This is a genomic window from Haloarcula salinisoli (genome assembly GCF_019599405.1).
In the GTDB taxonomy this organism is placed as follows: domain Archaea; phylum Halobacteriota; class Halobacteria; order Halobacteriales; family Haloarculaceae; genus Haloarcula; species Haloarcula salinisoli.
In genome coordinates this window covers 653,411-746,471 of sequence record NZ_RKLQ01000002.1, presented here as the reverse complement: position 1 = coordinate 746,471, position 93,061 = coordinate 653,411, and the positions used below count along the sequence as shown (strand labels likewise).

Annotated in this window: 85 protein-coding genes and 3 tRNA genes (1 of these 88 only partly in view); 36 read left to right on the top strand and 52 right to left on the bottom strand. The window is 66.1% G+C overall.

Annotated elements, in window-relative coordinates; genetic code table 11:
- Nucleotides 1-271 precede the first annotated feature (271 nt).
- Nucleotides 272-3,052 (bottom strand): G8 domain-containing protein, encoded by a 2,781-nt coding sequence (locus EGD98_RS13050; RefSeq protein ID WP_220588808.1) that lies wholly within the window; start codon nt 3,050-3,052, stop codon nt 272-274.
- A gap of 293 nt (nt 3,053-3,345) precedes the next feature.
- Between EGD98_RS13050 and sufU the strand changes: the two genes are divergently transcribed.
- Together sufU and EGD98_RS13040 are read left to right on the top strand one after the other, a co-directional pair.
- The gene (gene sufU, locus EGD98_RS13045; protein ID WP_220588807.1) at nt 3,346-3,774 is read left to right on the top strand and encodes a Fe-S cluster assembly sulfur transfer protein SufU; all 429 of its coding nucleotides are present in this window, start codon (nt 3,346-3,348) and stop codon (nt 3,772-3,774) included.
- A gap of 54 nt (nt 3,775-3,828) precedes the next feature.
- A complete protein-coding gene (locus tag EGD98_RS13040) occupies nt 3,829-4,599 on the top strand; it encodes a class I SAM-dependent methyltransferase (RefSeq protein WP_220588806.1) in 771 nt (256 codons plus the stop codon).
- A gap of 9 nt (nt 4,600-4,608) precedes the next feature.
- Here the strand turns inward: EGD98_RS13040 and EGD98_RS13035 are convergent, their stop codons facing one another.
- Nucleotides 4,609-6,312, bottom strand: coding sequence for a sensor histidine kinase (locus EGD98_RS13035; protein ID WP_220588805.1), 1,704 nt, complete (start codon nt 6,310-6,312; stop codon nt 4,609-4,611).
- Between the two features lie 68 nt (nt 6,313-6,380).
- On the bottom strand, nt 6,381-8,369 hold the full coding sequence (locus EGD98_RS13030; protein WP_220588804.1) for a heme-binding protein: 1,989 nt from the start codon (nt 8,367-8,369) through the stop codon (nt 6,381-6,383).
- Between the two features lie 139 nt (nt 8,370-8,508).
- Between EGD98_RS13030 and EGD98_RS13025 the strand changes: the two genes are divergently transcribed.
- Together EGD98_RS13025 and EGD98_RS13020 are read left to right on the top strand one after the other, a co-directional pair.
- Nucleotides 8,509-9,441: a S49 family peptidase gene (locus EGD98_RS13025; protein ID WP_220588803.1), complete on the top strand. Its 933-nt coding sequence runs from the start codon at nt 8,509-8,511 to the stop codon at nt 9,439-9,441.
- Nucleotides 9,434-10,471, top strand: coding sequence for a GldG family protein (locus EGD98_RS13020; RefSeq protein WP_220588802.1), 1,038 nt, complete (start codon nt 9,434-9,436; stop codon nt 10,469-10,471). Before EGD98_RS13025 ends, EGD98_RS13020 begins: the two co-directional genes overlap by 8 nt.
- A 13-nt stretch (nt 10,472-10,484) precedes the next feature.
- On the opposite strand, the gene EGD98_RS13015 is transcribed toward EGD98_RS13020, so the two are convergent.
- From EGD98_RS13015 to EGD98_RS13000, 4 genes are all read right to left on the bottom strand, one after another.
- Nucleotides 10,485-10,805 carry a DUF5783 family protein gene (locus tag EGD98_RS13015; protein WP_220588801.1) on the bottom strand — a complete coding sequence of 107 codons (321 nt, stop codon included), beginning with the start codon at nt 10,803-10,805 and terminating at the stop codon, nt 10,485-10,487.
- Between the two features lie 64 nt (nt 10,806-10,869).
- Nucleotides 10,870-11,106 (bottom strand): hypothetical protein, encoded by a 237-nt coding sequence (locus EGD98_RS13010; RefSeq protein ID WP_220588800.1) that lies wholly within the window; start codon nt 11,104-11,106, stop codon nt 10,870-10,872.
- Between the two features lie 54 nt (nt 11,107-11,160).
- Complete coding sequence (gene recJ / locus EGD98_RS13005; RefSeq protein ID WP_220588799.1) at nt 11,161-12,615, bottom strand: RecJ family nuclease; 1,455 nt, start codon at nt 12,613-12,615, stop codon at nt 11,161-11,163.
- A gap of 209 nt (nt 12,616-12,824) precedes the next feature.
- Nucleotides 12,825-13,355: a hypothetical protein gene (locus EGD98_RS13000; RefSeq protein WP_220588798.1), complete on the bottom strand. Its 531-nt coding sequence runs from the start codon at nt 13,353-13,355 to the stop codon at nt 12,825-12,827.
- A 328-nt stretch (nt 13,356-13,683) separates the two neighbouring features.
- Between EGD98_RS13000 and EGD98_RS12995 the strand changes: the two genes are divergently transcribed.
- Nucleotides 13,684-14,409, top strand: a complete 726-nt coding sequence (locus EGD98_RS12995; protein ID WP_220588797.1) for a PspA/IM30 family protein — start codon at nt 13,684-13,686, stop codon at nt 14,407-14,409.
- Nucleotides 14,410-14,420: 11 nt separating this feature from the next.
- Here EGD98_RS12995 and EGD98_RS12990 read toward each other — a convergent pair whose 3' ends face one another.
- From EGD98_RS12990 to EGD98_RS12975, 4 genes are all read right to left on the bottom strand, one after another.
- Nucleotides 14,421-15,173: a uroporphyrinogen-III synthase gene (locus EGD98_RS12990; protein ID WP_220588796.1), complete on the bottom strand. Its 753-nt coding sequence runs from the start codon at nt 15,171-15,173 to the stop codon at nt 14,421-14,423.
- Complete coding sequence (cobA, locus tag EGD98_RS12985) at nt 15,173-15,958, bottom strand: uroporphyrinogen-III C-methyltransferase (RefSeq protein WP_220588795.1); 786 nt, start codon at nt 15,956-15,958, stop codon at nt 15,173-15,175. Before cobA ends, EGD98_RS12990 begins: the two co-directional genes overlap by 1 nt.
- Nucleotides 15,955-17,094 (bottom strand): hydroxymethylbilane synthase, encoded by a 1,140-nt coding sequence (gene hemC / locus EGD98_RS12980; RefSeq protein ID WP_220588794.1) that lies wholly within the window; start codon nt 17,092-17,094, stop codon nt 15,955-15,957. Before hemC ends, cobA begins: the two co-directional genes overlap by 4 nt.
- 118 nt (nt 17,095-17,212) lie before the next feature.
- On the bottom strand, nt 17,213-17,758 hold the full coding sequence (locus EGD98_RS12975; RefSeq protein ID WP_220588793.1) for a CDP-2,3-bis-(O-geranylgeranyl)-sn-glycerol synthase: 546 nt from the start codon (nt 17,756-17,758) through the stop codon (nt 17,213-17,215).
- A gap of 147 nt (nt 17,759-17,905) precedes the next feature.
- Between EGD98_RS12975 and EGD98_RS12970 the strand changes: the two genes are divergently transcribed.
- Nucleotides 17,906-18,562 carry a DUF502 domain-containing protein gene (locus EGD98_RS12970; protein WP_220588792.1) on the top strand — a complete coding sequence of 219 codons (657 nt, stop codon included), beginning with the start codon at nt 17,906-17,908 and terminating at the stop codon, nt 18,560-18,562.
- Here the strand turns inward: EGD98_RS12970 and EGD98_RS12965 are convergent.
- Both EGD98_RS12965 and EGD98_RS12960 read right to left on the bottom strand, forming a co-directional pair.
- The gene (locus EGD98_RS12965) at nt 18,559-19,491 is read right to left on the bottom strand and encodes a branched-chain amino acid transaminase (protein WP_220588791.1); all 933 of its coding nucleotides are present in this window, start codon (nt 19,489-19,491) and stop codon (nt 18,559-18,561) included. The two genes, EGD98_RS12970 and EGD98_RS12965, sit on opposite strands and share 4 nt — an antisense overlap.
- Before the next feature lie 177 nt (nt 19,492-19,668).
- On the bottom strand, nt 19,669-20,952 hold the full coding sequence (locus tag EGD98_RS12960; protein WP_220588790.1) for a DUF7282 domain-containing protein: 1,284 nt from the start codon (nt 20,950-20,952) through the stop codon (nt 19,669-19,671).
- 397 nt (nt 20,953-21,349) lie between these two features.
- On the opposite strand from EGD98_RS12960, the gene EGD98_RS12955 reads away from it, so the two are divergent.
- Together EGD98_RS12955 and EGD98_RS12950 are read left to right on the top strand one after the other, a co-directional pair.
- Nucleotides 21,350-22,357 carry a hypothetical protein gene (locus tag EGD98_RS12955; RefSeq protein ID WP_220588789.1) on the top strand — a complete coding sequence of 336 codons (1,008 nt, stop codon included), beginning with the start codon at nt 21,350-21,352 and terminating at the stop codon, nt 22,355-22,357.
- A 130-nt stretch (nt 22,358-22,487) separates the two neighbouring features.
- Nucleotides 22,488-23,519 (top strand): hypothetical protein, encoded by a 1,032-nt coding sequence (locus tag EGD98_RS12950; protein ID WP_220588788.1) that lies wholly within the window; start codon nt 22,488-22,490, stop codon nt 23,517-23,519.
- 4 nt (nt 23,520-23,523) lie between these two features.
- Here the strand turns inward: EGD98_RS12950 and ribB are convergent, their stop codons facing one another.
- From ribB to twy1, 4 genes are all read right to left on the bottom strand, one after another.
- On the bottom strand, nt 23,524-24,201 hold the full coding sequence (gene ribB / locus EGD98_RS12945; protein ID WP_220588787.1) for a 3,4-dihydroxy-2-butanone-4-phosphate synthase: 678 nt from the start codon (nt 24,199-24,201) through the stop codon (nt 23,524-23,526).
- Complete coding sequence (locus EGD98_RS12940; RefSeq protein WP_220588786.1) at nt 24,188-24,886, bottom strand: DUF120 domain-containing protein; 699 nt, start codon at nt 24,884-24,886, stop codon at nt 24,188-24,190. The genes ribB and EGD98_RS12940 overlap by 14 nt, the downstream gene beginning before the upstream one ends.
- Before the next feature lie 75 nt (nt 24,887-24,961).
- Nucleotides 24,962-25,867 (bottom strand): DMT family transporter, encoded by a 906-nt coding sequence (locus EGD98_RS12935; protein WP_328762910.1) that lies wholly within the window; start codon nt 25,865-25,867, stop codon nt 24,962-24,964.
- A gap of 208 nt (nt 25,868-26,075) precedes the next feature.
- On the bottom strand, nt 26,076-27,059 hold the full coding sequence (gene twy1, locus EGD98_RS12930; RefSeq protein WP_220588785.1) for a 4-demethylwyosine synthase TYW1: 984 nt from the start codon (nt 27,057-27,059) through the stop codon (nt 26,076-26,078).
- 90 nt (nt 27,060-27,149) lie between these two features.
- Between twy1 and EGD98_RS12925 the strand changes: the two genes are divergently transcribed.
- Nucleotides 27,150-28,190, top strand: a complete 1,041-nt coding sequence (locus EGD98_RS12925; protein ID WP_220588784.1) for a PstS family phosphate ABC transporter substrate-binding protein — start codon at nt 27,150-27,152, stop codon at nt 28,188-28,190.
- 25 nt (nt 28,191-28,215) lie between these two features.
- Here EGD98_RS12925 and EGD98_RS12920 read toward each other — a convergent pair whose 3' ends face one another.
- Nucleotides 28,216-28,362 (bottom strand): hypothetical protein, encoded by a 147-nt coding sequence (locus EGD98_RS12920; protein WP_220588783.1) that lies wholly within the window; start codon nt 28,360-28,362, stop codon nt 28,216-28,218.
- Between the two features lie 208 nt (nt 28,363-28,570).
- Here EGD98_RS12920 and EGD98_RS12915 point away from each other — a divergent pair, with 208 nt between their 5' ends.
- The 3 genes from EGD98_RS12915 (at nt 28,571) to EGD98_RS12905 (ending at nt 31,591) form a co-directional block, all read left to right on the top strand.
- Entirely contained in the window at nt 28,571-28,954 is a 384-nt protein-coding gene (locus EGD98_RS12915) for a NifU family protein (protein ID WP_220588782.1), read from the top strand.
- 107 nt (nt 28,955-29,061) lie between these two features.
- Nucleotides 29,062-30,564, top strand: a complete 1,503-nt coding sequence (locus EGD98_RS12910) for a sulfatase (RefSeq protein WP_220588781.1) — start codon at nt 29,062-29,064, stop codon at nt 30,562-30,564.
- Nucleotide 30,565: 1 nt separating this feature from the next.
- A complete protein-coding gene (locus EGD98_RS12905) occupies nt 30,566-31,591 on the top strand; it encodes a lysylphosphatidylglycerol synthase transmembrane domain-containing protein (protein WP_220588780.1) in 1,026 nt (341 codons plus the stop codon).
- Nucleotides 31,592-31,961: 370 nt separating this feature from the next.
- Here EGD98_RS12905 and EGD98_RS12900 read toward each other — a convergent pair whose 3' ends face one another.
- Nucleotides 31,962-33,074 (bottom strand): GNAT family N-acetyltransferase, encoded by a 1,113-nt coding sequence (locus EGD98_RS12900; protein WP_220588779.1) that lies wholly within the window; start codon nt 33,072-33,074, stop codon nt 31,962-31,964.
- Complete coding sequence (locus EGD98_RS12895; protein ID WP_220588778.1) at nt 33,064-33,288, bottom strand: hypothetical protein; 225 nt, start codon at nt 33,286-33,288, stop codon at nt 33,064-33,066. Before EGD98_RS12895 ends, EGD98_RS12900 begins: the two co-directional genes overlap by 11 nt.
- Nucleotides 33,289-33,414: 126 nt before the next feature.
- Between EGD98_RS12895 and EGD98_RS12890 the strand changes: the two genes are divergently transcribed.
- Complete coding sequence (locus EGD98_RS12890; RefSeq protein ID WP_220588777.1) at nt 33,415-34,293, top strand: beta-keto acid cleavage family enzyme; 879 nt, start codon at nt 33,415-33,417, stop codon at nt 34,291-34,293.
- Nucleotides 34,294-34,302: 9 nt separating this feature from the next.
- Here EGD98_RS12890 and EGD98_RS12885 read toward each other — a convergent pair whose 3' ends face one another.
- The gene (locus EGD98_RS12885) at nt 34,303-35,187 is read right to left on the bottom strand and encodes a ketopantoate reductase family protein (RefSeq protein ID WP_220588776.1); all 885 of its coding nucleotides are present in this window, start codon (nt 35,185-35,187) and stop codon (nt 34,303-34,305) included.
- A gap of 32 nt (nt 35,188-35,219) precedes the next feature.
- Nucleotides 35,220-35,591 carry a hypothetical protein gene (locus EGD98_RS12880; protein ID WP_220588775.1) on the bottom strand — a complete coding sequence of 124 codons (372 nt, stop codon included), beginning with the start codon at nt 35,589-35,591 and terminating at the stop codon, nt 35,220-35,222.
- 94 nt (nt 35,592-35,685) lie between these two features.
- On the opposite strand from EGD98_RS12880, the gene EGD98_RS12875 reads away from it, so the two are divergent.
- Together EGD98_RS12875 and EGD98_RS12870 are read left to right on the top strand one after the other, a co-directional pair.
- Complete coding sequence (locus EGD98_RS12875; protein WP_220588774.1) at nt 35,686-35,994, top strand: hypothetical protein; 309 nt, start codon at nt 35,686-35,688, stop codon at nt 35,992-35,994.
- A gap of 41 nt (nt 35,995-36,035) precedes the next feature.
- Nucleotides 36,036-36,491: a hypothetical protein gene (locus EGD98_RS12870; protein WP_220588773.1), complete on the top strand. Its 456-nt coding sequence runs from the start codon at nt 36,036-36,038 to the stop codon at nt 36,489-36,491.
- Nucleotides 36,492-36,530: 39 nt separating this feature from the next.
- Here EGD98_RS12870 and EGD98_RS12865 read toward each other — a convergent pair whose 3' ends face one another.
- The 4 genes from EGD98_RS12865 to EGD98_RS12850 form a co-directional block, all read right to left on the bottom strand.
- Nucleotides 36,531-37,052 carry a hypothetical protein gene (locus EGD98_RS12865; RefSeq protein ID WP_220588772.1) on the bottom strand — a complete coding sequence of 174 codons (522 nt, stop codon included), beginning with the start codon at nt 37,050-37,052 and terminating at the stop codon, nt 36,531-36,533.
- A 100-nt stretch (nt 37,053-37,152) separates the two neighbouring features.
- Nucleotides 37,153-37,458 carry a DUF7130 family rubredoxin-like protein gene (locus tag EGD98_RS12860; protein ID WP_220588771.1) on the bottom strand — a complete coding sequence of 102 codons (306 nt, stop codon included), beginning with the start codon at nt 37,456-37,458 and terminating at the stop codon, nt 37,153-37,155.
- Between the two features lie 34 nt (nt 37,459-37,492).
- A complete protein-coding gene (gene metX / locus EGD98_RS12855) occupies nt 37,493-38,689 on the bottom strand; it encodes a homoserine O-acetyltransferase MetX (protein ID WP_220588770.1) in 1,197 nt (398 codons plus the stop codon).
- Nucleotide 38,690: 1 nt separating this feature from the next.
- Entirely contained in the window at nt 38,691-39,977 is a 1,287-nt protein-coding gene (locus EGD98_RS12850) for an O-acetylhomoserine aminocarboxypropyltransferase/cysteine synthase family protein (protein ID WP_220588769.1), read from the bottom strand.
- Between the two features lie 177 nt (nt 39,978-40,154).
- Between EGD98_RS12850 and EGD98_RS12845 the strand changes: the two genes are divergently transcribed.
- On the top strand, nt 40,155-41,108 hold the full coding sequence (locus EGD98_RS12845) for an AAA family ATPase (RefSeq protein ID WP_220588768.1): 954 nt from the start codon (nt 40,155-40,157) through the stop codon (nt 41,106-41,108).
- Nucleotide 41,109: 1 nt separating this feature from the next.
- On the opposite strand, the gene EGD98_RS12840 is transcribed toward EGD98_RS12845, so the two are convergent.
- From EGD98_RS12840 to EGD98_RS12825, 4 genes are read right to left on the bottom strand one after another with little or no spacing between them, the layout of a single operon-like run.
- A complete protein-coding gene (locus EGD98_RS12840) occupies nt 41,110-42,699 on the bottom strand; it encodes a DUF7519 family protein (protein WP_220588767.1) in 1,590 nt (529 codons plus the stop codon).
- Nucleotides 42,696-44,048 carry a DUF58 domain-containing protein gene (locus tag EGD98_RS12835; protein ID WP_220588766.1) on the bottom strand — a complete coding sequence of 451 codons (1,353 nt, stop codon included), beginning with the start codon at nt 44,046-44,048 and terminating at the stop codon, nt 42,696-42,698. Before EGD98_RS12835 ends, EGD98_RS12840 begins: the two co-directional genes overlap by 4 nt.
- The gene (locus EGD98_RS12830) at nt 44,048-44,650 is read right to left on the bottom strand and encodes a DUF7269 family protein (protein WP_328762895.1); all 603 of its coding nucleotides are present in this window, start codon (nt 44,648-44,650) and stop codon (nt 44,048-44,050) included. Before EGD98_RS12830 ends, EGD98_RS12835 begins: the two co-directional genes overlap by 1 nt.
- Nucleotides 44,647-47,010, bottom strand: a complete 2,364-nt coding sequence (locus EGD98_RS12825; RefSeq protein WP_220588765.1) for a DUF4129 domain-containing protein — start codon at nt 47,008-47,010, stop codon at nt 44,647-44,649. The genes EGD98_RS12830 and EGD98_RS12825 overlap by 4 nt, the downstream gene beginning before the upstream one ends.
- Before the next feature lie 156 nt (nt 47,011-47,166).
- On the opposite strand from EGD98_RS12825, the gene EGD98_RS12820 reads away from it, so the two are divergent.
- The 3 genes from EGD98_RS12820 (at nt 47,167) to EGD98_RS12810 (ending at nt 49,639) form a co-directional block, all read left to right on the top strand.
- The gene (locus EGD98_RS12820; protein ID WP_220588764.1) at nt 47,167-47,442 is read left to right on the top strand and encodes a DUF7967 family protein; all 276 of its coding nucleotides are present in this window, start codon (nt 47,167-47,169) and stop codon (nt 47,440-47,442) included.
- Between the two features lie 218 nt (nt 47,443-47,660).
- On the top strand, nt 47,661-48,581 hold the full coding sequence (locus EGD98_RS12815) for an ABC transporter ATP-binding protein (protein WP_220588763.1): 921 nt from the start codon (nt 47,661-47,663) through the stop codon (nt 48,579-48,581).
- Nucleotides 48,578-49,639, top strand: coding sequence for an ABC transporter permease subunit (locus tag EGD98_RS12810; RefSeq protein ID WP_220588762.1), 1,062 nt, complete (start codon nt 48,578-48,580; stop codon nt 49,637-49,639). The genes EGD98_RS12815 and EGD98_RS12810 overlap by 4 nt, the downstream gene beginning before the upstream one ends.
- 428 nt (nt 49,640-50,067) lie before the next feature.
- Here the strand turns inward: EGD98_RS12810 and ligA are convergent, their stop codons facing one another.
- A complete protein-coding gene (gene ligA / locus EGD98_RS12805; RefSeq protein ID WP_220588761.1) occupies nt 50,068-52,224 on the bottom strand; it encodes an NAD-dependent DNA ligase LigA in 2,157 nt (718 codons plus the stop codon).
- 95 nt (nt 52,225-52,319) lie between these two features.
- On the opposite strand from ligA, the gene EGD98_RS12800 reads away from it, so the two are divergent.
- The 3 genes from EGD98_RS12800 (at nt 52,320) to EGD98_RS12780 (ending at nt 58,662) form a co-directional block, all read left to right on the top strand.
- A complete protein-coding gene (locus EGD98_RS12800; protein ID WP_220588760.1) occupies nt 52,320-52,922 on the top strand; it encodes a protein sorting system archaetidylserine decarboxylase in 603 nt (200 codons plus the stop codon).
- Between the two features lie 314 nt (nt 52,923-53,236).
- Nucleotides 53,237-57,214 (top strand): PKD domain-containing protein, encoded by a 3,978-nt coding sequence (locus EGD98_RS20805; protein WP_236039473.1) that lies wholly within the window; start codon nt 53,237-53,239, stop codon nt 57,212-57,214.
- Entirely contained in the window at nt 57,211-58,662 is a 1,452-nt protein-coding gene (locus EGD98_RS12780; RefSeq protein WP_220588759.1) for a DUF8159 domain-containing protein, read from the top strand. Before EGD98_RS20805 ends, EGD98_RS12780 begins: the two co-directional genes overlap by 4 nt.
- Before the next feature lie 228 nt (nt 58,663-58,890).
- Here EGD98_RS12780 and EGD98_RS12775 read toward each other — a convergent pair whose 3' ends face one another.
- The 3 genes from EGD98_RS12775 to EGD98_RS12765 form a co-directional block, all read right to left on the bottom strand.
- Complete coding sequence (locus EGD98_RS12775; RefSeq protein WP_220588758.1) at nt 58,891-59,463, bottom strand: hypothetical protein; 573 nt, start codon at nt 59,461-59,463, stop codon at nt 58,891-58,893.
- A gap of 83 nt (nt 59,464-59,546) precedes the next feature.
- Nucleotides 59,547-60,659 carry a pyridoxal-phosphate-dependent aminotransferase family protein gene (locus EGD98_RS12770; RefSeq protein WP_220588757.1) on the bottom strand — a complete coding sequence of 371 codons (1,113 nt, stop codon included), beginning with the start codon at nt 60,657-60,659 and terminating at the stop codon, nt 59,547-59,549.
- 145 nt (nt 60,660-60,804) lie between these two features.
- On the bottom strand, nt 60,805-61,284 hold the full coding sequence (locus EGD98_RS12765; RefSeq protein WP_220588756.1) for a hypothetical protein: 480 nt from the start codon (nt 61,282-61,284) through the stop codon (nt 60,805-60,807).
- Nucleotides 61,285-61,363: 79 nt separating this feature from the next.
- Here EGD98_RS12765 and EGD98_RS12760 point away from each other — a divergent pair, with 79 nt between their 5' ends.
- The 3 genes from EGD98_RS12760 to EGD98_RS12750 all read left to right on the top strand — a co-directional run bounded on the left by EGD98_RS12760 (nt 61,364) and on the right by EGD98_RS12750 (nt 64,723).
- A complete protein-coding gene (locus EGD98_RS12760; RefSeq protein WP_220588755.1) occupies nt 61,364-62,242 on the top strand; it encodes a hypothetical protein in 879 nt (292 codons plus the stop codon).
- Nucleotides 62,243-62,364: 122 nt separating this feature from the next.
- A complete protein-coding gene (locus tag EGD98_RS12755) occupies nt 62,365-64,098 on the top strand; it encodes an excinuclease ABC subunit C (protein WP_220588754.1) in 1,734 nt (577 codons plus the stop codon).
- A gap of 292 nt (nt 64,099-64,390) precedes the next feature.
- Nucleotides 64,391-64,723 carry a DUF7344 domain-containing protein gene (locus tag EGD98_RS12750; protein WP_220588753.1) on the top strand — a complete coding sequence of 111 codons (333 nt, stop codon included), beginning with the start codon at nt 64,391-64,393 and terminating at the stop codon, nt 64,721-64,723.
- Nucleotides 64,724-64,739: 16 nt separating this feature from the next.
- Here EGD98_RS12750 and EGD98_RS12745 read toward each other — a convergent pair whose 3' ends face one another.
- A complete protein-coding gene (locus EGD98_RS12745; protein WP_220588752.1) occupies nt 64,740-65,423 on the bottom strand; it encodes a helix-turn-helix domain-containing protein in 684 nt (227 codons plus the stop codon).
- A gap of 200 nt (nt 65,424-65,623) precedes the next feature.
- Here EGD98_RS12745 and EGD98_RS12740 point away from each other — a divergent pair, with 200 nt between their 5' ends.
- Together EGD98_RS12740 and EGD98_RS12735 are read left to right on the top strand one after the other, a co-directional pair.
- Nucleotides 65,624-65,836 (top strand): hypothetical protein, encoded by a 213-nt coding sequence (locus EGD98_RS12740; protein WP_220588751.1) that lies wholly within the window; start codon nt 65,624-65,626, stop codon nt 65,834-65,836.
- Nucleotides 65,837-66,062: 226 nt separating this feature from the next.
- Complete coding sequence (locus EGD98_RS12735; protein ID WP_220588750.1) at nt 66,063-66,983, top strand: M48 family metallopeptidase; 921 nt, start codon at nt 66,063-66,065, stop codon at nt 66,981-66,983.
- Here the strand turns inward: EGD98_RS12735 and EGD98_RS12730 are convergent.
- From EGD98_RS12730 to EGD98_RS12720, 3 genes are all read right to left on the bottom strand, one after another.
- Entirely contained in the window at nt 66,980-67,906 is a 927-nt protein-coding gene (locus tag EGD98_RS12730) for a hypothetical protein (RefSeq protein ID WP_220588749.1), read from the bottom strand. The genes EGD98_RS12735 and EGD98_RS12730 overlap by 4 nt on opposite strands.
- A 102-nt stretch (nt 67,907-68,008) precedes the next feature.
- Entirely contained in the window at nt 68,009-68,407 is a 399-nt protein-coding gene (locus EGD98_RS12725; RefSeq protein WP_220588748.1) for a DUF5518 domain-containing protein, read from the bottom strand.
- 247 nt (nt 68,408-68,654) lie between these two features.
- A complete protein-coding gene (locus EGD98_RS12720; protein WP_220588747.1) occupies nt 68,655-69,497 on the bottom strand; it encodes an alpha/beta fold hydrolase in 843 nt (280 codons plus the stop codon).
- A 278-nt stretch (nt 69,498-69,775) separates the two neighbouring features.
- Here EGD98_RS12720 and EGD98_RS12715 point away from each other — a divergent pair, with 278 nt between their 5' ends.
- The 4 genes from EGD98_RS12715 (at nt 69,776) to EGD98_RS12700 (ending at nt 73,406) form a co-directional block, all read left to right on the top strand.
- Nucleotides 69,776-70,126: a hypothetical protein gene (locus EGD98_RS12715; RefSeq protein WP_220588746.1), complete on the top strand. Its 351-nt coding sequence runs from the start codon at nt 69,776-69,778 to the stop codon at nt 70,124-70,126.
- 81 nt (nt 70,127-70,207) lie between these two features.
- A complete protein-coding gene (locus tag EGD98_RS12710; protein WP_220588745.1) occupies nt 70,208-71,071 on the top strand; it encodes an SDR family oxidoreductase in 864 nt (287 codons plus the stop codon).
- Between the two features lie 37 nt (nt 71,072-71,108).
- Nucleotides 71,109-72,107 (top strand): potassium channel family protein, encoded by a 999-nt coding sequence (locus EGD98_RS12705; protein WP_220588744.1) that lies wholly within the window; start codon nt 71,109-71,111, stop codon nt 72,105-72,107.
- Nucleotides 72,108-72,230: 123 nt separating this feature from the next.
- Nucleotides 72,231-73,406, top strand: a complete 1,176-nt coding sequence (locus EGD98_RS12700) for a PQQ-dependent sugar dehydrogenase (RefSeq protein WP_220588743.1) — start codon at nt 72,231-72,233, stop codon at nt 73,404-73,406.
- A 38-nt stretch (nt 73,407-73,444) separates the two neighbouring features.
- Here EGD98_RS12700 and EGD98_RS12695 read toward each other — a convergent pair whose 3' ends face one another.
- The 6 genes from EGD98_RS12695 to EGD98_RS12670 all read right to left on the bottom strand — a co-directional run bounded on the left by EGD98_RS12695 (nt 73,445) and on the right by EGD98_RS12670 (nt 81,577).
- Nucleotides 73,445-74,683 carry a hypothetical protein gene (locus tag EGD98_RS12695; RefSeq protein WP_220588742.1) on the bottom strand — a complete coding sequence of 413 codons (1,239 nt, stop codon included), beginning with the start codon at nt 74,681-74,683 and terminating at the stop codon, nt 73,445-73,447.
- Between the two features lie 318 nt (nt 74,684-75,001).
- Nucleotides 75,002-76,546 carry a TIGR00341 family protein gene (locus tag EGD98_RS12690; protein WP_220588741.1) on the bottom strand — a complete coding sequence of 515 codons (1,545 nt, stop codon included), beginning with the start codon at nt 76,544-76,546 and terminating at the stop codon, nt 75,002-75,004.
- Between the two features lie 1,260 nt (nt 76,547-77,806).
- Nucleotides 77,807-78,307, bottom strand: coding sequence for a hypothetical protein (locus tag EGD98_RS12685; RefSeq protein ID WP_220588740.1), 501 nt, complete (start codon nt 78,305-78,307; stop codon nt 77,807-77,809).
- Nucleotides 78,307-78,810, bottom strand: a complete 504-nt coding sequence (locus EGD98_RS12680) for a DUF7342 family protein (RefSeq protein ID WP_220588739.1) — start codon at nt 78,808-78,810, stop codon at nt 78,307-78,309. Before EGD98_RS12680 ends, EGD98_RS12685 begins: the two co-directional genes overlap by 1 nt.
- Before the next feature lie 262 nt (nt 78,811-79,072).
- Nucleotides 79,073-79,324: a hypothetical protein gene (locus EGD98_RS12675; RefSeq protein ID WP_220588738.1), complete on the bottom strand. Its 252-nt coding sequence runs from the start codon at nt 79,322-79,324 to the stop codon at nt 79,073-79,075.
- 33 nt (nt 79,325-79,357) lie between these two features.
- Nucleotides 79,358-81,577 (bottom strand): AAA domain-containing protein, encoded by a 2,220-nt coding sequence (locus EGD98_RS12670; RefSeq protein ID WP_220588737.1) that lies wholly within the window; start codon nt 81,575-81,577, stop codon nt 79,358-79,360.
- 229 nt (nt 81,578-81,806) lie between these two features.
- On the opposite strand from EGD98_RS12670, the gene EGD98_RS12665 reads away from it, so the two are divergent.
- Both EGD98_RS12665 and EGD98_RS12660 read left to right on the top strand, forming a co-directional pair.
- Nucleotides 81,807-82,640 carry a type IV toxin-antitoxin system AbiEi family antitoxin domain-containing protein gene (locus EGD98_RS12665; protein ID WP_220588736.1) on the top strand — a complete coding sequence of 278 codons (834 nt, stop codon included), beginning with the start codon at nt 81,807-81,809 and terminating at the stop codon, nt 82,638-82,640.
- On the top strand, nt 82,637-83,437 hold the full coding sequence (locus EGD98_RS12660; protein ID WP_220588735.1) for a nucleotidyl transferase AbiEii/AbiGii toxin family protein: 801 nt from the start codon (nt 82,637-82,639) through the stop codon (nt 83,435-83,437). Before EGD98_RS12665 ends, EGD98_RS12660 begins: the two co-directional genes overlap by 4 nt.
- A 444-nt stretch (nt 83,438-83,881) precedes the next feature.
- Here EGD98_RS12660 and EGD98_RS12655 read toward each other — a convergent pair.
- Nucleotides 83,882-83,987: transfer RNA gene (locus tag EGD98_RS12655), tRNA-Ile, on the bottom strand.
- A 227-nt stretch (nt 83,988-84,214) separates the two neighbouring features.
- Nucleotides 84,215-84,287 (bottom strand) — tRNA-Asn (locus EGD98_RS12650).
- Nucleotides 84,288-84,380: 93 nt separating this feature from the next.
- On the opposite strand from EGD98_RS12650, the gene cca reads away from it, so the two are divergent.
- Complete coding sequence (cca, locus tag EGD98_RS12645; RefSeq protein ID WP_220588734.1) at nt 84,381-85,778, top strand: CCA tRNA nucleotidyltransferase; 1,398 nt, start codon at nt 84,381-84,383, stop codon at nt 85,776-85,778.
- Here cca and EGD98_RS12640 read toward each other — a convergent pair.
- From EGD98_RS12640 to EGD98_RS12625, 4 genes are all read right to left on the bottom strand, one after another.
- Entirely contained in the window at nt 85,757-86,764 is a 1,008-nt protein-coding gene (locus EGD98_RS12640) for a histone deacetylase family protein (protein WP_220588733.1), read from the bottom strand. The two genes, cca and EGD98_RS12640, sit on opposite strands and share 22 nt — an antisense overlap.
- The gene (locus tag EGD98_RS12635) at nt 86,765-87,202 is read right to left on the bottom strand and encodes a histone (protein ID WP_220588732.1); all 438 of its coding nucleotides are present in this window, start codon (nt 87,200-87,202) and stop codon (nt 86,765-86,767) included.
- Between the two features lie 54 nt (nt 87,203-87,256).
- Nucleotides 87,257-88,705 carry a single-stranded DNA binding protein gene (locus EGD98_RS12630; RefSeq protein WP_220588731.1) on the bottom strand — a complete coding sequence of 483 codons (1,449 nt, stop codon included), beginning with the start codon at nt 88,703-88,705 and terminating at the stop codon, nt 87,257-87,259.
- A gap of 134 nt (nt 88,706-88,839) precedes the next feature.
- Entirely contained in the window at nt 88,840-89,337 is a 498-nt protein-coding gene (locus EGD98_RS12625) for a hypothetical protein (RefSeq protein WP_236039471.1), read from the bottom strand.
- Nucleotides 89,338-89,472: 135 nt separating this feature from the next.
- Here EGD98_RS12625 and EGD98_RS12620 point away from each other — a divergent pair.
- Nucleotides 89,473-89,545: transfer RNA gene (locus EGD98_RS12620), tRNA-Arg, on the top strand.
- A 416-nt stretch (nt 89,546-89,961) separates the two neighbouring features.
- Here the strand turns inward: EGD98_RS12620 and EGD98_RS12615 are convergent.
- The gene (locus tag EGD98_RS12615; RefSeq protein ID WP_220588730.1) at nt 89,962-90,906 is read right to left on the bottom strand and encodes a DUF7537 family lipoprotein; all 945 of its coding nucleotides are present in this window, start codon (nt 90,904-90,906) and stop codon (nt 89,962-89,964) included.
- 213 nt (nt 90,907-91,119) lie between these two features.
- On the opposite strand from EGD98_RS12615, the gene EGD98_RS12610 reads away from it, so the two are divergent.
- Entirely contained in the window at nt 91,120-92,901 is a 1,782-nt protein-coding gene (locus tag EGD98_RS12610) for an ArnT family glycosyltransferase (protein WP_220588729.1), read from the top strand.
- Between the two features lie 74 nt (nt 92,902-92,975).
- Here EGD98_RS12610 and EGD98_RS12605 read toward each other — a convergent pair whose 3' ends face one another.
- Nucleotides 92,976-93,061: the final stretch of an SHOCT domain-containing protein gene (locus tag EGD98_RS12605; protein ID WP_220588728.1), read on the bottom strand. Its footprint extends 289 nt past the window's final position; 86 of the gene's 375 nt are visible here — the last part of the coding sequence; its start codon lies off the right edge, out of view; the stop codon is at nt 92,976-92,978.

Genomic DNA, 93,061 nt, shown 5'->3' with positions numbered 1-93,061 from the left:
GTCTCGCCAGGCTCGTCAGCTGTTTGCCTGACGAGTGTCGTCGCGATAGACGACGTACTGCGCGAACGAAGTGAGCGCAGTGCCAGCGAGACGAGTGCAACGAGTCTCGCCAGGCTCGTCAGCTGTTTGCCTGACGAGTGTCGTCGCGATAGACGACGTACTGCGCGAACGAAGTGAGCGCAGTGCCAGCGAGACGAGTGCAACGAGTCTCGCCAGGCTCGTCAGCTGTTCGCGAAGCGGTTCTTCGTTCTCACTTTGTCCGCGCGCATCGCTATCGCACGAACACCGAGTACATCTTGTACGTGTCCGGACAGCCACCGAGCCACGTCGTCCCCGCACTGACGGATTTCTTGAACACCCGTCGGGTGCCGTCGTCGGTGCCGATGGAGTCGCCGGTGTCGGTCCACCCCGTTAGCCACTCCGGCGTCGACTCGGCGTCGTAGGCCACGAACACGTCCGCGGGCTCGGCGAGGTCCAGCCGGTAGCCCGACGGCCGCTCGATGTCCTGGTCCTCTTTCTCGGGGCGGATGTACGACAGCCCGGCGTATTTCCCCGGCACGGTCAGGAACTCGGCGTCGTCGTAGACGTAGAGCCGTTCACCCTGGGCGAGCGTACCGAACTCGTGGGCCGACCCGACCGTCGAGGCGACCGCGTCGAGGGGCGCGGGAGCGTCCCGGCTCCCGTTCGAGCCCGCGGCAAACCCGCCGAGAACGTCCGACCTGGCGCCGGCATCGTCGGGCAGGGGCTCGCCCTCGACGGCGAGCCCGTAGGCGTTCATCAGTTCGCGGTTCGACTTCCCGACGAACTCGGCCGGGTCGGCCTCAGAGAGGTCACCCAGCTCGTCCCCACCGACGTCGCCGAGGTCCGCCTCGGTCGGGAACGGCACCACGTCCGGCCGCTGGCTGTCGAAGTACAGCGGCGTGCCCTCGAGGGTGACGCTGTCGTTCGGCGAGAGCATACTGTAGAGGTCGTCCTGGAGGTCCGCGCCCATGAACACCGATGCCCGGCCGCCGTCGCCGAAGTCGACGTTCTCGATAGCGACCTCGTGGGGGCTGCTCCAGCGGTTCGAGGTGCCCCCGCCGATGACGTGGACGTCGATATCGTTGTCCAGCCGCCCGCCCGTTATCGGGCTCTCCCCGCGGGGCGGCGCGCGGATGCCGGTGAACCACCCCTCTATGTCGGGGTTCTCGACCCGGAGATTCTGGGGGGCGTGGTTGCGGTTGATGCCGACGCCGCGGTAGCCGCCCACCCCGTCGACGAGTGTGGGGTTCCGGACGACGACGTTGGCGCTGTAGCGTATCGAGATGCCGTTCTGGCCGCCCTGTGCGCCGCCCTCGTTGGGGACCCGTCGGCTGTCCCACTGGCTGTAGTGGGCCCCGAGGTTGAACGCCGTGAACTCGTCCACCACGCTGTAGCTCTCGACCTGGTCGTGGGCGTCGCCGAATCGGTGGCGGGAGATGTCGGCGCCACCGCCCGAGGCGAAGACGGTGTTCCCCGCGAAAGAGCGAAAGCGGACCTGTGTCGAGGGCACCTTCCCGTCTGTCACCGCGTCGGACGCCAGAAGCCTGTCCTGGCCCGTCACGTTCTCGACCGGGAAGTTCGCGAAGTCGATGGTGATGCCCTCGAATTTCTCGGGGTCCTTCTCCCGGTCGGGTTTCGGTCTGGTCCACCAGACGAAGCCGTGGTGGCGGTGGCCGGCAGCGACGTTGTCGTCGACGGCGACGCCGGGGCTCTGGAGCCAGAAGCCGTAGCCGCCGTGGCCGAAGTCGTCGATGGCCCCCTCGCGGTCCGTCTTGAACTGCCGACGGTCGGGGCCGCCGCCGGTCCCGGTCGAGCGCAGCGCGAAGTTCCCCTCGAAGGCACCGATTTCGTTGCCGATTTCGGCGACAAAGCCCGCCCCGAACACGCCGTAGGAGACGTTGTCCCGGAAGGCGACGTTGCTGTGGTGGTTGACGTAGCCCCAGCCCGGGCTGCCGTCGACGACACAGCCCTCGACGACGCGGGGGTCCTCGGTCGCGTCGATGCCGGTGCGGTGGAAGTGACAGGCGTAGCGGGCCTTCGGGTTCGGCGTGTCGGGGTCGGGCGGCGTCCCGTTGTCCGGATTGGTCACCGGCCTGGACTTGTCGGTCCGACCAAGCGAATCGAAAGCGGCGTGCTGGACGCGCACGTCAGTCGTCATGAACATCACGTGCCCGCGGCGCTTGGTGGCCGCGGATTCCGAGCGCAGCGTGACGGTGCGGTCCATCACGGCGACGTACGCGTCGAAGTCCTCCCGTGGCGGGACGTGGTCGTGGGACAGCGACCGGTCGAGTTCGACCGTCGACCCCGAGACGCCGGCGACGGTGACGGCCTCGTCCTGGTTCTCGTCGGGGTCGAGGCCGGCGACCACGAGGCGGTCGCCCTCGGCCCAGCCGGTCGGCGCCTCGGCCAGCGAGAGCGACCGGTCGCCAGCCCGTGGTGCCGTCCCCGTTCGCGCCCACGAGGTCCGCTCGCTACCGGCAACGTGGACCGTCGACCCCGGGAGCGCCAGCAGCCCGCGGCTCACCCGTTCGGGGTCCCAGTCCTCGTCGATAGCGCCGTCGTCCGTGAACTCGACCACGGCGCCGGCACCCCGCTGGACCGGCTCGTCGGGCGTGCCAAGTTCGAGCGTCCCCGTGCCCGCGACGACCAGTGTATCGACCAGCAGCCGGCTGGCGGCCGTCGGGTCGACCCGAAGCCGCCCGTCGACGCGCACAGTTCTGTAGGTCGCGTCGAGTTCGCTCGCCAGGGTCACCGCCCGTCCCTCGGGTATCAGGACGTGTGCGCCGTCGCCCGGAACCGCGTCCCGCCAGCTCCCGCTGTCGGCCCAGACCCCGCCGGTAGCCCGGTCCGTGACCTGCCCGTCCGGGACGAGCCGCGTGATGTGGTCCGGGCCCGAAAGCGAGTTCGTACCGTCGCCCCCGCCGAACAGCCGCGCACGCTGCGTGTACGCGCCGCCGGCGAGCGTGACCCCGACGCCGCCGGTCGCCGCGCCCTTCAGAAACGTCCGTCGGGACGACCCATCCTCCGACATTCTATTCGCCTAATTCACCGATGGAAAGATAAGTGTGTGGGCCACCTACAGCGTTGTTAGAACTGCGAAGCGGTGGCCGTGCGCGGCCTCCGTGCCGCGCAGACGGGGAAGGGCAGGCTGTCGAAGCAAGCATCCGGCGGCTGTGCCGCCGGTTCACGGGAATCGCCGCGAGCGCGGCGATTCCCGCCTTTTTCATGAACGTTTTTGCAAGCGGGGTTCGCTGTGCGAACCCCCGCAGCAAAAAGGTTCATAGGCAATGCTTTTCCGCGTCAGCACCGTATGATGGTTCAACAATGGGTATCGGAGGCTCCGACATGTACCGGCAGCAGATTCTCGACCACTACAAGAACCCCCGAAACACGGGGGAAATCGAGGATCCGACGTTCACCCACGTCGGCGAGAACCCGATGTGCGGTGACGAAATCCGGATGGACGTGGTGCTGAGCGAGGACGAAGAGACCATCGAGCAGGTCGCATTCCGCGGAGACGGCTGTGCCATCTCCCAGGCCTCGGCGTCGATGCTCTCCGAGCGCCTCCACGGGATGTCCGTCGAGGAACTGAACGATCTGGACCGTGACGACATCGTCGACATGCTCGGGGTCGACATCTCCCCGATGCGTATCAAATGTGCCGTGCTGGCCGAGAAAGTCGCCCAGGACGGGGCCGACATCTACTTCGACGAGCTGGACATCGAGCGGACGACGACCGAAGACGACGACTGAGTCGTTACCACACCCGCAGTTACTTTTTCCACACACGCGACCGTCGCCAGCGACATGCCCGACAACGAGTGGGACCCCGACGACTACGACGAGGGCCACGGCTTCGTCGCGGAGTATGGCAGAGACGTGGTGCGGTTGCTGAACCCCCAGCCCGGCGAGCGCGTCCTCGACCTCGGCTGTGGGACGGGGACGCTTTCGGCAGTAATCGCCGACAGCGGTGCCGAGGTCGTGGGTATCGACGCCGCCGCATCGATGGTCGAGCAAGCCCGCGAGCGGTATCCGGCGCTCACCTTCGCGGTTGCCGACGCCCGCGAATACGAGCCCGACGGCGCCTTCGACGCCGTCTTCTCGAACGCCGCCCTGCACTGGATTCCGGGCGACGACCACGACGCCGTCCTGTCGATGGTCGGGTCGGCACTGACCGACGAGGGCCGCTTCGTCGCGGAGTTCGGCGGCCACGGCAACGTCTCGCAGGTCGAGCGGGCCGTCCGCGACGAACTCGACGCGCGGGGGTACGACACCGACCACTCGTGGTACTTCCCGAGCATCGGCGAGTACGCGCCCCGCCTGGAAAATCACGGACTCGAAGTCACCGACGCCGTGCTGTTCGACCGGCCGACGGAGCTCGACGGCGGCCAGGCAGGGCTACGGGAGTGGATCGAGATGTTCGGGGACGAACTGTTCGCGCCGGTCACCGAGTCGGACCACGAAGCCGTCCTCGATGCCGTCGAAGAACGCCTGCGGCCGGTGCTGTACGACCCCGAGTCGGAGACGTGGACGGCGGACTACCGACGGTTGCGGTTCGTCGCCGAGCCGACCCGGTAGCCCGCGAGGTCACTCATCGAGTGCGGGCAGGGTCCGCTCCGAGAGTGAGACGTCGAAGCGGGCGCCGCCGCTCCCGCTTTCGCTCGCCGTGACCGACCAGCCGTGGGCCGCGACGACACGCTCGACGATTGCGAGGCCGAACCCTGTTCCGTCGGTCGAGGAGGTCACGCCCAGGTCGAAGACGCTGTCGCGCTCTTCGGGAGGGATGCCCGGCCCGTCGTCGGCGACCACGAACCCGTCGTCGGTGTCGGCGACCGTGACGGTCACGTCGTCGCCGCCGTGTTCGATGGCATTACGAAAGAGGTTCTCGAACACCTGCCGCAGCCGCGATTCGTCGGCGACGACGACGCGCTCGGTCTCGACGGCCAGGCTGGCCTCCGGTGCATCGACGCTCTCCCAGCCGCGTCTCGCACAGTCGGCCAGGTCGACCTCGTCAGTCTCGTCCAGCACCTGGCCCTCCCGCGCCAGGTCGAGGAGGTCTTCGAGCAGCTCCTCCATACGCCGGGTCGCCTCACCGGCGTCCTCGAGATGGGAGAGGTCGCCTGTCTGTCTGGCAAGTTCGATGCGGCTGTCGATGACCTGCAGCGGGTTCCGGAGGTCGTGGCTGACGACGCCGGTGAACTCCTCCAGGCGCTCGTTCTGGGTTTCGAGGGCGCGCTTTCGCTGCTCCTGTTCGGTGACGTCCCTGAGGACGACGGCGCGGCCCCGAACGATGTCGTACCGGTCCTCGATGGGCGTCGTCCGCACGTCGAAGGTGACCCGTTCCCGGCTCCCGCCGGACCGTGTCGTCGTCACTGTGGTCGTATCGCCGCCCGGCCCACCGTCGGTGGCGGTCAGCGTCCCTGGGAGGTCCGGAATCGCGATGTCGTCGAGGGTTGTCCGGCCGTCGTCACGCACCACGTAGGCGTCGGCGGCGTCGTTCCAGTCGACCAGCCGCTCGCTGGAGTCGACGACGAACACCGGGTCGGCCATCTCTTCGAGCAGCGTGTGGGCCGCCATCGGTTCGACGTCGAGGAAATCGTAGCGATACAGTGCGACCCCGACGCCGACGGCCTGCACGACGAACAGGATGGGCGTCAGGTCGAGTCGCGGGTGCGGGGAGAGCCGGGCGACGAAGACGATAGTCGACAGCAACACCGCAAATGTCGACGCGAAGATGACCGCAGCCTGCTTCCGGAAGAGGTTGCGCGTCTGCAGGAGAAAGCGGCCCAACAGCCCGAACGTCAACAGCAAGACGGCGTAGGTGACGAGCAGGTACGCCAGCGCGCCGGGCCCGAACTCCCCGTAGGGTATCCGTATGTGGCCAAAGTGAGCGACGCCGACCTCCGTGTAGATGAAGCCGACTGGGCTGACAGCGAGCACCGCGATGTAGCCGACCGCGAGGAGGACGAACCCCCGGACGACGACCGACGGAATCCACTCGCTGTCGGTCGTGTACTCGATGACGAACAGGAACCAGAAGACGACTGCGAGCACGGCCGAGCCGGTCGTGAACGGGAAGCGAAAGAGCAGCGCCAGCTCGTCGGTCGGACTCACGTGGCCAAGCAGCGAGAACAGGGCCCAGGAACCGTCGGCCACCAGTAACAGCGCGAACCGGTCGGAGATGGGATGGTCGACCCGTCGCCAGGAGTACCAGGCGAACCCGTAGCTGGCGAGGACCGCGACGAGCATCAGGACGGCGATGAGGACGCTCAGTCCCGCCTCGCCTACCATTACCGTTAGTAGCGAGTGGTGCCGTCAAAACCCTTGTTGCTCGGGTATCAGATGCGAAAGTCGACCTATTAGGCCAGGAAGACGTGGCGCGGTCGGTCGGCCAGTACGTCCCGCCCCCAGCTGACGGTCTCGGAGAACTCATCCGAGCGGAAGAAGGCCATGGCGTCGTCTTTGCTGTCCCACTGGCTGGCGATGAACATATCGTTCGCGTCGTCGCGGTTGGCAAGCAGTGCCGTCTCGCGGTGGCCGTCCATCTCCGCCAGCAGGTCGCCGACGGTGTCGAACTTTGCGACGAAGTCCTCGCGATGGTCGGGCTTGACGGTGTAGAACATCCCCATCGTCCCGAAGCCGTCGCTCTCGCCCTGCCGGCGGACGACGTCGGGGAGGTCTGTCAGGTACTCACTCGCCGTGCCGGCGGCGTCCTCGGTGTCCCACAGGGAGGCGACGGCGGTGGTGTCCGAGTCCAGGTCTTCGTAGATAGTCGTCCGCACGTGCGTGTCGTATCGGTCGAAGGCGTCACGGAGGCCCGAGACCTCCTCGGCCAGCGTCTCCGGGTCGGCCTCGGAGTACACGACGAGGGCGTAGACGTCCTCGCCGTGGGGCTGGCCGGCGTAGACGCCTTCGGCGTCCAGTTCCTCACGGATGGACTGGGAGGACGCAGCGGTCTGGTCGTCCTCGTCGCTGCCGTCCGCCTCGTCGGGCTCCCCGAGCTGGCCGCCCACGCGCTCCTCGATGCCGTCGAGGTCGCTCAGGAAGCCGGCGGCGGTCTCGGCGGCCTCCTTCGCGGTCCAGATGCTGACGACGTAACTCTGGCCGCTCTGGGCCCGCACCGTCGTCGTGACGTGGCGGTCGTAGTGGTCGAAGCTCTCGGCGAGTTCCCCCACGTCGTCGACGAGGTCCTCGGCGTCCGCCGCGGAGTGGAAGACGAGCGCGTAGTCGCCGGCGTCGTAAGCCTCGTCCTCGTGGAGACCCAGCCTGCCGAGCCGGCCCACGGCGTCCTCGACCTCCTCGAAGTCGCCCGAGACGTCCGGACGGCCACCGGTGCTACCCGACGAGCCGTCCTCGTCGCTCTCGCCGCTCGTCGGGTGGTCGGCGTCGGCGGCGTCGTCACCGTGTGGGTGGTCCCCCTCGCCCGCGCTGCCGGGGTGGACGTTCCCGTGGCCGTCGGCGTCGGCCGCGTGGCCGCTATCGGTCGCGTGAGCGTCGGTCGCAGTGGCGTGGGCCGGCTGGTCGTCTGTGGCGGTCGACGGGACCCCGTCCGCCTCGTCGGTCGGGACCCGCTGGCCGGCCAGGACGGCGGGCAGGTCCGCTGGCGCGAACCGGCGGCCGACGTAGAACGGACCGAACTCCGCAAAGCGGGAGGTCGATGGGTCGAAGCGCATCTCGGTTAGCAGCTCCTTGATGTGGGTCATGTCGTCGCTCCACAGCGTGATACCCCACTCCCAGTCGTCGAAGCCGATGGAGCCACATATCATCTGGTTCACCTTCCCGCCGTAGCCACGGCCGATGTCGCCGTGCCGTTTGATGTGGGCGGCCCGCTCCTCGAAGGACATATCGTACCAGTTCTGCTCGGGGTCGCGTCGCTTGCTCATCGGGTAGAAACAGACGAACTCCTCGTCGGGTACGTCGGGGTGGAGCCGTGCCTGGATGTACTGCGCCAGGCCTGAGTCGTCGTCGACCTCGCCCTCGAAGTACTCGCGGGCCTTCTCTGTGTAGCCCGACGCTTCCGTGACCGAGACGTAGGAGAACGTCTGCTCTGTGTAGGCCGCAAACTCGGTCTGCTCGAAGTGGCGCTCGGCGGCGTCGAGGTCGGCCATCGTCGGCCGCAGATGGAGTATCATCAGGTCGGCCTTGTGACCCATGACGGTGTAGACGGCCGTCTGACCCTCCGCTGCGTCGGCCACCGACTCGTATCCTTCGAGGAAGTCGATACCCTCGGCGAGCGCCCGGTCGCGGGCCCGCTGGGGGGCATCGCGCCAGGCGTCCCAGTCGACACGGCGACAGTCGTGGAGCACGTACCAGCCCTCCTCGGTCTGGGGCGGCGTCCGTTGGTCCATACCCGCGCTTGCGGGGCGAGCGTAAGGAACTTTGCCATCTCGCCGGCCGCACGGACCGACACGGTCTGTGCCAGGTACGTCCTAGTTATATCCAGATAGTTTTATTATCCATACGTGTCAGGCTCGAAACGTAGGCGATATGAATAACCCAATCGACAATTATGTGACGACTGCCCTCCAGTCGTACACAGTCCTCGCGATCGTCGCCCTCCTCATCGGCGCCGCGGTGGCGCCGTACGCGGTGGCAGTCGCGGAAAGCAACGAGAACCACGTCGTTGTAGTGAGTATCGATGAACCGATAACGGCCTCTTCAGGCCAGCAGACCGTCCAGGAGATCCGGTCCCTCCGGAACAACGACTCCGTCAAGGCGGTCGTGCTGGACATCAACACCCCCGGCGGTAGTGCCGCGGCCAGTGAATCGATGTACATGGCGATAAAACGGCTCTCAGACGAGAAGCCGGTGTACACGAGTGTCGGCAGCAGCGCCGCCTCCGGCGGCTACTACGCTGCCATTGCCAGTGACAAGATATACGTCACGCCGGGCAGCCTCGTCGGTAGCGTCGGTGTCAGAGCGAGCGTCCCGTCGAGTGGGGGTCTCCCGCCGGGCGTGACGACCGGGCCGGACAAGGCCGGAGCGATGACACAGGACGAGTGGTACGCCGCAATCGAGTCGATGCAGCGGTCCTTCGTCGGCTCGGTGATGCAAGAACGCGGCGATAATCTCACTGTCGACCGTGAGACCGTCGCGGAGGCGACCATCTACGTCGGCGGTCGTGCGGTCAACACCGGCTACGCCGACGAGATTGGAAACACCGAGGACGCCATCGCAGCCGCCGCGGAAGACGCCGGCGTCTCGGACTACCAGGTGAGCTACCGCGACCCGGCACAGCCACAGCTCTCGCTGCTGGGTCTGAACACCGGAGACGACACGAACAGCACCGTGACCGTCGACCAGGCGCCGATGGACGACAACGGTATCGACAGAGTCAGATTCCTCATGCTGTTTGGCACCCTCGAGAACGAACGAATCCTGTACAACAGCACCGACCAGGGAGGTGTTCGCGATGAGTAACGTCGCGAAACGAGTCGGCGTCTTCCTCGTCGCGCTCGTACTGGCGGTCGGCATCGGGTCTGTCGCGCTCGGCGCGGGCGGCGGGTCCGCACCGGCGGTCAACGACGCGAACGCCTCGGCGTTCAACACAGGCGATGCGGTCGCAGACGTCCCCAACGAGAGTGGCGAGATATCGATGTCCGAAGACGCCGAAGGACAGGTCGTCGTCATCGACACGACTCGAAGCTCGAGTGTCACGCCCGAGACCGTGACGCCGATGACCAACGCACTGATCGAGAGCGGGGCCTCGGTCCGGTACAGCTCCGGCGGTTCGGGGTACGGCGCGAGCCTGAACAGCACGCTGAGCGAGGCCGACGCGTACATCGTCTTCGGCGCCAGCCGGCCCTTCACCGAGTCGGACGCTGCCGGCCTGCGCGAGTTCACCGACGCGGGCGGTCGCGTCGTCCTGATGAACGAACCGCGCCAGCAGGTTCCGCTCGGACTGTTCGGCTCCAGCAGTCGCTTCGGCGCTCCGTCGCCGAACCCGCTGCTTTCGGTGTCCAGCGAGTACGGCGTGACCTACGAGAACGGCTACCTGTACAACATGGACGACAACGCCAACAACTACCGGAACGTCTACGCGACGCCGTCGGGTAACTCCGAGCTCACCGAGGGCGTCGACCGGGTCGTGCTCCACGAGTCGGTCGCCGTCAGCGGCGGCGAGACGCGACTGACCGCCACCGAGGGAACGACGCTGTCGACGACGCGCGAGTCGGATACCTACGGCGTCCTGGCCCAAGAGGGGAACTTCGTCACAGTCGGTGACGCGAGCATCTTCGACCAGGAGTATCTCTACCACGCCGACAACGAGGTGCTGGTGAGTAACCTGCTCGACTTCCTGGTCTCCGGTGACAAATCGCCCGAAGACGCCCCAGGTGGCGGCGGCTTCGGTGGCGGTGGCGGTGACGGCAGCTTCGGCGGTGGCGGTGACGGCGGCTTCGGCGGTGGTGACGGCGGTGAGGGACCCACGCGGACACCGGTAGCACCGTAGCGACCGCCTTTTTTTAGCGTTCGACGCCGAAGATTTCGTGCAGTTCCGTCTCTAGCTGGTCGACGTACTCCTCCAGGACGGCCGAGAACTTCTCGTCGTCGACGATGACCGCGGTGAGCCGGTCGCCCGGGTCCTCGGGGAGTTCGATATAGAACCCACGGTCGTCGTCGTAGAACGGCTCGGACTCGTTCAACACCTGCTGGTCGATGGCGTGGACGAGTTCGGAGTCGTAGCGGTCGTTCATCACCTCGAAGGCCTGCTGGTAGGCCTTCTGGAGCTGTGGAAAGTAGTTGGCGTACTTGTCCTCGAACTGCTCGGGGTCGAAGTCGGTCATTGGCCGGGAGGAGGGACCCACACAATAAAGATGGTACGGAGTCGCGCCACGCGGTGGCTGTCGACTACCGCGGCCGGATAGTTCGGGCGTCCTTCTGTGGGAGGTAGACGACGAGGTAGCCGACAAAGGCGATGCCAAAGAGGCCGCTGAGAACGAGATAGACGCGGACGTCGAGATTTGCGAGAATGGCGAGTATCTGGCGGAGCGTCGCTCGCGGGTCCGCAAAGCCGAACGTTTCGGTGTAGGCGAGGAGCCCGCCGACGACGACCAGCAGGGCGTCGAACAGCACGCGTCGGTCCATTCGCCCCAGTATCGTATGTGAGAACGTATAGCTCTTGTTGCCGTCCCGGCGGGCTTACCCGAGCTGGTCGGCGACGATGTCGTCGGCGGCCGCGATGAACGCGTCCTCCTCGCCCGCGGGCACGGTCGCACCGGCGGCGATGTCGTGGCCGCCGCCGTCGCCCCCGACCGAGCGGGCGGCCTCACCCATCACCACCGAGAGGTCGACACCACGGCCCACCAGCGGGCCGGTCGCCCGCGCGGAGACCTTCGTCTCGCCGTCGGCGTCGGCGAAGGCGATGATGGGTTTGTCGGCGTCGACGCCGTCGGTCCCAAGCGCCATCCCGGCGACGATGCCGACGATGGTCTCGCGGATGGCGTCGCCGGCGTCGAAGTACTGGACGTGTTCGGCGTGGGTGATACCGCGCTCTTTGACGAGGTCCAGCCCTTGCGAGAGGTTCCGACGATGGTTCGCGAGCAGTTTCCGGGCCTGTTCGAGGGGGGCCTTGCGGTCGCCCAGACAGACTGCGAGCCCCACGTCGGCTCGCTCGTAGCGAGCAGTGGCGTTCAGCAGCGTCGAGAACTCACTGGCGTCTCTGAGTTCCGTCCCAGTTGGCTCGGCGGTCAGCGTGTAGGTCGTGCCGACGAGCGACTCTATCTTCTCGGCCGGAACGCCGCGCTTGACGGCTCGCTGGACCAGAGCGCTGGCGACCGTCTGGCGCTCGTCGTCGGTGAGGTCCGCCCAGGTACGCCACTCGCCCTGTCGCTTCAGGTCCAGCCCCAGCTTCTCCAGGAAGCGGGTGGCGCCGGCCTGGTCGTTCGAGATGCCTGGAATCGGGACCTCCGTCGCGTACTCGAGCAGTTTCGGGAGCGGGCGGGTCTGCTTGCCGTACAGCGAGAGGTCGGTCCCCTCGGTCAACACGTCAGCTGCGACGCCCTCCTCGACGATTCCGCTGTTGGCACCGACGAGTTCGCCGCCGACAGCCTGCATATCGCCGACCGCGCCGACGACTGCCAGCGCCGCGAGGTCGCGGTTGTCCCCGTCGTCGGGTTCCAGCGCCCGCGCCAGCACGTAGGCCGCCCCCGCACCGGACAGCTCCGAGGCGCCGTTGATGCCGACCAGCAGGGGGTTGCAGTGGTAGTCGAAGTCGGCGTAACCGTCGGTGTCGTGGACGGCGTCGGGGTGGCACTCGGCCGGGTCGGCGGGCTGGTGGTGGTCGGCGACGACAGCCTCGAAGTCGCCCGCGGCGACGTGCTCCGAGATGACGTCTAGCTGGCCTGAGCCGAAGTCGGTGAACAGCACCGTCTCCTCGTCTCTCGCGGCGATACTCGCTATCTCGTCGGCGTCCAGTTGCTTCTTGAACACCGTCTCGACGGGAATCCCCGCCCGCGCCAGCGCCGCCGACGCGATGGCGGCGCTCGTCAGCCCATCGGCGTCGATGTGGGAGGCCAACAGGACGCGGTCGGCCGCGCGAAGGCGGTCGGCAGACGCTGTTGCGCGGTCGGCCAGCGCGGGAACGGGAACACTCATGGTGGCGAGATAGGTTCGCCTCCGGATAAAAAGCTTCAGGAGCACGATTTCACTTCGCGGCGGTCGATGCCGACGCGTCACGTGGCTTCGCGGCGGTCGAAGCCGGCGCGTCACGTAGCTTCGCGGCGGTCGAAGCCGGCGCGTCAACCGACTTCGCGGCGGTCGAAGCCGACGCGTCACGTAGCTTCGCGGCGGTCGAAGCCGACGCGTCAACCGACTTCGCGGCGGTCGGTGACGGTGACCGACTGCTCGGCGGTCTCGACCGTCGTGCGTATCGTCACCCAGCCGTCTGCCTCACGGATTGCGAGGGCGGCTTCGAGAGGGAGTTCGACCCGCTGTGTCGTCTGATAGGTCTCACCGGGGCCGAGTCGAGCCACTCGCTCGGTTCCCTCCCAGCGGACTTCGCCGTCGGTGTCGTTGCCAGCGTAGAGCCGGGTGCGGACGGTCACGTCGCGTGCGACCGTCGGCTGCTCGTTGGTCACCGCCGAGGTCACATTGCGACACAGCATCCCACACTCCTCGACCGCACGGGTTTCGAGCGTGAACGGCTGGCGAGGGGGCGCTGGCGTCTCCGCTCCCGGCGTAGCGCTGGGGGTCGGCATAGCCGGCGAGTCGGTTCCGACGCCCACCCCACCGGACCCAAAAAAGCCGAAGACGCCAGTCAGCACCACCCCGGCCGTGACCAGCAAAAGGACGCCGACCGCCGCCAGCAGCCCGACGACTGGCCAGTCGTCGAGCATCAGTTCCGTGGCCCCGTCTCGTCGTCGATTGCCGACCACGTCCCCTCATCTGGCACCGAGGCCGATACGACGTCGACAGCCGAGCGAAGTCGCTCCATCGATGTACGACTGTTCTACCGGCCGCCATATCAATAAACTGAGATTGATAATTAACTGGTGGATAGCACACCATCGTCTGGCACAAACACCGATACAAGCCCGTATAGGCGGTCAAGAGTGGTTCCGTCGGTAGCCGTATATTTCCCGATGGGGTTATCCTGTTTCCATCCCTACACCAGTGTATGAATCGCCGCCCCGCGTTCTCCAGCCGGTCCGTCGAGGTGGGTCGATGAGCCTGCTCGGTCGGCTCGCCTTCACCATCCGCTCGAAGCTCTCGGCACTGATAAACCGGACGTCGGACCCCGCGAGCGAGCTCGACTACTCCTACGAGCAGTTGCGCGACGAACTACAGAACGTCACGCGGGCCGTCGCCGACGTGACGACCCAGAAGAAACGACTGGAGATACATCGCCGACGCCTCCGGGAGAACGTCGAGACGTACGACGGGCAGGCCAGAGCGGCCATGCGCCAGGACCGCGAGGACCTCGCCAGGCGCGCCGTAGAGAAGAAACAGGCCCACGTCTCCCAGATAACCGAGCTCAGCGAGCAGATATCGAACTTGCAGGCGACCCAGGACCAGCTGGTCGGCAAGCGGGCCGAGCTATCGAGCCAGATAGAGCAGTTCCGCACGCGCAAGGAGACCGTCAAGGCCCGGTACGAGGCCGCCGAGGCGTCGGCCCGCGTCTCCGAGGCCTTCACCGGCGTCGGCACGACGTTGGACGACGTGGGCCGGACGATGGAGCGGGCCACCGAGCGCACGGAGCGGATGGAGGCACGCGCGGCGGCACTCGAAGAGCTGGCGGAGACGGGCCAGCTGGAGAACGTCCTCGAAGAGGGCGACGACATCGACCGGGAGCTGGACCGCCTCTCGACGGAGCGGTCCGTCGAGAACGAACTCGACACCCTCCGGACGGAGCTGGCGGGCGAGGAACGCGCGACCGAGCCGGCCGACTGATACAGTCCGGGCTACTCGTGGTGGGTCGGGGCGGCCGCCTCGACGACCTCGCAGGCCAGCGTCTCGAAGTCGGCCCGTTCCGGGACGATATCGACACGAATGCCTGTTGCTTCGGCTGTTTCCTTCGTGGGATTTCCGATAGTCCCGACCGTCGCGTCCGAGAGGCCTTCGAGGGCAGCATCACGGATACCGCGTTCCGCGGCCGCATCGAGGAAGTGCTCGACGGTGAGCGACGAGGTAAAGAGCGCTGCGTCGAGGTCGCCAGCGGCGGCGAGTTCGGCCGACTCGCCGGACTCGGGTGGCCGGACGAGTCGGTAGAGAACTGTCTCGTGGACGTACGCGCCGGCGTCCTCGAGCCCGTCAGTGAGCACGGCCGACCCGTGGTCCGAGCGGGCGACCTCGACGCGAGCGCCGGCCACCTCCGCCGCGAGCCGCTCGACCAGCCCGGTCGAGGAGAACTCTTCGGGCACCACGTCGACGGCGTAGCCAGCCTCGCGCAGCGCCGCGGCGGTCGAGTCGCCGATAGCACAGACGGTCGCCTTCTCGGGGTTCCAGCCGGCCTCGGCGGCCAGTTCCACGCCGGTCTTGCTGGTCAGGACGACGTAGTCACAGTCCTCACGAGGGGCCGCGTCGGTGGGTTCGACGGCGAGCATCGGGTCCGGCACGGGGTCGGCCCCGAGCGACTCCAGCAGTTCGACGGCGTCGGCGAGGCGCTCGTCGTCGGGCCGGAACGCCGCGACCCGAAGCCGTGGCGCCTCCCGCATCAGACCCCCTCCAGGAACTCGACGACCCGCTCTCGTTCGCCGGCGACCTCGCCGATGACGGTGATGGCGGGCGGTTCGATACCCTCGCTGTCGCGCACGTCGACGATGGTATCGAGGGTGCCCGTGGCGACGCGCTGGTCGGGCCAGGTCGCCCGCTCGATGAGCGCCACAGGGGTGTCGGGGTCCATGCCGTACTTCAGGAGTTCGTCGGTGTAGCCGGGCAGCTTGCCGACGCCCATCAGGACGACGATGGTCCCGCCGGTGTTGGCCAGTGCTTCCCAGTCGACCGCCGACTCGTCTTTCGTCGGGTCCTCGTGGCCCGTGACAAAGGAGACGGAAGAGACGTAGTCACGGTGGGTGACGGGGATGCCCGCCGCCTCCGGCCCGGCGATGGCGCTGGTGATGCCGGGGACGATTTCGAACGGGATGTCGTTTGCCGCCAGATGAACCATCTCCTCGCCGCCCCGGCCGAAGACCGTCGGGTCGCCGCCCTTGAGCCGCACGACGACGTTGCCCTGCTGGGCGGTCTCGACGAGTCGGGTGTTCGTGTACTCCTGGGGCGTCCACTCGCCGCCGGCACGCTTGCCCACGTCTTCGCGCTTCTCCTCGGGAATCATCTCCAGGATTTCGGGACCCGGAAGCTTGTCGTGGAGCACTACGTCGGCCTCCTCCAGCAGGCGCTTTGCCTTCACCGTCAGCAGGTCGGGGTCGCCCGGGCCGGAGCCGACGAGATACACCTTCCCGACCGCCGACTCACTTTTACCTTCGTGAGAACCGTCGCTCATTCGTCTTCCTCCCGGGCAGTCGCGGCGTCGTCGTCGGCCCCCTCGCTATCCCGGCGCGCGGCCTGGATGAGGTCGTCCGCCCCCCTGTCGGCGAGCTCCGCAGCGAGGTCCTGGGCCGCGTCGATGTGGCGTTCGACGGGGAGGTCACGGCTGACCTGGATGTTCTCCGTGCCATCCTGGGAGAGCACCCGCACGACGGTTCGAACGACGCCCCCGGCGAGCCGGGCGTGGATACCGATAGGCGCGACACAGCCGCCGCCGAGTTCGGCCAGAATCGTCCGCTCGACGGTCGTCTCGACGCGGGTCTGGGTGTCGTCGATTCGGTCGTTGATATCCGCCGCGAGGTCGCCGTCGACGGCAGTCACCGCCAGCGCGCCCTGGCCCGGCGCCGGGACGAACTGCTCGGGGTCGAGCGTCGTGGTCCCGACGTGGTGGGTCAGCCCGGCGCGGTCCAGCCCGGCTTTCGCCAGCACGATAGCGTCGTACTCGGTGTCGGGCTCGCGTTCGAGCGCGCGGCGTTCCAGCTCCGCCAGTCCGTTGAACCACGCCTCGACGTCCTGCTCGTAGGGGTGTTCGTAGTCGCTGTCGGGGTCACCTGCTTCGCCCTTCCGTTCCTCTTCGGCCTCGTGGCGCTCCTGATGTTCTGCCTGGAGCGACGGCGCCAGCAGCTTCTCGATGCGGGTGTCGACGTTCCCGCGAAGGGGCTCGACGACGAGGTCTGGGCGTTCTGCGAGCAGCTGGGCCTTCCGGCGCAGGCTCGACGTGCCGACGACGCTCCCCTCGGGCAGGTCCTCGAGGTCGATACCCTCGGGCGTCACCAGCACGTCCTCGGCGGCCCCGCGTTCGGGCACGCCGGCGACGACCAGTTCGTCGGGCCGTTCGGTCGGCATATCTTTCATCGAGTGGACGGCGGCGTCGAGCTCGCCGGCAAGCACCTTCTCGTCCAGGCTGTGGACGAAGGCGCCGGTCTTGCCCAGCCGGTGGATGAGCTCGTCGGTGAGCTGGTCCCCCGTCGTCTCGACCTCGCTCAGTTCGACTGTGAGCCGTCGGCTCGCGAGCGAGTCCCGAACCGTGGCGGCCTGCCGAAGGGCGAGGTCGGAGCCGCGTGTCGCAAGTCGCAGCGTCGAAGTACTCATACCCCACCTTCACGCGGCCGCTGTGAAAAGCACATCACTTCCCGCAAGAGCGTTGTGTCGCTCAGCAGTCAGTACTGCTCTCGAAACCGGAACCGACCGCAGCGAGAGCCTGTACTCCTCACCACGGCTCGTCTTTCAGCCCGAGCGCGTAGGCGCCGACGTTCGTCACGACGTGCAACAGTGGCGTGAGCACGAGCACGGCGAGCAACACCGGCGGCGTGAACACCCCTTCGGTCCACCCCGGCGCCAGCACCCAGACAGAGGCCAGCGCCCCGACGACGAAATCCAGCTGGTCCAGCCCGGGGAAGGCGGCGCCCCGTTCCCGGCCGGTCCGGCGCTTGAGGAACGAGGCCCCGATATCGCCCAGCATCGCCCCGAAGGCCAGTCCGAGCCCGGCGAGGATGGGGAAGGTCGGCAACTGGATACCCAGAAGGTCGCTCGTCGTCGGTGCAATCTCCGACAGCAACAGTGCGAGGGCGACTCCGGCCGCCGTCCCGAAGACGGTGCCACGGTGGGTCTTCCCGTCGCCGAGGATGCGGCGGTCACCCAGTTTCTGCCCGCCATCTATCGGTTTGCCGCCGCCTGCCAGCACGGCGACGTTGTTGGGCACGTACGCGGGCAACATCGCCCAGACAGCGGTCACGACGACCCCGACTAGCTCCATGTGCGCGCCGTCACGTGGCCACCTCTTAACCGATGTGGCTTCGGTCGGTGACACCGTCCGAACTGCAACACTCGTTGACACTAGGTCGCCTCACACGTTCTATAGGAAAAGGAAAGGGCTGATAATCCGTCACGCTCAGGTGAGGATATGGCCTCAGGTTCGTCGTGGAAGCGGGACTTCGCCAGCGGTCTCATCATCCTGTTGCCGATACTCGTCACGACGTACGTCATCGTCTATCTCTACAGCATCCTCGCCGGTGCGTCCGTGTTTCTCCCCTCCGTCGACAGGAATCTCCTGCTCGCACTGGGGGCCCCCGCCAACGCCGTTACGCCGACCGCCGTCGAGTTCGTCCGCGTGTCGGTGGCGATGGTACTCTTCGTCCTCATCGTCTTCTCCGTGGGCTATCTGATGCGGACGGCCTTCGGCGACTTCGTGGAACAGACGCTCGACGACACGATGAACTACGTTCCGGGGTTGCGCGTGGTGTACAACGCCTCGAAGATGGCGGTCGAGACGGCCGTCGGGGGGACCGACGAACTACAGGCGCCGGTCAAACTCGAAGTGTGGGACGGGATGCGGATGACGGCGTTCAAGACCGGAAAGACGACCGACGACGGCCGCGACGTGCTCTTCTTGCCGACCGCGCCGAACATCACCACCGGCTACGTCATCGAGGTCGAATCCGACGTGTACGAGGAGACCGACGAGCGCGTCGAGGACGCGCTGACGCGTATCCTCTCGGCCGGCTTCGGCGACACGAACGACCGGAAACAGACGATGCCGATTCCGAGCGACGAAGACTAGAGGTAGCGGAACCACTCCTCGCGGTCGCCCGACTCCACCAGGTCGAAGAAGGCCGTCTGGATATCGTCGGTGACCGGCCCCTTCGTCCCCGAGCCGATCTGGTTGTCGTCGACGCTGCGGATAGGGGTGACCTCCGCCGCGGTCCCAGTAAAGAACAGCTCGTCGGCGGTGTACAGCTCGCCCCGCGAGATGGTCGCGTCGTCGTGGACCACATAGCCCATGTCCTCGGCCAGTTCGATGGCCGTCTGGCGGGTGATACCGTCGAGGATGGACTCGGCGAGGCCGGTGGTGTATATCTCGCCGTCGCGCACGAGGAAGATGTTCTCGCCGGGGCCCTCGGCGACGTTGCCCTCCTTGTTGAGGACGATGGCCTCCGCGTAGCCGTTGGCTTTGGCCTCCTGGGAGGCGAGCACGCTGTTGACGTAGGTGCCCGTGGTCTTGGCGTTGGTCGGAATCTGGCTGGAGGCGTACTTGCGCCAGGAGGAGACGGCCACGTCGACGCCCTCTTCGAGCGCTTCGTCGCCCAGATAGGCGCCCCAGGGCCACACCGCCAGTGCGACCTGCACCGGGGAGTTGCCGGGGTTCAGGCCCAGCGGCCCGTAGCCGTAGAAGGCGATGGGACGGATGTAACAGGAGTCCAGCTCCTCGCGGCGGATGAGCTCCTCGGTGGCCTCGGTGAGCTCCGATTTCTCGAAGGGAATGTCGATGTCGTACACCCTGCCGGAGTCGTAGAAGCGGTCCAGATGCTCTTCCCACCGGAAAATAGCGGGGCCCTCCTCGGTCTCGTAGCAGCGCACGCCCTCGAAGACGCCGGTGCCGTAGTGCAGCGCGTGGGTGAGGACGTGGATCTGTGCGTCCTCGAAGTCGACGAACTCCCCGTCGAGCCAGATTTCGTCGACGCCCTCGAACATCTCCGGGCGACCGCTCATGCTGTTGGCCCCCACGTCGCTCGGCGACTCGCTTCGGTAGCAGCGAACGGCTCGTCGTGTGTCATACCTACTCCATTGAAGTCCTCGGTTAAGAGTGTTGACGGTCCGTCTCGCCTGTTCAGAGCCGTGCCGGTCGACCGACACGAGAAAAAAGTGACCGAGAGCGCTCGGTCGTTACTAGGTCGGGAACGGAATAACCGGACCCTCGTCGTCCTCCGCCGGTGTCTCCGTCTCGTTGTCTTCCGGCGTCTCCGTCTCGTTGGTGTCCTCCGTCTCGTTGACCACCGTGACGTTAGCGTCGTCGGTCACCGCTTCCCCGTCGTCGGTGAAGGGTCCGTCCTCGGTGCCGTTACTGCTGATGAAGTCGTAGGTCTCGTTGCCACTCGTCTCCTCGTGTGGCATCGCGATGAGCGTCTCGTTCTCGGTCAGCTCCGACTCGTTGAAGTCGGTACCCGGCACGTCGAACAGTTCGACGGTGAGGTTGTCGTAGCTGCCGGCTTCGAGATACTCGGAGACCCCGACGACGCTGCCGACGGCGTCACCGTCGAGCAGGCTGTCGTTGTGGATGGCGACGTAGCCGTCCTCGGGCACCGTCACGTTCTGGACTGTGACGCTCGTGCCGTCGGTCTCCTGGTCGTCGAAGGTGACCGACGCGGTCTCGTTCGTGTCAGTGTCGTCAGTGGCGCCGTCAGCGGGGTCCTCACAGGTGCCACCCGCAATCTGGAGCGACTCGTTGAGCTCCAGGTCGGTCCGGCTGACGTTGTCGCTCTCGTTCGAGAGGACCTGCCACGAGTCGACGGTGCCGTTGCCGTTCTGGCCGAACAGCTCGGCGTCCTCGTTGAACGCCGGCTCGACAGTGACGTTGGTGTCGTTGTCGATGTCGGAGTAGACACCGCCGTCGGTGGCCGCGTCGGACCAGATCCAGTCGACAGTCGTCGTCGTGTCGGTGACGTTCCAGTTGTCGACGCTCGTGGTGTCGTTGTAGTCGTCGTCACGGACCGTCCAGTTCCCGTCCTCGGGGAGGCCGGTAATCTCGAAGGTGGCCGCGCCGCCCGTCGATTCGTTGTTGGCCTCCTGGCCGTTGACGAAGACGAGGTAGGTGCTGTCGTCCGTGGTGTCGGTGTACAGGAAGACGACGCTTCCGTTCGGCTCCTGGAGGTCTATCGTTCCCTCGGACCCGAAGGCGCTCCCCGTCGCGTTGGCGTAGGGATTACCCGAGAACTCCGCCGGAAGCCGGTAGTCGTAGTACTCGACTGCGGACTGGTTGTCCGAGAACGAGGATATCGGGGTACATTCGTCGCCCTGGATGGCGACGAAGGACTGGTTGCCCGCCGCGGTCTGGTTGCCGGCCTGCTGTGCGGCGCCGAGTCCGCTCAACGGCACCAGAGCGAGACTCAGGACGACCGCCAGTGTGGCGAGTCGGCGATACGATGCTTGGTAGTTGCTGGAATCCTGTTCCATACGGACGACATCCTCTCGCAAATACGGTTTGTTATTGCCGCCGTAGCGAACGGTAAGCCCGGACAGTGTCGTCGAAAGCCGAGGTTATCGAACCCCGGCTGTGCGACCGGGATAGTGCGCAGCCGTCCGGAACTCCCGCGAGCCGTTCCAGAGGGGAGTACGGGCAGATTACAGCCCGTCGAAAAGGCCCCTCGAACTCGACGCGCTCTCCCGCCAGCGTCTAGAGGGTGCGTGTCCGAAGTGCTGTAACAGCTTTCGGTGAGCGAGACGGGGACACACGGTATCTATATTCGGACGGAGATATCTGTCGAGTCCACCGACACCGGCTATGATCACAGTGTTCGATACTACCAGTAAACTGAAGTCAAGCCATGATAAGTAAGGCTCCATGGCAGATATGCAACGAAGAGAACTACTCCGTTCTGCTGCTGGACTCGCGTCAGTGGCCGCGGTGGGAAGCACGGCTGGCTGTCTGGACTCGGTTCCGTTCGTCGGTAGCCCGTCTGGAGCGCTCGACGCGATTCCCGAGGACGCGGACGCGCTCATGTACGCGAACATCGACGTCATCCGGGAGGACGAGGGCGTCGAGACCCTGACCAACACGTACCTCGACAGGCGGTCCGAGTCCGACTACTACGAGGGACCGGAGGACTTCGACGAGGTACTCGAAGAGTTCGAAGACGAGTCGGATATCGACCCGACGAAACTCCACGAAGTAACCGCGTTCAGCGAGTTCGGTGGGGCGGACTACGAGACGTTCGCGGAGTACGGCGCCGCTATAGTCAACGCGGACCTGACTGCGGAGAACATCAAGGACAGCATCGAGAACGCGGACAACATCGACTTCGAAGAGGCGGAGCACTCGGGGTCGGTCGTCTACGAACCCGAAGAGGAGGGCGGCCCGTGGGTCGGGGCGCTCCCGTCGGACGAGATAGTCGTCGGAACGGAAGACGCCGTCCACGACACCATCGACGTCAAGAACGGCGACGCGGATGCCATCGAGGGAGAACTCAAGGACGCGTACACGAGCACGCGGGACGCGCCCTTCCGGTTTGCCACCAACATGCCGGACCCCGACGACAGCTCCGTCCCGGAGGAAAGCGGGACCGGCGAGGATTCCATCGATTTCAGCCCGATAGAAGACGTCGACACGGTCTCTGGCTCCGTGTACAGAGACGGTGACACCCGCGGGCTAGAGGTGACGATGAACGCCGAGGACGAAGACGCCGCCGAAGACGTAGAGGAGATGCTAAAAGAGGTAAAGGACGAACTCGACTCGGAGATCGAGGACGGGGACGCCGAAGAGATACTCGAAGACATCACCATCGAACGGAACGGTTCGAGCGTGACGAGTTCCCTCGAACGGACGATATCGGAGCTCGAAGAGCTGATAGAAGACGCTTAAGCTGTCCGACCGCTCGATTCGTTCGGTTGCCGGTCCGACACGCTCCGCTGGCCGACCGACTCCAGCGACGTGCTGTTTTCAGCCCCCTACGTTCCAGTACATTGAAGTCTAGCCGTGTGTAGTTGTCGTCGTGAAAGAGATAGCGAGACGAGATGCCCTCCAGGCCGTCGCCGGGCTCGTGTCGGTGGCGACAGCCGTGACGGTGACGGGCCGGCCCCGCTCGGCCCCGCCGTCCGACTCGACGACCGCTCTCGATACTGTCCCCGCGACTGCGGACGCTGTCGTGGACGCGAACGTCGACGCCCTCCGCCAGGACGACGGGCTGCGGACGTTGACCACCGTCGCCCTGCAACAGCGCGCACAGTACGTCTCGGCCGACTCGTCGGCCGAGCAGCCCCGGGACGTCGACGCACTGCTGTCCGACATCGAGACAGAGTTCGAGACCAGCCCCGAGAGAGTCCACCGCGCGACCGTCTTCGGTGACGTCGGCGGCGACGGTGACGACCTGTTCGACGGCTACGCCGGTGTCGTCCTCCGGGCGGAGCTGAGCGCCGAGGACGTCAAATCGGGCATCGAGAACTTCGACGATATCGCCTTCACCGAGCTAGACGAGTCCGGGACCGTCGTCTACGAGCCGGAGTCGGACGATAGCCCCTGGGTCGGAGCGCTCGGGTCAGACCGCGTCGCCGTCGGAACTGAAGCGGCCGTCTTCGACGCGGTCGGCGTCAGGAACGGTGAGACTGCGACCGTCGGCGAGCCGATACGCGGGGCGTACACGGACACCCGCGAGGCCCCCGTCCGGTTTGCGACCCGACTGCCCGACCCGAGCCGGAACGATGCCGTCCCGGCGGGCGTCGGCGGTAACGGCGGGCAGTCGATAGACATCACCCCGCTGGACGACGTGACGACGCTCGCCGGCTCTGTTTACCGCGACGGCGACGTTCGGGGACTGGAAGCGACGCTTTCCGCAGCCGACACCGGCGCAGCGAGGGACGTGACGAGCGTCGTCCGACAGCTACGCGACCGCGCCGCGTCGGAGCTGCAAGACGCCGAGGTCGCCGACGTCGTCGGTGACCTCGCGGTCGACCGCGACGGCACGACTGTGACAGCGTCCGTATCCCGAACCGTCGACGAACTGTCGTCGCTGGTCGAGGAGCAGTAGAAACTCAGGCCAGCGCGGCGACGATGGCCCGTCCCTCGACGTAGTGGAGCCCCTCGTCGGCCGCGTAGGCCCGCGCGTCGGCGGGCGAGAGCGCGCCGCCGGTCTCGTCGTCGAGCATCTCACAGACCACGACGGCCGGCGGCTGGTCGGCGGCGGCCGCCAGCGCGACACCCAGCTCGGTGTGGCCCTCGCGGTCCGCGAGCAGGGCCGGCGCGGCCCGCAGCAGGTGGACGTGGCCCGGCGACCGGAAGGCCTCGCCGAACCCGTCGGGGTCGGGGTCGGCCGCAAGTGCGGCCAGTTCCGTGATGGTCAGCGAGCGGTCGTCGTCGGTGATGCCGGTGAACGTGTCCCGATGATTGACCGTCAACGAAAACGAGGAGCGCTCGTCGTAGGCGAGTTCGTGGTCGGCGCTCGTCGGATGGTCGAGCACATCCTGCATGAACGGCAGTTCCAGGTCCTCGGCGACGCCGTCCGAGAGCGCGACACAGACCAGCCCGCCAGCGTCGTTGCGGAGCCGCGCGACGGCTTCTGGCGTGACCGACCCCGCCGGGTAGACGATGTCGGTCTCACCCTCGCGGTCGGCGGCGTCGTGAATCAACACCGGCTCCCCGCGGGCGAACGCGTCGATAGCGGCCTGGACGGCCGCTGCGGTGTCCCCGTCCGCGGACTCACTCCGAGACATGGACAGTCACCTCGTCGCCGTCTTCCAGTTCGAGGACGTCTCGGAGCTTCTCCGGCGCGATAAGCTCCACCTTCTCCTCGCCGTGGTGGGTGCGCTCGGGCGCGATGACGTGGGCCGGCTCGTACTCGCCGTCGCCGCTCTCGACGGAGACGGGATAGCAGTAGGCCGGGCCGTAGGTCCGTTCGTCGTCCTCCCACCCCTCGATGGTGACGGGTTCGAGCGCGCCCAGACGAGCGCGCTTGCGGACGCTATCCTCGGTCAGTTCGAGGTTCAGCGTCCCCGCGAACGGCTCGTAGTCCAGCCGCTCGATGAACTGCTTCATGTAGCCCGGCAGGGTGATGTAGTGGCGCCCCTCGCCCATGCCGGAGGTGACCAGCCCCTGGAGGTGGACACTGGCGTCCGATTCGAAGATGCGCCGATAGTCGGCGTACTCGGACTGGAGGCGCCGTTCCCCTGCGCTCGTGATGTGGACTTGCTGCCCGTCACCCTGCATGTCCCGGTCGAGGAAGCCGGCGTCTTCGAGCCGCTGGAGCCGCCGGGAGGCCGTCTGGTTCGAGGCGTCGAGCCGCCCGGCCAGATCCGCACAGGAGACCTTCGTCGGCTCGTCCATCGCGCCGTCCAGCGCGAGCAGCTTCAGCGTCGCCAGCTCGTCGCGCCCGACGGCCTGTCCCGATGAGTCTGCCATACCCACCAGTACGGACTATATTCGGATAAGCATACCGAAGGTGGAACTCGTCACACAATTGGAACGCTGGGGTCGTCAGCGCCGCGCTTCGACGATGAGCCCGCCGATAGCCCGGCGTTTCAGCAGGACGAAGCCGGCGAAGACGAGCAGGAACCCCGCGAGGGTCGGCAGCGTCACGGATTCGCCCAGCACCGCGATGCCGACGACGGTCGCCACGACAGGCACGAGGTACGCGACCAGCGAGGTCTCCAGGGCGCCCCGAACCTCCAGTAACGTGTAGTAAATGAGGAAGGCCACCGCCGTCGCGAAGACGCCGAGATAGGCGACGGCGGCCCAGCCGGGGACGGTGGCGGGGAGCCCGAACGGCTCGCCGAGCGCGTAGCTGAGCCCGAAGAGGATAACGCCACCGACGGCCATCGACCACCCCGAGAGCGCGGCCCGGTCCAGCGTCGGACCGGCCCGCTGGATGATGACCCCGCCCAGCGCGACGCTCGCGGCCTGGCCGAGGATGAGCAGGCGACCGACCACGTCGCTGCCCAGCAGATTCGCGGGGTCGGGCCGGACGATGAGGCCGACACCGACGAAGCCAAGCAGGATACCGACCGCCCCGACAGCGGAGACGCGCTCCTCGGGGAGCAAGGCGAGCGCCCACAGCGAGGTCAGTACGGGGACCAGGCTCTGCATGATGGCCGCCACACCGCTGGGGACGGTCTGCTGGCCGAGAAAGAGGAGCGCGTTGCCCGCGACCAGAAAGACGCCACCGCCGACGATGGCGTCTACGTCAGGCCGGCCCGAAGGGCGCCAGTCCGCCCGGCGTGCCAGGGCCACGCCCAGCAGGAGGACGGCCGCGATAGCGTACCGGAAAGCCGCAAAGAGCACCGGCTCAAGCGAGCGGAGGCCGATTTCGATAGCCAGGAAAGACAGTCCCCACAGCGTCGCGAGGAGGGCGAACAGACCGACGGTGTACAGCCGACGGGACACACAACGGCTCCGAGTCAGGGACAATTAGGCCTCTCGATTCGGTTGGGGATAGGTGAGCGATTGCGGATGCGAACAGCCAGAAAGCCCCCTTTCAGTCCCACCCAGCGTTGATTGGCCAACCGGCTATGGGTGGGGCTTTCCGGCTCTCCGAAACAGTCTCTCCTAAACTAAACACCGCACAGCTGATGCGCCGAACAAAAAAGGGCCGTCAGTACTCCACGAGCGGGTCGTCGGCCCAGAACTCGCTGTCCTTGTTCAGCTTGGGGACCCAGGTATCGTCGTCACGAGCAAGCATCGCCACGCGGGACGGTTCGACCTCCTTGATAGTGTCGTGGTCGGGCAGGAACTCCTGCATCGATTCGGTAAAGTCGAGAATCTCCTCGTGGCTGGGCATCGACTCGCGGTCCAGTCGACCCCGCGAGTGGCCCACGTGCATGTACGCTTTCAGCTCCACGAAGTCGGCGTCGGCGCGGTCACACATCGCCGCGTACCACGCGGGGCGGTGCATATTCTCCTCGCGTACGAGCGTCGACCGGATGACGGTCCGGGTGTCGTCTTTCTCGGCCAGCACGTCCAGTGTGTCGATGAGATTGTCCCAGGCGTCGTCCTCGACGGCCTTCACTGTCGAGTCGAAGGTCTTCCGGTCGGGGGCGTCGACGGAGACGTACAGCTGTGTGGGGTCACACCGCCGTAGCATCTCCGGGTGGGTGCCGTTCGAGACGAGGAAGGTGGTGATGTCGCGGTCGTGGAACTCCTCGATGAGTTCGGGGAGATACGGATACAGCGTCGGTTCGCCGTCCAACGAGATGGCGACGTGGCGCGGTTCCATCGCCTGCTCGAACACCTCGCGGGGGACCTCGTCGTTGCCGCCGAAACCCGAGAGCAGTTTGCGCTGGAGTTCGACGCTCGCGTCGGCGACGGCGGCGGGGTCGTCCCACTCGACGTCGCCCAGTTCGTAGGCGTGGCCCGCGTGGTCCCGCCAGCAGAAGACACAGCGCTCGTTGCACTTCACGACGGGCGTCATCTGGATGCAGCGATGGGACTCGATGCCGTAGAAGGCGTACTTGTAACACTTCCCCTCCCCGCGCAGGGCGTTTGCCGTCCAGCCGCAGGTCTGGGCCGCCGTGTGGTTCTGGCTGTGGTAGTCGGGGTCGTCTACCTGCTTCGGCCCACCCGAGTCGCTGTCGCTCATTGCTGGAAGGGTTTCGCGCCACGCTGTAAGGTGTTTTCGTCCGGCCCGAGACCACCATGTTATTTATTTCATACATTTGAGAGCACAGATATGTCGAAACGACGCGAGTATCTGAGCGTGCTGGCGGCCGGGCTGACGACCGCAATGGGTGGCTGTCTCCAGGACGGCAGCGAGGGGTCGGCGGACGGCACAGCGACCGACGCCGGACCGACAGCCACCGAGGCGACAGAGACGGAGGCGGAACCGGACAGCGGGACGGAGACAGAGACGCCGCTCGAAGGGTCGGTACGTATCGGCGGGAGCTCGACGCTCTACCCCCTCAGTCGGGCGGTGCTCGAGGGGTTCATACAGCAGCACCCACAGGTCGAGTTCAGCGTGAGCCGCGACGGCACCGGCGGCGGCTTCGCCAACCTGTTCTGTACAGGCGAGTCCGATTTCAACAACGCCTCGCGGCCGATTACTGCCGGCGAGCAGGACCAGTGTGCCAGTAACGACGTCGACTACCACGAGATGAGTATCGCCACGGATGCACTGACTGTCATAGTCAACAACGACAGCGACTGGGGCGACTGCATGACGACGGACCAGCTCCGACAGATCTGGCGCGCCGACGGTGCGACCACCTGGGCGGACGTCGACAGCGACTGGCCCGACGAAGAGATACAGCGGTTCGGTCCCGCCGACACCTCCGGGACGTTCGACTACTTCCGGGACGAAATCATCGGGGAGAACGCCGCTCACACGAGCGAGTACCAGGCGACCGAGCAGGACAACACTATCCTGCAGGCCGTCCAGTCCGACCAGTACGCCATCGGCTATCTCGGGTTCGCGTACTACCAGGCGAACAGTGACGCCGTGAGCGCGCCCGGAATCGACGCCGGCGACGGCTGTGTCGAACCGTCGCTCGAATCCGCCCAGACCGGTGAGTATCCGCTGGCACGACCGCTGTTCACCTACGTCAACACCGACCGACTGGCCGAGGCACACGTCGCCGAGTTCGCCCGCTACTTCGTCGAACAGAGCGCGAACGAGGAACTCGTCGCCGACAAGGTCGGCTTCTTGCCCAACACTGAGACGGAGATGCAAGAGGAACTGGACGCGCTGAACGACGCCATCGCGAACGCACAGTGAGCGGAGGGGTGGCGAACTGGCCGCCTCAGAAATCGTACTGCACGATGTCGGTCGACTCACACGCGGGACAGCCGCCGTCCGCGGGCTCGACCGTCGTGCCACACCGGCGACACTCCCGGATGGCCCCACCGCGTGTCTGTCGCCGGACGACCCGTTTCAGCGCTTCGAACATACCGGTGCCGAGGGGCGGCCGGGACATATACGCCAGCCAACCGGCCCGAAAGTGAAACCGCGGGACCCGGGAGGGGTCGAACGGGGCGTCAGCCGTGCGTCAGACGCCGACCACCGGCCGGCTCGGCGGCCCGACGCGCCGATTCAGCGGCCGAAAGACGGCAGGAGTCCAAAGGTCTAAGCCTCCCCGGCCCCCACATCCAGCCACCATGAGCACCGAGACCGGAGCCGACGACGACAACGACCTGCGCGAGCGAATCACGAACTTCCTGCGCCGGAACTTCCCCCAGATTCAGATGCACGGCGGGAGCGCGGCCATCGAGAACATCGACCGCGAAGAGGGCAGCGTCACCATCCGCCTGGGCGGTGCGTGTTCGGGCTGTGGCATCTCCCCGATGACCATCCAGGCCATCAAGACCCGTATGACCAAGGAGATTCCCGAGATCAACGAGGTCGTCGCCCGTACCGGACAGGAACAGGGCGAGGGAATGGCCGGCGGCGCCGACGGCGGCATGACGCCTTCCTTCGGCGGCGGCGACTCCCGTGGCGGCGACGTCGGCGGCGACGACGAGGGTCCGGAAGCGCCGTTCTAGAGCGTTCGGCCGGTCTGACACGCCGTCTATCGCCCCGTCTGCCCGAACGGCTAGCCCGTCGGACGGAACCACACTGTATTAACCCGATCGGCGAATTCTGATACTGTATGACCGATACGGACGGGGAAAACGTCCTCTTCGTCGTCCTGGACACGGTCCGGAAGGACCGTCTGACCGTCTACGACGAGACGCGCGAGACGACCCCGCACCTCGCCGAGTTCGCCGACGAGGCCGCCGTCTACGAGGGGGCCGTCGCGCCGGCCCCCTGGACGCTGCCGGTCCACGCCTCGATGTTTACCGGCCTGTATCCCAGCGAGCACGAGGCCACCCAGGAGGACCCCTATCTGGCGGGCGCGACCACGCTCGCCGAGTCGCTGTCGGCAGCGGGATACGACACCGCCTGTTACTCCTCGAACGCCTGGATTACGAGCTACACGAACCTGACGGCGGGCTTTGACGACCACGACAACTTCTTCCAGATAATGCCCAGCGAGCTCCTCTCTGGCCCGCTGGCGAGTCTCTGGCAGACGATGAACGACAACGACACGCTGCGCAGCGTCGCCGACCGGATGGTCCAGGTCGGGAACAAGATTCACGAACACCTCGCCGAGGGCGGCGGCGGTGACACGAAGACGCCACAGGTCATCGACAAGACCATCGACTTCGTCGACGAGAGCGAGGACTTCTTCGCGTTCATCAATCTGATGGACGCACATCTTCCCTACCACCCGCCCGAGGAGTACGCCGAGCGGTTCGCCCCCGGCGTCGACTCGACCGAGGTGTGCCAGAACTCCAAGGAGTTCAACTGCGGCGCTCGCGACATCGACGACGAGGAGTGGGACGACATCGAGGGCCTCTACGACGCCGAACTCGCTCACATCGACGACCAGCTGGACCGGCTCTTCTCGCATCTCAAGGACACCGGCCAGTGGGACGACACCACCGTGGTTGTCTGTGCTGACCACGGCGAGCTGTTCGGCGAACACGACCTCTACGGCCACGAGTTCGGTATCTACGACCCGCTTGTCAACGTCCCGCTCATGGTCAAACACCCCGACATCGAACCGGGCCGGGACGACGAGACGACCGTCGAACTCGTCGACCTCTATCACACGATTCTGGACGCGGCGGGCGCCGAGGGACGGGGCGAGCCCCTGCAGTCGGCTCGCTCGCTCCTGTCGGCCGACTACCGTGAGTTCGCCGAGGAGCTGGGCGGCGTCCCGCGGGGCGAGGTCGGCTTCGTCGAGTACCACCAGCCCGTCGTCGAGTTGCGACAGTTAGAGGGGAAAGCCAGTAGTGCGGGCATCGAACTGGACGAGCAGTCCCGCTTTTACTCGCGGATGGGGGCCGCCCGGACCGTCGAGGAGAAGTACATCCACTGTACGCGCATCCCCGACGAGGCCTACCACGTCGGAACCGACCCCGACGAGACGGCAAATCTCGTGGGGACCGACGACGAGCCGACGCATCTGAAACGGGCCCTGTTCGACTTCGTCGACTCGGTCGATGCGACCTGGCCCGACGAGGCCGACGGGGCCGACGGCGACGTGCTTTCCGAGATGGACGACGAGACGAAGGACCGACTGCAGGACCTCGGATACATCGACTGACGTGAGCTCGGACAGCGCCGCCCTCGACTTCCTCGACCGCAAGACCGTCGCCCAGATACTGCTGGGCTTTGTGGTCGCGGGCGGGGTCATCGCGCTGCTGGTCGACTTCGTCGGGACCGAGGGGGTACTGTCGGGGCTCCGCCGTGCCGACCTGGGCTGGCTGGCGCTGGCCTGTCTCTCGACGGCAATCTGTCTCACCGCGTGGGGGAAAGCCTGGCAGATAGTGCTGGGCGTCGCCGGTATCGAGGAGTCCTTTTCGAGACTCGTCGTGACCTACTACGCCGCCACATTCGCCAACTACGTCACACCGCTCGGTCAGGCCGGCGGCGAGCCCTTCATCGCCTACGTCCTCTCCCGCGATACGGAGGCCAGCTACCAGGACAGCCTCGCGAGCGTGGTGACGGCGGACCTCCTGAACCTCTTTCCCTTCGTCACCTTCTCCGGCGTCGGGTTCGCGGCGCTGCTGTACGGGAGCGAGCTCCCGGAGGCCGTCGAACCGCTGGCCGGCGGGCTGGTCGTCCTCTCGGTCGGCGTCCCGCTCATCACGGCTATCGGGTGGCGCTTTCGCGACCGGCTCCGTGGCGCCGTCCTCCGGCTCTCGGCGCCCCTCGTCGACCACCTGCCAGTGGTCAGCCTCGACGGCCTCCGGAGTCGCATCCACGAGACCGAGGCCGCCTTCGAGCGCATCGCCCGGGACCGACGGGCCCTCGCGAAGGCCCTCAGCGTCTCTTATGTCGGCTGGGTCTTCTTCGCGCTGCCGCTGTACTTCTCGGCGCAGGCCATCGGCGCACAACTCCCGCTCGTACTCGTCTTCTTCATCGTTCCCGCCTCGACACTCGCGGGCCTGGTCCCCTCACCCGGCGGCTCCGGCGCCGTCGAGACCGCACTCGTCGTGCTGGTGGTCGCCCTGACCGCCATCGGACAGACCGACGCCGCCGTCATCGCTATTCTGTACCGCGTGGCCAGCTATCTGTTCGCGCTCTTGTTAGGTGGCGTCGCGGCGCTGTACGTGCTGAAACGGAACTAGGAATCACCGTGTTATCTGGGTATACGGGCAGCTTAGCAGTTATCTTGAACAGCCAGAAAGCCCCGACCCGTTCGACTCGGGGGGCTCGCTGCGCTCCTCGCCTCCCGATGGTCGGCTCCGGTGCTTATGTCGCCCGCCGTCGTCGAACGGGTCGCCCCTTTCAGTCCCGCCCGTAGCCGGCTGACCAACCGGCTTGGGTGGGACTGAAAGGGGCGGCTGGCTCCGGGAAGGCGGACGACGTAAGCACTGGACTGAGCGAACGAAGTGAGCGAAGGAAGCGCACAGCGAGTCCTCCGACCGGAGCCAGCCGGGGCTTTCTGGCTGTGTAGCGCCGCGGCAGCGGCAGGAAAACCGACCACAGCGACAGCTGCTAGGCGGTGTTGTGTTCGACGAAGGTGGGCCGCCAGTTCGTAATATCCCGGATATCCCGGCCCGCGACGCGCCAGCCGCCGTCAGGGGGAATCGGCGAGACGACCAGCCGCGTGGGGTTGGCCATCGGGGCGAAGGGAAGCCGCTGGTCGCTGTGAAATCCCAGCGCCGTCAGGAGGTCGTGGGGGACGGACCGGCCGCGGACCGCGACGACGTCCGAGTCGGCGTGGTCGGCCACGAGCCGGTCGAAGACGGCGGGGAGCGCCCGGTCGCGTTCGGGGCCGCCGACCAGCGGGAGGACGTCGGCGACGTTGGTGACGGTGTGGCCCTCCTTCTGTCCGGTGCCGGTGACGACGCCGGCGACGGGGCGGTCTCCGAGCGTGGCAGTGTAGGTGGTGTACTCCCAGTTTGGGTTGCCAAAGCGGTAGTCGAAGAACTGCTCGTCGCGGTAAGCGTGGATTTCCGACGGCGGGCGGCGGCGGTAGAGCCCGGCCAGTGTCGCGGCCGGCGTCCCGGTGTGTCGGGTGACGCTCACTTCGCCGGGCGGGTCGAACCGGTGGTCGCGAGCGGCGAGATAGGCACTGGCTGCGGAGGCAGTCGCCGCCTCGACGAGCCGCCCCTCTCTGCCGGCGTAGGCCGCGGGGTTCTGGATGCGGTAATAGGTGGTGTGTTCGCCGGCGATATCACAGCCCAGTTTCTCCAGGCCCGCCGTCGTCATCGGGTTGGGGTTGTTGAACGTGAAGGCGGGCTGGGCGTCGGCGTAGTCGGCGAAGAGACGCTCGCTCATCCGGCTGAACAGACCCTGACGGCGATGGTCCTCGTGGACCATCGTGTCACAGGACTGCAGGGCCGTGTGGTAGGTGTCGCCGGCGCGCATCTGGAAGGCTAGGTTCGGTCGGGCCCCGACGATGTCGCCGTCGTGTTCGGTGACGACGATGGGCGTCTCCGGGAGATACGGGTTCTCGAGGAACTTCCAGTCGAACCACGCGTCGGAGCCGTCCGGGAAGGTCTCCCGATGGAGGGCCATAAAGTCCGCCTTGTCCCCCTCACGGAACCAGCGGACGTGGTAGTCGTCACCGCGCGCTCGGTCGGTCGTCGCCGTCTCAGTCCGCATCCTGTAGCTCCAGGCCGGGGACGAGCTGGTCGGCGTCTAGGTGGTGGCGCTGGAACACCGCACAGTCGGCTTCGTGGTCGAAATCGTGCCGGTCGTTACAGAGGTCGGCCTCCATCGGCGAGACGAACGACTCCTGTATCTGACAGTACGGTCGGTCGTGGTCGAACTCCTGCTCGCCGTCGGCGTCTCGGTAGTCCAGATACGGACAGGTCATCGTCGTGAACGGTCCCCGGCAGCGGGCTTGGTTATTGAGAGGTTTCCGGGGATACGTCCCGCGTACCCCCGCCGGCGGGGCGATAGCTGTATCATACCCAAGTAGCGACAACCGCGAGTCGCAGTAGTGCCATACGACGACTACCACCGGCAAAAGAAGGTCATCATCACGGTGGCCACCACCGGCGCGATCCACGGTAAAGACGTGAACCCCAACCTCCCGGAACAGCCCGAGGAGATCGCCCAGCAGGTGGCTGCCTGCGAGGAGGTCGGTGCGTCAATCGCGCACGTTCACGGGCGCAACGAGCACGGCGAGAACGACGCCAGCCGGTTGCAGGAAGTGAACGACGCGATTCGAGAGGCGTGTGACGACATCATCATCCAGAACACCACCGGCGGGCAGGCCGGGTACGAGCGCCGCGTGGCGGGCATCCGCACGGACCCGCCGCCGGAGATGGCCTCACTCGATATGGGGCCGTTCAAACGGGACAAACACATCATCACGAACCACACCCGCAACAACATCGAGCGCCTGGCCGTCGAGATGCAGGCGAAAGGCATCAAACCGGAGATGGAGGTGTTCAACTCCGGCCAGCTGGCGGAGGTCCGCCGGCTCGTCGACGAGGGGCTGGTCGAGGAGCCGCCCTACATCAACCTCATCTTCGGCGGTTCCTTCACCCCAGCGAACCCCCGGAACCTGTTGACGATGGTGGACAACATCCCCGACGGCGCGGAGTTCAACGTCCTCGCGGTCGGCCCTCACCAGCTCCCGCTGACGACGATGGCCGTCTTGCTGGGCGGCCACGTCCGTGTCGGCATGGAGGACAACCTCTACTACCGGCGCGGCGAGAAAGCAAAGAGCAACCAGCAGCTGGTCAAACGCACCGCCGAGATTATCGAGCACCTCGACCGCGACATCGCGACGGCCGACGAGGCCCGCGAGATGCTCGGGATGGCCCAGAAGCCGGTCGAGACGGCCGCCGACGGCGGGCAGGACGCGAACTGATTCGGCCGCCTACTCGTCTCTGCCGGCCGCCCAGGTCCGGACCAGCCGCGTCAGCGTCTCGTTGACCGGCACCGGCTCCTCGGCCACTCGCACCACGTAGCCGTTGATGGCGTCTATCTCCGTCGGGCGTCCGGCCGCCACGTCCTCCAGCATCGAGGAGCGGTTCGCGGCGGTGTCGCGGACGACCTGCCGGGTGAGCGCCACCGCCCGCTCGTCGGTGAGGTCGACACCCTGCTCGCGGGCGACCCGGGCCGTCTCGCGGGCGGCGTCGGCAGCGAGGTCGGCGCCCGGTCCGTCGGCGAGTGCGCCGTTCTCGACGCGAGCGAGCGCCGTCGTCGCGTTGATTGCGGTGTTGACGGCCAGCTTCGCCCAGAGTCGACGGGGCATATCCGTCGCCACGGTGGCGTCGATTCCGGCCTCGGTAAACGCCGCGCCGACCCGCTGGCCGACCGCTGACTCCCCGCCCTCGCGAGCGCCCAGGACGACCTCCCCGCGGCCCGTGAACGCGACGGTTCCCGGCTCCTCCAGCCGGGCGCCGTAAGTGCAGGTGCCCGCGAGCACGGGACAGGAGAGCGCGTCGGCGAGTATCTCCTCGTTGCCCATCCCGTTCTGGACCGAGAGACACACCTCGAGGTCGCAGTCGGCGAGCTGCTCGGCCACGGCGGCCGTGTCGTCGCTCTTGACGGCGACGACGGCGAGGTCGGCGCTCGCCGGAACGTCGGTGCGGCCCGCCGGCTCGCTGTGGAACTGCTCGACGCCCCTCACACGGAGGCCATCGCTGGCCACTCGCTCCATGTGTGGGTCCCGACCGACGAGGGTCACGTCGTGCTCGCGGGCCAGCAACCCACCGAGCAGGCTGCCGAGGCTGCCCGCACCGACGACGGCGATGTCCATGTCCGGGCGAGGCGCGGACGCTACAAAAGGGTTCAGTCGCCCGCGTCGAACGGGTCGGTGACTTCGTCGGGGTCGAACTCGTCGACGTAGTCGCGGACGACTCGCTCCGAGGCGTCCGAGACCGCGAGCTCCGGACCCTCGTGTGTCCAGCGCTCCGCACGGAGGATGGCCGCGACGGCACCGAGCCCGATTCCGACACCGAGTGTGGTCACGAACGAATCGTACACGACGCCGCCGACGAGGACGAGAACGACCATCGCAAGGAACCCCGCCGTGAGCGAGCCGGTCAGTTGCTGCCGTCTGGATTCACGCCGGTGGGCCCCGACGACCCCCTGGCCGTCTCCCGCCGGAACCGCCCGGTGTGTGCCATCGCTGTACCGGAGCACGTCGTACCGGGCGGGCATATGTTCGCCCTCTCTCCCCACGGACAAAACGATGCGGGTGGGTGGCACTGGGAGCGTCGCAAGGCTTTATTTCGACGGTCGACCACCGAAGCGTATGGTCGGTGAGCTCGACGCCCTGCGAGCGGAGGGGAGCACCCGTGTCGTCGCCGAACTGCTCGTCGTCGCGGTCGTCTCGCTCGCGCTCGCGTTTGTCGTGTTCGTCCCGGCACTCAGGGCGGTCGCGCCGGAGCTGTTCGCGGGGGCTATCGAGTACGGGAAATATACCAGCAACGTGCCGGACTCACCGGTCGAACTTGCACATCTGGGTTTCAACGTCGTGACTGTCGGTGGCTTTCTCTACTGGCGACTCAACCACACGGCGCTGGGCCAGCGGTACCGCGAGTCCTTCGAGCAGCAGCGCTGAGAGACCAGAACCGACAACAGCACCCGTCCCAAAACGCCGGTATGGACTCCGAATCGGTGGCGTGGCCGTCGGCCGAACCCAGCTACCGGCTCCGCCCGCCGGCGACCGACGAAGCGGTCGCACTCGACGCGCTCGCAGCCGTGCTAGACGCGACGCCGCGACGCCCTGAGCGGGTGTCGGTCCGGCTCGCAATCGGCCGCCGTATGGACCTTCTCGGGCCGCGACGCGAGGCGCTGGAGGCGCTCTCGGGCCACGCCGACGTGACCGTCGCCGACGACCACACCATCGGGACGCTCGCGCTCACCGAGGCAGCGTTCGCCGACCTCGCCGAACTGTTCGCCGACCTCGACCGCGCGGTCGTCTTCGACCCCGACGGCGTCGCTATCGCCGACTGGCGTGGCGGTTTACTGCGGTTCGCGCTGCCGGAGGCCGCCGTCGAGACGGTTCGCGACAGCGTCGACGTGGCCATCGCCAACCGAATCGAGCGCGTGGAGTAACTGCGACCCATGGGCGCAGGGAGCGTGCGTTCGCTGCGCCTACACGGCGTCGTCCAGCGCGACGATATCTGTGCCCGGTACGCGCTCCAGCATATCTTCCAGTTCCGCCAGCAGCCCGTCCTGGCCCGCAGCGTTGAGTTCCCGAATGTGGGTTTCGTGTGGGACCGACCGATACGTCCACGACTGCTCGGTCAGGACGGCGACGGCCTCGAGAGCGAACAGGCGGTCGCTGTATGCCCATCTGTCGCCGTCGGGCACGTCCAGTAGCGCGTCGACGAGAGACCGGTCCGCCGGGAGGTTCGCTCGATACTCGTGGTCCGACTCGACGAATACCCGGTCGCGATCCGGCACCTGAGTCAGCTCACGCTGGAGCAGCTCGAACTGGCCGTGCCCCGGATCGACATCGAGGTGTACGGCCGTACCGTACTCCATGGCGACATCCACGACGCGGTTCTCGACACCGATGAGTCCGTCCGCCGACCGGTCGTCGACATCGGACGAGGGTCGCGCGTTGAGTCGGTGTGTCGGCCCAGCAGCGTCGAACGTCTCTCTGAATCGCATTCTTGGCATCATCGACCTCCCGGACGTGACCGCTCACGTGTGAATCGGTCCTCACGAGGACGAACCCACGGCTCGCGGCTCAACCCGCTCGCCGGTTAGATTAGTCTTCGGTCCAGTAGTAGATATCCTCCTTCGGCGCGCCACAGTCGGGACAGGCCTCGGGGATGTCCTCGTCGATGTCGCCCATGGCACCACACTCCCAGCAGCGCCACATCAGTTCGGCCTCGCCGGCCGCACCAGTGGTCCGGTGGTCGTCGGTCAGTGACTGGATTCCCTCCTCGACACTGACGTAGAAGCCGTGCTGGTCGAACCCGCGGATGGTGCCGAGTTCCTCGCCGTCCTCGTCGTAGACGGTCATCCCGAACGCGAGCCCCTCCTCGTCGGCGCTGGCGAACATATCAGTCATATATATTTATAGACGGACCGAGGTATGATAAAGCCTAGCTCGAAAAGAGGCTGTTGTGGACCGGCGCGAAGTCCGAGGGCTCCTCGTCGGACTCCTCCGTGTCGGAGATAGCGCTCCCGTCGAGGCCGACCTCGAGGAAGTCGGCGAGTGGCGGCCCGACGTTGTCGGGCTCGACGAGGAAGGCATCGTGGCCGTAATCGGAGTCGACGACGTGGTGGGCGACCGGCGTGTCGGTGGCCCGCAGGGCGTCGGCGAGGGCTTCGGACTGGTCGCTGGTGAAGTGCCAGTCCCCGGTGAAAGACATCACCAGCGCCGCACCGTCGAAGGCCGCCAGCGCGTCGGCGTCTCCCTCGAAGCCGCTCGCGAGGTCGTAGTTGTCCATCGCCCGCGTGAGATAGAGGTAGCTGTTGGCGTCGAAACGCTCGACGAACTTCGAGGCGTTGTAGTCGAGATACGACTCGACGTCCCGGTACGGGAAGAAACGGCCGGCGGGGTCCGTGGGGAAGGCCCGCTCGGCCTCGCGAGTGGCGGCCCGGCGACCGAACCGCCGCTCCATGCTCGACTTCGAGAAGTACATCACGTGGCCGATCTGCCGGGCGAGCGCCAGCCCCTGGTCGGGTTCGGGGCCGTCGTAGTAGTGGCCGCCCTGCCAGTTCTCGTCGGTGGTGATGGCCCGCCGGGCGATACCATCGAGTGCGAGACACTGCGGGTCCAGCCGGCCCGCGGCGGCGATAGGCACTATCTTCTCGACGTGGTCGGGGTGGCGCTTGGCCCACTCCAGGACGTTCATGCCGCCGACGCTGCCGCCGACGACCGCGTAGAGGGCGGGGACGCCCAGTTCGTCCAGCACCCGGCGCTGGGCCTCGGTCCAGTCGGCCACAGTTACGGGCGGGAAGTCGGGCCCGTAGGGCTCGCCGGTCTCGGGGTTCGTACTCGACGGGCCACTGGAGCCATAACAGGAGCCGGGGACGTTCACACAGACGACGAAGTACTCCGTCGTGTCGATGGCTTTCCCCGGGCCGACGATATCGTCCCACCAGGCGTAGGCCTGGTCGCCCTCCTCGAAGCGGCCCCGCGAGGCGACGTGAGCGCTCCCGGTCAGGGCGTGACAGACCAGCACGGCGTTGTCACCCGTAAAGTCGCCGTAGGTCTCGTAGGCCAGTTCGAGGTCGTCGATGGTCTCCCCGCACTGGAACTCGAACTCGCCGACGGAGACGGTGTTCGAATCCATCTCAGCTCACCCTCGCGATGGCGTCGTCGATATCTTCGAGGATGTCTTCGGGGTCCTCGATGCCGACGCTCATCCGGACGAGGTCAGGGCTGACGCCGCTTGCCCGCTGTTCGTCCTCGGAGAGCTGTGCGTGGGTAGTGCTGGCGGGGTGGATGACCAGCGTCTTCGCGTCGCCGATGTTCGCGAGGAACTGCGCGAGTTCGGTCTCCTCACAGAAGCCCTTGCTGGCCTCGAAGCCGCCCTCGAGGCCGAAGGTGACGACGCCGCCGAACCCGCCCTCGAGATACTCGGCGGCGAGTGCGTGGGTCTCGTGGGATTCGAGCCCGGGATAGGTGACCCACGACACATCGGGGTGGTCCTCGAGGTGTTCGGCCACCGTCAGCGCGTTCGAGCAGTGTCGCTCCATCCGCAAGGAGAGGGTCTCGGTGCCCTGCAAGGTCGCCCAGGCGTCGAACGGTTTCTGGCCGTCACCGAGCGCGCGCAGGCCGCGCTGGCGGGCGGCCACGGCGAACGCGCGGTCCCCGAAGCGCTCCGAAAAGTCGAAGCCCCAGGCGGGGTTCTCCCCGCCGATTTCGGGGTACTTCTCGCCATGCTCGCCCCAGGGGAACGAGCCGCCGTCGGCGAGCACGCCGCCCACGGTCGTCCCGGAGCCGTGGATCCACTTCGTCGTCGACTCCCAGACGATGTCGGCGCCGTGTTCGAGCGGGCGACAGAGCGCCGGCGTGCCGAAGGTGTTGTCGACGAAGAAGGGGACGCCGTGGTCGTGGGCCACGTCGGCGATTTCCTGCAGCGGCGGGACGACGAGCGAGGGGTTGCCGATGGTCTCACAGTGGACGTAGGCGGTGTCGTCGTCGATGGCCGCGGCGTAGGCGTCGGGGTCGAGCGTGTCGACGAAGCGCGTCTCAACGGCGCGCTGGCTGGCGGTGTTCGCGAGATAGGAGTGGGTGCCACCGTAGATAGAGGACGCCGAGACCACGTTGTCGCCCGCACTCGCGAGGACGGTCGTCGCGGCGTCCAGAGCGGCCATCCCGGAGCCGGTCGCGACGGCGTCGACGGCCCCCTCCAGCGACGCCAGCCGTTTCTCCAGCATCCGCACCGTCGGGTTGTCGAATCGGGAGTAGACGTTGCCGTCGTCCTCCAGGGCGTATCGGTCGGCCGCGGTCGCCGCGTCCTCGAAAACGTACGAAGAAGTCTGATATATTGGCGGGGCTCGGGCCCCTGTGGCCGGGTCCGGCTCCTCCTGGCCGGCGTGGACACAGCGTGTCCCGAAGCCGTAGTGGTCAGTCATGTGTGGTGTGCATATATCTCCACACATCTATAACCACGAGTTACGGCAATACTCTCCCCGATGCCTGCCAGTAGATGACAGGGCAGGCCCCGAGGGGCGGCTGTCGCGAGCCGTATTACCCAGTCACCGGTCCCTGACAGCGACAGGATATTTCATGGATGGTTCCCATTGGCGAATATGGACCACACCGCCGTGGGGGAGACGTGTGACCGCATCCTCGACACCGTCGGCGAGGCCGTCATCGCCGACGACCGGTTTCTGGAGACCGTACTGACTGGCATCCTGGCCCGTGGCCACGTCCTGCTTGAAGACGTCCCCGGGACGGGGAAGACACTCACAGCCCAGTCCTTCGCGACCGCGCTGGACCTATCCTTCAACCGCATCCAGTTCACCCCGGACCTGCTCCCGGGCGATATCACCGGGTCGAACGTCTTCGACGAGGCGACCGGGACCTTCGAGTTCCAGCCCGGCCCCGTCTTCGCCAACGTCGTGCTGGCCGACGAAATCAATCGGGCGCCGCCCAAGACCCAGGCCGCGCTGCTGGAGGCGATGGGCGAGGGACAGGTCACCGTCGACGGCGACACCCACGACCTGCCCGACCCCTTCTTCGTCATCGCCACGCAGAACCCGGTCGAGCAGGAGGGGACCTTCGGACTCCCGGAGGCCCAGCGGGACCGCTTCATCGTCAAGACCGAGATGGGCTATCCCGACTTCTCGGGCGAGCGCGAACTGCTCGAACGCCGGGCCGACCGCACCGCACAGGCGCCCTCTGTCACGGGAGTCATCGACGGCCAGCAGGTCACTGAACTCCAGGCGGCCGTCGAGCGGGTCACCGTCGACGGAAAGTTGCTGGACTACATCGTCGAACTGGCCCGGGCCACCCGCGAGGACGACCGCGTCAACGTCGGCGTCTCGCCCCGCGGTATCCAGCGGCTGTTCGAGGTGACCCGCGCCGCCGCCGTCCTGGAGCGCCGGGAGTACGCGGTGCCCGACGACGTCAAACGCGTCGTCGAGCCGGTCTTTGCCCACCGCATCGTGCTGACGGCCGACGCGAGCGTGCGAGGGGTCGACCAGTCACAGGTGGTCGCGGACGTGCTCGACAGCGTCGAGGTGCCGGCCGTCACGGCGTGAGCTAGCGCAGCGCGACGGCGAGGACGATGGCCGCAAACAGCGCGACGACCAGGGTGACGTAGCCTGTCCCCGGCGCCACCGCGAGAGTGCCACGGGAGACGTCGAGGACGACCAGGGTCAGAGCGACGCCCACGCCACCGACGGCGACCGTCCCGCCCGCGTGGGTCAGTTCCGTCCGGCGCGTCTCGGCGGCGGGCCCCACCTCGCGTCGCAGCGTCCGTCCGAAGGTGCCGGCGTCCCAGACCACCACCGCACCGACCAGCCCGGCGAGGACGAGCCACGTCGAGACGCCCATCGTCGCCGCGAAGACGGTCGCGCCGAACAGGCCAGCAGCGCCGATGTGGACGCCGGGGTTGCGCTCGTCGAGGTAGTGGGTCACCAGCGCGAGCCAGAGGCAGCCGACCGCAGTGCTCGTGACGCTGAGCAGGGCGAGCCCGGCCACCAGTAAGACGAGCCCGGCGCCATAGGACCCGACCAGCGGCGTCACGAGCCGGGTGACGCCGGCGGCGACCGGGGCGGGTGCGGCCGACTGGACCGTCGCCAGGAGGGCATCGAGGAGCGGCGTGGCCACGACGAAGAGTCCGCCGGCCAGCAGGCTCCCGCCGACGTAGGGCGCGAGCACCGTCGCCAGCCGGTCGGCCGAACTCCGGGCAGCCCGCTGGACCAGCCACACCGCCAGGCGCACCACGACGCTGGCGACGAACACTGTCCAGAGGGCCTGTCGAACGCCGGGACTGCCAGTGAGACTGACCGTCAGGTCGTAGAGCCCCGCCGGGAACGTGTCGGCGATGACGGCCTGTCCCCGCCCGGTTTCGATACCCAGCGCGAGGAGTCCCACGGCGACCGCGGCGACACTCGCGATGCCCAGCGCCCGGCTGGCCGACTCGACGGCGTCAGACAGGTCGGCGTCGTCGGTCGTCTCCGCGAGCAGCTCCGTCAGCGGCAGCGACATCATGGCCCGCTCGAAGGCGATGGTGACGACGGCGAGGAACAGACAGAACACGGCGATATGTGTCCGTCCCGGGGTCGGCGCGAACAGCAGGTCGACGACCGGCGCGAGGAGCGCACCCAGAGGCGTCCCCGACCCGTCGCCGCTCGAAGAGAGCCTGACGATGCCCGACGCGACGGACACCCCGGCGGCCACGGTAAGTGGCACCATCGTCCGGCCCGCGAGCCCGACGGCGGCCAGCGCCCGGTCGTGGTCGTAGACGCCCCACGGCGCGGTTGCGGCTCCGAAGGCGGAAAGCAGCCCGCCGAGGGCGACCAGCGCCGCCGCAGCGACGCCGGGACCCGTGTTACCCCCGCCGATGGCGATACCGATTGCACCCCCGGCTACCGCCAGCAACCCGACGGCAGTCGGCACCACGAGCAGGCTCGCGAAGAGGTGCCCGACAGCGGTCCACCGCTCCCAGCCGGCCAGCCACAGCGAGCCGGCGAGTGCCAGCCCGGTCGCCGCGACGACCGGCAGCAGTCGGCCAAGGCCCGTCTGCAGGAACAGGAGCGACGAGAGCACGGCGGCGAGACCGACGACGACCGCACGGCTGGTCGGGGGCAGTCCCGCCTCGTGAGTGGGTGAGTCGTCCATAGTCATACACTGAACAGGTCCGCGACCGAGGCGCGCAGCGCCACGTCGATAGGGCTATCGAGGTCCCAGTCGACGACGGTCGCGCCGGCCAGTTCCGCCCGGCGGAGCCGGGCCGCTCGGTCGAGGGCGAACAGCGACGTGCCGACGGTGTCGCGACGGGCGATATCCGGCGAGACCAGCGTCGTCGGGTAGCCACGCCGGGAGAACGCCTCGACACACGCCGTCGCCCAGTCGTCCGCAAGCGGCGAGAAGACGGCGACCTGAGCCGTCGCCGGGAGCCGGGCGAGCACCGCCTCCAGGGCCTCGTCCCCGACGCCGCCGTCGGTCGTCAGCGCGCTCGACTGTTGGATGGTCCCCTCGGGTTCGGGGGTCGCGGTCGCCGCCCGAGCCGCGGCGGCGCCGACGCCGTCGAACAGCTGTGCGACCCGCGCGGCCGTGTGGTCGTCGGTGTCGTCGACCCAGGCCAGCCCGTCGGGTCCGAGTCCGCCGGGGACGTCCTCGTCGGCGAGCCCGACCGCGGCGACGCTGACGACGACGTTCGCGGCCGACAGCGCGTCGAAGAGCCGCTCGGCCGCGTAGGCCGACAGCTCCGCCCCCGTCGGATAGCCCGGCTCGGGGGTCAGGCGGGCGGCCGGCCTGGCGTCGACAATCAAGACGGTTCGCACCGCCTGCTCCTCGCGGTAGTCGATGGTCGTCAGCTCGCCCGTCTTGGCGTAGCGGCGCCAGTCCAGCCGGTTGACCGGGTCGCCGTGCTGGTAGCTGCGCGTCGAGTGGAACTCGATACCGTCCCCGCCGCTGTCCGTCGGCAGCGTCCCAGCCCGCGGGAGCGTGGCGTCCGTCAGCGGGACCTCCGAGACCGTGTTGGCACAGGTGAGTGTCCCGTCGCCGTCGGCCGCCAGTTCGACAGTCACCTCGTCGCTGGCCGAGAGCGTCCGGATTCGGACCGCGGTCGGGCCGAAGGTGTAGCTCCCCCGCTTTGCCATCACCGAGTACGTCACCGTCTCGCGCCCGCCCGCGGGCAGTGAGATACAGGCCCGCGGGGCGCCGTCGACGACCGCCAGTTCCTCGGGCACACCGTCGATGAGGCGCACGTCCGTCAGCGCCGCCGGCCCGGTGTTCTCGACGGTAAGTGCCACCTGTACCGGCTCGCCGGGCGTCGGCTCGCCGTCGACCACAGTACGGGAGACCGACAGGGCGGCGTCGGGCGGAACCCGCGAGAGCGAGCCGTAGACGATGTAGGAGAGCGGGACGACGACCGCCGCCAGCAACAGCGTGTTCCCCCACAGAAAGCCCACGCTGACGAGGGTGAGCGCCGCGGCGACGCCGCCGCGCCAGCGGTGGACGCGCCGTCCCATCAAGACGGCCCCCGGCGGAGGTCGTCGATGGCGCTGACCGTCCGTTTCACCCGTCGCTCGCGCTCGCTCTCCGGGTCCAGCCAGAGCCGCAACCGAGCCACCAGCGGCTGCGGTCGGTCGGGCGACAGCAGCGCCGCCGCGACGGTGTCGTCGGTCCACTCGCCGTCGGCGACGGCCCGGGTGGCCCGCTCGCGGGCGACCTCTGCCTCCAAGGCGTAGGTCGTCACCGCTGTGGCCCGGAGCCGGTCGACCAGCGCGTCCATGGCGCCCGGCTCGTCGGCGACAGCCGACTCGTACCGCTCGTCCAGGCCCGCACCGGAAAGGGGCGTCTCCTCGGCGGTGACCGACTCCGGCGGCGTCTCGACGGCGCTGTCGAAGCTGGTCGTCCGCCGTCCGCCGTGGCCGACGTGCCACGCGGTCAGAAGCCCGACGACGCCGACCAGCGCACCGACCCAGAGCGGGTCCACCATCTCGGTCGCCTGTCGAAGCGTCGGGAGCAGTCCGCCAAGGGCGTCCGGCGCGAACACGAGCACGCCGGCGACGACGGTGCCCGCCAGGCCGACGAGACCGAATCCGAACAGCTTGAACCGACGGAGATTCACGCGGCGTCCCCCCCATCCTCGGCGCCAGCGTCGGCCTCCACGCTGCGCTCGATGGTCTCGATGGCGCGCTCGACGGCCGTGACGTGGTCGCCCGGGTCGTACTGCCCGTACTCGACGGCCCGATAGGCCTCCCTGAGTACCCCGACGGCCTCGGCCGGGAGGTCGTCCGCCTCGACGGCGTGGGCGGCGATTTCGCCCGGCGTCGCGGTGTCGGTCCGGCGCAAGGAGACGTGCTCGACGAGGCGCCCCCACGCGGCGCGGATGGTGGTCCGGTCGTCGGCGGGGTCGCGCTCGTCGATACGCGGGTCGGCGTTGCGGGCGGCGGTCGCCGCCGCGTCGGCAGAGGCCCTCGCCGCCGCGACTTTCGCCACAGCCCAGGCCCGAAGCGCCGCCCACAGCGCCGCAGGCGTCCGCCGACGTGTGAGGAACGCCCGCAGCGCCGCGACGGTCAGAACGATGCGGGCCCGGAGGCGACCGAGTGCGCCATCGAGGGCGGCGGCCAGCCACAGCAGGCTGTTGACGGCAAGCTGGGTCGCCCGTCGGAGCCAGGCCGTGACGGTGGCCCGGGAGACGCCCCGGCGGCGGAGGAGATATCCCGCGCCGCCAGCGAGCGCGAGCGCCCCCACGAGGACGCCGGCGAGGTTGACGAAGAGACCGCCGACGACGGCCTCGCTGCGCTGGCCGTACTGCCTGACGGTGACGGTTGCGCTCCCCGCGAACGGGAGCGTCAGGCGCGCGGTGCCGTTGCCGTCCGTCTCGGCGACCGCCTCGCCGTCGAGCACGACTGTCGCGTTCGGGACCGGCTCGCCGCCGGCGGTGACGGTCACGGCGAGTCCGGTGCCCGGCAGCGCGAGCGGAAGCGTCGGCTCCGTCTCGACGCCGAGTCCGTCGAGGGTCACTGTCCGCGTCCCGTTGACGGCGTCACGCGAGACGCCGATGGTGTAGTTCCCCGGCTCCGCCGGCAGCGAGACGGTCGCTGTGCCGCTGCCGTCGGTCGTCGCGACGCGCTCGCCGTCGATGGTCACCGCCGCCGACCGCACCGGGACGCCGTCGATGGTCGCGGTCAGAGTGACGTTTTGCCCGGTGACGACCGGGCCCGAGAGCGACACCGAGACGTTGGTGTTCACGGTGAAACTCTCGTTTTCCACCTGCGCGGGAGGCGGGGCCGAGAGCGCGAACAGCCGGTCACCGCGAGGCCGTGGCGGCGCCGACAGCGACTGCTGGGTCCCCGATTCGAGCGTGATGTTCAGCTGGTCCTCGTAGGGGACTCGACCGACGACGGTGCCCGCCTCGTCCGTCGTGCCGATCGGGTCGCCGTTGAACGACACCTGCACACCGCCCGCCGGCTCTCCGTCGCGGGTCACCGTGACCTCGACGACGGCCCCGGCCGTCGCCGAGCGGTTCAGCGTGACGTTGTAGCTATCGGTCTCTGTGTCATCGACGGTCTCGCCGTCGCTCGTCTCGTCGCCAGTGCTACCGTCGCTCGTCTGGTCCCTGGTGTCGCCGTCGCCCGTCTGGTCACCGGTGTCGCCATCGCCCGTCTGGTCACCGGTGTCGCCGTCGCTCGTCTCGTCGCCAGTGCTACTGTCGCTCGTCTGGTCCCCGGTGTCGCCGTCGCCCGTCTGGTCACCGGTGTCGCCATCACCCGTCCGGCCCCCGGTGTCGCCGTCGCCCGTCTGGTCCCCGGTGTCACCGTCGCTCGTCTGGTCACCGGTGTCGCCGTCGCCCGTCTGGTCCCCAGTGTCTCCGTCGCTCGTCTGGTCACCAGTGTCTCCGTCGCTCGTCTGGTCACCAGTATTCCCATCGCCCGCCTGGTCACCAGTGTCACCGTCGCCCGCCTGGTCACCAGTATCCCCATCGCCCGTCTGGTTCACAGTCTCGCTACCGCCCTCACCGCCGGTGTCGTCGCTGCTGTCCGTCTGACCGACGTTCTCGCCGCTCGTCCGGTTCCCGGTTTCCCCACCACTCGCCTGTCCGCTGGTGTCGCTATCACCAGGCCGGTTCCCGGCCGCGCCACCGCTTGCCTGCTCCCCGGTACCGTTCCCGGCGGCGTCGTCCAGCGACCCGGTCGGCGTGGCCCCGGAGCGCTGGCTGGACCGCTCCAACTGTTCGTCGGGCGTCAGACGCCCGTCACCGGGCGTCACGTTCCCCTCGCCGGACCCTGGTTCGGCCCCAGCCCCGTCAGACGACCCGCCAAAGGGCACGCTCTCGGGGCCGACCGACTCGACCCCGCCGGCAAGTGACAGCGTGGGCAACGCCGCCGCCGCAAACACCACCGCGAGAATACAGACGAGAGCGAGGCCCGCTCGGAGTGGTTCTCGCCCGGGAGAAACGTCGTCGAAAGGGTCAGTACCTGACATACAGATGACGGACTGTCTCGCCTGAACCTGAACTATCCAGGCTAATAAACCTACGGACAGAATCGCCAGCCGTATGGCAAATTCTGCGTCCGACGGCCCCGCTCTCGGTGTCCCGCACCGCAAACCCCTTTCGACCGCCGGGGCTACTGCTCACTCATGACCGAGTCCGAAGCGACGGTCCAGTGCTGGCTGGTCGAGCGGTCGAGTTTCGGCGACGAACGGATGGTGACGCTCGTCTACGCGACGACCGACGGCGAGCGACAGCTCACCAAGCAGCTGTCGACGAACCTCCTGATGCGGACCGCGGTAACGGCCGCGAAAGACGTCGAGCCGGAACGACTGACACCGGTCGAGGAACCAGAGACCCGCGAGCGGTACGCGACGGAAGCCCAGCGGATGGCCGACACACACGACCCCGATGATGAAGTGTGATAGTAGCGACTAATATGAAAGACTATCCCACGACCACATTTTCCCCGTCGGGCCCGCTCGCGTCTGCTCACGGGCTGGGTGGCGGCTTTGCCGCCACGTTGTGTGGTTGCGGGCCGTCGGCCCGCAACCCGACGGCGAAAAACGTGGGCGAAAGAGCACCAGTCATACTCGCCTGACAATATGAAAGACTATACCTGAGGCTGGTCCAACCGTCGCGTATGACCGCCATCGAACTGGACGGCCTCCGCAAGGAGTACGCCGACGTCGTCGCCCTGGACGGCGTCGACCTCACCGTCGAAGAGGGTGAGGTCTTTGGCTTTCTCGGTCCGAACGGCGCCGGGAAGTCCACCACCATCAACATCCTCCTCGATTTCGTCCGACCGACGGCCGGGTCGGCCACAGTCCTGGGTCACGACGTCCACGAAGAATCAGAAGCCATCCGCGAGCGCATCGGCGTGCTCCCGGAGGGGTACGAGGTGTACGAACGCCTGACGGGTCGGGAACACATGGAGTTCGTCATCGAGTCGAAAGACGCCGACGACGACCCGAAGGAGCTGCTCGAACGCGTCGGCGTCGCCGACGCCATCGACCGCCGGGCCGGCGGCTACTCCAAGGGGATGAAACAGCGTCTCGTCCTGGCGATGGCACTGGTCGGCGAGCCCGACCTCCTCATCCTCGACGAGCCGACCACCGGGCTGGACCCGAACGGCGCCCGCGAGATGCGCGAACTCATCCGCGAGGAGAGCGAGCGCGGCGCGACCGTCTTCTTCTCCTCGCACATCCTCAGCCAGGTCGAAGCCGTCTGTGACACCGTCGGCATCCTGCAGGACGGCCAGCTCATCGCAAAGGACACCGTCGAGGGGCTGCGCGACGCCCAGGGTGACATGACGATGGTCGTCACCGTCGGCGACACCGACGGTATCGAGGGTGCGCTCGACGAGATTCGGTCCCTCTCGTCGGTGTCGGGCGCGCAACTGGACACCGACCGCGTGACCGTCAACTGCGAGCGCGACGCGAAGATGTCCGTCCTCAACGCCTTCGAGGACAACGGCATCCCCGTCGAGGACTTCGAGACTCAGGAGGCCTCGCTGGAGGACCTCTTCAGCAGCTACACCGAACAGGAGGAGGTGACAGCATGAGCACAGAGCAAGGAGGCCTCGCTGGCCTCGACCGGACGCTCCGGCACACCTTCGGCTGGTACACCGTCTCGAAGAAGGAGTTCAAGGACGCCATCCGCTCGAAGGGGCTGTGGATACTGGGCGCGTTTTTCACGCTGTTGTTCGTCCTCCCCGTCGCGCGAGTGTGGTGGACCAACGCCGCGGAGGGCGACAGTCAGCTCGCCCAGCTGGTCCAGCAAAACGGGATGCAGGCGATACTGTCCGGGGTCTACCTGAACCGGGTGACGATACTGCTGCCCATCATCGCCATCTTCGTCGGCTACGCCGCCATCTCCAAGGAACGGACGAGCGGGTCGCTGAAGCTACTGTTGTCGCTGCCCAACTCCCGGCGTGACGTCCTCATCGGGAAGGTCATCGGTCGGTGTGCCGTGCTGGGCGTCCCGCTAATCGCCTCGCTCGCGTTCACTGCGCTCTTTATCACCCTCTCGAGCATAACGTTCAAGCCCGAGCTGTTCGCGCTGTTCTCGCTGTTCTCGGTGCTGTACGCGCTCGTCTTCGTCGCCATAACGGTCTCTATCTCGGGGGCCTTCTCCAAGAGCAGCTACTCCGGCATCGCGAACTTCGTCGTCTACATGTACTCCACGTTCGCGTGGAACCTCTCGGTCAACAGTCTCGCCGACATCCTCACCAACGGCATCTCCATCGGGAGCATCGACACCGGCCCGCTCATCGGCGGTACCGTGCGCTGGAACCTCGTCTTGCTCCTGAAGATTGCCAACCCCAACCAGGCCTACAAGACGCTGGTCAACTCGATGCTGAACACGGGCGACTCCCCGGTGCTTTCGGCCCGTCTCCAGATGTTCGGTCGGGGCGCCGACACCAGAACGGTCTGTACCAACGTCCTCAACGGGAACGTCGAGACCGTCCAGACCATCATCGGCGAGCAGGTCACCTGTACGGCCGGGTCCGGCGGCGTGCCGTTCTACTTCTCCGACCCCGTCGTCTTCGCGGCGATGGTATCGTGGTTCGGTATCGCCGCCGCTCTCAGCTACTACACCTTCAACATCGTCGACCTGTAGCAGCGGTTTCTGTTTTCGTTTTCATTCGTGCTGTTTCTAGCGGCCAGCGAACCCCGTGCGCAGCATGTCTTGACCGCAACGACAACAGCCAGAAAGCCCCGGCTGGCTGAACTCGGGGGTGGTTCGAGAGAGCGAAGCTCTCTCGTCATCACGGAAGACCACCGGTCTTCCGAACGACCTCGCTGCGGTCCTCGGCCTTCGGCCTGCGGTCCTTGTGATCTGAAAATCGCGAAGCGATTTTCATCATCCCGCGAGAGCGGAGCTCTCGCGAGGACGTCGCCCGCCTTCGTTCAGCCAGCCGCCCCTTTTAGTCCCGCCCGTAGCTGGTTGGGCAGCCGATATGGGTGGGACTGAAAGGGGCCGGGGGCTTTCTGGCTCTCAGGCCGACTCACTGCTGAGATGATTATGACGGTTGTGAATGACCTATCTTACAGCACGCCCTTCGATTCGAGCAGCTCCACGAATTCGTCCTCGGAGAGCATCTCGACGTCGTTTGCTTCGGCGTCGTCGCGCTTTCGCTGGCCCGCGTTCTCGCCGACGACCAGATAATCGGTGTTGCCGGAGACGCTGGAGGTCGCCGACCCGCCGGCTCGCTCGACGAGGTCCTGGGCGTCGCCGCGGGTATAGCCCTCTAGCGAGCCGGTAAAGACGACGGTCAGGCCCTCCAGAGCGTCGCCGGTCGACTGGTCGGCGTCCTGCGGGTCGACGTGCTCGAGCAGGCGGGAAAGCACTTCTCGGTTCCCCTCGCCCCGGAAGAAGTCGACGATACTGCGGGCGACGACGGGACCGACGTCGGGGACGGACTCGAACGCCTCGAACGCCGCCTGGCCGTCGTCCTCCCCGACGACGTCACCGAGTGTCACCTGGCCGTCGGACGGTTCGTCGTCGCCCTCGGCGGCCTCGCGGATGGCCTCGAAGCTCCCGAACTCCTGTGCGAGATTGCGCGCGGTGACGCCGCCGACCTGCGGGATGCCAAGCGCCGTGAGGAAGTCCTCGAGCGCGGGCTCGCGGGCAGCGTCGAGTTCGTCGACGAGGTTCTGTGCGCTCGTCTCGCCCCACCCCTCCAGTTCCGCGAGCTCCGCGACCGAGAGCTCGTAGAGGTCCGCAGCGTTCTCGACGAGGCCCGCATCGAGCAGCTGTTCGACGGCCTTCTCGCCCAGCCCCTCGATGTCCAGCCCGTCGCGGCTGGCGTAGTGCTCGACGGAGCGTTCGCGCTGGGCAGGACAGGTGAGTCCGCCGGTACAGAACGCCATGGGGCCGTCCCGCTCTACCTGACTGCCACAGGCCGGGCAGGTGTCGGGAAATTCGAAGTGGCCGTCGCCGTTCCCCTCGACGACCTCGACGACGTCGGGGATGACGTCGCCCGCCCGTTTGATGCGCACGAGGTCGCCCGGGCCCACCCCGAGTTCCTCGATGAGCGAGGGGTTGTGCAGCGAGGCCCGCGTCACGGTGACGCCGCCGACCTCGACCGGGTCCATGAGCGCTACCGGGGTGAGCCGGCCGGTCCGTCCCACCTGGACGACGATATCCCGGACCGTGGTTTCCTCCTTCCGGGCGGGGAACTTGTAGGCGAAGGCCCACCGGGGCGCCCGGCTGGTCGCCCCCAGCAGGTCGCAGGCGTCGCCGTCGTTGACCTTCAGGACGACGCCGTCGATCTCGTAGTCGAGGTCGTCCCGGGCCGCCAGCTGCTGGTCGCGGTAGTCGATGGCCGCGTCGATGTCCTCGACCAGGTCGTCCCGGTCACAGACCCGCAGGCCCCACTCGGGCAGCTGTTCGTGGATGGCCGCGTGACTCTCGAAGTCGACGCTCGAATCGAGCACGCCGAAGAAGAAGACGGCGAGGGGGCGTTCGGCCGTAATCGTCGGGTCCAGCTGTCTGAGTGTTCCGGCGGCGGCGTTGCGGGGGTTCGCGAAGGGGTCCTCGCCGTTCTCGACGCGCTCGCGGTTGTAGGCGGTAAAGGCCTCGCGTGGCATGTACACCTCGCCGCGCACGGCGAGGAAGTCGGGGTAGTCCCCGCGCAGGCGCTGGGGAACACTCCCGATGGTCCGGACGTTCTCGGTCACGTCCTCGCCGACCGCGCCGTCGCCACGGGTGGCCGCCCGGACGTACTCGCCGTCCTCGTAGACGACTTCGACGGAGAGCCCGTCGAATTTGGGCTCACAGAAGTACTGTATCTCGCCGTCGTAGTCGGCATCCTGCAGTCCCCGCTGGACGCGCTCGTCGAACTCCCGAACCTCGGCGACCTCGCCACCCTGGTCGATAGAGCCCATCGGCGCGACGTGTTCGACCTCGCCGAGTTCGTCCAGTGGCTCGCCGCCGACCCGCTGGGTCGGGCTCCCCTCGGTGTCGAGGTCGAACTCGTCTTCGAGGGCCTGGAGTCGCGAGAACAGGGCGTCGTAGGCCCGGTCGCCGATAGCGGGGTCGGCCTCGACGTAGTAGCGGTAGTCGTGGTAGCGAATCGCCTCGCGGAGCTTTCCGGCCTGCTCGTGGGCTGGGTCCTCGTCCAGTTCGTCGACGGGCGTGAACTCCGTGCCGGGGTCGGAGACGTAGGGGTTGTCCGAGGGTCGGGACGGGTCGGCTGTCATTGGCGACAGTGGTGAACGCTCCCTCTTTGAACGTTCGATGCCGCGCGGAACTTTGCATCACAAGACACTTGTCCGACATGTGAGTGTCGGCGGGCATGCAGGTCGCCACCGGCAGTCTTCGATACGCCGCCGTGCCGGCGGCGCTGGCTATCCCGGCCGCCGTCGCCTCGCCCGCCGCGAGCGCCGTGTTGCTCGCCGTCGCGGTCGCTATCCTCGTCTTCCACCGAGACCCCGACCGGTCGACACCGCCGACTGGGGTCGTCTCGCCGGCCGACGGCCACGTGGCCGTCGTCCGCGAGGAGGGCGACCGGGTCCGTGTGGGCATCTACATGCGGGGCCGTGACGTCCACGTCAATCGCGCACCGATGGCCGGCGTCGTCGAAGCCGTCGAACACGAGCCCGGCGCGAACAAGCTCGCTTTCCGCAAGGAGTCCGAACGCAACGAGCGGCTCCGTTTCCAGTTCGAGGAGTACACCGCCGAAATGATAGCCGGAGCCTTCGCCCGCCGGACCTACTCGTACGTCTCGCCCGGCGAGTTCGTCGAGCGTGGCCAGCGCATCGGCCACATCTCCTTTTCCAGTCGCTTCGACATCGTCCTCCCGCCCGAGTACGACCCGGACGACCTCACCGTCGCGGAGGGCGCCCGGGTACTGGCAGGTGAGACGGTTGTCGCCCGGCCACCGGAGACGGTGTCCTGAGTGTTCTGTCTGACTAACGCTCTGTTACACCCCGCTCGAGCGCCAGCGAACGGTCCGACAGTGAGACAGCGCCAACCGTCGATACAATCCCGCCTGAATCCATCGGTCAACCCGCGCTTGAGCCTGACGACACCGTTCAACCCGCCCTTGAATGGGGCCCCATCCAGGGGTTTTGCTGTTCCAGTGACGCACCACACTCTCGGATGACGGGTCCGGACTCGGTCCGACTTTTCGGCCCCCAATCTGCCTAATAAATTTAGTTACTAACAATGCGTATTATATTGCTTCGGGCGATTATGAATTGTAGTAACAAGATGACAGCCCAAGGGACACCGGACCAGGATAGCGAGAAAGAGGACCGCGAGGGGGACAGACACGCACACTCACGTCGGGCACTGCTGGCGTCGATAGGGGCCGGGGTTGCGGGAGCCACACTCGGCGGGCTCACAGAGACGGCGAGTGCCAGCGGCGAAGATAGTTCGGCCGGCGAGTTCATCGAGAGCACGTCGCCGGCGACGACCGCGACGGCGGACGGCTCGTGGTCTGACGGGGCTGTCTGGGACAACGGCGTGCCCACAGCGGGCCAGACCGTCCGTATCGACTCCGGTGTAACGCTCACCGTCGACGGCACCACCGAGAAAATAAAGAATCTCGATGTGGCGGGCACGCTTACCTTTGCTACGGACACGGACAGCCATCTCCGGGCTGAAACCATCGTCACCCGGCCCGACAGCACGATGCATATCGGCACCGAATCGGACCCGATTTCACCGGACAGCGAGGCCCGCATCACCATCGTCCACCACGAGGACATCAGCGAGAAGGACGACCCCGAGCGAATCAGCAAGGGGCTCATCACGATGGGGGAACTCGAGATCCACGGTGCCGAGAAGACGAGCTGGGACGAGCTCGCGAGTGCGCCGACGGCCGGCGACACCACCATCGAACTCGCCTCGGCACCGACAAACTGGAACGAGGGCGACGAAATCGTTATTCCGGGATTAGATCCGAGTTCGAACGAGGACGACGAGCGAACGATTGCGAGCGTCTCAGGCGCGACGGTCGAACTCGACGAGCCACTCGAGTACGACCACGTGCCGCCCGAAAACAATCTCGACGTGGAGCTGACGGCCTACGCGCTCAACCGCACGCGGAACGTCCGCTTCGAGTCAGAAATCAAAGAGACGGATGTCACCAACGAAGCCCGAATCAATCGGCAGGGCCACTTCATGGTGATGCAGCCGGCCCAGTCGATCAGCTATCTCGAGGTCGATCACTTCGGGCGGACGAACAAGAACTTCTGGATGGACGAGCAAGATTACAGCGGCGACCGGGTCCACGGTCACGGGACCGAAGAACCCAGCGAACCGAACATCGTCGCGCGATACGGGCTTCACTTCCACCAGACTGGCGTCGGTGAAGATCCACACGAGGTAACCGGCGTCGTCGTCCAGCACTCCCCCGGGTGGGGCGTCGTCAATCACAGTTCGCACGCGAACGTGCGCGACTCTATCACCTACGACGTCTTCGGCTCCGGGTTCGTCGCCGAGGCCGGCAAGGAGCGTGGCTCGTTCGAGCGCTGTTTCGCGCTCCGGTCGGAAGGCTCTCGGAATGTCAAGGAAACATACAACGACCTGAATCTAATGGGCCGGGCCCCGACAGAAGAGGTCGATTTCGGCCACGAAGGTGAAGGGTTCTGGCTCCAGGGGCCGGCCGTGGCAGTCGACGACTGTGTCGCAGCTGGCCACGACGGGTACGCCTTCGCACTCTGGAACGAGCCCCTGGATGGCAAGATGCCCGGGGAATTAGCCAAAGAGGATGGGCTCGTTGATACCGCCTACACGATCAGTCCGAGATTCCTCCCGCTGAAATCGTTCAGCAACAATACGGCCTTTGCCGCCTCTGGTGGCTTCGATTACGGCTTTTCCCGTCCGAGAAGCGAGTCAGTTGTCGAGACGTTCACCGTGTACAACATCGGACCGAGGATCAACACCTCGACCTGGCACTACCCCGCAGGGGCCCCGTACTTCATGGGTTCATATGGCAACTGCATGATAGCAAACCGGTATGGCTCAGACCTCCGTGTCGAAAATCCGCAGTTCTGTAACGTCGACGGCGAAAGCGGTCACGGCCCCGACGGGTATCACGGCCACGGTATCCGCCGGAACTACCAGGCCGAGGATCCAGTCGGGGTCTACGGCGGCGTCATGGAGGGGCTGAACGTCGGCGTTCAGGTGTGCCTCAACGCGAACGAAGAAGATGTCGACGACGTTAGCTTCTACAACAACCAGCATAACATCGTCTTCGAGAACCGTACGGTACTCCGTAGTCTTGTAGACTATGGGGCCGACTATGTGGCCGACCTGACCGTCCATCCGGGAACGAAAGTCGACTTCTGGTGGAGTTCCGCCGATGTCAAATCCCAGCCGGAGGCAGCAGCGTGGGATGGGAACAGCGCGACACACAGGGTTTCAGGCGAATACGAATTCAGGTGGATGGACACGCCTGCGATGATGACTGTCACCGAGGAACCGCCCGAAGGGCAGGGCCCGGTTGCAGCGTTCGACCACCAGTCGACGGACACCGCCAGTGAGCCCGTCACCTTCGACGCGAGCCCGTCGACCCCGTCGGACTCGATTACCAGCTACGAGTGGGCGTTTGGCGACGGCACCACCGGGAGCGGGAAGACTGTCGAACATAGCTACGACACCAGTGGGTTCTACGATGTGACGTTGACAGTGACCGACGACGCGGGGAACACTGGCGAAACCACGACCGAAGTCGCTGCCGGTGAGACTCACGAGATACTGATCAACGGGCTCGACGACAAGGGCTCGGAGTACGAGCTCTCCGTCAGTGGCACGCTGGAAAAGGGCGAGTACGCGAGCGGGCAGGACACTGTCGAGGGGAGTACGGCAACGGGAGAGATCGGCGGCGGACAGGACAACTATCACTACACGGGTGAAATTACCAGGTGGTCCCTCGAGAAGGACGTCCCGCTCGAAATCACGATCGACGGCGAGGAAGTCGACCAGTCGACACTCGGTAACCTAGGGTTTGCGACCACGAACGAGAGCGGGACGACAGTGTCGTTCGACGCGAGCGGGTCGAGCCTCACGGATGGCTCGATCACCAGCTACGAGTGGGCGTTTGGCGACGGTGCGACTGCCAGCGGCGAGACCGTCGAGCACACCTTCGACGAGGCGGGATACTACGACGTAACGCTGACCGTGACCGACGACGCGGGCGACACCATCGAAACCACGAAAGAGGTCACTGTCGGTGAGCCCCACGAGATAGTCATCAACGGGCTCGACGACCAGCACGCCGATTACGAGCTCTCTGTCAGTGGAGAGATCAAAAAGGGCGAGGACGCTAGCGTCATAGATTCCATCGAAGAGGACACTGTGTCGGCAGAGATCGGCGGCGAACAGGACAACTATCACTACGATGGCGAGATCACCGGCTGGTCGCTGGATAAAGACATCCCCATCAAAATTACAATCGACGGTGAGGAAGTCGACCCGTCGACGCTCGGTGACGGGAGCACTGAGCGCCACGAGATAGTCATCGATGGGCTCGATGACCAGGTATCGGACTACGAGTTCTCCGTTAGCGGAGCGGTGGAAAAAGGCGAGCACGCGGGCGGTCCCGACGATGTCGAGGGGAACACTGTTTCGGGACAGATCGTTGCCGGTAAGGACAGTTACCTCTACGAGGGCGAAATTACCAGCTGGTCCCTCGAGAAGGATATCCCGGTCAAAGTCACGATCGACGGCGAGGAAGTCGACCCGTCGACGCTCGGTAACTCGGACGACGGCGGCGACTCGGACGCGGACAAAACAGTCACCGTCGCGCCCGACGGAAACCACGAGTTCTCGCCGGCCGACCTGACCGTCGAGCCAGGCACGACTGTCACGTTCACCTGGGACGCCGGCGGGCATACTGTCACGGTCGACAGCCAGCCCGACGACGCCTCCTGGAGCGGCGTCGACAGCACCCAGAGCGAGGGCCACACGCTCACGCACACGTTCGACGTCGAGGGCACCTACGAGTACCACTGCCAGCCCCATCAGAGCCACATGCAGGGGACGATAACCGTCGAGGGCTCCCAGTCGGTCTCCGAGGCCTTCGACGAAGACGACGACGGCAAGATGGACGACAGCGAGATACTGGACGCAGTCGAGTACTGGCAGGACGAGGAGCCGGTCCCCGGCATCGGCGGCGAGATAATCGATGACCAGAAGATACTGGATCTCGTCGAGAGCTGGCAGGGCGGGGGAGACGAATGAACCGCACCCTGCTCGGTGTCGCCGTCGTGACCCTCCTCGCGGTGCTTGCGGCACCGGCGATAGCCGACCCGGCGACGACGTCGGTAGACGGACCCTCCGAGGTCCAGCCCGGTGAGAACGTCACGTACACGTTCACGCTGACCAACACCGGCGAAAACGATAGCGCCTACACGCTGAACGCGACCCTGCCCGACGGCTGGGAGATAGTCGACCGGACCGACGACGGTGGGTACTGGCAGGACTCGGACACCGAGTGGCTCTTCCTGTCGACCGAGCCTGGGGAAACCCGAGAACCCACACTCACGGTCTCAGTGCCGGAGAACGCGGCGAACGGGACTGTCGAAATAACGTCCACGACCTCGGATAAAAAGGGTGTACGGGACAGCGCAGCCAAGGAGGTGACCGTCGAGAGCGACGGTGGCGATGGCAGCGACGGCAGCGATGGTGACGACGGTAGTGACGGTGGCGACGGCAGCGATGGTGACGACGGTAGTGACGGTGGCGACGGCAGCGATGGTGACGACGGTAGTGACGGTGGCGATGGTAGCGACGGTGGCGACGGTAGTGACGGTGGCGATGGTAGCGACGGTGGCGACGGCAGCGACGGTGGCGACGGGAGTGACGGTGGCGACGACTACAGCGGCGGTGGCGATAGCGGCGACAGCAGTAGCGACGACACCGGCGACGACACAAGCGACAGCGGCAGTATCGATAGCGACAGCGACGAGACTGATACCCTCTCCGGCGACGACGGCAATACGAGCAGTGCGCCGGACAACAGTAGCTCCGACGCCGAGTCGAACACGACAGCGGAGGAGTCGGACGAAACGACCGCGAGTGAACCGACCGAGACGGCTGGCGGACCGACGCCCGAACCCGCCGACGAGCCCGCGACTGACGAGGTGTCTGCCACCGAGACCGACAACGGAACGGCAGCCTCGGATACCGAGAACGATTCGAACACCGCCGTCGGGGTCGGTCTCAGCGCACTGTTACTACTCGCCGTCGGCGTCGGGATGATAACCGTCCGACGGAACGTGACCGACCAGCCGATTGTCGAGGGGTCGATTGCCGAGATCGTCAGCGGTGGTTCACAGACTGAGTCCGGGACGACCGCGAGTGCCGACACCGGCGACGGCTACGGCGAGGCAGACATCGAAGTACACAGCTTCCACGCGGCCCCCGACAAGTGCACTCTCACCTATTCGACGGAGAAGATAGGCAACAAAGAGCTCGGTGACGAAGTCAGGGAGGTCGCACGCGGCTACGCCTCGGCCGACAACGACGATGTCCGAACGCAGCGCCTGGAGGCGACAATCGTCGACGGGGACCTGACGGTGGCGACGTGGGAGATTCGTAGCGAGTGGATGGAGCAGTTCAAAGACGGGGAACTGTCCGCTGAGGCGTTCGAACGGCGGGCCGTGGCGACACTCAGTTTCAGTAACTGAGAGACTCTTTCCCGGCCGTCTGTCGGTTCGTTGCCCGAGGCTGTCAGGGGCCGGAACCTCACCACGTGTCGAGCGTCACAGACGTCGATGGCCGTCGTGTGTCCGCAGTTTCGCACAAGAGCGACTGGTCGTGCTTCTCAACAGAATCAGTACCGACGGCGAGGACATCGCCGGGCTGAGCTTTGTCATCGCGCTCGTGGTCGCGTGGTGGTGTTCCACGTCCACCGGTTAGCCGGTCGCGTTGGCCCACGTCCGAGCGGGACGGTCCTCGGCGCTGTGCGGACAGCCGGCGTCCGCCCAGCGGCCACCGCCGACCGAGCTACAGCCGGCGAACCGGCCGTTCTCGACGTGGGTTATGCTGTGGCCGCTCGCGTCCGGGACGAGGCCGTCGTCGGTGCCGCCACTGGTCCGGTATTCGAGGCGGTACTGCACGCCCACTTCGCAGGTCTCGTTTGCCGGCCCCGTCCGGTCGCTCTCGACGTTGACGCGGAACGTGCTGTAGTCCGCGCCCACCGGCGAGGTCCGTTCGGCCCACGCCGAGAGGTTCGCGTCCCGCGTGCCGGTCTCGACGAACGACGTCCGCTCGTAGGTCCCGTTGGGCCCGTTCCGGCTACTGGCGTAGGTGGCCACGTCCTCGCGACAGCCCGCGTCGAGGCGTTCGAGGTCTGTGATTTCGATGTCGGTCGGGCCGGTGCCGTCGCTGACCAGCGGGAGCGCGTATATCGCGCCGGAGCTGACGGCGGCCATACCGAGGACGAACGCCACAGCCGTGACGGCGGCTGTGCGGGCGGTGGAGGGCATGGCCCGGTGTAGACAGACCGGTCACATCAAGGTAGGGTCCGTCGGTCGGGACAGGCAGGTAGAAATCGGGGTGGTCGCGCCAGCTACAGGTCCGCGACCTCTTCGATGGCGTCGGTGAGCTCCGTGATGGACTCGACGGTGTGTTCGCCCATGTGGCCGATACGGAACGTCTGCTCGCCCAGCTGGGAGCCGTAGCCGTTCGAGAACACCATGTCGTACTCCTCGGAGACTTCTTCGATGGTCTCGGCGACGTCGATACCCTGCGTGTTCTCGATGCAGGCGACGGTCTGGGACTCGTAGCCGTCCTCGGGGAACATCGCGAAGTGCTCGTCGGCCCACTCGTGGACGTACTCCATCATCTCTTTGTGGCGCTGGTCGCGGCCCTCGTGGCCCTCTTCGAGCATGTACTTCATCTGCTTGCGGTAGGCCAGCATGACCGGAATCGCGGGCGTGGAGTGAGTCTGGCCCTTCCGGTCGTAGTAGTCCAGACAGCGCTGGAAGCCGCCGTACCACGAGGCCTGGTCCCGTTCGAGCTCGCGGTCGTAGGCCTCGTCGCTGACGACACAGACGGCCAGGCCGGGCGGCATGGCGAAGGCCTTCTGGGTCGACGCGAAGATGACGTCGATACCGTGTTCGTCGATATCGAGGTAGTCGCCGCCGAGACACGACACCGCGTCGACGACGAAGTAGGTGTCGGGATACTCGTCGACGATGTCGCCGATCTCCTCGACGGGGTTGCGGACGCCGGTAGAACTCTCGTTCATCACGCAGGCGACGACGTCGTAGTGTTTGTCGCTTGCCTCGAGTTCCTCGCGGATGTCCTCGGGTTTGACAGCCTCGCCCCAGTCGTATTCGAGGCGGTCGACGTCCTTGCCGAGCCGTTCGGCGACGTTGGCGTGGCGCTCGCTGAAGCTGCCACAGGTCGGGACGAGGATGTTCTCGTCGACGAGGTTGAGCGTCGAGGCCTCCCAGAACTCGGTGCCGGAGGCGGTGAGGATGATGACCTCGTTGTCGGTGCCGAGGAACTCCTTGGTGTCCTCGACGATGGTCGTATAGAGGTCGGTCATCCGGTCCATCCGGTGGCCGAACATCGGCTGGGCCATCTCGTCGATTACGTCCTCGCGGACTTCGGTCGGGCCGGGGATATACAGTGTCTTGTCCGTATAATCGTCTGTGTATTCCTGTTTCTTGGTCACGGGAGCCACCTTGTTAGCGGCAGTTTCGCGCGGGGCGGCATGGTAGTTTTGATACGGCGCTGGCGGTGACCGCGTCAGACGGTCAGCTGGAAGCCATTGCCGGACCCGCAGCGGAAATCACCGGTAAAGCGTTCACTCGGCCGTCTCAGTCGATAGCGCGGGCGATGGACGACACCACGATAGCGTAGGCCAGCGCCGGCACGAGTCTGCCAAGCGAGAGGCCGCCGGTGCCGGGCACCACGAGCGAGAGCGTCCAGAGGACCAGGGGGGCCACGGCCAGCGCGAGGCCGCCCTTCGAGGCCGCCTCGCGCAGCGAGGCCTGTCTGGCGGCGTAGATGCCCGAGCCGACGGCGGCAGCGGCGTAAAACAGCAGCATATTCGGCGGGGTTGCGAAGGGGAGTGTCACCAGCCCGACGATGGCGACGAGGAAGCCGACCGTCGTGGCATCGCTGCTGCCGCCGTCGACCGACTCCTCGTAGTCCGCGTTCTCGGTGGCACGGTCCTGGACAGGCCGCCCGCTGTCGGCGTCCACGGCGCTCGGGAAGTCCTCGCCGCAGTGCATACACCACGTCGCCGTCGAGCTGACCTTCCCGGCACACTCCGGGCAGCGGGGGTCAGAGACCATACGATACGTTCGGGAGGGGGTTGTGTTAGCCGTTGGGGTCGGGGCTACATTCATAACCGAAGACCAGACAAAGAAGGGTATGAGCTGGGTCGAACAGGCGAGGAGCCTCCTCCACAACAACGAGTCGATACGCGAGGAGGTCAGAATCGGGTCAGGTGGCGTGGTCGTAACCAACCAGCGGCTACTCGTGTTCACCCCGGGACAGCCGGGCGCGAACTTCCGGCAGGTCGACCGGCCGAACGTGGAGTCGGTCGAGCGCCGCACCAGCGGTGACCGGAAGTTCCTCATGCCGGGTCTGAAAGCCGGTATCGTCGGGCTGACGATGGTGGCGTTCGGGTACGCGTTCAACTTCGACGACTTCGCCGAGGGTATCGCTCTGGATAGCGGCACCGGTGCCGCCGGTGCCGTCGGTGTCGGGGGACTGCTGGGGTTGATACAGACCGCCATCGAACTGTTCGCACTGTTCGACGAACTGCTCCGTATCTTCGGCGGCCTGGCACTTGCGTTCAGCGCCGTCGCGCTGGGCGTCTACGTCTGGAGTCGGGAGGACCAACTGGTCGTCTCGGTCGCCGGCGAGGGCAAAATCGAGCTTCCGGCAACCGACGACGTGGACGACGCCCTCCTCGACCGTCTGCGGACCGCCATCCAGCCCGGCGGGGCGGCCCCGGCGGCCACGCCGGGCGGCTTCGGCGAGGAGGTCACCGAGACGAAGACCGACGACCCGCTCGGTGACAACATCGACTTCGGTGACGGAGCCGCGACCACGGGCCAGGGCGCCGGTGAGTCACGCAACCCAGAACCGGTGCCCTCGGCGTCGGTCGAGGGCAGTGAATCGACCGAACCGGTCCCCGTCGACGGGGACGCAGTCGAGAACGTGCTCGAGGCGATGGACGACACCGAGAGCGAGGGGGCGACCGAAGACGGCACGCTCGACCTATCAGACCCCAAGGACCGCTGAGACGGTTCCCCGGAGCGTATTTCTGGATTGCACCGCCCCCGGGTCGGTTCATACAGGTAACTCACGACAGCGGTCCGTATGTGTCGTGACGTTCAACACCGCCGAGCGCCTACCGGCATCCGATGGACGGAGCGGGCGTGCGCCGGCGGGCCACCGAGTTGCCTGACGAGCCCGGCGTCTACCAGTTCGAAGACGACGACGGCCGGGTCCTCTACGTCGGGAAAGCCGTCTCCCTGCGCGAGCGGGTCCGCTCGTACGGCGACCCTCGCAGCCGGCGCATCGCCAAGATGGTCCAGCGGGCGTCAGTGGTGGATTTCGCGGTCACCGACACGGAGACCCAGGCGCTGTTGCTGGAGGCCAACCTCATCAAGCGCCACCGGCCCCCCTACAACGTCCGGCTGAAAGACGACAAGTCCTACCCGCTGGTCCAGCTGACCGACCACGCCGTCCCGCGCATCGAGGTGACTCGCGACCCCGACGACGGCGCGACGGTGTATGGCCCCTTCACCGACAAGGGGCGGGTCGAGACGGTCGTGAAGGCCCTGCGGGAGACCTACGGGCTTCGGGGCTGTTCGGACCACAAATACTCGAACCGCGAGCGGCCCTGTCTCGACTACGAGATGGGTATCTGTACCGCGCCCTGTACGGGGGAGATTACGGAATCGGCGTACGCCGCCGACGCCGAGAGCGCGAAGCGCTTTTTCGAGGGCGAGGTCGGCGTGCTCGCGGACCCACTCCGTCGGGCGATGGAGCAGGCCTCGTCGGACCAGGAGTTCGAGCGGGCCGCGAACCTGCGGGACAAGCTCGGTGCCGTCGAGGCGCTCCACGGCGAGGGCGACACCGCCGTCAGCGACGCCGGGAGCGGGGCCACGACGGACGTCCTCGGGGCCGTCATCGAGGGCGACCGGGCCGTCGTCGCGCGGCTCCACGCCGAGGGCGGGAAGCTGGTCGAGCGCGACCGCTACACCCTCGACGCACCGGACGGCGAGGGGCCGGCGGGCGTCTATCGGGCCTTCATCCCCCAGTACTACGCCGAGCGTGAGCTCCCGAGCAGAATTCTCTGTTCCGAGGACCCCGCCGACCCGGAGATAGAGCGGTGGCTCGAGGCGGAGGGTGTCACGCTGGCGGTGCCTGGCGCCGGCCGGGAGGCGACGCTGGTCGACCTGGCGCTGAAGAACGCCCAGCAACGCGGCGGGCGGGCGGACGGCGTCGGCGAGCTGGCCGACGCGCTGGGCATCGCCCGACCGGAACGCATCGAGGGATTCGACGTGAGCCACGCCCAGGGCCGGAGTGCCGTCGGCTCGAACGTCCTCGCCGTCGGTGGTGACCCGGACACAAGCGGCTACCGGCGCAAGAAGCTCACCGAGCGCAACGACGATTACGCCAATATGCGCGAGCTCGTTCGCTGGCGGGCCGAACGCGCACTCCAGGGGCGAGACGACAGGCCCGACCCCGACCTGTTGCTCATCGACGGCGGCGACGGCCAGCTGGGGGCCGCCCGGGACGCGCTGGCCGAGACCGGCTGGGACGTGCCCGCTATTGCACTCGCAAAGGACGAGGAACTCGTGATAACGCCGGAACGGGTGTACGACTGGGACGACGACGCCCCGCACCTGCATCTCCTCCAGCGGGTGCGCGACGAGGCCCACCGCTTTGCCGTCCAGTACCACCAGACGCTGCGCGACGAGGTGTCGACGCCGCTGGACGACCTCCCCGGTATCGGGCCGGAGACGCGCAAGGCGCTGCTCCGTCGCTTTGGCAGCGTCGAGCGCATCCGCGCGGCCGACCGCGGGGAACTGACTGAAGTCGACGGCGTCGGCGCGGCCACGGCGGAGACGATTCAGACGCGGCTCTGAGGGGGACAGTGGCTTCTTGACGGCTGATTCGATAGGATAGCTGTGGGGCGGCTAACGGGCGGTATAAATCATATCTCGCGATATCAAATCGGGTTCGGCGGCGACCCAGACAGCCGCCCCGGCCCCGCAAGCTCCCGTCGCGTGGTTTCGAGGTCGGTAGCCCCTATCGGCGGCGCCAGCGCCCCGGGAATCGAGATGTGCATTCGATATTGTCACCAGTTTCTCAAGACCGGCATGGTGTGCCATTGGGAGCGCTTAGGGGCGTTTCAGAGCAAGTCCATCTGTGTTGAACGTGCCAAAACCAGAGAGGGATACGAAGTTAGGTCAGGCGCTCGAAGCGCTGTCGGATCGCTACCGGCGAGAGTTGCTGCTGGCACTCCTGGCCGAGAATCCACAGGACGACGACGACCGCGACCCGCTGGATATCATCGACCCGCCCGAGGAACCCGAGGTACTCGAAACCGAACTGTTCCACAAACACCTCCCGAAACTTGAACAGATGGGATACATCGAGTGGGACCGGGACACCGGCCAGATAGCGACGGGTCCAAACTGGGAGGACATCGCACCGGTCATCGAGCTCATCGCAAACCATCGGGGCGAGCTGCCTGACGGCTGGGTCTAGCGGACGACTGCTGGGGTCACGGTTCCGGCGAGCCGGGCTCCTCCTGGCCCTCCATCGCCGCCACCAGTGAGTTATCCACGAGAGCCACGATAGCGCGCCGCAAGCGCTCGGTCACCGCCTGGTCGGAGATGTCGAACTCGTCGGCCAGGTCCTGCGTGGATATCTCCCGGGGCAGCGAGTAGTAGCCCTTCCGTACCGCCCGAACCAGCGTGTCCCGCTGGCGCTGTGTCAGCCCGTAGAACGGGCCGCTCTCGGGTCGGGTCGGGTTGTAGATGCGAGCGACTTCCAGCGAGATGCCCGCCTCCGAACAGTACTCCTTGAAATCGCTCAGGGCTCCGTGAGAGCGGAATCGGAGCTCGAACTCCCACGTGTTCGGGCCGCCGGTGGCGCCCAGCAGGTGTGCGTTCGTGGCTTCGATGCCCTCGAACAGGCGGTCCTGAGAGACGTCCCAGTCGAGCGCGAACAGCGTCCGGTCTTCGTGCGAGCTCACCGCCTGGATGTCTTTCACGGTGGGGTGGTTCTGGACCGCCGCCCTGAACGCCTCGCTCTCTTCGGTGCCGTGGATAGTGAAGAAGGGCACGGCCTGTTCCCCGAGCGGGACCAGGTCCTCGAGGACAATACTTCGCCCCTCGGATACATCTAGAATCTGCCCCAGTTCAAATGACATAGCGGGGACACGCAGATGCGCGATAACGCTCATTTCGTATTGCTTTGCCTTTTACGGGTAAATATAGGTGGCATGGTTGACCAACCTAGGAAATTTGCATGGTGCACCATGCTTGTCGGCGGGCCTTTACGCGTGGGAGTCGTCTCCTCAGACGGATAACCGCCCTTCGCGGAGAACATCCCCACAGCGTTTGCCAGGCAAGGGGTCGGACCACTCCTTCGGGTCGCGGCCAGATGCCACATCTCGTGAAAGACGAATATAAATCAGCAGTCACTGTCACCAGCCCCGACCAGTTCGAGGCCGCCCTCGCCGCCATCGTCGAAACGGCCATCGAAGCAGACGTCGACGTCCGTGGGGCCTGGGAGTTCCAGACCCGCGGCTCGACCCACGACTGGGAGGTCAACGTCATCGAACTGGCGAAACGATTCGACGACGAGGACAGCTGAGCTAGCTGTTTTGATGGCAGTATTTAGTTATGCGTATCGGACTGCATACAGCCAGAAAGGGGCCGGTCGCTCGACGAACCCGGACGAAGCAAGCACGCGTAGCGCGCGCAGCGAGTCCTGGGAGTCGAGCGACCGGGGGCTTTCTGGCTCTCGGTAGCAATCGCTGCGAAACCAGACGCGACCAGCCGACCCAAGCGACTTTTCGGCGCCACACGTAGGTGTCAGCATGGCAATCGGGCGACGGCTCGTACTGGGGGTGGTGGGACTGGGGACGCTCGTCGTCTACCTCGTCGCCGGCGTGGTCGGCTACCGGCTGCTGAGCCTGCTGTGGGCCCAGCGACCGTCGCCGGCGGTCGTCGTCGCCATCGTGCTGGGCACGGCGGTGCTCTTTGGCGGCCTGAGCTACTGGACCGGAACGGCACGGCTCAAGCGGTCCCTCGAGGCGGTGGTGGTGCCACGCTCGCGGGCGCCGGCGCTGTACCGGCGATACGACCGGCTGACCGACCGGATGCGGGCCGGCAAGCCGTCGCTGCTGGTGGCGCGCCTGCCGGTGCCCAACGCCTTCGCCGTCGGCGGGCCAAACGGGGCTATCGTCGTCGACCGGCGGCTCTTTGCACTGCTGTCGCTCGACGAGATGGAGACGCTGTTGGCCCACGAACTCGCACACTTCGAGCGCCGTGACGCCCTGGTCCAGACGCTGGGGTACAGCCTCACCCAGAGCATCGTCGGGCTCGTCGGCATCTTGCTCTTCCCGGTCGTCGTGCTCACCGGCGGCATCGCGCGAGGGGTCGCCCTGCTGCGTGGCGACCCCGAATCGTGGTCCCGGTCGTGGCTCGGGCGGACCCACCGCGGCGCGCTGGGCGTCATCGCGCTGGTGGGCTTTGCCGTCACGCTGCTGGTCCTGTCGTACTCCAGACGGCGCGAGTGGGCCGCGGACGACCGTGCCGCGACGGTGACGGGCAACCCACTGGCGCTTGCGCGGGCGCTGGGGAAGATAGAACGCGCCTCGACGCCGGACCTGGGCCCGCTGACGCCGCTGTACGTCCACGGGACCGAGGAGAATCCGCTCTCGCGGCTGCTGTCGACGCACCCGCCGATGGACGCTCGCATCGAGCGGCTCAGAGAGCGGGCCCGACAGCGCCTCTAGGTGTCGAGCAGCGACGCCAGCGTCCGGCGCAGCTCCCCGGTCGTCGGGCTCTGGGGGACCTGCGCGAGCAGGTCCTCGCGAAGCGCCGAAAGCGCCCCGTCGACGCCGAGGCCCCCCAGTCGGTGGCCGTGTTTCAGCGCGATGCGTGGCGAGACGTCGAACAGGAGGTCCTGCTTGCCGATGGTCGAGTGGGTGATAGCCAGCGCTTCGACAGCGCTGTCGACGAAGGCCGCTCGCTCGCCGTCGGACCCAACCCCGTCGAGGGCGGCCGAGAGCAGGGTTTCGAGACGGTCGGTCCGGTCCGGGAGCGCGGGCGGGGCCGCCAGCGTGGTCGTGCCGTGGGGGTGTTCGGGGGTCATGCTCTCTCTGGGTGCATACGAGAGCGTGGCCCCGCTGACCGGCGCCGTCGCGTCCGGCAACGGCGACGTGAGCCGCTTCGAGGGCCGCGTATCGGTGAAGACGACGTGGAGATTGGTCGGGTCGCCGGAGGCGGGGGCCTCACTCCCCGCAGCGGGCTGGTCGTACCCCCGCCACAGCGTCTCCCGGAGCGTTCCCGGTACCGGGCCGGTGTCGCCCCGAAGTTCGACGTGAAGCACGACCGGCCCCTCGCCGCTGCGGTCGAGGACGCGCCAGAGGGTGTCGACGCTGTCCCGGGCGAGCGGCGACAGCCGGTAGCAGGGACAGTCGCGCTCGGCCGCCAGCGAGCGCGCCAGTGCGAGCCCGCGCCAGCCGGTCATGTCGGCGACGTACAGCCACGGGAGGGCGTCGACTGGCCCGAGGCTGGGGTCGCCGGCCGCCGTATCGAGCGTCGCAGGCACCAGGTCGAGGTACGCGTCGAGGCCCGCCAGCTCGGGTGAAAAGTAATCCGCGAGCGCCGCGGGAACTGCCGTCTCGACCGTACAGTGAGTCGGGACCGATTGCATGTGCGCAAGCTTCGACTGTCGGGCTGAAAACACTGCCGAGAGGCGACTGTAAAACGGGGTTAGCGGACTGTTGCCTGCGAAAGATGGGATATGAAACGGTGCTCAGCGGGGCGCCGGTTCCTCCATGGGCCGGGGAGCGCGGCGGCGCTTCATGTAGCCGCCGATGGCCCCGGCCACACCGCCGGGAATCGCCTGCACGAACAGGGCGAGCACCGCGACCGACGCGCCGGCGGCGGCGGGGACGATGCCGACGAAGAGGACGGCGCCGACGGTGAGCGCGACGAGCAGCGCGAGCGCGCCGACTATCGTCGCCAGCGCACCGTGGACGGCCCCGTTGCCGACACCAGACACCATGTAGCCGGCGACGAAACCACCGACCAGCCCGGGCAGAGCCAGGAGGTAGACGGACGTCTCCGAGAGCGGACCGGCCCACGAGACGAATACTCCGAGAGCGATAGCGACGACGAATCCGGTCAGTACTGCACGCCAGTTGATGTTCATGATCACGTAGATATGGGCCCCAATCCGTCTTAGTATGGCGTTCACTATCCGAGCAGTAAGCTGAGCGGATGCGACCGGACGTCTATCAGGTACACTCCAGGCGACAGACGCTCAGATGGAGTACAATCCACAGTTCGACGAGGGCGGGTACTCGCGACGCCAGTACCGATTCGATATAGCAGTATTTGATTTATTTCCGCAGGCAGCAGAGACGACCCCGCCGTCGATATCGTCGGTCGAGAACGGCTCATACCCCCGAAATCACGCCCCTGATGAGTTGAGCGACGGCGTCCGGGTTCTCGCGGGGCGCCCAGTGGGCACAGTCGTCGAGTACCGTCAGCTCGCCCCCGGGAACCCGGTCGGCAGTCCGCCGAGCCCACGCCACGGGAAACACCTCGTCGTGGGCGCCGTGGATGAACTGTGTCGGCATCGAGAGCTCGCTGAATCTGTCGGTGAAGGTCGTCCGGTAGCCATCGCGGGTGACCTCGGCGTCCCGGAACCGCCGGAACGCCGCGCCCGCGGTGGGCCGCTGGACCTCCCGGTAGACCGCCTCGACAGCCGCCGGGGGGAGGCTGTCGAGGTCGTGGACGATACCGCCCAGACTCGCGCGCGTGAGTCGGCGGCTCCGCCGGAAGGCGGCGATGGCGAGTTTGTTGAACAGTTGCACCCGTGCGAGGGCATACGAGAGCAGTCCGTTCGGGAGCTCGCGTCCGAGGCCGAACGGGTCGATGGGGACCAGCCGGTCGACCAGATCGGGGCGGTCGAGCGCGACCTGTATCGCGACACCCCCACCCATCGAGAGCCCGACGAGCGTCACCGGCCCCAGGTCCAGTGCCTCGAGCACGTCGGCGACGACGCCAGCGTGGCGCGGTATGGAGTACGGACCCGGCGGCAGGTCGCTCTCGCCGTAGCCCAGCAGGTCCGGCGCGAGGACCCGGTAGTCGGGCGCGAGCCGGTCGATAACCGGCGGCCAGGAGACGGTCGCGGCGTCGATGATGCCGCCGTGGAGCAGGACGACCGGCGGCCCGTCACCGGCCTCGCGATAGTGGATTCGGGGTCCGTCGATCGTGACAGCGCCGTCTGTTACCATACTGATACTATCTGTCCCACACACTGAAGGATTTCGGCGTCTGGCTAGCGAAAGGCGCTGTTCGCCGTCGAATCTGTGTTTCGGACGAAACAGGTAGTAAACTGTTTTCCGCTATATCAAACAGCGCTAATCGTCGCCGGGGCAGCACTGCCGGTGCCGAAGCTGGTCGCTGTCTTCCCGTCGTCTACGGCGTGGTGCTGGGCGCGGCGGCGGCCGTCCTCCCGCTCTGACTCGGGGCTCTCCCATCTTTTTGCCGTTCCGAGCCGACTACCAGGAAGATGGACACCGGACCGACGCGACTCGTTCAGGAGGGCACCCGCTACGTGGAAGCGCTGGCCGTCGCCGCCGCCTTCCTCCACGGCGGGCAGGACCTCATGCGCGGCGAACCGGCGGCGCTGGGACTCCCGGCGTGGCTCTTCGCGGCCGGCTTTTTCGTCTACGCACTCGCCCTCGCGCACTGCGCGCGTCGACCTCGCGTCCGCGTCGCGCTCACGGGCGCCGTCCCGGTCGGTATCGGGCTGTTCCACCTCGTCGACACGCACTCGGGCGGGTTCTTCGTGCCAATCACCTACGCGACACTCCTCTTTGGGGGCGGCGTGCTGGCGCTGGCCGCGCTGGGGCGTGACTGAGCGGCGGGCTCACACCCTGTTTCCCGCACGTGAGGTGCAGTTAACACGCCGGCGAGAGAATAGTTGTCTGAGTGATACGAAATGGCTGATTCAGACATGGAGCTCTCGGCGCCGGAGCTGAGCGAGGGGGATTTCCTGCGAATCGACGACCCGTACTTCGATACCGAAACCGTCGCCATAGTCACCGGGGCGGCCTCCGGCATCGGCCGAGCGACGGCGGTGGGGCTCGCGGCCAACGGCCTGACGGTGGTCGGTGCCGATATCGACGCCGAGGGGCTCGACGAGACGGCCGATATCGCCGAGGATTTCGACGCCCCGGGGACGTTCCACGGCGTCGAGACCGACCTGACCGACGATGGCGACGTCGAAGCGGTCGTCGGGGCCGCGGCCGACGAGGGGACGCTCAGATACGTCGCCAACATCGCCGGCATGCAACACATCGCCAGTATCGCCGAGTTCCCGATGGCGAAGTACGACCTGTTGCTGGATATCATGCTCCGCGCGCCGTTCAAGATGGCCCAGGAATCGATACCCCACATCGAGGCGACCGACGACAGCGTCGGTGCCATCGCAAATATGTCCTCGGTCCACGGCCAGTACGCGACGAAAGACAAGACCGCCTACATCACGTCGAAACACGGTTTGAACGGCCTCACACGCTCAATTGCCGCCGAAGGCAACGGGACGCTGCGGGGGTTCTCGGTCAGCGTCGGCTACGTGCTGACGCCGCTGATGGTCGACCAGATAGAAGACACGGCCGAGGAGCGGGACATCTCGAAACGCGAGGTCGTCGAGGACGTGATGCTCGGCCAGGCTCGCACGAAGGAGATGATGACACCGGCCGAGGTCGCGAACCTTTTCATCTTCGGCTTCTCCTCGCACGCGACCCACCTCAACGGCGGCGACCTGCTGTTCGACGGCGGGTACACCCACACGTACGAGTGATTCGAGACGCTGCCCTCCCAGTTCGGGAGGAAAACCCGTGAACCCCCTGCCGTTCATCGTCGGTCTGTTCTTGCTCTGTCTCGCGATTGCCGACCTCCTCTGGACGACGCTCTGGGTCGAGGGCGGCGCGGGGCCGCTTACGGCCAGCGCGATGCGGTGGACCTGGCGCGGCGTCCGTCTGGTCGGCCGTCGCCGTCGGAGCCTGCTGACGGTCGCCGGCCCGGTCGTCCTCCTGCTTTCCATCACGCTCTGGCTCGGCCTGCTGTGGGCCGGGTGGACGCTCGTCTTCGCCGGCCTCGAGGACGCTATCACCGACACGCTCGGTCCAGGCCCGATATCGTGGACCGAGCGGCTCTACTTCGTCGGTTACTCACTTTTCACCCTGGGGAACGGTGATTTCGCCCCCCGGGACGGCCTCCCACAGATGCTGACCGTTCTCACGACCGCCAGCGGGATGCTGTTTATCACGCTCATCGTCAGCTACGTCATCTCGGTACTCGACGCCGTCACGCAAAAGCGCGCGCTGGCCAGTTCCGTCAGCAGTCTCGGACAGCACGGCGAGGCTATCGTTCGGACGGCGTGGGACGGTGCGGACTGTGCGGCGCTCGAACTGCCGCTTGCCTCGATAACGTCGGATATCAACGAACTCACGACGAACCACCAGGCCTACCCGATACTCCACTACTTCTACACCGACGACCCCACGTTCGCGACGGTCCGCAGTATCGCGGTGCTGGACGACGCGCTGACCATCCTGCAGTTCGGAACCCCGGGCCCACACCGACCCGCAGACGCGGTCGTCCAGAGCGCCCACAGGAGTATCGGGACCTATCTCGAGACGGTCGGGTCGTCGTTCGGCCACAGCGCCGACACGGCACCCGACGTGCCCGACCTGTCCACCCTGCGCGAGGCCGGTGTCCCGACTGTCGAGGACGGACGGTTCCGCCGGTCCGTAGACGACGTGGCTGCCCGGCGCAAGCAGTTAGGGGGGCTCCTCGAGGCCGACGCCCGCGAGTGGCCGGTGGCCGACGAGTGAGCCGCGTGGCTGGCCCAGCGCCGGCCCGCCCGAAGGACGGTCCCAGCGGTCGCCGTCGGCGTGCAGCCCCACCGAGCCAGTGTGAACGAGGTTAACAACACCGAAGCCACATAGGTAGGTACAATGAACAGACGTGCGTTCCTCGCCACTGGCGGGCTGGGACTCGCCGGGACACTCGCGGGGTGTAGTTTCGGCAACGGCGGCCGACGGACTGACACTGCCGACAGCGACGTCGCGGTCGAAACCGTCGCCGAGGGGCTGGAATCACCGTGGAGTATCACGCCGCTGCCCGACTCGTCACAGCTTCTGGTCACCGAGCGGGTCGGCCGCGTGACACTGGTCGACCGGGAGTCGGGCACGGTCACGGCCGTCGACGGGACGCCAGACGTCTACGCGTCAGGCCAGGGCGGGATGCTCGATTCGACGCTCCACCCCGAGTACCCGGACGAACCCTGGGTGTACCTGACCTACTCCGGGGCCAACGACAGCGGCGAGTCGGCCACCCACCTGGGTCGGGGTCGGCTCGACGTCGCGGCCGCCCGCTTCGAGACGTTCGAACAGCTCCACGTCGCCGAGCCGTTCGTCGACGACGACGGCCACTTTGGCTCCCGCGTCGTGTTCGGGCCCGACGGATTGGTGTACATGACTGTCGGCGACAGACAGTTCAAGGACTTCGGCCCGGACCACGTCGCCCAGGACACGACCAACGAGCTCGGGACCACGCTCAGACTGACGCGGACGGGCGAGGTGCCCGACTCGAACCCCTTCGTCGACGAGCAGAGCGTCGTCGACTCGATTTTCAGTTACGGCCACCGCAACGCCCAGGGGATGACGGTCCACCCCGAGACGGGCGCTATCTGGCAGGCCGAGTTCGGCGAGCAGGACGGCGACGAAATCAATATCCTCGAGGCGGGCGCGAACTACGGCTGGCCCATCGCCGACGAGGGCTGTACCTACGGCGAGGGCGACCCCATCGGCGTCAGCCACGCGGACCGCGACGACGTCGTGGCTCCAGTCTACTCGTGGCCGTGTGGCTCGGGCGGGTTCCCGCCCAGCGGCGCGACGTTCTACACTGGCGATGCCTTCCCCGACTGGCAGGGCGACCTGTTCGTGGGCGGGCTCGCCTCGCAGTATCTCGCCCGGTTCACCGTCGACGGCCAAGCAGTCGAGGAAGCCTCGGGGCTGCTCGAAGGACGGGAGTGGCGAATCCGTGACGTCGTCGTCGAACCCGACAGCGGCCATCTGCTGGTGATTGTCGATTCCCCCGACGCACCCCTCGTTCGGCTCCGCCCGGCCTGACCCCGTCCCGGTACGGCCGAGGACCCGTCCCGGGACAGCTACACCCGCTGGCGGAGCGCCCACACGTCCGCGGTCGGGTCGAGATTGCTCGGCTCGGCCCCGCGCTCGGTCAGGATGCCGGTGTGGTACAGCATCGCCTTCAGCTGGAAGACGGTCGGTGCGTGGTAGCTCCGGCCCTCCCGGAGCGGCGCCGGACGGAGGTCGCCCTCGGTCGTGAGCGCACGGGACCGAACGTCGTCGTCACCGCGCAGGAACAGCTCGACGGTGAAGGTCGGATGCACCTCGTGGAGATACCGAACGAGCTCGACCAGCGTCGGTCGGTCGAAGCCGTCGTCGTGCAGGGCCTGGAGCTCCTCGACCAGCAGTTGCGTCGCCGGATAGGCGAAGATGACCCGCCGAGCGAGGTCGGCCCACTCCGGCGCGAGGTCGTAGAAACACTGCGAGGAGCGATACCAGTTCTCGAACTCCGCCAGTGCACCCTCGACGTCCCCGTAGCGGGCTATCGCGAAGCGAACGACCTCCCGGCCCAGCGGCGTCAGTTCGACGCGGTCCGGGCGCTCGTCGACGAGGCCGAGAAACGCCGCCCCGCGGCGGGCGTCGTCGAAGGCCCGGACGACTTTGTGATCCGCCAGCAGCTGCTCGGTCGACCCGTCGGCGTAGTGGGCCAGCGGATAGCCCAGGTAGTTCTTGGGATGGTTCAGGCCGAACGATTTGTCGGCCACCCCCTGTGCACTCGCCTGGAATCGGATGGCAGTCGCCTCGTCGGTCGCCCGGTTCCCGACGACGCGGGGCCGCTCGACCGGCTCGACGCGTCCAGAGGCGTCGACGCCCAGGACGCCGACGTTGAGCTCCCGGGCGAGCGTGCGGTCCGTCTGCGAGACCGCGTCGGCCGGCACGGCGACGTAGGCGGCGTTGGCCTCGTTCAGCCGGTCGTACGCCTGGACGATACCCCGCTCCGTATCGACCCCGCGGTCGGTGACGCCCTTGGCCTCGACGGCGACCAGCGGCGGCTCCTCACCCAGTCGGTCGACGGCGAGCAGCTCCGGCTCCAGCGTCCGGACGCCGACGAGGTCCGGATAGCCACTCCCCACGCGCACGTGGTTGAACGGCGCGAGCGTCTCCCTGACCGACGCCTCGATGGCCTGCCCGGCCAGCCACTCCCCACCGGCGAACTGCGTATCGACGACGGCGTAGGTGCCCGACTGGTCGGCCTCGGGAAACAGCCGCCGCTTCGCGTGGGCGAGCACCTGCGGTTCCGAAAGCGGGGCGCTCGACATGCACCCACCATCGGGACTAGCGCTAATGAACGTTGAGGGTGGCCAGGGCCGGTGAACAGACAGTGTGTGCAGCGTACCGCGTGGCGAGGAGATAGATGGGTGCTGGCGCCAGAATGGGACAGCTAGTGCGTCGATAGCGCAAGTGTGCGACCGATACATAACGAACAAACGGATAAGATGAAATCCGGCGTTGGTGATGGTACGCCGTACCATGAAACACAAACAGATGGCAGTACTCCGGAAAGAATGCGCTGGTGGGAACGACCGAGCGTGTGCGACGCTCGAACAAGTGTGCGAAAGCGGCCGCGACGAAGCCTGTCAGTACATTCCCTGAACGGGGTATCGCGTCCCTCGACCGAACCGACATCTGAAGCTGATTGATTTTCCAATAGTTAGACGAGGGAGCCACCGGTGTCGGCCGCGGAGCGGGGGGGAGAAAAATGGGCGTTGCCAGGGAATATACAGACCGTACTGGCTGTTACGTCCGTCGGGCGTCGGACGGTGGACCCGGTCCGGGGCGGTGCCGACAATATCCGTTTCGGTATATCGGATTTCGACAGTCACCTCCTGGCCCGTCTCCACCCGGAGACGCGTCTGGAGACGGTCGGCGAGGCGTGGATACCGTCGCTCCGACGGTGTCCCGACGGTGACGACGACCCGGCGCGGTTCGTGTGCTGGGACCGCTGCCGGCCGGACGTCCCGAGGGAGGGCAAAGGACGGACCGCCGTAGACGACGTTGAACTCGATGAGGGCGAGTTGGTCGTAGACCGGCTGCGTGAGAATTTCGTTCGTCGAGGTCCGGACCGTTCGTTCGAACTGTGCGTCCTGGACCGACGCGAGCGTGATACCGCCGAGAAAGACCGACAGCACCGAGATGAGGACGAGCAGGACAGCGGCCCGCGTGAGCGTCTGGCTCCGTGAGTGCTCGCGTTTGGTCCCGGCCCGGGGCTGGTAGCCGAGATACCGCAGCGTCACGAGCGCGGAGAGATTGATCGCGAGGACGTTGACCAGAAGGAGGACGCCGGCGCTCAGTGCGGCGAATGGCTCCCCCCAGGCGACGGCGATCCCCGCTGCCGCCGCGGGCGGGACGAGCGCGACGGCAATCATCACGCCGACCAGCGTCGCCGAGGCACCCGAGGAGAGGCTGAATATCCCGGCGACCCCGGCGCCGAGCGCGATGAACAGCGAGAGGAAATCCGGCGAGATACGGGCGCTGACTTCCGCGATGCGCGTGATGTCCCGCCCCGGCGGCACCAGCGGTATCAGCCGGACGACCAGGGCGAAGCCACCGGCGGTGAGGACGGCGAGGGCCACACCGACGAACTGGAGGCGGACACCCCGGCGGAACATCGCCGGTTCGTCGAGCGCCGTCCCGACGCTCGCCGACAGCGCCGGTCCCACGAGCGGGGCGATGACCATCGCCCCGACGACGACCGCGGCCGAATCGAGCAGGAGTCCCGCCGTCGCGACGAGCGAACTCGTCACCGTCAGCACGAGAAACGTCTTGTTGCCGGGCGAGAGCTCCCGCGCCTGGATACGAAGCTCCGCGCGGGAGATGCGTATCTGCCAGCTCATCTCCGCGCTGTAGCGGTTCAGTAACTGCTTGAACCGCCGCGAGAGGTCGGCCTCGGCGTTACTGATGATGACGTGGGCGTCGTCGCTGAGTCCGGCGTCGTGGAGCTCGTCGATGACCGGTTCGACCGCGTTCCTGGGCACGGGAAAGGTGACGATAGCGGCGTAGTCGTCCGCACCGCTCCGCCCGCTCGTCTCCGGTGTCAGATAGTAGTCGATATCCGCGGCTTCGAGCGTGTCGACGACGACGGCTCGTTCACCCACGGGGACGCTGATTTCGACGACTCGCATACCCAAACTTTTGCTTCAGAATATATATTATCTCTGACAGTACGGCGCGGCGACGCGAGAATTTTCTTCGGCAACGGGAAATTCCACCGACTCCGTGGCTGTGTTATCGGCCAAGCTGTTGATTCGAATGTTCGGCCCGTTCGCTGGGTCAGCATAGAATGATGCACATTTGAACCGACTGCAGACTCGCTTCGCTCGTCTGCCGGGGTTCAAACCGTCGGGCGGCAGCGTTCGCTTGTCGCGTCCGCTCCTCGCAGAAAGATGGGCCCTGCCGGGGATACTCCAGAACGTTCTGGGCCGTCAGATAGTCGATTTTGCGGCTTTTGACTTAAATAAAGAGCATTTGGCGTAGTGACAGGTTCAGAGATAAGGTTCTATCAGCTGATAACTTGGATAGGATGCCCGCCAGAGGCTGACTAGCTGGGGTTTTACTGGTTAAGCTGTGAATATTTGTGGTCCATAGAAGAGAGGTGGTGAATACAGAGCGCTATGAATCTATTTTGCTTTAAATTGAAATTATAGAGCGCAAATGTTTAATATTTATGTAATTTAAATTTTGTATGAAGAGTCTGAGACAAAACCTCGCGAAGGCATCTTCCAGAACAGTATCCTATATCGGAGGCGGATTAGTGGGAGGGATGACGGTCGAGGCTGTCAAGTTCACTGATAGTGTGTATTCAATAGATTTTCTGATAGTGTTTCCTTACATCATTTTATTTGGAATCATTCTATCCAATATAGAGATATGGCTTCAGCCCTCCGAATGAAGAGTTCGATCACAGATCACGGATGGCTACAGGTCAAGCACATGCTCGGTTGACTGATTCTGCGATCGACCGGTATTCCATATGTAAAACATCATCTCTTGGGCCCTCAGACTGAGGCCCATCAGTAATTACCAGCCCATGGACCTCAATCGAGTCATCATCGATCACATATCCTTCAGCGTCCCCTCGGCGAGATACTTCCTCTCTGAGCCGGGCATATTCGAGATATTCAAATAAATCTTGCACGGCATCAGAGAAAACACTTCGAGTTGACGAGTATTTGAATTCACCGAGCACAATCTTCCGTGGAAGCTTATCCTCTTGCCCACGTTCACTGGCGACGATAACAAGGTCAGGTCGGCCTCGATAGGGGGTCGACGGTTTTCTCGTCCCAAAAATTCACTGTGCCGATTGAGCACTCGGTCATACCTGCAGAGATGTTCATCAGTAGAAGAAACTACAGCGATCCATCTGAGACCAGCGAACTGTACGATTACAGACTGGACATATCGAGTCCAACAGGGCACCCCTGCTTCCACTCGACGGCCAGGACGACATCCCGAAGTGAGCTGAGCCGTTGTTCTACGACATCGAGCGGGTGTGTGTCGATAAACTGTGCCCGTTCGTGATCGACGGACGTTGCGCCGTCGTTGACCTGCAGATGAACTGGTCCGAGCGTATCGTGGGTATCGTCCTGGTGCCACCCGATCAAAAGACTGCGTTCCGGTTCGATCCAGTTGAACCAGTAGTATTCGTACGGATGGGCAGTTCGGAGCTGGAACCCAATCTCGACCCGGGCAGTCGTGACCGGGTACGCCTCGTCAGCGAGAAAACACCGTGGATTCACCTCACCGACGACGCGATACGGACCCGGTTCGCGCGGTTCAGCACGCCGTCGCCGAACGCTGTCGAACTCGTTTCCGAGCCGGTGCTGTATGCGCTCGTGGAGTCGCTTGCTCTGCAAGTTTGCCCGATTTGCGAGAAAGACGACCATCAGGCGAATGTCGAGGGGGAATCAGTCCGTGGTGACGAGAGTTCGATAACGTCATCGTACAGTTGGAGGGCGTGCTTCACGAGCCCGAGCTCGGTATTGATCGCCTCCCACGTGGCGATCACGTTTCGGCGCTCACGAAGGGTAGTTGCCGAGAGCTCCTCGTCGGCGAGCTGGGTGCGGAACTCATCGAGTGACCGGACATCGTACTCCGTCGCCAGCTCTTCCTGTTCGGTCTTCAGCTCCGTCAGCTGGCTCTCCAGTTCGTCGCGTGAGTACGCTTCGATCAGGTCTGTCACTTCGTCGAAGAGCATCCGCACGGGATTCAGATCGTATGCTTTCGTCCCATCGACGGTCGTCTCAATCACCCAGTCGTCGCTCTGCAGTCGCTGGAGCTCGTCGTCGGCCGTCGTTCGCGAGACCGCCGCACGGTCCGCGATCTCTTGCACTGGCGTGGGCTCTTGGAGCACCTCTACGACGTGCCGGACGCGCTCGCGCCCGCTCATGTTCTCTGTCCACGACTCCGGGCTCGAGTCAGCCATCGTGCTGACTAATGCACTGCTGTGTCAAATAATTTGTCTCTGTTCAAATATCAGGGCTGTAGGCGGACGTCTCAGGGGCCGTTCGGGGAAGTCGGGAATTGACGGTGAGGAGTGTCTTATACTGGTGGCTGTAAGTTCGTAAAGATATTCGCCACTCCGGGGGTGGCGAATTACTTCAGTTTGTTACAGCCACCAGTATTAGCCGTTGTTCGACGTGATCAGGCGTTCATTCAAGTGCGTTTTCAGGCACGTCCAGATGGATACCATCCAAGCAACGGGGGCAGACCCACTCGTCGTGCCAGATCCCATCGTCGCTATCGGTGGCCGGGACTCCGAGTTCCGCGGATTCATCGATCTGCTCTACACTGAGCGAGTCGTACAGCTCCAGAGCTGTACCACAGTCCGGGCACTCACCGTCGATATAGTACGGTTCGCCGTCTCGCGGTTCGGCAGGTGATTTCGGTGCGTCTTTCGTCATGAATAATATATTCGGTGCGGACAACTTCCGTTTTTACACGGGAATGAACTCGGGGTCGACGTGGTTCAGTCGACCGGTCGTGTCGAAGTAGTCGTGGAAATCCTGGTACAGCTCGGTACACTTACCCGACGCATCGTAGCGGAGCGTATGGAAGTCACCGACGACGGCGCAGTATCGCTGTGCCCGTGTGAGTGCGACGTTGAGTCGTCGCGGACCATCGACATCCCGGCCGAGAAAGCCGATCTCGCCGTCGCTGTTGCTTCGGACCAGCGAGAGGAGTATCGCGGTCTTCTCGCTGCCCTGGAAGGAATCGATGGTGTCGACGGTGATGTCGTCGGCCGCCGCGACGTGGTCGTCGAGCAGGTCTGAGACGAGGCGTACGTGGGCAGTGTACGGTGTGATGACACCGATCTCGCTTGCGGGAACCTCATCGAGCAGCTCCTGGACGAGGTGAACGACGAGCCGTGCCTCCGTCTCGTTGGCCCGGGAGTGATCGTCGACGTCGACCGACCCGCCGACGTTGTACCCCTCGACGGCCGGTCGCTCGGGAAGCGGGTCGACGGTTCTCCCGTTGCGGAGCGTTCGGTCGTAGAACTCGCGGTTACAGAAGTACGCGATGTCACGGTGCATACGGTACTGCGTCTTGAGCTGGAGGCCGACACCCTCGTAAACACCACCAGTGGCGTAGAGGTGCTCGAACAGGGAGAGCCCGTAACTCGATTCGGGTGGGTCCTCGGTGGCGCTGAACGGCGGGAGCTGGCGGTGGTCGCCGGCCAGGACGACGCGGTCGGCACGAACCAGCGGGACGGTCGACGCTGTACACGTCGACTGCGTGGCCTCGTCGAGGACGAGGAGGTCGAAGTCACGCGGGATGGTGGCTGCGCTGCTGTTCGTCGCGGCCACGACGTCGGCGCGGTCCTCGACATCGGCGTACCCCCGGCGGACGAGCGACGACCGGGACCGATTCGCGTTGACGCGGTCGAGGACGAACTCGCCGTCGCCGTGTTGGCCGTGGGCGTGCAGTGACTGCGCGTCGAGGTCGTTCGACGTGGAGGCGCCGAGCAGGAGATTGTCGAGGGCCTGGTTCGAGTCGGCACAGACGAGCACGTCTTCGCCGGCGTCGACGGCACGGCGAACGATCTCGACGAGGGTCCGGGTCTTTCCGGTTCCGGGCGGCCCGTGGATACAGAACAGGTCGTCGGCAAGTAGCGCGTAGTCGACGGCGAGTTGCTGTTCCTGGTTCAGCTCGGTATCGAAGGGATCGCTCTGGGCGGTCGCCTCGTTCGAGAACGTCACCGGGCGCTCGCCGGCGAGGATTTCCCTGGCCGAGTCCGTTCTGAGCGCCTCGATCGCGTGCAGTTCGCGGTCGAACGGAACTGGGTTCAACAGTGCCGACAATCCGAACTCGCCGCCGTTTTTGAGTGTACTTCCGACGGCCGCTGACTCGGCGACGCTGCTCCAGTCGACGGTGAGCCACAGCGTGAGTCCGCGGATTCGGTCGACGGTCGCAGGGATGGGAAACGCGTCATTCGTCGCGTCCTCGTGTCCGTGCAGGAGCACCTCGTTGCCCTGGTAGATACCGAACTCGTTTTCGACGAAGTACGCCCACTGTCCGTTTCGCTTGTCCTGACGTGACTGGGCGAGGTCGACGCGGAATTTGTACATACCGTCGTCCTGGCCGCGACACGAGAGCGAGGGAATCGCCGCCTCGCCCCGGGCACACAGCGCACGGGCCGACGTGTTCCGTGCGAGTTCCCGGTTCCCGTCTCGCGTCGCGTCCCGTTCCGCCCGCACGTAGGCCTCGAACTCGTCCAGTAGTCCCTCGGGGTCGGCCGGGTTCCGTGGGTCTTCCTTGTCGTCGAGCGGGGAGTCGTACCCGGGCGGGTACGTGTCCGGGAGGTAATCGGAGTGCCAGAACCGAATACGCGTCGCCAGTTCCGTCCGGCCGAACTCCTTAGCGGGGACCGGTTCGTACTCGCCGTCCCGTTCGACCAGGAAAATCTCCCCGCGCACTTCGTGGTCGGTGTAGGCGACGTACGCGTCGGTCGGGACTGCGCTATCGGGTTCGTGCAGGGGGATACAGACCCAGTCCCGATCAGGATGGGAAAGCGAGTCGTGATGCCCGGCAAACGCCGCGATGGGCCGGACAGGAATCGTGCTATCTGTCGGGTCGAGGGCGCTCGCGTCCGTCACCACGAGCGACGCGCTGTCCGGTGAAAACTGACTCACGGCGTGTTCGAACAGCAGTGACATATAGCGTGTACTGTATGTGGAACAGTAATATCTTATAAAGTGTTGTCTTGACGCTGCTCAGAGCGTACTCGAAGTCTCGTTCGTGACCCTCGAGCCAAATCATACTCTTTCCGACTAGATTTAGAGTCTATGTAGTGTGAGCGGCTTTGGAGTCAACTTTCTTCAATCGAGATCTCAACAAACACCTTTATTTCCGACTGGGTTTAGAGTCTATGTACGCTGAGCGGCTATGGGCTCAACAAACGACGATAGGACTCAAAGAAAGAGTCTGTCGACACGTGAATCTCGAGCGCTCTCACGCCTGGCGAGCGAGAATCGACAGATTATCACCATCAGTGACATCGAGGCAGTTCTCGACAGCCCGCGGACAGCAGCCAAGGATATGGCGTTTGCACTCTCGGAGAAGGGGTGGCTCGAGCGGCTGGCACAGGGGAAATATCTCATCGTGCCGCTCGCTGCCGGCGAAGACGCCGTGTACACGACACACGAGTTCGTGATCGCGTCCGCCCTCGTGGAGCCTGCGTACATCGGATACTGGAGTGCGATGAATCACCACGGCCTGACAGAGCAACTGTCGCAGACGGTGTACATCGTGACGACAGAACGCGCCCGAGAGCGGGAAATCCACGGGGTGACGTATCGGCCCGTGTCGGTCACCGAGCAGAAGTTCTTCGGCTACCAGCCGACCGCAGCCGGTTCGACTCGGGTGAACGTTGCGAGCATCGAAAAGACGCTGGTCGACTGTGCCGACCATCCGGAGTTCTGTGGCGGTATCAGCGAGCTCGCGACAGCAATGCAGAGCGCCGTGGACACCCGATGTTCGTGGGACCGAGTCGTCGACTACATGCGGCGGCTCGGAAACGGTGCTGCGACGAAACGGATCGTCTATCTGGCCGATCAGTTGGATATAGCGCTACCGGAGTACGATGACCTCGTCGAGAGTTTCACGACCGGCTATCCGCTGCTGGATCCGACGAGGGAAGCAACGGGAACCCGTGATAACAAGTATCAGCTTCGCCTGAACGTCGATCGCGAATCGATCACGCCGAGCGAACTCTCATGATTTCTGAAGCCCGCTTGCGACAGCTGGCCAGGGAACTGGACGTTCGCCTCGGCTACGCCGAAAAGAACTACGTCAACTCCTGGATTCTGTGGGCGATTTACACGAGTCCGTACGGTGATAATCTGCTGTTCAAGGGTGGCACAGCACTCAGTAAACTGTACTTCCCGGAGACGTGGCGTTACTCGGAAGATCTCGATTTCGGTGTCGATGGCGAGTACAACGGGAGCGAGGAAGAACTGGAGATCGCACTGGACGATGCCGGTAGAATCTCTGGTATCGATTTCGATGTGACTCAGCACAGAGCGCTACAGACGGAGGGGTATCCAACGCACTACGTCGACATCGACATCCAGTACAGCGCGGTGCTTGCCCACAAGAACACGACGAGTTTGGATATCATGATAGACGAATACGTGGCGTTTGACTCAGTTCGCCACTCTCACCAGTACGAGGACGTTACGGAGTTCGAACTGACCGCGTACAGTCCTGAGGAGATTTTTGCAGAGAAGTTGCGAGCACTCTACCAGCGATCACAGGCACGTGACTACTACGACATCTATCGGATGCTAACTGAGACAAACGTCGACAGAACTGGTATTCCATCGGCGTTCACGCGAAAGTGTGAACACGACGGTCTGGACATCGATATTCGGAACGGGCTCCCTATAGAGAAACGGGGGGAGATTCAGGATGGGTGGCAGAATACGCTTCCCGACCTGGTCGCCGACCTCCCCGAGTTCGACACCGTCTACGATACGCTCAAAGAGTACGTTGACTCACTAACCGAAGGCGATTGAGTTGGTACTGCTATACCAAGATACTCCGATTACGGTTGACTGGGGTGTCAGCTTTCCCTGGACCAACAGTATACCCGCTCGGTCCGGGATGTAACACGGTCTGAAACGGATATATGATGGACACTGTGAGTCCGTGTGGTTGGCCAGCAAGATGTGTTACACAAAGCCATAATCACGATTTGGAGAACGGGCAGCGTTTCGGCCGACTTCAACGTCTGTATTGTTTGATTGCAGCGCTCACACATCGCTCGATCCTATGCAGACGAGATTCGAAGTGACGTGAGGCGTACGGACTAGCGAAAACACGACGATAATGTTTCGCGGTCATCAAGCCCAGACTCTGTAGACAGTATCAGTGCCAGTAGATACTAAAACAGAGTATAGAACCGCAGAAATACGATAAATAGTTAGCTAAGAACCCTGCAGATTTTGGATGAGTACCCATGGGCCCTGCCGGATTTGAACCAGCGCTCAATCGGTGTCCCACGCCGACGGCGGACACCACAGGCGATATGAGCCGATCGCTTTAACCAGACTAAGCTAAGGGCCCTCAGTCGTCAATTCTTGGGTCTGACTCTTTAGCTTGTCGGGTCAGTGTCGCCGCGAGCCGAGACGGTCGCTGACTGCTCGCGGTTACACCGCTCGCTATCGAGGCGCTTCCCGCTGGTCGCGCCGCGCCACGTTCGGGCTGTGACTCGTCGGCGCGAGCCCTTCTGAACGCGTCTACAGCGTTCGCTGCCGACTCGCTGCGCTCGTCGGATAGCGAACGAGGAGAGACGCCACCGCCAGGGCTCGAACCTGGGACAACCTGGGTAACAACCAGGTGCTCTACCAACTGAGCTACGGCGGCTCGCACTCGCCAGTAATCCGAGTTGGTAATTAGGGCTTTCGCTTCGGTCGTCCATCGACACGCTTTCACGCACTCTCGAAGAAGCCTGGGGCAATGAGTGACGAGTTCGACGCCGTCGTTGCCCGGGTCCGCAAGCGGGTCTCGCCGGGTGAGGCGGAGCGCGAGCGGTTACAGCGGGCCGCGGCGACGGTGATGGAGCGGGCCGGCGAGGCGGTCGCGGACCTCCCGGTCGACGCGGAGGTGCTCCAGGTCGGGTCCACAGCGCGTGGGACGTGGACCGCGGGGGACCGCGACGTGGACGTCTTCGTCGCCTTCCCGCCCGACCTGGACCGGTCGGAGCTGGAGCGGTACGGACTGGCGGTGGGTCACGCCGTCCTCCCCGAGGGCCACGAGGAGTACGCCGAGCACCCGTACGTCGTCGGGGAGGTGGACGGCTACGCTGTCGACCTGGTCCCGTGTTATGCCGTCGAAGACGCGACGGCCATCCAGTCGGCTGTCGACCGGACGCCCTTTCACACGCGCTATCTGGCCACCCGGCTGGGCGACGACCTCGCGGGCGAGGTGCGGGTCACCAAGCAGTTCCTGAAGGGCATCGGTGTCTACGGGAGCGACCTCCGGACGCGGGGCTTTTCGGGGTATCTGACGGAGCTGCTCACGGTGGAGTTCGGCGGGTTCCGCGAGTTCGTCGCGGCGGCGGCCGACTGGCACCCACCGGTGACGTTCGACCCCGAAGCCCACGGCACCACCGAGTTCGACGACCCCCTCGTCGTGGTGGACCCGACGGACCCCGACCGCAACGTCGCGGCGGTGTGTTCGGCCGCGAACGTCGCTCGCCTGCAACACTACGCACGGGCGCTCCTGGCCGACCCGCGCGAGTCGCTGTTCGAGCCAAGCGAGCCCGCGGCCGACGACGCCGAGGCCGTCACCGCCGCCGTCGAGCGCCGCGGGACCACGCCGGTGGCCGTGCGCTTTGCCAGGCCCGACGTGGTCGAGGACCAGCTCTGGCCCCAGCTCCGGAAATCCCTGTCGGGGCTGACCGATGAACTCGACCGGCGCGGATTCGAGGTGTTCCGGTCGACGGCTCTTTCGACAGATGGTGCGGGCGGGAGCGGCGACCCGCACGCCACCGACGACGACACAGCCGTCCTGCTGGTCGAACTGAGCGTCGCCGAGCGGCCGGCCGTCGAGCGCCACGAGGGGCCGCCGGTCCACGTGCGCGAGCACGCCACCGGATTCTACGAAACCTACGCCGACGACCCCGACGTCGCGGGCCCCTATATCGACGGCGACCGCTACGTGGTCGAGCGGCCCCGCGAGTTCCGAACGGCCGAGGCGTTCCTGAACAGCGACGCGCTGCTGTCCGTGCGCCTGGGCCCACACGTCGAATCGGCACTGGAGGAGGGGTACGAGGTACTTGTCGGGACGGATATCGCAGCACTCGCGGGCACGTTCGGCGTCGACCTGGCGACCTACTTCGAGCCGAATCCCTGAGCGACGACCTCGTCGAGTACCTCGCGAGCCGCCTCGCTCACGTCATCGTCGGGGGCGACCGGCTGGTAGCCGTCGAATACTTCGTGGACCATCTTGATGGAATCCGAGAGGGTGTCGAGTCCATAGCCCCCCTCCAGCACGAAGCCCAGGCCGGCGTCGCAGTCGTCGGCCAGGTCGACCATCCGCTCGGTCATCACGCCGTATCCCTCCGTACTCACCTGCATCCGCGAGATGGGGTCGTGTTCGTGGGCGTCGAAGCCGGCACTGACCAGCAGGAGGTCCGGGTCGTAGTCGGCGATTTCGGGCGCGATGACCTCGTCGATGGCGGCCAGATAGTCGGCGGTGTCGGCGCCGGGCTGGTAGACGACGTTGACGTTTGCGCCCTCGCCCGCCCCGACGCCCGTCTCGTCGATATCGCCGGTGCCGGGGAAGAGGCCGTCCTCGTGGATGGAGGCGTAGAAGACGTCCGACCGGTCGTAGAAGATGTCCTGTGTTCCGTTGCCGTGGTGGACGTCCCAGTCGAAGATGGCGACGCTGTCGGCCCCCTGGTTCAGGGCGGCCTGGGCGGCGACGCCGGCGTTGTTGATGAAACAGAAGCCCATCGCGTCGTCGCCGACGGCGTGGTGGCCCGGCGGTCGACCGAGCGCGAATGGAGTCTGGCGGGCTCGAACGTCGGGACCGGCCGCTTCGGCGGCCCAGACGGCCAGCCCCGCCGAGGCTAGCGCGGCGTCCCAGGTCGCCTCGACAGCGACCGTGTCGGCGTCCCAGTGGCCGCCGCCGTCGTCGCAGTACTCGCGGAACTCCTCGATGTAATCGGCGTCGTGGACCTCGCGGACGACATCGAGGTCGGCATCGTCGGCGGCGACGTAATCGACGCCGTGGCACTCCTTCAGGGCGCGTCGGACCGCCCGGAGCCGGTCGGGACTCTCGGGGTGGCGCTCGCCGGTGTCGTGGTCGAGACAGACCTCGCGGTAGCCGAAGTTCATTCAGTAGTACTTGGCCAGTTCGAAGTACGTCTCGACGTCTGCTGCCTTGACCGTCCGCCGGTCGGCGTGGCGGGCGAGGTCGGCGGCGGCGGCAGCGACGTCGTCTGCGAACGATTCGAGGATGGTGGCCAGCGCCACGCGCGCGTCCATCGCGACGCGGTAGTCGTCGTCGATGTCGAGGCGGGCAATGCGGTCGACCGGCGCGACCGGGAGCTCGAGACCGTCCTTGTCGGGGATGGTCTCGACGCCGAAGTCAGACGGCATCAGCGTCTTGCGGCCGTCTCTCGTCGCTTCCTCGGCGGCCGTCGTGGCGAGTTCAGCCCCCCGTTCCTGGATGCGGCGTGCCAGTTCCTCTGCCGCGCCGGCGCTCACCCGCAACCCGTCCGCGTTCCGTCGGATGACCGCATCGACGGGCGCGAACGGAAGCTCGACGCTCATACCCACAATCGGGAGTGTTGCGGTCTTAAGAGTTTCCGTAGCGTCGTTTCGTCGTTAGAAAACGTCGTCGGCGTCCAGTCGGCCGTCCTCGAGGGCCCCGCGGACGGTGACTTCCTGGCCTAACTGGACGCGTTCGCCCGTCTCGACGCTCATCGTCTGCTCGCCGTCGTCCAGCACGACCGGGTCGCCAGTCTGGACGACAGTCCCGGTGAATTCGACCTGTTCGGCGGTCTGGGCGCCACCGCCCGCAGCCGTCGCCCCGCCGTCGGTGTCGGCCGTGGCCGTCGACTCGCCACCACCGGTGGCGCTCGCCTCGCTGTCCTCGCCGTCACCGAACGACGACAGTCCGGCGTGCTGGTCGTCGGCCTGTTCCTCGGGCGTGGGCGCGGGGCTTGCACCGTCGTCCAGCACGACGATAGTGGAGTTCCAGCTCGCGGAGGCTTCGAGGTCGTCCTGCCAGCCGTCCTGTATCTCCACGTCGGCGGCCAGCACCTCGTCGCCGGGCTGGATGTCCTTGTCGGCCTTATCGCCCCACAGCGCCACGCGGATGTCGCCGGTGGCGTCCTGGATGCGGATGTTCCGGACCTGCCCCTCGCTGCCGTCGTCGCGGTCGAACGTGCGGACCGGGTCGGCCGAGCGGACGACGCCGGCGATGTCGACGGTCTGCTCTATCTCGACGCCGTCGATGGGGTCGGCGTCGGGCTGGAAGTCGACGGCCTCGTCTATCTCGTCGACGGCCCCGTCGTCGCCGACGTGCAGCTCCAGCGAACCCTCGCGTTCGCGGACGTAGCCGTCGACCACCTCGACGGCGGTGCCGGGCTCGATTTCGGTCGCCCGGTCGGCCCGGTCGTCCCACATCGTCACGCGCACGCGACCGGTCTCATCGCCCAGGGTGAGATTCGACACCTTCCCCTCGCTGCCGTCGTCGCGGTCGAAGGTGCGGACGCTGTCGGTGTCCAGCACCAGCCCGCGCAGGGTCACGTCGGACTGGCCCATCGTCAGCGCCTCGACGGTCGAGCCGTCGCCCGGTTCCACGTCGACGGAGGCGTCGTCGTCTACTTCGGCCTTGTCGACGGAGACTTCGAGGCCGTTGTACCCGTCCTTGGGCCGGCCTTTCACGCGGAGCACGTCACCCACGGAGAGCATGCCGTCGTCGATGTCGACGGCCTGGCCGTCCCAGAAGGCCAGCCGGACGCTGGCGGTCTCGTCGGCGGCCTCGACGTTGATGACGCGGCCGTCCTCGTCCTCGCCCTCGCGTTCGAAGGTCTTCAGGTCGCCGATGGCCATCACCTTCGCGATGAACTTCACCTCGTCCATCCCCGGTTCGATGTCCGCGATGGTCTCGACTTCCCCCTCGTTGAGTTCGTGGGCCAGCAACATCGCCGCGGTCTCCTCGTCAGCGAGGCCACCCATCTGTTCGACCTTCTCTTCGACGGCCTCGCGGAACTCCTCCTCGGAGACGTCGGTCTCCAGGTCCGCGTAGATGTCTGCTATCTCGCCCATTATCTATGGGAGCCAGGTCTGGGGCGCGCTTAAGCGTTGTCGTTGCCACAGCGACCCGCTACCGTCTGTCGATTCTGTCCTCGAACTCGCCATACGACGGGGTGGCCCCGCTATCGGATATAAACGTCCGGTCGTTACGGCGAGGTGGTCACGACCGTCTCCGGCCCGTCGCCGCGGTCGTGCGTGACGACGACAGTCTCCGGTGTCCCGTTCTCGAACTTGACCGTCGCCGTGTACTCGATCTCGACGATTCCCGTGGTACAAGCGTCACCAGCTTCCGAATCCTCGACCGTCCTGACGGGGACCGTCAGCTCGCCGGCGTCGCTGTTGTAGTTGACGCTGCCGAGTTCGGCGGTCTGACAGCCGTTGGACCCCCAGATGGTCCCCTCGACGACGATATCCGTCCCGTCGACGCTGACGGTCGCACTGTCGGTCTCTGTGCCGCCCTGTATGGAGTCGACCTCGAACCCGGAGCCGGTCAGCGACGGGGTCGGTGTCGGCATCGGTGTGGGCGTGTCGCTGGGTGTGCCAGTGTCGGTTGGCGTCCCGTCGCCGCCACCGTCGGCGAGACAGCCGGTGAGCGCGGCGATACCAGTCGTCCCGATGGTTCCGAGGAGGGTTCGTCGTTTCATACACGGTGATGGACCCCCTGAAAGAAAGGGCTTTTCGGTGGGTCAAACGCGGCTTTGACCGTGGTGTGGGCACCCCTCGCGTAGTGGGGGTCGAACCGTCACCCTTTTCATACCGACCACCCTCCTCCAACATGAGTCCGGGTAGGGTAGTGGACTATCCTCTTGGCTTGCGGAGCCAGGGACCGGAGTTCAAATCTCCGTCCGGACGTTCACTTCGTTCAGTACGGACGTGCTCCACGCTCGCTACCGCTCGCGTGGAACTCCGTCCGGACGTTCCTCTGCAGCACAACACCGCGAGCGACAGCGAGCGGTACGTGCTGCAGGAAACTCCGCGCGGAGATTTGAGCAGAGAAGTCGCACGCCCGGGAGCGAACGTAGTGAGCGACCCGGAACGTCTTCACGAGTTCAAATCTCCGTCCGGACGTTCACTTCGTTCAGTACGGACGTGCTCCACGCTCGCTTCGCTCGCGTGGAACTCCGTCCGGACGTTTTCCATTTCACAACACCGCGAGCGACAGGGACGCCGTGACGAGCGCACCGCTGACTGGCGGGCTACTACAACACAAAAGGAAGATCAGTGAGCAAGCGGCGTCGGGTCGAGAAAACAGTCGGCGAACGGCCGTGTCAGGACGAGTCGGCGTCCTCGGCCTCCGAGGTCCACTCGGGCTCCTCGACGGTGGTCGAACCGATGTCGCTCAGCGTGAGTCGGGACTGTGCCGACAAGCTCCCTGACTGGCTCTCTACCGTGTAAGCGAGCGAGGTCTGCCGAACGACGTCGTCGTCGTCGACGTATAGCGTCCCGCTGATGTCGGTCAGTGTGCCTCTCAACCTCAACCTCTGGATGAAGGCGTCCTCGTCCTCGACGCCGGCGAGTGTGTACTCCGTCACCGTGTCACCGTCGAGGGTGGTCGTCCCGTTCGTTTCCCAGACCAGTCCGTCAGTGACGAACGTCAGGTTCTGTGAGAAATTACTGGTGTTTACGGGGGTGATACCACCGAATCCGGTGGAAGCGCCCTCCTGCGTGGAGTAGTTCGTCCCCTCGCTCGTGATTCGCTGCTGGTAGGACGTGTTGCCGTCGGTATAAACTGTCGACGAGAAGGTCTGACTGGACTGCTGGCCGGTGCTCGAATAATTCGAGACGCGAAGCCCCTCCTCGGCTTCGAGGTCAACCTGCGTCGTCGTGTTCGTACGGCTTCTCGACTGGCCACGCCGTGACTGGCTGGCTGTGCGGAAGGTCGTCTGGTACGTGTAAGAGCCAGCGTCCTCGATGGCAGCTCTCGTCGCGTTGTTCAGTTCCTCGCCGTCCAGGTCGGCACCGGTGCCGTTGGCTTCGACATCACTGTCCGGCTCCGTATCCGGGCCGTCCGTCGGCGTCTGCTGGTCGGTCGGCGTATCCGTACTCGCGGCCGGCGTCGGCGTATCCATACTCGCGGCCGGCGTCGTTGTGGCGTTCTCGGTTCCGTTGGCTGTCGGCGTGGCGCCGCCGGAGGGGCCGCTACAGCCGGCCACTGCGATGAGCAGTGCCACTGCAACGACGAGCACTCCGCGTCGTAGCGTCAGTTGATGCATATCAGATGGTGAAGAACTGTCCACAAATTACTACCGATTGTGTCTGAGATAAACCACTGGTCGAAGACAGACACGACCACAGAGCGAACCGAGCAGCCCGGTGGTAAGGCACCCGAAAGCAGCAGAGTGGGACGGACCGACCACAGCGACGGCCACTGGTCTCGCCCGCGCGAGACCAGACGACTTTTGTCGTCCCTGGGGGTTTGTGGGGGTATGTTTGGTCCCGGGCGAGCGCTGTTCGACCGGGTGCGGTCGCAGGTCCGCGAGGACTTCCGCGCCGACCCGTTCCTCCCCTACATCATGGTCGCTGCGACCTTGCTGGCCAGTTTCTGGTTCTTCCACCGCATCCCGAACTTCGCGACGCGGGACGAGAAGGACCGCCTGATAGACGCGATGGTCCCCTACGGCCGGGTGCTCGCCGACCCGAGCATCGAATCGCTGCAGGCGGGTGTGCAGTGGAGCCGTGTCCCCTTCGGCGCGACGCTGTACCTGTTCGCGCTGGCGCTGCTGCCGGTCGTCGTCGTCGCACTGGTGACCGGCCGCGGGGATATCTTCACGTCGGTTGGCTACCCGAGCTCGGCGTTTGGCTACTACGGTCTGTGGGCGAGCACGCCCGAGTGGGTGTGGACCTGGAGCCTGGCCTTTGTCCGGCTTTTCAACGTCGCCTTCGCCATCGGCTCGGTCTACCTGACCTACCGCCTGGGCACCGCCGTCGTCGACCGGGCGACCGGCCGGCTGGCCGCGACCCTTCTCACGCTGACCTTTGGCTTTCTCACCATCGCCCACGAGGGTGGCGAGGATATGCCGGCGCTGTTTTTCGTCCTGCTGGCGCTCAACTTCCTGTACGTCTACATCCGCACCGGCGAGCGGCTCCCCTTCTACGTCGGTGCGGCCTGTGGCGGGGCCGCCATCGCGTTCAAGCTCACCGCCGCGCCGGTCATCCTCGGGGTCGGCGTCGCACACCTCCTCCGGGCGCTGCAAACCGACGAAGATACCCTGCGGACATTGCTCGCGCCGCGACTGCTCGTCACCGGCGCGGCGGTCGGTCTGGTGACGATACTGGTCGGCTTCCCGACGTTCATGGTGGGCGGGTTCGACCAGATCGTGACACGTTTCTTCGGCGGGTCGGCCTCACGAGTGAGCTGGCCGACGGGGCCGGACGCTCCCATTTCGTGGTGGTTCCTCCGGGGTTACTTCAGCGGGATGGGGCTGCCGCTGTTTTTCGCGTCTGTCGCCGGCGTCGTCGGGTCCGTCGCGGGACTGCGGAAACAGCGCGAGAGTGGGTCCGGTATCGCCCTCGTGCTCGTCATGCTCGTCCTCTACGTGGGGATGTTCACCCAGTGGCACGACTTCCGGGTCCACCACCTGCTGCCGACCTTCCCGCTGCTGGCGCTGTTGCTGGCGAACGCGCTTTCGGACCTGCGCGAGTGGAATCCGTCCGTCGCCCGCCCGATAGTGGCACTCTTGCTGGTGACGACGGCGATATACGCCGGCATGGGGACCGTCGGGTTCGCCTCGATGCCCCGGGACGACGCCGAGGCGTGGCTGGCGGCAAACGCCGACGAGAACGACACCGTCGAGGTGTACCGCGTGAACATACAGGACACTGCGATACCCCACGGGATGAACGTCAACCACCGGTTCCAGGACCGTACGGCACAGGACCCGTGTCCCGAGTACATCCAGCTGGGCTATCGGGATCTCCTCTATCTGAAGAACGGGACCTACTACCGCAACGGGGAGCGCCAGCAGCGGTACGTCCGCGCGCTGGTCGAGGAGGAGACCGACTACGAAATCGTCGCCGAGTTCGGCGAGCGGCCGCCGGAGTTCGTCCCCCAGCGGGCGACGCCCGGGGACTACACGGACCTGCTGCGCTACGGCGTCGTCCCACAGACCGACCAGTTCGCCGACGAGCAGGAGCTGCGGGCCAACCAGTACACGCTCGTCCTGCAGCGCAGCGAGCCCTGTAGGACCCCCCACGAGAGCGGGTTCTGATACTGGTGGCTGTAACAAACTGAAGTAATTCGCCACCGCGAATATCTTTACGAACTTACAGCCACCAGTATGAGCTACTCCGTCTCGCGTTCCCGCTGAGTTTCCCCAGACGGTCGCTCGCGAGCCGTCCGGACGTCCTCCGTCTCCAGTAACCGCTCGA

Excerpts from the sequence above, each read along its gene's own strand:
- EGD98_RS13050 (WP_220588808.1), bottom strand. The coding sequence starts at position 3,052 with ATGTCGGAGGATGGGTCGTCCCGACGGACGTTTCTGAAGGGCGCGGCG.
- sufU (WP_220588807.1), top strand. The coding sequence starts at position 3,346 with ATGGGTATCGGAGGCTCCGACATGTACCGGCAGCAGATTCTCGACCAC.
- EGD98_RS13040 (WP_220588806.1), top strand. The coding sequence starts at position 3,829 with ATGCCCGACAACGAGTGGGACCCCGACGACTACGACGAGGGCCACGGC.
- EGD98_RS13035 (WP_220588805.1), bottom strand. The coding sequence starts at position 6,312 with ATGGTAGGCGAGGCGGGACTGAGCGTCCTCATCGCCGTCCTGATGCTC.
- EGD98_RS13030 (WP_220588804.1), bottom strand. The coding sequence starts at position 8,369 with ATGGACCAACGGACGCCGCCCCAGACCGAGGAGGGCTGGTACGTGCTC.
- EGD98_RS13025 (WP_220588803.1), top strand. The coding sequence starts at position 8,509 with ATGAATAACCCAATCGACAATTATGTGACGACTGCCCTCCAGTCGTAC.
- EGD98_RS13020 (WP_220588802.1), top strand. The coding sequence starts at position 9,434 with ATGAGTAACGTCGCGAAACGAGTCGGCGTCTTCCTCGTCGCGCTCGTA.
- EGD98_RS13015 (WP_220588801.1), bottom strand. The coding sequence starts at position 10,805 with ATGACCGACTTCGACCCCGAGCAGTTCGAGGACAAGTACGCCAACTAC.
- EGD98_RS13010 (WP_220588800.1), bottom strand. The coding sequence starts at position 11,106 with ATGGACCGACGCGTGCTGTTCGACGCCCTGCTGGTCGTCGTCGGCGGG.
- recJ (WP_220588799.1), bottom strand. The coding sequence starts at position 12,615 with ATGAGTGTTCCCGTTCCCGCGCTGGCCGACCGCGCAACAGCGTCTGCC.
- EGD98_RS13000 (WP_220588798.1), bottom strand. The coding sequence starts at position 13,355 with ATGCTCGACGACTGGCCAGTCGTCGGGCTGCTGGCGGCGGTCGGCGTC.
- EGD98_RS12995 (WP_220588797.1), top strand. The coding sequence starts at position 13,684 with ATGAGCCTGCTCGGTCGGCTCGCCTTCACCATCCGCTCGAAGCTCTCG.
- EGD98_RS12990 (WP_220588796.1), bottom strand. The coding sequence starts at position 15,173 with ATGCGGGAGGCGCCACGGCTTCGGGTCGCGGCGTTCCGGCCCGACGAC.
- cobA (WP_220588795.1), bottom strand. The coding sequence starts at position 15,958 with ATGAGCGACGGTTCTCACGAAGGTAAAAGTGAGTCGGCGGTCGGGAAG.
- hemC (WP_220588794.1), bottom strand. The coding sequence starts at position 17,094 with ATGAGTACTTCGACGCTGCGACTTGCGACACGCGGCTCCGACCTCGCC.
- EGD98_RS12975 (WP_220588793.1), bottom strand. The coding sequence starts at position 17,758 with ATGGAGCTAGTCGGGGTCGTCGTGACCGCTGTCTGGGCGATGTTGCCC.
- EGD98_RS12970 (WP_220588792.1), top strand. The coding sequence starts at position 17,906 with ATGGCCTCAGGTTCGTCGTGGAAGCGGGACTTCGCCAGCGGTCTCATC.
- EGD98_RS12965 (WP_220588791.1), bottom strand. The coding sequence starts at position 19,491 with ATGAGCGGTCGCCCGGAGATGTTCGAGGGCGTCGACGAAATCTGGCTC.
- EGD98_RS12960 (WP_220588790.1), bottom strand. The coding sequence starts at position 20,952 with ATGGAACAGGATTCCAGCAACTACCAAGCATCGTATCGCCGACTCGCC.
- EGD98_RS12955 (WP_220588789.1), top strand. The coding sequence starts at position 21,350 with ATGCAACGAAGAGAACTACTCCGTTCTGCTGCTGGACTCGCGTCAGTG.
- ribB (WP_220588787.1), bottom strand. The coding sequence starts at position 24,201 with ATGTCTCGGAGTGAGTCCGCGGACGGGGACACCGCAGCGGCCGTCCAG.
- EGD98_RS12940 (WP_220588786.1), bottom strand. The coding sequence starts at position 24,886 with ATGGCAGACTCATCGGGACAGGCCGTCGGGCGCGACGAGCTGGCGACG.
- twy1 (WP_220588785.1), bottom strand. The coding sequence starts at position 27,059 with ATGAGCGACAGCGACTCGGGTGGGCCGAAGCAGGTAGACGACCCCGAC.
- EGD98_RS12925 (WP_220588784.1), top strand. The coding sequence starts at position 27,150 with ATGTCGAAACGACGCGAGTATCTGAGCGTGCTGGCGGCCGGGCTGACG.
- EGD98_RS12920 (WP_220588783.1), bottom strand. The coding sequence starts at position 28,362 with ATGTTCGAAGCGCTGAAACGGGTCGTCCGGCGACAGACACGCGGTGGG.
- EGD98_RS12915 (WP_220588782.1), top strand. The coding sequence starts at position 28,571 with ATGAGCACCGAGACCGGAGCCGACGACGACAACGACCTGCGCGAGCGA.
- EGD98_RS12910 (WP_220588781.1), top strand. The coding sequence starts at position 29,062 with ATGACCGATACGGACGGGGAAAACGTCCTCTTCGTCGTCCTGGACACG.
- EGD98_RS12900 (WP_220588779.1), bottom strand. The coding sequence starts at position 33,074 with ATGCGGACTGAGACGGCGACGACCGACCGAGCGCGCGGTGACGACTAC.
- EGD98_RS12895 (WP_220588778.1), bottom strand. The coding sequence starts at position 33,288 with ATGACCTGTCCGTATCTGGACTACCGAGACGCCGACGGCGAGCAGGAG.
- EGD98_RS12885 (WP_220588776.1), bottom strand. The coding sequence starts at position 35,187 with ATGGACATCGCCGTCGTCGGTGCGGGCAGCCTCGGCAGCCTGCTCGGT.
- EGD98_RS12880 (WP_220588775.1), bottom strand. The coding sequence starts at position 35,591 with ATGCCCGCCCGGTACGACGTGCTCCGGTACAGCGATGGCACACACCGG.
- EGD98_RS12875 (WP_220588774.1), top strand. The coding sequence starts at position 35,686 with ATGGTCGGTGAGCTCGACGCCCTGCGAGCGGAGGGGAGCACCCGTGTC.
- EGD98_RS12870 (WP_220588773.1), top strand. The coding sequence starts at position 36,036 with ATGGACTCCGAATCGGTGGCGTGGCCGTCGGCCGAACCCAGCTACCGG.
- EGD98_RS12865 (WP_220588772.1), bottom strand. The coding sequence starts at position 37,052 with ATGCGATTCAGAGAGACGTTCGACGCTGCTGGGCCGACACACCGACTC.
- EGD98_RS12860 (WP_220588771.1), bottom strand. The coding sequence starts at position 37,458 with ATGACTGATATGTTCGCCAGCGCCGACGAGGAGGGGCTCGCGTTCGGG.
- metX (WP_220588770.1), bottom strand. The coding sequence starts at position 38,689 with ATGGATTCGAACACCGTCTCCGTCGGCGAGTTCGAGTTCCAGTGCGGG.
- EGD98_RS12850 (WP_220588769.1), bottom strand. The coding sequence starts at position 39,977 with ATGACTGACCACTACGGCTTCGGGACACGCTGTGTCCACGCCGGCCAG.
- EGD98_RS12845 (WP_220588768.1), top strand. The coding sequence starts at position 40,155 with ATGGACCACACCGCCGTGGGGGAGACGTGTGACCGCATCCTCGACACC.
- EGD98_RS12840 (WP_220588767.1), bottom strand. The coding sequence starts at position 42,699 with ATGACTATGGACGACTCACCCACTCACGAGGCGGGACTGCCCCCGACC.
- EGD98_RS12835 (WP_220588766.1), bottom strand. The coding sequence starts at position 44,048 with ATGGGACGGCGCGTCCACCGCTGGCGCGGCGGCGTCGCCGCGGCGCTC.
- EGD98_RS12825 (WP_220588765.1), bottom strand. The coding sequence starts at position 47,010 with ATGTCAGGTACTGACCCTTTCGACGACGTTTCTCCCGGGCGAGAACCA.
- EGD98_RS12820 (WP_220588764.1), top strand. The coding sequence starts at position 47,167 with ATGACCGAGTCCGAAGCGACGGTCCAGTGCTGGCTGGTCGAGCGGTCG.
- EGD98_RS12815 (WP_220588763.1), top strand. The coding sequence starts at position 47,661 with ATGACCGCCATCGAACTGGACGGCCTCCGCAAGGAGTACGCCGACGTC.
- EGD98_RS12810 (WP_220588762.1), top strand. The coding sequence starts at position 48,578 with ATGAGCACAGAGCAAGGAGGCCTCGCTGGCCTCGACCGGACGCTCCGG.
- ligA (WP_220588761.1), bottom strand. The coding sequence starts at position 52,224 with ATGACAGCCGACCCGTCCCGACCCTCGGACAACCCCTACGTCTCCGAC.
- EGD98_RS12800 (WP_220588760.1), top strand. The coding sequence starts at position 52,320 with ATGCAGGTCGCCACCGGCAGTCTTCGATACGCCGCCGTGCCGGCGGCG.
- EGD98_RS20805 (WP_236039473.1), top strand. The coding sequence starts at position 53,237 with ATGACAGCCCAAGGGACACCGGACCAGGATAGCGAGAAAGAGGACCGC.
- EGD98_RS12780 (WP_220588759.1), top strand. The coding sequence starts at position 57,211 with ATGAACCGCACCCTGCTCGGTGTCGCCGTCGTGACCCTCCTCGCGGTG.
- EGD98_RS12775 (WP_220588758.1), bottom strand. The coding sequence starts at position 59,463 with ATGCCCTCCACCGCCCGCACAGCCGCCGTCACGGCTGTGGCGTTCGTC.
- EGD98_RS12765 (WP_220588756.1), bottom strand. The coding sequence starts at position 61,284 with ATGGTCTCTGACCCCCGCTGCCCGGAGTGTGCCGGGAAGGTCAGCTCG.
- EGD98_RS12760 (WP_220588755.1), top strand. The coding sequence starts at position 61,364 with ATGAGCTGGGTCGAACAGGCGAGGAGCCTCCTCCACAACAACGAGTCG.
- EGD98_RS12755 (WP_220588754.1), top strand. The coding sequence starts at position 62,365 with ATGGACGGAGCGGGCGTGCGCCGGCGGGCCACCGAGTTGCCTGACGAG.
- EGD98_RS12745 (WP_220588752.1), bottom strand. The coding sequence starts at position 65,423 with ATGAGCGTTATCGCGCATCTGCGTGTCCCCGCTATGTCATTTGAACTG.
- EGD98_RS12740 (WP_220588751.1), top strand. The coding sequence starts at position 65,624 with ATGCCACATCTCGTGAAAGACGAATATAAATCAGCAGTCACTGTCACC.
- EGD98_RS12735 (WP_220588750.1), top strand. The coding sequence starts at position 66,063 with ATGGCAATCGGGCGACGGCTCGTACTGGGGGTGGTGGGACTGGGGACG.
- EGD98_RS12730 (WP_220588749.1), bottom strand. The coding sequence starts at position 67,906 with ATGCAATCGGTCCCGACTCACTGTACGGTCGAGACGGCAGTTCCCGCG.
- EGD98_RS12725 (WP_220588748.1), bottom strand. The coding sequence starts at position 68,407 with ATGAACATCAACTGGCGTGCAGTACTGACCGGATTCGTCGTCGCTATC.
- EGD98_RS12720 (WP_220588747.1), bottom strand. The coding sequence starts at position 69,497 with ATGGTAACAGACGGCGCTGTCACGATCGACGGACCCCGAATCCACTAT.
- EGD98_RS12715 (WP_220588746.1), top strand. The coding sequence starts at position 69,776 with ATGGACACCGGACCGACGCGACTCGTTCAGGAGGGCACCCGCTACGTG.
- EGD98_RS12710 (WP_220588745.1), top strand. The coding sequence starts at position 70,208 with ATGGCTGATTCAGACATGGAGCTCTCGGCGCCGGAGCTGAGCGAGGGG.
- EGD98_RS12700 (WP_220588743.1), top strand. The coding sequence starts at position 72,231 with ATGAACAGACGTGCGTTCCTCGCCACTGGCGGGCTGGGACTCGCCGGG.
- EGD98_RS12695 (WP_220588742.1), bottom strand. The coding sequence starts at position 74,683 with ATGTCGAGCGCCCCGCTTTCGGAACCGCAGGTGCTCGCCCACGCGAAG.
- EGD98_RS12690 (WP_220588741.1), bottom strand. The coding sequence starts at position 76,546 with ATGCGAGTCGTCGAAATCAGCGTCCCCGTGGGTGAACGAGCCGTCGTC.
- EGD98_RS12685 (WP_220588740.1), bottom strand. The coding sequence starts at position 78,307 with ATGGTCGTCTTTCTCGCAAATCGGGCAAACTTGCAGAGCAAGCGACTC.
- EGD98_RS12680 (WP_220588739.1), bottom strand. The coding sequence starts at position 78,810 with ATGAGCGGGCGCGAGCGCGTCCGGCACGTCGTAGAGGTGCTCCAAGAG.
- EGD98_RS12675 (WP_220588738.1), bottom strand. The coding sequence starts at position 79,324 with ATGACGAAAGACGCACCGAAATCACCTGCCGAACCGCGAGACGGCGAA.
- EGD98_RS12670 (WP_220588737.1), bottom strand. The coding sequence starts at position 81,577 with ATGTCACTGCTGTTCGAACACGCCGTGAGTCAGTTTTCACCGGACAGC.
- EGD98_RS12665 (WP_220588736.1), top strand. The coding sequence starts at position 81,807 with ATGGGCTCAACAAACGACGATAGGACTCAAAGAAAGAGTCTGTCGACA.
- EGD98_RS12660 (WP_220588735.1), top strand. The coding sequence starts at position 82,637 with ATGATTTCTGAAGCCCGCTTGCGACAGCTGGCCAGGGAACTGGACGTT.
- cca (WP_220588734.1), top strand. The coding sequence starts at position 84,381 with ATGAGTGACGAGTTCGACGCCGTCGTTGCCCGGGTCCGCAAGCGGGTC.
- EGD98_RS12640 (WP_220588733.1), bottom strand. The coding sequence starts at position 86,764 with ATGAACTTCGGCTACCGCGAGGTCTGTCTCGACCACGACACCGGCGAG.
- EGD98_RS12635 (WP_220588732.1), bottom strand. The coding sequence starts at position 87,202 with ATGAGCGTCGAGCTTCCGTTCGCGCCCGTCGATGCGGTCATCCGACGG.
- EGD98_RS12630 (WP_220588731.1), bottom strand. The coding sequence starts at position 88,705 with ATGGGCGAGATAGCAGACATCTACGCGGACCTGGAGACCGACGTCTCC.
- EGD98_RS12625 (WP_236039471.1), bottom strand. The coding sequence starts at position 89,337 with ATGAAACGACGAACCCTCCTCGGAACCATCGGGACGACTGGTATCGCC.
- EGD98_RS12615 (WP_220588730.1), bottom strand. The coding sequence starts at position 90,906 with ATGCATCAACTGACGCTACGACGCGGAGTGCTCGTCGTTGCAGTGGCA.
- EGD98_RS12610 (WP_220588729.1), top strand. The coding sequence starts at position 91,120 with ATGTTTGGTCCCGGGCGAGCGCTGTTCGACCGGGTGCGGTCGCAGGTC.